We start from the raw sequence: 115343 nt of genomic DNA, 5'->3' as shown, positions 1-115343 counted from the left end.
CGGTCTTGCGGACAGCCCATGGATGGAAGACCAGCGTGCCCATCTGGGCCGCCCACGCCGCGGCGGCCGGCTCGGTCAGGCAGAGCTCGTCGATCGGACGATCGTTCGGCGTCAGCACCCGGCAGGTCTCGAGCCAGTCGGGAGCGCCCTTCGGAAGGCGCTTGGAGTAGAACCCGTCGCCCGTCTGCCGACCGACCGCGTCCACCGACAGCGTCATCCCTTCGCGCCACCCACCCGGCCAGCGCTCCAGCGCGACCGGACGGTCGCCGGAGGCCTGCATGAACGCGGGAGCCACGTCGATGAAGTACTCGCAGACCTGAAGCTTGGTGACCTCCGGAGCCCAGTCGGTCGCCTCGTAGACAACGCGTTCAGGGCTGGACACCCGGACCTCGCGGTCTCCGACCGTGAGCATCACCGCTGTGCTCTTCGCCATGACCACGACCGTATCGCCTCCCACCGACCGCCCCACACCACCACACCCACCTCCGGCCGTCTCAGGGGTCAACCCCGCACCCGGACGGTTGACCCCCAGGAATCAGCCTCCGCAACCGACAACCGCCGGGGTTGACCCCTGAGACGGCCCGACTGGACGGCGGGTGGGGATGGGGGGGTGGAAAGGGCAACTTTTCCCGAGCTCTGGCCACGGTAGGTGACCGAGCGGTAACGTTCCTGCACCTCGTTCCTGGGGCGTGAGGCCCCCGGGACACCTGACAAGGAGCGCGAGGATGAACAGATCCGCCCTGTTCGCCGCTGCGACTGCAGTGGCGACCACCACCGCCCTCGGACTGACCAGCGCTACAACAGCAACCGGCGCCCCGACGGCCTCGCCTGTCCCCACCCCGGCCGCGGCCGTCGCCAAGGCCAAGGCAGCGATCACCAGCAACCTGACCGCGCTGCGGGCCACCACGGCCGATGCGTTCGTCGTCAAGGACGTCATCGTCGACGCCGACGGCTCCAGCCACGTCCGGATGGACCGCACGATCGGGGGCCTCCCGGTGCTCGGCGGCGATGTCGTCGTACACCAGGCCAAGGACGGCGCGTTCAAGGGCGCCACCCTGACGCTGAGCAGGAGCGCGAACGTCGCGCGTACGCCGAAGGTCAGCGTCGCGACCGCGACCGCGAAGGCACTCGCCAAGGGCCTGAAGGCCGAGGGCAAGCCCAGCCTGGTGATCGAGGCCCGCAAGGGCGCGCCGCGGCTGGCCTACCTCGTGACGACCGGCGGCACCCAGGCCGACGGCACGCCGAGCCGCATCACCACGACGATCGACGCACTGACCGGCGCGAAGCTGGTCAGCGAGCAGCACATCGAGACGGCGACCGGTGACGGCAAGAGCCTGTACTCCGGGACCGTGCCGCTGCAGACGTCGACGACCACCGGCGGCTTCACGCTGACGGACGCGACGCGCGGCAACGGCTTCACCGCGGACGCGAACAACAAGACCGACTCGCTCCTGTGCCAACTGCTGCAGATCGGATGCCCGACGCCGACCAAGTTCGTCGACGCGGACAACCACTGGGGCACCGGTACCAACGCCGACCGCGCGACAGCGGCCGTCGACGCGCACTACGGCGCCGCGACCACGTTCGACTACTACAAGAACGTGCACGGCCGGAATGGCATCTTCGGGGACGGCAAGGGCGTCCCGAGCCGCGTGCACTACGGCACCAACTACGTGAACGCGTTCTGGGACGGCAAGCAGATGACGTATGGCGACGGCGACAACGTCGCTGCGGGACCACTGGTCTCGATCGACGTAGCGGGCCACGAGATGTCCCACGGTGTCACCGAGCACACCGCGAACCTGACGTACTCCGGTGAGTCCGGCGGCCTGAACGAGGCGACCAGCGACATCTTCGGCACGCTCGTCGAGTTCTACTCGAACAACGCCTCCGACCCCGGCGACTACTACATCGGCGAGGAGATCATGAAGGATCGCCCGGCCCTGCGGTACATGGACAAGCCGAGCAAGGACGGCCAGTCCCCCGACTGCTACAGCTCCGGCGTCGGCAACCTCGACGTGCACTACTCGTCGGCGATCGCGAACCACTTCGCGTACCTGCTCGCGGAGGGCACCGGCGCGAAGACGATCGGCGGCCTGCCGCACAACTCGCCGACCTGCAACGGTTCGTCGATCACCGGCATCGGCCACGACAAGCTCGGCAAGATCTGGTACCGCGCGCTGACGACGTACATGACCAGCGGAACGACGTACGCCCAGGCCCGGACCGCGACGCTGAACGCGGCCACCGACCTGTACGGCGCGAGCAGCGGCGAGCGCGCGGCCGTCGCGGCTGCCTGGTCCGCGGTCGCGGTGAACTAAAGGGGTTTTGCCGGATCCCTGTCCCACTGGGGCGGACAGGGATCCGGCGAACAAACGCTTTACGCATTGCCACGCGGTTTGTGCCGACCTACCGTCACACCATGGGTGGGGAACCCCGGGGGCATCGTGAACCGAACCGGCCGCGCTTGCACGCGGCCAGACCGCTGCTGCTCGTCGTCGACGCTGACCCGGAGCGTCTGGAGCGTTGCGAAACGGAGTTGGACCGCGGCTTCGGCGCCGACTTCCGCGTCCGGGGCGAGTCGACGACCGCGGCTGCGTCGGACCTTCTACGCCGGGCACACGAGTGGGAACAGCGAGTCGCCGTCGTCATGGTCGACAACGCGCTGCCCGACGACGAGCGCGCCCAGATCTTCGCGGCCGCACGGACCCTGCATCCGGACGCCCGCCGCGCGCTGCTGATCGAGTGGGGCGCGTGGGCCGACCGGACGACGGCATCCGCGATCCTGACCGCGATGTCGGTCGGCGACATCAATTACTACGTGCTCAAACCGTGGATCGCACACGACGAGCTGTTCCACCGGACCGTGGCCGAGTTCGTCCAGGAGTGGTCGCGGTTCGAGGTCGCGAACCTCCGCGAGGTCGTGGTGATCGCTGCCGAGCTCTCGGTTCGCGGTCAGGAGATCCGCAGTCTGCTGGCCCGCAACGGCATCCCGAGTGCGTTCCGGGCCAGCGGTACGTCGCTCGCGAACGACGCACTGGAGTACATCGGTGAGCCGGATCCGGGGGACGGTGTGCTGGTGTGGATGCCGGCGGTCGGCGGCACCGTCCTGCATGATCCGACCGATGTGGAGATCGCCGAAGCCTGGGGAGTGCCAACGACGTTGGCGTCGGACGACACGTCGTTCGACGTACTGGTGATCGGAGCCGGTCCGGGCGGATTGGCCGCGGCGGTGTACGCGTCGTCGGAGGGGCTGCGGACGCTCGTCGTGGAGCGGGAGTCGATCGGCGGACAGGCCGGCACGAGTTCGCTGATCCGGAACTATCTCGGGTTCTCGCGCGGTATTCGCGGGTCGGAGCTGGCCCAGCGCGGGTATCAGCAGGCGTGGGTGTTCGGGGCGCATTTCGTGCTGATGCGGACGGTCGAGCAGCTCGAGAAACGCGACGGCGAGTTCCGCGCGGTGATCGGTGATGTCGGCGAGGTGACGGCGAGAGCGGTCGTGCTCGCGACCGGCGTCACGTACCGGCGGCTCAACGTTCCCTCGCTGGAGAAGCTGATGGGGAACGGCGTGTACTACGGCGCGAGCGTGTCGGAGGCACACGGGCTGATGAATCGGGACGCCTGCGTCGTCGGCGGCGGGAACTCGGCCGGGCAAGCGGTTCTGCACCTCGCGCGCTACTGCCGGCAGGTGCTGCTGGTGATCCGCGGCGAGGACCTGACGGCGAGTATGTCGAAGTACCTGATCGACGCGATCGATGCCGCGGACAACATTACGGTGCGGTCGTCGAGCGAGGTGGTCGACGGCGGCGGCGACGGGCGGCTGCAGCGGATGACGCTGCGGGATCGCAAGACCGGCGCCGAGGAGACCATTCCGATCGACGGGCTGTTCGTGATGATCGGCGCGGTGCCGGGGACCGAATGGCTGCCGGACGGCGTGGCCCGGGATCCGCGCGGGTTCGTCCTGACCGGCTCGGACGCGGCCGCCGATCCGCTGTGGCCCGAGAACCGGCCGCCGCAGCCTTACGAGACGACGCTCCCCGGACTGTTCGCGGTCGGGGACGTGCGGTCCGAGTCGGTGAAACGGGTGGCCTCGGCGGTGGGCGAAGGATCCGTGGTGGTGTCGCAGATCCACACCCATCTCAGGGTCTCCTCGGATGCCTGAACGGCGGTTCGCCTACACGCCGGCGATGGTGGCGCTCACCTCGGTGGTGCTGCTCGTACCGCTCGCTGGGTTGGTGTTGCTCCTGCGCGCGCCAGAGCTGGATCTGCATTGGGAGCATCATCCGACGCACTTCTGGCTGGTGCTGCTGACGGCCGCGCTCAGCGCCGTACTCGCGTATCTGACCGGTGCGGCGGCCCTGCGGCGGGGGGACGCGCGGGTGCTGTTCGTGTCGCTGGCGTTCCTGTCGGCGGCGGGGTTTCTCGGACTGCACGCGCTCGCGACTCCGAAGGTCCTGCTGGAGACACCGAATGCCGGCTTCACGCTCGCAACGCCTGTGGGTGTCGCGCTGGGGTCCGTGTTCGCGTTCCTCTCGAGTCTCAACATCTCGGGCATCACCTGGGGCCGCCGTCTCCGCGTCGCATTGCTGCTTCTGATGGCGTTGTGGGCGGTGGCCTCGGTACTGCGATTGCCGCCGCTGCACGACACGGCGGTGCCGGAAGTTGCCGACGGCATCCTGACCGCGCTCGCCATCCCCGCGATCATCCTTTACGCGATTGCCGCAGGACGGTATCTGCAGACGTGGTGGGCCCGGCCGTCGTTGATGCTGCTGTCGATGGTCTCCGCATTCGTACTGCTCGCGGAGGCGATGGTCTCGCTGGTCTTCGCGCGGAACTGGCACCTGTCCTGGTGGGAGTGGCACGTGCTGATGCTGTCCGCGTTCGTCCTGGTCGTGGCCGGGGTGCGGATCCAGTGGTACGAGGAGCGGTTCGCCGACCTGTACCAAGCAGACACCGTCGCCGGGGAGCGCGAGCTGAGCGTGCTGTTCGCGGACCTGCAGGGCTTCACGACGTTCTCCGAGAAGCACGGGCCGGCCGAGGTCACGGCGATGCTCAACACGTACTTCGAGGTCGTCGTACCGCAGGTGGCACGACGGCACGGCGGCGATGTCGACCGGATCATCGGGGACGCGTTGATGGTCACCTTCAACAAGCGGGGTGACCAGCCGAACCACGCGTACCTGGCCGCGGCCGCTGGACTCGCGCTGCAGGCGGCAGCGGCAGCCGTCCAGGCCTCGCACCCGAACTGGCCGAAGTTCCGGGTCGGGATCAACAGCGGGATCGCGTCCGTGAGCCTGCTGGGGACCGAGGGCGGGCGGACGCACACCGTGATCGGGGACACGGTTAATGTCGCGTCGCGGATCGAAGGTAAGGCGCCGGGCGGGGCGGTCGCGATCGGGCCGGCGACGAAAGCGCTCCTGCCGGAGGCACGCACCGAGTCGCTCGGACTGCTGAGCCTGAAGGGCAAGGCGGAGCCGGTGGAGGTGTACCAGCTGCTTGCGCTGGGCGAATGATCACCCGTGCGTTCGAGCCGAGCACCGGCTGTTCACGTGTTGGACCTTGGAACGCACACGTGCCGGTGTGAGAATCCGGGCCATGTCTGCCCTGAACCGACCACGGCGCCGCCTGGGCGCCCTCGTGGTCACGACCAGTCTTCTCGCCTCCGGGTTGGCGGTGGCCATCGTCGCCGCGCCCGCACAGGCCGCTTCGACCGATGTGGTCGTTACCGAGGTGTACGGCGGTGGCGGCAACAGCGGCGCGCCTTACACGAACGACTTCGTCGAGCTGACCAACAACAGCTCGGCTGCGATCGATGTGAGCGGCTGGTCGGTCCAGTACGCGTCGGCCGCCGGCAGCACGTGGCAGGTCACCAAGCTGACCGGCAGCATCGACCCGGGAGCGACGTACCTGGTCCAGGAGGGCGGCGGCGCGAACGGCCAGCCGATGCCCACTCCGAACGTCACCGGCACCATCCCGATGTCTGCGACGGCCGGCAAGGTCGCCCTGGTCACCACGCAGACCGCACTCACCTGCGGGGCGACCTGCCACGCGGACCCGAGCGTGAAGGACTACGTCGGCTACGGCACCGCGGGCGACTCCGAGACCGCGCCTGCACCGGGCCTGTCGAACACCACCTCGGCCGCACGCAACGACCCGAAGCAGGACACCGACAACAACAGCGCCGACTTCTCCGCGGGCAACCCGTCACCGGGCACGCTCACCGGTGGACCGGCCGAGCCGCCCGTGGACGCCAAGATCCACGACATCCAGGGCGCCGCGCACCGCTCGCCGCTCGAGGGCAAGCGGGTCGCCAACGTCACCGGTGTGGTGACCGCGGTGAGCAGCAACGGTTTCTGGTTCCAGGACCCGCAGCCCGACGACAACCCGGCCACCAGCGAGGGCGTGTTCGTCTTCACCAGCTCCGCGCCGACGGTCTCCGTCGGTGACGCCCTGAGCGTCGAGGCCTCGGTCGCCGAGTTCCGCCCGGGCGGCTCCGGCGGTACGACGAACCTGACCACGACCGAGCTGACCAACGCGAAGATCACCGTCACCGGCACGGCCGCCGTACCGGCTCCGACGATCGTCGGTCCGGCCGGACGCGTTCCTCCGTCGACCGTGATCGAGGACGACTCGGCCGGTGACGTCGAGACCACGAGCACCGCGTTCGACCCGGCCACCGACGGAATGGACTTCTGGGAGTCGTTGGAGGGTATGTGGCTGGGCATCGACCAGCCGCAGGTCACCGGTCCGACCAGCTCGTTCCGCGAGCTGTCTGTTGTACCTGCCGGTGCCGGGGTGCGGACGGTCCGCGGCGGGATCCTGCTGCAGCCGACCGACAGCAACCCGGAGCGGGTGCTGCTGGACGACGTCCTGGTGCCGATCCCGGACGCGAAGACCGGTGACAAGCTGGCCGGTGTCGTGACGGGTGTTCTGGACTATTCGTTCGGCAACTTCAAGTTCCTGCCGACCGTCACGCCGACGGTGGTCGACGGTGGCGTCACGCGTGAGGTCACCACCAAGTCCTCGCCGCTGCAGGTGTCGGTGGCGACATTCAACGTGGAGAACCTGGACCCGGCCGACGGCCCGGCCAAGTTCGACGGGCTGGCGCAGGCGGTCGTGCACAACCTCGCCTCGCCGGACATCCTCGGGCTCGAGGAGGTCCAGGACAACGACGGCGCGGTCAACTCCGGGACGGTCGCCGCCGACGTCACGCTGAACACGCTGGCCGCCGCGATCGTGAAGGCGGGCGGACCGACGTACGCCTGGCGCGAGATCGACCCGGTCGACGGCAAGGAGGGCGGTGAGCCGGGCGGCAACATCCGGGTCGCGTTCATGTACCGGACCGACAAGCCGGTCAAGTTCGTCGACCGCGCGGGCGGCGGCTCGACGGTCGCGACGACGATCACCACCGACCGGTTCGGCAAGCCGCACCTGAGCTCGTCGCCGGGCCGCGTCGACCCGGCCAACCCGGCCTGGGCCGACACCCGGGTCCCGCTGGCCGGCGAGTTCACCTGGCACGGGCAGTCGTTGTTCGTGGTCGTGAACCACTTCAGCTCCAAGGGTGGCGACGACCCGCTCTGGGGCCGGTTCCAGCCGCCGGTGCAGTCCAGCGCGCCGAAGCGTCACCAGCAGGCCGAGGCGGTGCGCGGGTTCGTGGACCAGATCCTCGCCAAGGACAAGGGCGCCAACGTGGTCGTGCTCGGTGACCTGAACGACTTCGACTGGTCGCAGACCGCGGACATCCTGGTCGGCGCGGGCAAGACCGCGCTGATCGACCTGCCGCGGACGCTGCCGCTGAACCAGCGGTACAGCTACGTGTTCGAGGGCAACAGCCAGATCCTGGACCAGATCCTGATCTCGCAGAACCTGCGCCCGGCCTCGGCGTACGACGTCGTGCACATGAACGCGGAGTTCCCGGACCAGATCTCCGACCACGACCCGCAGGTGGTGAAGCTGATCCCGTTGCCCTCCTGGGTGCGGTGACCAGCAGGATTGCGGGAGTCTTACGTCGCTGGTCCGGGCGAGGTTTCCTTGCCCGGACCAGCGATAATTAAGACGTGACTGATTCAACCAAGCAGTACGCCGTACAGAAGTCCGACGCGGAGTGGAAGGCGCAGCTGTCCCCCGCCGAGTTCCACGTGCTGCGCAAGGCCGGCACCGAGCGGCCGTTCGTCGGTGAGTACACCGATACCAAGACCGTGGGCGTGTACAAGTGCCGCGCCTGCGACGCCGAACTGTTCCGCAGCGAGACCAAGTTCGACTCGCACTGCGGCTGGCCGTCGTTCTACGCGCCGCTGGCCGAGGACCGGGTCGAGTACATCGAGGACAGCACCCTCGGCATGAAGCGCGTCGAGGTCCGCTGCGCCAACTGCGGCTCCCACCTGGGCCACGTCTTCGAGGGCGAGGGCTACGGCACCCCGACCGACCAGCGGTACTGCATCAACAGCATCAGCCTCACGCTCGCCCCTGCCTGATCCTCCTGCCTGATCCTCCGGCCTGATCCTCCGGCCTGATCCTCCGGCCTGATCCTCCGGCCTGATCCTCCGGCCTGATCCTCCGGCCTGATCCTCCGGCCTGATCCTCGGGCCTCAGCCTGCGATCCAGTCGCCCGGTCTAGCTCTAGACTGGGTCGGCTGGTGGCTCCTCTGGAAGGATTTTGGTGGCAGACGACGTCCGCGGACCGCGAGTTCTGGATGTGCTGGCGGCGGAGGAGCCGTGGGAGGTACCGGCCGAATGGACGGCTCGGGTTCGCGCTCAGCTGCGGGCCTGGGCCGACGACCCGGAGTCGCTGCGGCCGCTGCGGGCGGAGGCGTTCCCGGACTTCATCAAGGGCACCCCGGCGTCGGTCTGGTTCACTCACCAGATCGCGCCCCTGCTGACCGGGTGGATCCCGGTCCTGCACGGTGAGTACGCCGATCTCGGCACCGAGCTCACCCACGACTTCTACCGCCCGTCCTCCCGGCTCGGCGGCGCCGGACACGTCGTGTACGTCGCGCCGACCGACTGGCACCTCCAAGCGATCGCCGGCGCCCGCGGCTTCCGCGAGCACGGCCGGCGGCAGGCGCTGCGACTGTCCCGCGACGTCGTCAGCCTGTTCCTCGACGCTCCCCCGATGGCCGCCCGCGCCCAGGCGCTGACGGCCGCGTTCGACCGCGTGCTCGCCGACCGCGAAGCGACCCACCTGCACATCACGGGCGAGTACGACGACATCGCGCAGTACTGGCGCAACGACGCGCTCAAGGACAGCGAGCGCGCCGTACTGCCCGAGCTCGGCGGCCCGACCGCGGCCCTGCGCTACTCGCTCAACTCGATCCGCGACACCCACGCCCGGCTGCTGATGACGAGCCCGGACGAGTACGCCGGTGACTACGCCCAACTGATGGCCGAGCTGATCCTGGCCACCGGCCTCCGCGGCATCCCGCAGGCGGTCGCGAAGAGCCTCGGGAACACCAACCAGGACCTGGAGAAAGCGCTCAGCGCGATCCACCAGACGTTCAACCGGCAGGTCTGGCTGGCGCACGTCAACCAGTGGCTCGCCCGCGCGATCCGCAGCGGTCAGGCGCCCGTCGCCCGGGCGTGGGCCGCGGCGGCCACGCGAGCCGCGATCCACCTGTCCGGCGTCCTGTCCAAGGCGGCGTGGCCGGAGCCCGAGATCCCGGACCTCACGTCGCTTTTCCGCATCCTTGACCGGGAGCGCTGGAGCGCCCAGGAGGCCACCGCGGCCGCGGAGAACGAGTCGAACTCGCTCTCGTCCGTCTGGAACACCGTGCGCGAGGACACCGACCGGCCGGCCGACGACGGCACCCTCGGCGAACCCCTGCCGAAGCCGCTGGACTTCACCGACGACCCGCTCGCCGAGCTCGACTCGCTGATCGGCCTGGAGTCGGTCAAGGACGCGGTCCGCAAGATGGTCGCCGAGGTGAAGACCAACCTGCGCCGGACCGAGCTCGGCCTGCCCAGTCACGAGCGGGCCCGGCACATGGTGTTCGTCGGCAAGCCCGGTACGGCGAAGACCACGATCGCCCGGCTGCTCAGCCGGATCTACCACCAGCTCGGCGTGCTCGAGAAGGGCCACGTGGTCGAGGTGGACCGCTCCGACCTGGTCGGACCCAGCGTCGGTCAGACCGCACCGATGACCGCGGCCAAGTTCCGCGAGGCGCTCGGCGGCGTGCTGTTCGTCGACGAGGCGTACACGCTGGTGCCGGAGAACACCCCGGGCGACTACGGCCTGGAAGCGGTCGCGACGATCCTGAAGCTGATGGAGGACCACCGCAACGACTGCATCGTGATCGTCGCCGGGTACCACCGCGAGATGCAGCGGTTCATGGAGTCGAACACAGGTCTGCAGTCCCGGTTCCCGAAGCTGCTGTCGTTCAGTGAGTACGACACCGACCAGCTGGTCGCGATCTTCGAGCTGCAGGCCCGGCAGAAGGGCATGATCTACGCCGAGGACGTGCTGGACAAGGTCCGCAGCGTGATCCCGCCGGCGCCGCGCGGCCACAACTTCGGTAACGGCCGGTTCATCCGGAACGTGCTCGAGGAGGCCATCTCGAACCAGGCCACCCGGCTGTCCACCCGCGACCCCGACAGCCTGACCGAGCGCGACCTGCGCGAACTCATCCCGGCCGACGTGAAGCCGCCGACCTCGATGCGCGCCGAGGACTACCTGTTGCAGAAGCCCGGCACCTAGACCGGCGTCGCCAGCGCTACCGGATTGCCCTCAGGGTCGGCGAGATATGCCTGCCGTTCGCCCCAGGGCATGGTCGCGGGCTCCTGCAGGACGCGGTGGCCCGCGGCGCGGAAGCGTTCCACCTCGGCCTCGACGTCGTCGACGTACACGAACAGCTCGAAGCGCGGCGCCGCACCGACCGTGATGCCGAGCTGTGCCTCCGGCCAGTTCGCATCGGACAGGCCGAGGGAGGAGTCACCTCGCTCGAGGCCGACATAGTGCGGGTCGCCTTCGAGCGGGAACTGGTACGTCGACTCGTAGCCGAGCAGCGTGTAGAACTCGACGGACCGGCGTACGTCGGTGACGTACAGCACCGGGAAGGCCTTGCCCATCACACCAGGTTGGCGATCAGCTCACCGAGCTCGGTGCGCTTGCCGGTGTAGAACGGGACTTCTTCCCGCACGTGCCGCCGGGCGGTCGATGCCCGCAGGTCGCGCATCAGGTCGACCATCCGGTGCAGTTCGTCGGCCTCGAAGGCGAGGATCCACTCGTAGTCACCGAGCGCGAACGACGCCACCGTGTTCGCCCGGACGTCGGGGTAGGTGCGCGCCATCTTGCCGTGCTCGGCGAGCATGAACCGGCGCTCCTCGTCCGGCAGCAGGTACCACTCGTAGGACCGCACGAACGGGTACACGCAGACGTACGGACGTGCCTCCTCGTCGGCCAGGAACGCCGGGATGTGGCTCTTGTTGAACTCGGCCGGCCGGTGCAGCGCGAACTGCGACCAGACCGGGACCAGGTGCCGGCCGAGCCGCGACCGGCGCAGCGCGTGATACGCCTGCTGCAGCGCGTCCGACGTCGGCGCGTGCCACCAGATCATGAAGTCGGCGTCGGCCCGGAATCCCTCGACGTCGTAGATCCCGCGGATCACCACGTCGTCGGCGGCGAGCTTCCCGACCAGGTCGTTGAGCTCGGCGGTCAGCTCGTCCCGGTCCGCATCACCGAGCGGCGTCTCGACCTTGAAGACCGACCACAAGGTGTAGCGGATGACATCGTTGAGCTCACGGGCTTTCGGCTTACCTGTCACTTTGCCATTGTCTCCAATGCCTTGAGATGCTCCTGCACCCGGGTGGCCGCCTTGCCACCGGACGCGACACAGGCCGCGATCCCGACACCCCGGTACGCCGCTCCGCAGACAGCCAGCCCCGGTACGTCGGCCACCGCCGCCTCGACCCGATCGACCCGATCCAGGTGCCCGACGGCGTACTGCGGAAGGCCGCCGCCCCAGCGCGTCACGAGCGACCCGACGACCTCCGCCTGCAGGCCGATCGCCTTGCGTAGGTCGGCGGCCGCGAGCGCCACGAGCTCCTCGTCGGAGCGCTGCAGCACGTACTCCTCACCGAGGCGGCCGACCGAGGCACGCAGTACGGCCAGGTCTCCCCCGGCCTCCGCGGACCAGGCCCACTTGGCGTGCGAGTACGTCGATGCCTTGATCGTGCGCTCCTCGACGGACGGCACGAGGAACCCGGATCCGGTGGCGTCGGACGGCCAGTCGCGCTTGCGAACCGCGAGGGTGACGATCGCCATGCTCGCGTACTCGATCGTCGCGAGCTCGGTCGATGCCGTCGGCACCAGCTCGGTCAGCATCCGAGCGGCCGGGGCTGCCGGTACGGCGACCACCACCGCGTCCGCGGTCAGGTACGTCGGCGCGGGCACGGGTCCGGCCTCGAGGGCGAACCCGTCCGCCGTCCGCGAGATCCGTCGTACGGTCAGTTTGCGGCGGATGTCCACGCCACGAGCCGTCAGGTCCTGCTCGAGTGCGGTGATGATGCGGTTGATGCCGCCGACCACGCCGGCGAACACCGGCTGGCCGGCGCGCTTCTGGCCCAGCTCGCGCAGCTCGGCCGTCGCGGCGAGCAGGCTCGGCGCGGTCCGGAGCTTGGCGTACAGATCGGGTACGGCGGCCGCGAGCGAGATCTCCTCGGCCTTCCCGGCGTACACCCCGCCGAGCAACGGGTCGATCAGCTTGTCCGTGACCGCCGGCCCCATCCGCTCGGCAACGAACCGGCCGATCGCCACGTCCTCGGTGAGCGCGGGCGCGGGGAGGTCAGCCTCGTGCGCGACCTGCTCGGCAGCCTCCGGCCCGAGTACGTCGGCCGTCGCGGACGGATCGACCGGGACACCCATCACGGTCGGCGGGATCGCGCGGATCCGGTCCCCGACCCACAACCCGGCCGAGGTCGTCGCCGGGTGGACGATGTCGTCACCGAGACCGACAGCCCGGATCAGCTCAACCGCCTCGGGCCGACGGGCCAGCACCGACTCGGCGCCCAGATCGACGGGCACGCCCTCGAGCTCCGCACCAGCCAGCTTCCCGCCGAGCCGCGGCGAGCCTTCGAGCACGGTGATCTGCGGCGGATTCGGTCCGGTCGCGAGCGCGTGCGCAGCCGCCAGCCCGCTGATCCCGCCACCGACGACAACGACCCGGCTCACACGCCCTCCAGGATCAGTTCGTACCGCTTTCCCGGCCCGAGATCGGTGCGCGAGGCCCCGATCTGCCGGAAGCCGGTCCGGGTCAGCACGGTCTGCGACGCGGGGTTCCGGTCCGAAGCCCCGGCCCGCAGCGTCGTCAGCGCGTACTCCGTCGCGGCGAGGCCGATGATCGCCCGCACGGCCGCCGTCGCCAGGCCCTGTCCCGCCCACTTCTCGGCGATCCGGTAGCCGAGCTCGGCCGACCCGTTCTCGAGGTCGACCAGGTTCACCCGCCCGGCGACCGCACCGGACTGGTCCACCAGCAGGTGGAAGCGGCAGATCCCGGCCGCCTGCTCGGCGAGCAGCGCCGCGTGCTTGGCGGCGAAGTTCGCGAAGTACTCGTCGCCGCGGTCCCAGATCCACTGGGCGAAGTACTCGCGGTTCTCGAGCTCGAAGGCCAGGACGGCGTCGGCGTGGTCGGCGGTCAGCGGCTCCAGCGTCACCGGGTGGTCCGGCAGACGAATCACTGAGCGCTCCGGGTCTGCACGTACTTCGCGATCCGCTGCAGTACGTCGGGATCCGCGTCCGGCGGGACGCCGTGGCCGAGGTTGAAGATGTGGCCCGGAGCCTTCTTGCCCTCGTCGAGAATGCGGTCGATCTCGGGCTCGATCGCCTCCCAGCCCGCGAACAGCAGCGCCGGGTCGAGGTTGCCCTGGACCGGCTTCGGGGTGTCGAGCCGCCGTACGGCCTCGTCGAGAGGGACGCGCCAGTCGACTCCGACCACGTCGGCGCCGGCCGCGCTCATCAGCCCGAGGAGCTCGCCGGTGTTCACGCCGAAATGGACCCGCGGCACGCCGTACGACTTGAGCGCCTCGAAGACCTTGGCCGAGTGCGGCAGCACGAACCGCTCGTAGTCACGCGGTGACAGCCCACCGGCCCAGGAGTCGAAGAGCTGGATCGCGGAGGCGCCCGCCTCGACCTGGACCGCGAGGTACGCGATCGCGACGTCGGCGAGCCGGTCCGCGAGCGCGTGCCAGAGCTCCGGGTTGCCGTGCATCATCGCCTTGGTCTTGGCGAAGTCCTTGCTCGGTCCGCCCTCGACCAGGTACGACGCGACCGTGAACGGGGCGCCGGCGAAGCCGATCAGCGGCGTACCGCCGAGCTCGGAGACGAGCTGCTGGACGGCCTCGGTGGTGTACGGGACGTCGGCCGCGGTGACCGGGCGGACCGCCGCGATCCCGGCGGCGTCCCGGATCGGGTCCGCCGCCACCGGGCCGATGCCGGGCTTGATCTCGATGTCGTAACCGGCGAACTGGAGCGGGGCGACGATGTCGGAGAAGAAGATCGCCGCGTCGACGCCGTAACGGCGGACGGGCTGCAGCGTTATCTCGACGACGAGGTCGGGACGCATACAGGACTCGAGCATCGAGATTCCCTCACGCACCTTGCGGTACTCGGGCAGCGCCCGCCCCGCCTGTCGCATGAACCACACGGGCGTATGCGGGACCGGCTCCCCCCGGGCGGCCAGCAGGTACGGGGAACGGTCGAGTGACGTCGAAGGCACACAGCGATGATCCCACGCGGTTCGAGCCGCCCGATCGCCCGGTCGCGCGGTGTTACCGGCGCGTCTTGACAAGCGTCGGTGAGTAATCGGTCGTAGGCTGCCAAGCATGGGTGCCCGCAAGCAGGTCGACGCGCCACCCGCGGAGTTCGCCGAGGCAGTCTCGCAGTTACGAGGTGCCCGGTTCCGGCCCGAGGTTTTCGTCGAGGAGATGCCCGCACCGCAGCGGATCGCACCGCATGCGGCGGCGGTCAGCGCCGACGTGACGGTTGACGGCGACGACATCGCCACCGGCCGCCTCGTCATCCTCTACGACCCGGACGGGAACGACGCCTGGCAGTCGACCTTCCGCTGTGTCGCGTATGTGCGAGCCGCCGTCGAACCGGAGATGGTGACCGACGCGCTGCTCGGTGGCGTGGGCTGGACCTGGCTGATGGAGGCGCTGGCCGACCGGGGTGCGGACTTCCTGGCCCCGAGCGGTACCGTCACCAGAGTGGTATCGGAGAGCTTCGGCGGAATGGCCGACGACGAGGCGACGGCGGAGATCGAGATCCGTGCGTCCTGGAGCCCCGTGCCCGGACACGGTGGAATCGTGGACGTGACCCCGCACGCCGAGGCGTGGGGCGAGGTTCTGTGTACGGCGGCCGGACTGCCGCCGGTTCCGCCTGGGGTGGTCGCGATGCCGACCCGGCGCGGACAGCGGGGCCGATGACCTCAGCCAACCCTCCACAGCCGTCCACCTCGGACGACCCGACCGCTAACCTGCCCCTGCTGGAACTGCGGGACGGGCTGTCCGACGTGATCGATGTCGAGTCCGCGCTGACCGAAACGATAGAGGCGTTCCGGGCCGGCACCGGTCCGGTGGCCGTCGACGCCGAGCGCGCCTCCGGCTACCGCTACTCGCACCGTGCGTACCTGGTCCAGCTGCGTCGTGAAGGCTCCGGCTCCGCGCTCGTCGACCCGATTCCGTTCGGCGACCTGTCCGCGCTCGGCGACGCGATCGTCGAGGCCGAGTGGGTCATCCACGCCGCCAACCAGGACCTTGCCTGCCTGGCCGAGGTCGGGATGGTGCCGCGGCAGGTGTTCGACACCGAGCTGGCCGGCCGGCTGCTCGGCTACCCCAAGGTCGGGCTCGCCTCGCTGGTGAGCGAAGTACTCGGCTATCGGATGCGCAAGGAGCACTCGGCCGCCGACTGGTCCACCCGGCCGCTCCCGGCCCCCTGGCTCGTGTACGCCGCTCTGGACGTCGAGATGCTGATCGAACTGCGGAACGCGATCGAGCACGAGCTGCGCCGCGAGGGCAAGTGGGAGTGGGCCGAGCAGGAGTTCGCCGCGATCCTCGACGCTCCCCCGCGCGAGCCGAAGCCCGACCCGTGGCGTCGTACGTCGGGCATGCATCGGGTCCGTAACCGTCGCAGCCTGGCCGTCGTCCGCGCGCTGTGGGAGGCGCGGGACCAGATCGCCGCCTCCGCGGACATCTCCCCCGGCCGGATCCTGCCCGACGCCGCCATCGTCGAGGCCGCGTCCGCGATGCCGGCCGACCGGGAGGCCCTCCAGAAGCTCACGGCCTTCAAGGGCCGCGGCGCGCACCGGCACATGCGGACCTGGTGGGAAGCGGTCGACCACGCCCGCCGACTCCCCGACTCCGAGCTCCCCAAGCAAGGCCCGCGGTACGACGGACCGCCGCCCGCCAGGGCCTGGGCCGACCGGGACCCGGACGCCGCGGCACGCCTGTCGGCCGCCCGCACCGCGGTCGCCGAGATCGCCGAGGCCCACCGCCTGCCGACGGAGAACCTGCTGGCCCCGGACACCATCCGCCGCCTGGCCTGGTCCCCGCCGAACGACGTGAACCTCGACGTCGTTACGAAGTTCCTCCGCGACCACCACGCCCGGCCCTGGCAGATCGGCCTCACCGCCGAGGTGCTCACCGACGCCATGAACTCGGAAGCCCCGGCCAAACCGCTCGACTAGCGCCTCCCCGGCGCGTCCCCGGCGCGTTGGGTGGCGCGTTGGGTGGCGCGTCGGGTGGCGCGTCGGGTGGCGCGTCGGGTGGCGCGTCGGGTGGCGCGTTGGGTGGCGCGTTTGGCGGCGCGTTGGGTGGGTTGACCCCTGAGTTTGTCGGTTGCCCCCTCAAATTCTCAGGGGGCAACCGACCATCTCAGGGGTCAACCCCCGAGATGGTCCCCGGATGCAGGCTGGCGGTGTCCGGCTGGGGTTCTGGCACCTGCGCTCCACTGTTTCCGCCAGTCGGGTCCGGGCGGAGTTTGTCGCGGAGGGTGAGGACGATCTGGAGCGCGCCGAGCAGGATCACGGTCGCGATGATCGCGAAGATCTGGCGGTAGCTCAGCAGGCTGACGAGCAGGCTCCCGAGCGCGAGCGAGATCGCCTGCGGTGTTGACAGCAACACCTCGACCGCGGTCGAGACGCGGCCGATCAGATGACCCGGCGACCGGCGCTGCATCAGCGTCGTGAAGGCGACGAACGTCCACGGCAGCCCGAGGCCGCAGATGGCGGCGCCGACCAGGACGACGGCGACCGTCGGCGCGACGATGCAGACGATCGTGGACACGGCCAGCGCGACCAGGCCGAGCGCGCAGACCGCGACCTCGCCAAGCCTGCGGACGGCGGCCGCGGCGGTGAGCCCGCCGATGATCGCGCCGACGCCCTGGCAGGTGACGAACACACCGGCGTACGGCGCCGGCTTGCCGAAGGCGTCCAGCAGCGCGTAGATCGACGACTCGAAGAAGCCGATGACAAGGATCGAGATCCCGAGGCCCGCCAGCACATGCCGGAGGACACGGTCGCCGACCAGGAAGTGGATACCGCCGAGCACGTCCTCCCTGAAGCTGTGCTTGGCCGGCGCCGGAGTCTCAGTCACCGTGATCGTCGTGATCAGCAGGCCGGCGACGACGAAGCTGGCCGCGTCGACCACCGCGACCAGCCAGCCGCCGACCGTCGCGAACATCGCCGCACCGACCAGCGGGCCGAAGAGCCGGAAGCCTTCCTTGATCGTGGCCAGGCTCGAGTTGGCGTCGACGAGCAGCTCGTCCGGGAGCAGTTCCTTGAGCAGGCCGTTGAGCGCGGCTGGCAATACGACGAACGAGACGCCGTACAGGAAGGCAACCACCCAGATCAGCCAGACGTCGTCGGCGCTCCGCACGAGGACGAGCGGGAGTACGGCGGCCGCGCTGGCGAAGTTGCCCCAGACGAGGATCGCCTTGCGGGGCAGGCGATCCACCCACACGCCGAGCAGCGGTGCGCCGAGCGCCGGAAGCACCATGAAGAAGAACGTCAGGCCGGCCATCGCATTGGAGCCGGTGAGCGTCTTGACCCACATGCTCAGCACCAGCAGCATCACCGAGTCGCCGAGCATCGACGTACTGAGACCGCCGAACAGACGCGGGAACCCGGGCTGGGCAAACAGCTTCCTCATGCCGGCTCGACTCCCGGGAAGTACGTCGGCACGCCCCACGCCACGAACTCGCACAGTCGTGAGCCTGCCGGCCGTTTGCTGGGATCAGTGAGCCGCTCGACATGGCGGTCGAGCACAGCGCTGATGGCGTCGTTCATCTCCTTGAGCTCGTCTGCCGTCAGCCAGGCAACCATCTCGATGCCCGACTGCGCCGTACGCCACTCCTCGGGCTCGTCCGGCATGCGCTCCTCGGACTCCCGCAGCCGATCCATCGCCCGGCCCATCGTCACCTCGGACAAGGCTTGCGCGGCCCGCCGCTCCTCGACCGAGGCCGACGCGTGTTCGTCGTCCCAGTGGAACCCGAGCCCGGGCACCTGCCAGGGCCGCTGCCGGCCCTTCCCGCCCTCGGCCTCCACGACGAACCCGTGCTGGGCCAGCTTGCGCAGATGCCAGGAGCAGTTGGCCGGCGTCTCGTCGAGCCGGTCGGCCAGCTCGGTCGCGGTCAGCGGGCCGCTGACCGACAGCAGCTCGATGATCGCCATCCGCACGGGATGGGCGAGCGCGTTGAGCTCCCGGGGATCGCTCAGGCGACGATGCGGTTCAGGCATGCGTCGAAAGTACTCTTTCGAAAGAGTCGTTGCAATGCCTCGCGAAGAGGGTCGCCGCCGCATCGCGTGACCGGGCAGCCGGACCGCTGAGGGGTCAACCCCTCAGATTGCCGGTTGACCCCTGGCCTGCGGCCGGGCAAACCCACCGGCTCAGGGGTTGGCCCCTCAGACGGACCGGCGCCCGCACCTGCCGGGATAGGGGCAGGTGCTGGGGCGGGTGATAGGTGGTCGGGGCCGGCTAGTTCTTCGGGAGTTGGGTCTCGATTGCGGTGACGACCTCGTCGGACTCCGGCTCGGTGCGGGGGCGGAAGCGGGCGGCGACGGTGCCCTCGGGGCTGATCAGGAACTTCTCGAAGTTCCACTGGATGTCGCCGGCCTCGCCCTCGGCGTCGGGCGTGAGGGTCAGCTCGGCGTACAGCGGGTGCCGCCCCTCGCCGTTCACCTCGAGCTTGTCGAGCATCGGGAACGTGACGCCGTACGTCGTCGAGCAGAACGTCTCGATCTCTTCGGCCGACCCCGGCTCCTGGCCGCCGAACTGGTTGCAGGGCGCGCCGAGCACCGTGAACCCACGGGACTCGTACTTCTTCTGCAGGTTCTCCAGGCCCTCGTACTGCGGCGTCAGGCCGCACTTCGACGCCACGTTGACGACCAGGACAGCCTTGCCCTTGTAGTCGCCGAGCGACGTCGATGCGCCGGACAGAGTGGTCAGCGGAATGTCGTACAGGCTCATGCTCATCCTTGGTGAGTTGGGAGGTGACGGGCAAGAAAGTCTTCGGTACGCCGCCACGCGAGCGCGGACGCGTCGGCGTTGTGGAACATCGGCAGCGGGTTGTCGAACGCGTGCCCGGCGCCGTCGTACCGGTGGATCTCGGCATCGCCCAGTCCGGGGACGATCGCGTCGACGTCCAGGAACGTGTCGGTGTTGCCGAAGTGGTGCAGGGTCGGCGCGGTCACCTGCGGGGTCAGCTCCAGGAGGTTCTTGAGCGCGGAGCCGTAGTAGCTCACGAGCACATCCGGGTGCGACAGCGCGGCGACGTTGAACGCCAGCCCGCCGCCGAAGCAGAAGCCGACCACGCCTGCGCCCTCGCCACGGGCCTGCAGGTAGCGCAGCGCCGCAAGAGCGTCCTTCACCGCGAGATCCCAGTCCAGGCGCCCGACGATGCCCATCGCGCGTTGCAGTAGCTCCGGCGAGGACTCGTCCAGCTCGGTGTCGTCAAGGCGCCAGTAGATCTCCGGCGCGATGACGTAGTACCCCAGGGCGTGCAGATCCGCCGCACGCTCCTTGATGTAGTCGGAGACCCCGAAGATCTCCTGGAGGAGCAGGATTCCCGGCGCGTCGGCTTCGGCCGATCCCCACTCGTGGACTGGTAATCCGTCGTCGAGCTCCAAGGTCACACTGTGAAGCGTACGACCTCGGTGGGTGTCGGCCTCGGCGCAGGTGCGGGCATCCACGACTTGGTCTCGGCGATCGCGTCGACGAGCAGCCGGTACAGCCGGTCGTCCGGGTCCGGCACGCACGCCTGCGAGATGCCCTCGACCGCGCAGGACACCGCGCGGGGCGCCGTTCGGCGAGCGAAGTCCGGCGCACCACGGCGGGATCGTGCGGTGAACGCCCGCGCCCACTTGGTCGCCGACGGGACCGCCTGCAGTACGGCGAGCGAGTCCGGCTCGATGTCGTCGAGCGGACGCCCGTCGAGCTCGGCCAGCTGCTTCTCCCCCACCAGCAACGCGACGGCCAGGATGTACTGCCGCTCCTGCGAGACGACCGGCAGCGCGTGCTGGATGCAGCGCGCCGTGACCCGCGCTACGACGTGCGGGTCCTCCGGGGTCAGCCCGATCACCGACGGGATCATCGGCGCCAGGCGGGACCGCCCGGAGTCCGTCGTGCAGTCGTTGACGTCCCGCGCCACGCCGGCCAGCAGCGGATGCGTGCAGGCGGGGTGGTCGGACCACGGTTCGCCGGCCAAGTACGAGGCGAACTCCATGAAACAGGCGCCCTTGCGTGGATTGCGGTGCTTGCCGCGGCTCAGGACCGGTACGGCGAGATCAAGGTTGTTCATGAACGGCTCCCCATAGCTACCTGCCACCAGCATGCGCCGATTCCAGGCGGTTGGCCACGGGTTGCTGTGAGCAGCTCCACAACCACAGGGTGTTTGGCACTTCTGTTACTCATGGGTAGCATCGAGGTAGCTTTCCCGACCCCCTAGAGGAGGGCCCTCGTGCCCCGTGAGATCCGCGATGTCGTGTTCGTCGACGGCGTTCGCACCCCGTTCGGCAAGGCCAAGGGCCAGTACGCCGAAACCCGCGCCGACGACCTGGTGATCAAGTGCATCCGGGAGCTGCTGCGGCGGAACCCGGGTCTCCCCCCGGAACGCGTGGATGAGGTCGCGATCGCGGCCACCACCCAGATCGGCGACCAGGGCCTGACCATCGGCCGGACCGCGGCCCTGCTGGCCGGTCTGCCGAACACCACGCCCGGCTACGCCATCGACCGGATGTGCGCCGGCGCGATGACCGCCGTCACCACCACCGCGGCCGGTGTTGCGTTCGGTGCGTACGACGTGGTGATCGCGGGCGGGGTCGAGCACATGGGCCGGCACCCGATGGGCGAGGGCGTCGACCCGAACCCGCGGATCATCTCCGAGAAGCTCGTCGACACCTCCGCCCTGGTGATGGGGTCGACCGCGGAGAACCTGCACGACCGGTTCCCGGGGATCACCAAGGAGCGCGCCGACGCCTACGCCGCAGCGTCGCAGGAGAAGGCCGCGAAGGCCTACGCCAACGACCTGATCCAGCCCGACCTGGTGCCGGTCGCGACCCGGTCGGCCGAGCAGGGCTGGGGCCTCGCGAGCACCGACGAGCCGATGCGGCCGGGCACCACCGTCGAGGACCTGGCTGCCTTGAAGACGCCGTTCCGTCCGCACGGCCGGGTCACCGCGGGTAACTCGGCCGGCATCAACGACGGCGCGACCGCGTGCGTGCTGACGTCGGCGGAAGCCGCCGAGGAACTCGGGCTCACGCCGAAGATGAAGCTGGTCTCGTACGCCTTCGCCGGCGTCGAGCCCGAGGTGATGGGGGTCGGCCCGATCCCGGCGACCGAGAAGGCGCTGAAGCTGGCCGGGCTGACGATCGACGACATCCAGGCCTTCGAGGTGAACGAGGCGTTCGCCGTCCAGGTGCTGGCATTCCTGGAGCACTATGGCATCGCCGACGACGACCCGCGGGTCAACCCGTACGGCGGTGCGATCGCCTACGGCCACCCGCTCGCGTCGTCCGGGGTCCGGCTGATGAACCAGCTGGCCAAGCAGTTCGAGCAGCGCCCCGAGGTCCGCTACGGCCTCACCACCATGTGCGTCGGCCTCGGCATGGGCGGCACGGTCATCTGGGAGAACCCCAACTGGGAAGGGAACGCGGCCTCGTGAGCGCAGCGAACAGTAGGCAGAGCAGTCATCTGGCTCACTTGAGCTCGGAGCGAAGCGGAGAGTTCAAGTGAGTCTGCAGGAACTGATCGACTCGGCGTCAGCCTTGTCGACCGACGAGGTCGTCACGCTCGCGCACTCCCGGGACGTCGTACTGCCCGGCAAGGCCGGCACGATGGCGCTGATCACGCTGGACAACGGGCATGATCACACCAAGCCGAACACCTTCGGCCCGAAGGGTCTGGGGTCGCTGAACGCGGCTCTGGATGCCGCACTGGCTCGCGACGAGATCGTCGCGATCGGTGTCACCGGCAAGCCGTTCATCCTCGCCGCGGGCGCGGACCTGACCGGCGTACCGAAGCTGGCCGATCGGGAGCAGGCGCTGGCGCTCGGCAAGATCGGTCACGGCGTACTGCGGAAGCTGGTCGACGGCGGCAAGCCCTCGTTCGCGTTCGTGAACGGTGTGGCGCTCGGCGGCGGGCTCGAGGTTGCGCTGCACGCTTCCTACCGCACCGTCTCGGTAGCGGCCGGGATGCTCGCGACGCCTGAGGTCTTCCTCGGGCTGATCCCCGGCTGGGGCGGCAACTTCCTGCTGCCGAACCTGATCGGCGCGGACAACGCGGTCAAGGTCGTCGTCGAGAACGCCCTCAATCAGAACAAGATGCTGAGCGGGCCGGAGGCGGTGAAGTTCGGCATCGGCGACGTACTGCTGGAGTCGGCCGACTTCCTCGAGCAGTCGTTGCTGTGGGCATCGAAGGTGCTCACGGGTTCGGTTGTGGTCGAGCGTCCTCCAGTCGACCGGGGTGAGGCGTGGGACGCGGCCGTTGCCCGGGGCAAGGCTTTTGCCGACCTGAAGGTCAGCGGGGCGGCGCCGGCGCCGTACCGGGCGCTGGAGTTGATCGCGGCGGCTCGGGACAACGATCGGGATCGTGGGTTCGCCGCGGAAGACGAGGCGCTTGCCGATCTGATCATGAGCGAAGAGCTGCGGAGTGGGCTCTACGCGTTCGATCTCGTGAACAAGCGGGCCAAGCGGCCCGCGGGTGCGCCGGACAAGTCGTTGGCGCGGCCGGTGTCGAAGGTCGGTGTCGTCGGCGCGGGTCTGATGGCCGGTCAGCTGGCGCTGCTGTTCGCGCGGCGGCTCGAGGTTCCCGTCGTACTGACAGATCTCGATCAGGAGCGCGTGGATCGCGGCGTCGGCTATGTCCACGGTGAGATCGACAAGCTGCTCGCGAAGGGGCGGGTACGCTCCGACAAGGCGAACCAGCTGAAGGCGCTGGTCACCGGGTCGGTCGACAAGAGCGTGTTCGCGGACGCGGACTTCGTGATCGAGGCCGTGTTCGAGGAACTGCAGCTGAAGAAGACGATCTTCGCCGACCTGGAGAAGATCATCCGGCCGGACGCGATCCTCGCGACGAACACCTCGTCGTTGTCGGTGACCGAGATGGCCGCGGACCTCGAGCACCCGGAGCGGGTCGTCGGGTTCCACTTCTTCAACCCGGTCGCGGTGCTGCCGCTGCTGGAGATCATCCGGGCCGACCGGACCGACGACGCTTCGCTGGCCACTGCGTTCGCTGTCGGCAAGACGCTGAAGAAGTCGTGTGTGCTGGTGAAGGACGCACCGGCGTTCGTGGTGAACCGGCTGCTGACGCGGTTCCTCGGCGAGGTCAGCGCGGCGGTCGACGAAGGTACGCCGATCCCCGACGCCGATCGCGCTCTCGCCGCCCTCGGCCTGCCGATGCCGCCTTTCGTGCTGCTGCAGCTGGTCGGGCTACCGGTCGCGCTGCACGTCGCGGAGACGATGAACCGCGCGTACCCGGACCGGTTCGCGGTGTCTTCGAACCTGGCCAAGGTAGTTGCTGCAGGCAAGAGTTCGTTCTACGTATGGCCCGAGGGCAAGCCGGTCGTCGACCCTGAGGTCGAGGAGCTGGTGAGTGTCGGCGACAAGCCTTCCACCCCGGACGAACTCCGCAACCGAGTCCTCACCGCCTTGGCCGAGGAAATCATGATCATGCTCGACGAGGGCGTGGTCGCCGAGGCGCAGGACATCGACCTCTGCCTCCTCCTGGGCGCCGGCTGGCCCTTCCACCTGGGCGGCATCACCCCCTACCTCGACCGCACCGGCATCGCGGAAAAGGTCAACGGATCCCGCTTCCTCCCCCAAGGCCTCGCCAGCCTCATCTAGAACCGCTGGGGGGCGGTACGGAGCCGGAAGCCCGCTCCGTCCCCCAGCAACTACCAGGAACGAAGAATTGGCGTTGGACTACCGGTTCCGGCTACTTTGCGGAAGGAAGTTCGCGCTCAGTGGCAGTTATGTTCCGGAGAACAGGTCCGCGGGATCCCCGACCGTTCCTCTTAGCCCTTGAACGTCTTGGTGCCGGCTACCACCTGGGTTGCGGTCAGACCGGTGTCTTTCTTCAGGACCGACTCGCCATGTTGGGACATGTCGGTGTAGAGGGTGGCCAGTTTTTTCTCGCCGAGTTTGTGGGCCAGGTATTCGACGATCCACCAGCTGGTGCCGTAGGCGCGGTCTGCGTTGGCGTCGAAGACTGTGGTGTCGGGTAGCGCGGTGAGCTTCGGGAGGTACGCCGACTTCACGCGCTTGCGGTACGGGTCAACGGACCAGTGCGGGTCGTCCTCGATCGACCGGCAGCGCACGTACTCCGCCATGCCCTCGACCATCCAGATCGGGGTGTAGATGCCGAGCGTCGCCGTCGCGACATGCGTCATCTCATGCACCAAGAGGTCTTTGTCGAGGCGCTTGCGGAGGGCGGGGTTCACCACGATGCGGCTACCGATGGGTGGCCCGACCGGCTTGCCCAGTTGCTCGCCCTGGTAGAGGGTCACCGCCTTCGCCGCGATCGTCCAGCCATCCCCGGTCCCCGCGGTCCAGATCGTCGACATGACGCGTTCCTGCGGCATCGCCACCACCAGTACGGCGCCGTTCCACGGTCGCGCCCAGTGTTTGCGGACCGACTTCACCGCCTTCTCGGCGACCTGCGCGACCTTCGTACCGAGGCTCGCTTCCTTCTTGTCCACGACAACGACGACCGTGCCACGGCGTACCACCTGGACCTCGTCGAAGTCCCACGGCTGCTGATGACCGTCGCGGCTGAGGTTCTCGTCCGTCCCGGTGTCGTCGACGAGCACCCACGCAGTACCTCGCTGGACGAACGTGTACCCGAGATCGGTCTGCACCGGTTGCGGATCCAGCCCCACCAACTGGTACCGCATCATCACTCGCGTCGAGAACGTCGTCGGCCCGAACTTCGCGACCAGCCCAGGCACCGGCCGGAACGCATCGGCGGTGAAGTACTTCAGCGAGCTGAACCCGAACTTCCGCAGGTTCACGAACAGCAGCCGCTCCCGCGCGACCAACTCGGCCTGCTTCGGGTCGACCGAGGCCAGGAAGCCCCTCACATCACCCTTGAGTACGGCGGCCGACCGCCGGGCCAGCAGCGCATCGATCGCCTGCTTGCGCGCCAGCGCCTCAGCAGGAGCGAGCTCTCCCGGCTCCGGCGAAGTCGGCCGCGTCGCGACAGCGGCGACCGCGCTGTCGCCAGGTGGTGCCTCGCCGTCCCGGAACCGTACGGCGACGACCGCGCCGGACGCAGCGAGCGCCAGCACGGCAACGCCCGCGAGCAGGCGTTTCGGGTGATTCATTGGTGATCCCCTCGGATGGTCGGCTGATCCTAGCCGACCATCCGAGGGCGACGATCACGCCTTCTGCGCCTCGCCGGTGCGCTCCTCCAGACCGACCCGGCTGCGCCGGTAGCCGTACAGGGCGTAGACGGCGAATCCGAGCACCATCCAGATCGCGAACCGCAGCCAGGTCTCCAGCGACAGGTTCAGCATCAGGTAGATGCAGATGATCGCGGCCAGGATCGGGACGACCGGGTTGCCCGGCACCGTGAACGACCGCTTGATGTCCGGCCGGCTCTTCCGCAGCAGCGGTACGGCGATCGACACCAGCGTGAAGGCGGCCAGCGTGCCGATGTTGACCATCTCTTCGAGCTTGCCGATCGGGGTGACCCCGGCGATGATCGCGACGACGATGCCGATCCCGATCGTCAGCCGGTACGGCGTACCCCACTTCGGGTGCGTCTTGCCGAGCTGACGGGGCATCAGGTGGTCGCGGCTCATCGCGAACACGACCCGCGCCGCGCCGATCATCAGCGTCAGGACGACGGTGGTCAGACCGGCGACCGCACCGGCGGAGATCAGCGTCGCGAAGCCGCCCCGGCCGACCGACCGGAACGCTTCGGCCAGCGCGGCCTCGCCGTTGATGTCGGTGTACTTCACCATGCCGGTGATGACGATGCAGACCAGCACGTACAGCACGGTGCAGATCGCCAGTGAGCCGATGATGCCACGGGGCAGGTCGCGCTGCGGGTTCTTCGCCTCTTCAGCCGTGGTCGCGACGACGTCGAACCCGATGAACGCGAAGAACACCAGCGACGCGCCGGACACCAGACCCATGATGCCGAACGTCGACGGCGTGAACCCGAACAGCGCCTGGAACAGCGGCGTGGTGATCGTGACATCGCCGTTGGGGGCCGGCACGCTCGGCGGGATGAACGGCGTCAGGTTCGAGCCCTTGATGTAGAACAGGCCGGCGATGATCACGAACAGGACCACGAACAGCTTGATGCCGACCAGCACCAGGTTGACCCGCAGCGACTCCTTGATCCCGATCGTCGCCAGCGTCGCCAGCACGAGCACGAGCAGCATCGCCAGCACGTTCACATGGCTGTCGGGCCCGATCGACGACGGCCAGCCCAAACCGATCTGTTCGAGGAACAAGGCGGCGTACGTCGACCAGCCCTGCGCCACGACGCTTGCCCCGAGCATCAATTCGAGCAGCAGGTCCCAGCCGATGATCCAGGCGAAGATCTCACCGAGGGCGAAGTACGAGAACGTGTACGCCGAACCCGACACCGGGACGGTCGACGAGAACTCTGCGTAGCACAACGCGGCCAGCGCACAGCAGACCGCGGCCAGGACGAAGGACAATGCGATACCGGGGCCGGCGTAAAGCTTCGCGGCGCGGCCGGTCAGGGTGAAGATACCGGCACCGATGATGACACCGATGCCGAAGACGGTCAGGTCTATCGCGGTGAGGCGTTTCTTGAGCTGGTACTCCGGCTCGTCCGTGTCGGCGATCGACTGCTCGACCGTCTTCTTCCGCACAAGACTCATCTGCGCCTCCTCGACTGCGTCTTCTCAAAGACAGGACGGAACCCTACGAGGTTGCCCCTCTGACAGCGCGAGGTCAAACCGCCACTCAGCGTTGTGGCTTGTATGTTGCCAGCGACGTCCACAAGGTGGCTTCGGTCAGACCGCTGCGTTCCATCAGGATCCGGTCCCGGGCGGCCTGGTCGGTGCCGTTCCTGGCCATGTCCTCGTACAGGTCCTCGACGTTGGCGAGCCCGATCCGCTGGACGAGGAACCGGACCGCGAGCCAGCTCACGCCGTACACGTCGGCGGAGTTCTGGTAGAAACCGGCGTCGCTCGGTAGCGAGGTCAGTTGCGGCAGCGCCTCGTCGATGACCTCCTGCTCCCATTTGCCGACCTCGCCGGGTCCGCTGATCGCCTCGATCCCCTTCCAGGACACGTACTCCGCGGCGCCTTCGGCCAGCCAGAGCGGCTCGTACCCGCCGAGGTCCGCGGTGGCGACGTGGGTGATCTCGTGGGACAGCAGGATCTCGTCGACGCGGTCGCGCTCGTTCGGGTTGATCACGATGTAGCCGCCGGCGACCGTGCCGTCGGCAGTGTCCTGACCGGGCAGCGACGAGAACGTCGAACCGGTGCTGGCCGCGGACTCGATGTCCTCGTCGGCGAACCGCGCATCGCGTACGTCGGTCTCGTCGAGCGCGATCACCAGCACCGAGCCGTTCCACTTGCGCGGCCAGTACGCCGTCACCTCGTTGAGGCCCTCGGTTGCGGCGGCCACGATCGCCCGCCCGCGTTTCGTGTCGCCCTTCTCGACCACCGCGAGTACACGCGGCCCGCGCTGGACCTCGATCCGGCCCAGGTCCCAGGCCTCGCGGTGCGCGCCCGGGCCGAGGTCGGCGTCCAGGTCGTTGTCGGCGGTGAGCAGCCAGTGGCCGGCCCGGGAGATGAACGTGTAGCCGAGTTCGGTCGTCACCGGCGTGAAGTCGACCTTCGGGATCTGGTACCGCATCAGCACCCGGACGAGGTACGTCGTACCGCCGTGGGCCCGGACCACGGCCGGGTTGAAACGCTCCTCGGCCTGGCTGTACCCGAGCTCGGTGAAGCCGATCTCGACCAGGTTCGCGAACAGGATCTTCTGCTCGGCGCGCAGCTTCTTGTTGGCCGGATCGACATCGGCCAGGAACAGCGCCTCGTTGCCGGTCTGCACGGCCTGCGCGCGGCGGAGCAGGATCGAGTCGACGGCCAGCCGGCGCGCGGCGATCTGGGCGGCGATCCGCGACGGCTTCGTCGCCTTCGGTGCGGTCGGGGTCGCGGTCTGCACGACCGACGGGTGGGTGCGGGCGTCCTGCTCCCGTTGTTCAACGGTGTAGACCACGCCGCCCGACACCGCGGCCACTGCCAGCACGAGCCCCAGCCAGCGGCGGGGACCGGTGGGCGGCCGTGATTCAGGCGTCGTTGCACTCACTTCGGGTTGGTTCCCCTCCGAGTACCCGATGGTCGCAGACGGGTTACCCTAACCGACCTTCCCCGCTTTATGCTGCCGCGGCAGCCTTCAGGGCGGTGAAAAGTCCCGTCTCGGTCATCCCGATGTGCTCGAGCATGATCCGGTCGCGTTCCTTCTGGGTCGAGCCCATCGCCGCCAGTTCGCGGTACAGCGTGCCGACCTCGGTCCCGCCGAACCGCGTGAACAGGTAGTCGAGCGCGAGCCAGGACAGCGGGTACGAGCTGTCGGCCTGGTCGAAGAACGTCGCGTCCGCGGGCAGACTCTTCGCCTTCGCGAGGTACTTGGTCCGGACGTCCTGCCGGTACTGCGCTATCGCCAGGTTCGTCTGCCCCGCCATCGGCAGGAACTCGACGTACGTCGCGGCGCCCTCGACCAGCCAGCGCGGCGCATACGGACCGTACGGCGCGGTCGCGACGTGGGTGAACTCGTGGGCGAGCGTTCGCGCGTCGACCTTGGCGCGGTTGTACGGGTTGATGACGACGTACGAGTCGGCCCGCTCCCCCGCGCCGGTGACCTCGCCCGGCAGCGTGCGGTACACCCAGGTCGCCATCGCGATCGCGTCCTCGGCGTTCTTCGGCTGGGTGTAGTCCGCGCCGCGAACGAGCTTGTCGTCGAGCGCGATCACGACACCGGATCCCTTCCAGCCGCCGGGCCAGCGGTTGGTAACGGCCTGCACCGCGCTGACCGACATCGAGACCAGCTTGTTCGCGAGTGCGTCCTGGCCCTTCTCGACGACCACCAGCACGCGCGGCGCACGCTTGACCAGGACCGGGCCGGTGTCCCATGCCTCCTGGTGCGAGCCGCGCGGGAGACGCTTGTCGATGTCGGAGTCCGAGACCAGCATCCAGGACCCGTTCGCACGCTGGGTGAACGTGTACCCGAGCATCGCGCGAACCGGGACCAGATCGATGCCGCGGATCTGGTACGTCATCGCGACGGCGACCAGGTACGTCGTCGGGCCGTCCTTCTGCACGATGCTGTCGTCGTACTGCTGGGACAGCTGCTGGTACGTCAGCTTGGCGAAACCGAACTGGCGAAGGTTGGTGAACAGGGTCCGCTGGCTCGCGACGAGGCGCGTGTTAGCGGAGTCGAGGTCGGCCAGGAACTCGGTCTCGTTACCCGCCAGCACAGCCTGCGCGCGCCGCTTCAGTACGACGTCGACCGCAGCCGTGCGAGCAGCGAGGTCGACGCTCGCCGTACTAGAGGCGCCGTCCACCGAGCCGTCGGCGCGCTGGCTCGAGCGATGCAGCGCGAGACCGCCCGCGACCGCGGCGCCGATCAGGACCAGCGACAGCAGGACCGGCCAGACCCGGCTCAACCGCCGTCGGGCGCCACCGTGGCGGCTGTGCCGCCCTGCCTCAGCCACGGTCCTGGCTCCTGGTCAGTGACGTGCCTAGGCGTTGCCCGGGCGGTCGCCCGCCGGGTCGGGCGTGTCGAGGGCGTCGCCGTGGTGCTCCGACAGCAGCTCGGTGATCTCGCGGGCCAGCTCCTGCCCGGTCAGCCCGATCTCCTGCAGTACGACGGGACGCTTGGCGTGTTGCAGGAACTCCTGCGGGATGCCGAAGTCGCGGATCGGGGTCTCGATGCCGGCGTCCCGGACCGCCTGCGCGATCATCGAGCCGCATCCACCGGCCCGGCCGTTGTCCTCGATCGTGACGACCAGCTTGAAGTCCGCGGCCAGCGCGACCAGCTCGGGCGCCACCGGCTTCACCCAGCGCGGGTCGACCACGGTGACACCGAACCCGTGCGCCTCGAGACGGTCCGCGACGTCCATCGCGGTCGCCGCCATCGCGCCGATGCCGACCAGCAGCACGTCGTTCCCGGTCCGCTGGAGCACGTCGAGCTGCCCGATGCGGTCGATGGCCTCGATGTCCGGGCAGACCTCGCCCTTCGAGTACCGCAGTACGGTCGGGGCGTCGTCCACCTCGACTGCCTCGTTGAGGAGCTCCTGGACCCGCTTGCCGTCGCGCGGCGCCGCCAACCGGAGGCCGGGCACGACCTGGAGGATCGACATGTCCCACATGCCGTTGTGGCTCGGGCCGTCGTCACCGGTGATGCCGGCGCGGTCGAGCGCGAAGGTGACGCCGCACTTGTGCAGCGCGACGTCCATCAGGACCTGGTCGAAGGCGCGGTTGAGGAATGTGGCGTAGATCGCGACGACCGGGTGCAGACCGCCCATCGCGAGACCGGCCGCGCTCGTCACCGCGTGCTGCTCCGCGATGCCGACGTCGAACGTCCGGTCCGGGAACTCGTCGGCGAAGCGGGCCAGGCCGGTCGGATGCAGCATCGCCGCCGTGACCGCGACCACGTCCGGGCGGCGGTGGCCGATCTTGACCAGCTCGTCGGAGAACACGTCCGTCCAGCCGCGCGGCTTGTTGGCCGGCCGGATCTGGTGGAAGTTGTCCTCCTCGTCCTGCTCGGCGGCCAGGTAGCCGAAGCCCTTCTTGGTCACCGCGTGCACGATCACCGGTCCGCCGAACGCCTTCGCGCTGCGCAGTGCGTCCTCCATCGCCTCGCGGTCGTGACCCGCGACAGGTCCGACGTACTTGAGGCCGAGGTCCTCGAACATGCCCTGCGGGGCGAGCATGTCCTTCAGGCCCTTCTTGATCCCGTGCAGCACCTCGTACATCGGCGGGCCGACGTACGGCGTACGGCCGAGGTTCTTCTTGATCAGGTCGAGGACCTTCTCGTACCGCGGGTTGGTGCGGAGCGTGGTCAGGTGCGTCGCGAGGCCGCCGACGGTGTCGCTGTACGACCTGCCGTTGTCGTTGACGATGATGACCAGCTTGAGGTCCTTGGCGGCGGCGATGTTGTTCAGCGCCTCCCAGGCCATGCCGCCGGTCAGACCGCCGTCGCCGATCAGCGCGACGACGTGGCGGTCCTCCTTGTTCAGCCGGTACGCCTTGGCCAGGCCGTCGGCGTACGAGAGGGCTGTCGAGGCGTGGCTGTTCTCGATGATGTCGTGCTCGGACTCGGTGTGGCTCGGGTAGCCGGACAGGCCGCCCTGCTGACGGAGCGTGTCGAAGCGCGCGGCGCGGCCGGTGACCAGTTTGTGCACATACGCCTGGTGGCCGACGTCGAAGACGAGTCGGTCGCGGGGCGAGTCGAAGACCCGGTGCATCGCCAGGGTGATCTCGACCATCCCCAGGTTCGGGCCGAGGTGACCTCCGGTCCGGGACACGGTCTCCACCAGCACGTCCCGGATCTCCGCCGCGAGATCGGTGAGCTGCTGATCAGTCAGCTTCTTGAGGTCCGCCGGACCTCCTACCGTCTCCAGCACGCGCATCGAGCTCCTCCCGCAGGTCTTTCTCGAATGCTTGAGTCTATGCTCGCCTTGCCCGGAATCCGAACTCGGTCACGGGCCGCGAGCGGGGTTCGGGCGGATCTCGGGCGGATGTTGGGCGGATGTTGGGCAATCTCACACTCCAAGACGCTTCCCGGGAGTCGCTGGTTCGGCGTGGTGTCCGTCTCACTTAGAGTCATCGGTATGGACCTGGTGAGGACCCTGTTCCGGAAGTACGACGGGCAGCCGCATCGCCTGGTCGAGGCGATCCGCCTCGGCGAGGACGAGCACGGCCTGTGGGTCGGCTCCGTCCCGGGCACCCAGGGCCAGCGCGCCGACGGCAGCTGGAAAACCATCGACCACCACCGCGTCAGGCTCTTCCCCCGCGGCCAGTGGTGGAGCGCCCTCTTCAACGACGAGCCCCACCAGACCGCCATCTACTGCGACATCACCATGCCCGCCGAATTCGGCGTCGACTCCGTCACCCTCGTCGACCTCGACCTCGACATCCGCCTCCTCCGCGACGGCACCGTCCACGTCATGGACGAAGACGAGTTCCACGCCCACCAGATCCGCTACAACTACCCACCCCAAGTAGTAGCCACCGCCCAAGCAACCTGCGACCACCTAGCCACCACCATCACCACCACAGAACCCTTCACCACCGCCTACAAGCCCTACCTGGAACTCATCCGCAGCATGTAGATCTGGTGATCATGCCCGCGCGGTGCTACGGGCGACTCCTGCGTCGCCGTCCTCCGCGCCGCTCCCACCCACCCCCCGGCTCATCGCCGGTGCATCCTCTCCGGCTACCGCCGGACCTGCGGGGCTATCGCCCCGCACCCCTGCGCGCTGCCGCGCGATCGACCGCCCCACCCACAAGCCCGACCGTCATCGGCGAGCCGATCGACACCCGACCGCGAAGCAGCCCACGCCGCCGCCTAACCCCGGCCACGAACAACCCGTATGAGACAGCAACCGGCCCCCGTCGGCTAGGAGCCCCCCTGAGCCGACAAGGGCCGATCACGTGTGTCGGGGTTAGTCCGGCACCACACCATGCTCGGTGGCAATCAGCGACTGGTCCACTCCCCACAGCAAGATTGCATGAAGTTGCAGAAGGATCTGCTCGGTCACCGACGAGTCCCCAAAACCTCGAAGAGATGATGGGCGGCCGTGCGGCGCCACCCCACCTCCCACGGTGCATCGAACTGCTCTGTCTCGACACCACGTCCCGACAGATGTTCGATCACTCGCGGCTACCTTCATCCGCGCTCACTATGGAGTTCTGCAAGACGGTGTTGGTGGTCGGGTCCGTTAAGTAGGTTCCCCGTCTTTGAGAGCGTAGGTGACGGATTCGGAGTTGCCCTCCCAATCGCCGAGCTCGAGCGTGACGGTTTCGCCGGTCACCGCCTCGATCGACCACCCCAGGAAGTCACCCGACCGTCGCCAGACAGGCAGCCCTTGTGCGTCGAAGTACAGGAGGTCCGATTCTGTCAGGTAGATGATGCCGCCGTCAGGCGTCCAGCGAACCATGGATGTCCGAATACCAAAGTCGGGGTCACGATTCATTGTGATGGGTTCTTCGACATCGCCGGTCGTCAAGTCGGCAATCGAGATGACCGACGCGGCGTACGGGAGGATCAACAAGCGTCCGGCATGGTCGTCAACCAGAATCACAGCGCTCGTCATGTCTTCGGCCGTGTCAGATGCAAGCTCCACATCCTCCGCTGCAATTGGCCTCAGCAACGCAGATCGAGCGCCAGTCAGAACGATCTCTCCCCATCGGCCGAGGGAAACAATTCCCGATTGCAGCATTGTTGGGTGCAAACTCACATCAGCCTCCGGGTCGGAACCATCGTGCGTCTCCTCCAAGTTTGGTTACAGCATTCCAAAGCGCCTTGTCACCGGTTATCAGCGGGATTCCTCGCTCCAGCGCGGCACTCCGATGGCAGCATCACCGTCGAACCCTTGGGCCTACGGATCCGTGACTCAGGTCACACCGTTTGTCGTTGGCCCGGTCTCTCTTGTGTAGCGAGGTGGAGCACCTGTGGCGGGATAGGTTGAGGGGTATGCGTGATGTTCGGGTGGTGTACCGGAAGTACGACGAGAAGTTGCACTGGCATCAGTGGATGCGGTTTCTCGGGGAGGACGAGTACGGCGTGTGGTTGGGGGCGCCGGCGGGGTCGGTGTCGCAGCGGGGGGATGAGCCGGTGGTGACGCAGGAGCAGGCTCATGTGCAGTTGTTTCCGCGGGACAAGTGGTTCACCGCGATTTTCAATGACGAGCCGCGGTACACCGAGATCTATGCCGATATCACCACGCCGGTGGAGTTCTCCGATGATGTGGTGACGATGATCGATCTCGATCTGGATGTGATCAAGCGCCGGGACGGGACCGTGTTCATCGACGACGAGGACGAGTTCGCGGAGCATCAGGTGCAGTACGGGTATCCGGCCGACGTGATCTCGATCGCGCGCGAGACCTGTGACTGGCTGGTCGGTGCGGTGTCGACCGACGAGCCGTTCCTCACCGTGTACAAGACGTACCTCGACAAGGTTCGTTAGGCGAAGGCCCAGGCCGCCATCAGCGGGAGTTCGCGGCGCCAGAAGTCGTCGCCGTGGGAGCCGGACCGCTCGGTCAGTACGACGTCTGCCCCGGCGTCGCGGAACGCGTCCGCCCAGCGGGTCGCGTTCGCCAGGAACCACTCCTCTTCCGTGCCGCCGACGAAGTACGCGCGCGGCAGCGAACTCCCCATGTCGCCGGGCGGCTGGTATCCCCCGCCGGGTGACGCGCAGAAGATCGCGCCGTAGACGTCCGGGTGGCGAAGCCCGATCGCGAGCGCGAGTTCGGCACTCGCCGACGCGCCGAAAACCGCCGTACGTTCCAAAGGCAGCGCGACGTCGAAGCGCTCACGCACCCACGAGCGGACGTCCTCGACGAAGAACTCCTCGTGGGCCGCGAACCGCTCGGGCTCGAACCCGGGCGAGTACTCGTGGATCCGCTCCATCTCGTCGTCCAGGCGGTGCGCCGCGACGAGCAGCGTCGGCGGTACGTCGGCCGCCGCGTTGAGGAACTCGCCCCACTGCGAGATCAGTTGACCGTCGCCGGCGAACACCACCGCCTCCGGTGCCTCCGCCGGGACGTACGCCGTGACTTGCCGGCCGCCGCCGTACTCAAACGTTTCGGTGACTGCTGCCATCCCGTCACCGTAGCGAGTGCAGGGCCAGCGTGCCGCCCTTGAGCATCATCACTCCCGGCAGCGGTCCGCGCTGGCCGGCGTACATGTCGGCGATCGGGGCGACGGTCAGATACAAGTTCTCACCCGCCGGTACGTCGACCGCGATCGCGGGCAACTCGATCGTCCGGAGTACGCCGCGGGCCGGGTGCTTCTCGCGCAGCGGCATCGTGTTGTTCTGCACGACTTTCGCGGTCAACGGGCTCTTGCCGACGCTCAATGCGAAGTACGCCGCGGATTGCGGAATCACTGTGTAGACGTGGGCGGTCAGCGTCGGCGTACCAGCGATGGTGAGCGGGCCGCGAGCGATCGGGAGGTTGACCGGCAGACCGACGCCGGTCGGCGCGACGATCTTGCCGAGCCGATAGCTCGTGTTCGGCGTCAGATTCTGTTGCGTGAGGCAACGACCGGCGGCTGTCGACAGGTGGTACGTGCCGAAGCCGGTCAGACCGGTCGGCTTGTGCAGCAGCTGGAGCTGCATGAACCGGATCGAGAGAGCGGCGAAGTTCGGCGATCCGAGCGCGATCGAGCACGGGTCGCCGGCGGTCGCGAAGCCCGGTGGTACGACGCTGGGCAGCGTGTGACCGCCGTTGTACCCGACGAAGAGCGAACGGGCCCGTGCGCGGGCGGTGAGCGCGTGGTCGAAGTTCGCGAGGCCCTGATTGAGGTTGAAGAGGTTGTCGGAGATGCCCTGACCGAACAGGACCGGGATGTCGAGCTTGCGGCCTTGCTGCACGTGCCAGGCCGGTCCGTTGTGCGCGAAGAACGCATCGAGATCGCGACCGGCCTTCCCCGCCGGCCACGCTCCGGTCGCGATCAGCGCCACGAACGCGGCCGACACGGCGGCCGGGAGATGCGTGCCGCCGCCGGCGAACAGGATCGACAGCCACATGGTCCGCGCTGCCTCCTGTGGCGCGAGGCTCTGCTTGAGGTCCCACCAGGTGATCTCCGGCGAGAGCGCGTCGAATCGGGTCCGACCGCTGTCGCGCAACTCCGTGAAGGCGCCGGCGAACTGGTACCCGCCGCCGTACGACCCGCCGATCGCGCCGATCAACGGATCGCCGGGGCGTTGCTTCGTCACCCAGTCCAGGCCGGCGACCAGATCGACGAGCTTCACCACATCGCGCCCCTCGAAGTCAGGGTTCATCACATGCGCGACGCCCGTGCTCTCGCCGAAGCTCCGCTGATCGAAGCTCAGTACGCCGAAGCCCGCGTCCAGCCAATCCTTGAAGGCCGCCGGGTCCTTGGTCCGGCTGCCGCCCCATCCGTGACTGTGGAAGATCAACGGCACGGTGTGCTGTGCGGAAGCCGTCGCCGGTTTGAACAGCGAGTAGCAGATCCGTACGGGCGTCGTAGTACCAGGCTCTGGCACCGATGCGACGCATCCGTTGACCACGGCGCTGTCCGCGGCCGCTGGGACCACCGGCGAGGACAGCAGGGCGACAACACCCGCCAGAGCTAGCACACGACGACGCATCAGTGACTCCTGGTGATCGGCTGATCACACGCTAGAGGACTACTTCACAACTGAACAGCCCCGAACTCAGCCGTGGGCGAACCGACCAGTGCAAATCCGCCCCGCACTGCGACACTGTGCGCGTGCATATCGCGATCGAGGTCGTGGCCCTCGTCGCCGTCGTCGCGGCCGGTGCCGCGCTCGCGCGGCGGATAGGGGTCTCGGCTCCCCTGCTGCTGGTGGTCGTCGGGATCGCCGTGTCGTACCTGCCGTTCGTCCCCCGGATCGAGCTCTCGCCCGAGGTCGTCCTGGTCGGGTTCCTGCCGCCGCTGCTGTACTCTGCCGCGATCAAGACCAGCCTGGTCGACTTCACCAAGCACCGGCGGTCGATCGGTCTGCTGTCGGTCGGTCTCGTCGCGTTCACTGCACTCGGCGTCGGTCTGGTCGCCTGGTGGTTGCTCGGCGTGGTCGCCCAGTCGATCGGTCAGGAGCCGCTGCCGTTCTGGGCCGCGTTCGCGATCGGCGCCGTCGTCGCACCGCCCGATGCGGTGGCCGCGACCGCGATCGCCAAACGCGTCGGCCTCCCTCGGCGGATCGTGACGATCCTCGAGGGCGAGAGCCTGATGAACGACGCGACCGCGCTCGTCTGTCTCCGTACGGCGCTTGCCGCGGCCGTCGTCGCCCCGACCGTCCTCCACGTCAGCCTGGACTTCCTGCGCGCGGCCGGCGGTGGCGTGCTCGTCGGCCTGGCGGTGGCGTTCGTCCTGGCGAAGATCCGCCGCCGGTTCACCGATCCGGTCCTGGATACCACGCTCAGCCTGACCGCGCCGTTCATCGCGTACATCGCGGCCGAGAACCACTACGTGCACGCGTCCGGCGTACTCTCCGTCGTCGTCACCGGGCTGCTGCTCGGGCACAAGGCGCCGATCATCCAGTCGGCGAAGTCGCGGATGTCGGAGCGGACCAACTGGCGGACAATCCAATTCCTGCTGGAGAACATGGTCTTCCTGCTGATCGGCCTGCAGACGCGGTGGATCCTCGACGCGCTCGGCAACAGCCCGCTACCGGCGTGGCTGATCGCGACGGCCACGGTCGCGGTGTTCCTCGCGGTGGTCCTGCTGCGGCCGATCTGGATCATTCCGACCACGCTGCTCTCGCGGCGGGTGCTCGGTCCGTCGCGGCCCGGACCGGTTTCGCGGCGCGCGCTGATCGTCGTGTGCTGGGCCGGCATGCGTGGCGTGGTCACGCTGGCGGCGGTCTTCACCCTGCCCGAGAACACGCCGCATCGCGAAGTACTCGTCTTCATCGCTCTGACCGTGACCGCGGGCACGCTGCTCGTCCAGGGATCGACGCTGCCCTGGCTGGTACGGCGGTTGCGCCTGCCCGGACCGGATCCGGCGGAGGACGCGTTGCAGGAGGCCGCCGTACTGCAGGGAGCGCACCGCGCCGCGATCGAGAAGCTCGACGAGATCTCGTCACCGTCGGACCCGCCGGCCGTGCTCGACGTACTGCGGCAGCGTGGCGAGGCGCGCGCACAGGCCGCGTGGGAGCGGCTCGGGCGGCCGGAGACCGAGTACGAGACGCCCAGCGAGGCGTACCGGCGGTTGCGGATCGCGATGCTCGAGGCGGAACGTACCCACATCCTGAAGGTTCGCGACGCCGGACTGGTTGCCGACGAGGTGCTCCAGCGGGCGCAGAACGCGCTCGACATCGAGGAGTCGATCCTGGACCGCGACGAGGACGACGACGTCGGCGGGCGCTCGGAGGATCTGCGGCCGAAGATGCTGCCGGGCGGCGAGTGCGAACACCTCGCAGAATCGCCGGTGGTCGTCGCGCCGAACACGCCGGACGGCTGCGAGGAATGCCTGGCCGAGGGCACGACGTGGGTGCACCTGCGGCTGTGCCTGCGCTGCGGCCACGTCGGGTGCTGCGACTCGTCGGAGATGAAGCACGCGAGCAAGCACTACGACGGGGAGAAGCATCCGGTGATGCGCAGCTTCGAGCCCGGCGAGACGTGGCGGTGGTGTTTCGTCGACGAGAAGCTAGGTTGACGGCATGGCGGACTGTCTCTTCTGTTCCATCATTGCCGGTACGACGCCTGCGCAGATCGTGCTGGACACCCCGGACGTGGTCGGGTTCCTCGACATCCGGCCGGTGTTCAAGGGCCACACGCTGATCGTGCCGCGCGCCCATGTGCCGACGATGGTCGAGATGTCCGACGAGGTGATGGTCCCGCTCTTCGGCGCGGCCCGGTCGGTCGCGGACGCCGTCCGTACGGCGTTCGGCGCGCAGGGCTCGTTCGTTGCCGTCAACAACGTTGTGTCGCAGTCGGTGCCGCACCTGCACGTCCACGTCGTACCCCGCACCAAGGGCGACGGCCTCCGCGGCTTCTTCTGGCCACGCACGAAGTACGCCGACGAAACCGAAGCCGCGGAGTACGCCGGCAAGCTCCGCGCCGCGCTCGCCACCTGACGAGGCCTTGAACACCTACTGGTGCCCCTGCACAGGAAATAACCTGTGCTGACCCACGAGTTCCTGTGCAAGGCACCCACCGTTGCTCGCTCGCCGCGAGGGTGGTCAGGTGGTGGTGCGCTCGTACTCGACCTGCGGGAGCGGGTTGCCGTCGCCGAAGTCGCGGGTCTGCGTGGCGCCGGTCTCGGTGAAGCCGACCTTCGTGTAGAACCGGCGTGACTGTGGGGTGTCGCGCAACGTCCACAGGTGAACGCGTTCGAAGCCGTCCGCGCACAACTGCTGCAGTGTGCCGGCCATGAGCGCGGCCGACACTCCGCTCCCCCAGCCATCGGGGTGCGTATAAAAGCTGTGAATCTCCGCAAACCCCGCACGCGTCTCCGACGGCTCCGACCAGGAAATCGCCAGCGGCCGCCCATCGACGAACCCGACCATGATCAGCCCGTGGCCCTCCGCGATCCGCGCATGCCAACGACTCAGCCGACTCTCAATCCCCTCCCGCGCCACCTCCCCCGAAAACAACGGCCCATACGCTGCCCCCCACGAGGCAGCGTGAACTTCACCAACCGCCGCCCCGTCGGCCGGTGTCGCCCGGCGCGCAGAAATCCGACGCCCGGCCCGATCGGCGGGGTTGGTGTAGTTAGCGGACGGGGCGGTCAAGGCGGGTCTCCAGGTTCTCGAGGGCGCGTTCAACGGCTGCGCGAACTGTGTGGTCGGGGTCGTCGGCCAATGGGCGGATCGCGTCTGCGTGTTCGAACTCCCCCGCGGCGCCGACGGCTCGTACGGCGGCCGCCCGGACCCGCGGCAGTTCGTGCTCGAGCATCGGGAGCAACGCATCGACAAGCTGCCCGAGCTCCCGCTGCGCGGTGATCCGGGCGACGTGCTCGCGCACGCGCCAGGCCGGATCGCTCGCCGCAACCTGCAGCGCATCGACCACGTCATCACGCCACACATACAAGAACACGCGGGCCGCCCAGACCCGGATCCAGTAGTAGTTCACCGGATCAACCGGCGTCTGCCATCCACCCGGATTGTCCGACCCGGTGATCGCAACCAGCTTCGGCAGCTCAGCGCCGTACGCCGCCTCACCCGAGATCTCCCCGGTGAGAAACGCCAGGCACCAGTCGATCACCACATCCTCGCCGTACTCCGCGCACGCGGCCCGGACGACATCGCGCGGCGACTGCCTCTCGCTCATGCAGTCAGTAAACCCCGCCCCACCGACACTTCCGCCCACGCTGTGCCCACGGCAGACCCACTCCCGACCGACGCCTGACCCAAGCCCGACCCGCGCCGGCCCCGCGCCAACCGGGCTGTGCCCGAGCCCGACCTCGGCTCACGCTGACCCGCGCTGTCACTACGCTCGCTGGGTCAACGGTGAGGAAGGTGTGTGAATGGCCGGCAGACGGCTGCTTGACCCGTCTTCTGGTGAGTACCGGATTGTTGCCGGGCTCATCAGGTCTGCACACCAGACCGTCGGGACGACTGGCCAGCAGTGGTGGAACGGCCGGATCGGTGTGCTGCCGGCGACCAGCCGGACGCGGAGCCGTGCCGATCTCGACGGGACGATCCAGTTGCATCCGCGGCATGTGATCGCCCCGCTGCGGCGCGCGGAGGCCGGCGGACGCGATCGCTGGTGGTATCCGAAGGCGACCCGGGACGCGTCGTACAACGTGATCTATGAGGGTTTGCGGATGGCCGGTCCGACCGGCCTGAAACCGGGCGCGAACCAGTCGCTCGATCGCGCGCTGCCGGCCGGAAATCGCAGCCTGGACCAGGCGCTCAACGAGCAGCTGACCTACCAGATCGCTGAGCGCGTGATGGTGGAGAACGGACTGGCCGAGGCCTTCGAGGCCGACCTGCCCGAGGCTGCCAACAGCGGCTACGGTTTCTCGGCCGGGATGCTCCAGCCCTTTCGGATCAACCCGCTCTCGACGCCCTCGACAGCCGCAGCCCGCGCCCTGGTCGACGGTCTCGCCGACGCAACCGACCGCTCGCCGCAACTGGTCCTCGGCACGCTCGCGCAGAGCCGGAAGACGGAGCGCTGGTCCTTGGCGGTGAGCATGGTGGCGGAGACGGAGCAGCGCGGTGTACTCGACGCGCTCAAGGCCAACGGGCTCGCGGTCGACTTCACCGAGGTAAGCCGCGCCGCAGGTCGGGAATGGGCCCGGTTGAACGGACATCAGTCCCTCACGATCAGCACCGTCAAGGCCGCCGACGACTGGGGCTACGCGATTGGTCGGGACACCGCCGGAGTACTGGTCAAGGCCGGCAAAGGCCTGGCCGACGTTGGATCCAGGGTGCCCCAACGCGGAGTCACCGAGGTCCAGAAGCCGGCTGCCGCCAGGGAGCTCAGTCCGGACGAGGTGCTCGGCCCCCAGGTCTCGCCTGCAGGTACGTCGACCACGACCGGCGCCACGTCCGCGTCGCGAGCTGCCGCCCGGCCGGATCGGCAGCTCGACAGATAGCTCGCGGGCCGCCCGGTCGGATCAGCTGCTCGGCAGGTAGCTCGCGGGCCGCCGCACGGCCGGATCAGTTGCTCCGACGGGGAGCTCGTCAGCGTTGCTTGGCCCACTCGGCTCGGTAGTCGTAGCCGTCCTGGCCGGGTGACTCCCAGCGGACGCGGACCGAGCCGCCCGGCGGCAGCGAGCGGAACCCCTCGGCCTCGATCACCGAGAAGTGGGTCCAGCAGCCGCCGGGGGTGCTGGGGCAGTCCACGACGCCCCAGCCCTCGTCGTCGTGCCAGAACCGGACGACGCCGTCGTCCTCTCCGGTACGACGCTCCATCCCGACGGCCGCCATCAGCTGGTGATCAGCTCGCGATCAGCGACCGCAGCACGTACTGCAGGATGCCGCCGTTGCGGTAGTAGTCGGCCTCACCAGGCGTGTCGATCCGGACGACCGCGTCGAACTCCTTCTTCGACCCGTCCGTGCCGGTCACGGTCACGTGCACCGTGCGCGGGATGTCGCCGTCGTTCAGCGCGGTCACGCCGCTGATGTCGAAGGTCTCCTCGCCGGTCAGGCCGAGCGACTCCGCGGTCTCACCCTCCGGGTACTGCAGCGGCAGCACGCCCATGCCGATCAGGTTCGACCGGTGGATGCGCTCGAAGGACTCCGTGATGACGGCCTTCGCGCCGAGCAGCGCCGTACCCTTGGCGGCCCAGTCACGCGACGAGCCCGAGCCGTACTCCTTGCCGGCCAGGATCACCAGCGGCGTCCCGGCTTCGGCGTACGCCTGGGCGGCGTCGTAGATCGTGGTGACCGGGGCGTCGTCCTTGGTGAAGTCGCGGGTGAAGCCGCCCTCGGTGCCCGGTGCGATCTGGTTGCGCAGCCGGATGTTGGCGAACGTGCCGCGGATCATCACCTCGTGGTTGCCGCGGCGGGAACCGTACGAGTTGAAGTCCTTGCGGTCGACGCCGTGGTCGGCCAGGTACTTACCCGCCGGGCTGTCGGCCTTAATCGAGCCGGCCGGGGAGATGTGGTCGGTGGTGACCGAGTCGCCCAGCTTGGCCAGCACGCGGGCGCCGGCGATGTCGGTGACCGGCGACGGGTCCTTCGCCATACCCTCGAAGTACGGAGGCTTCCGCACGTACGTCGACTCGGCGTCCCAGGCGAACGTCTTGCCCTCGGGCGTCGGCAGCGACTGCCAGCGCTCGTCACCGGCAAAGACATCGGCGTAGTCCTTGGTGAACATCTCCTTGCTGATCGAGCTCGCGATCACCCGCTCGACGTCGTCCGCGGCCGGCCAGATGTCGCGCAGGAACACGTCGTTCCCGTCGGTGTCCTTGCCCAGGGCATCGGTCTCGAAGTCGAAGTCCATCGTCCCGGCGAGTGCGTACGCGATCACCAGCGGTGGGCTGGCCAGGTAGTTCATCTTCACGTCCGGGTTGATCCGGCCCTCGAAGTTCCGGTTGCCGGACAACACGCTCACGACGGCGAGATCGGCTTCCTGGACACCGGCCGACACCGCCTCGGGCAGCGGGCCCGAGTTGCCGATGCACGTCGTACACCCGTAACCGACCAGCTGGAATCCGAGCTTGTCCAGGTACGGCGTGACGCCGGCCTTCTCGTAGTAGTCCGTGACGACCTTCGAGCCCGGCGCCAGCGACGTCTTCACCCAGGGCTTGCTTGAGAGGCCCTTGTCGACCGCGTTCTTCGCGAGCAGCGCGGCGGCCATCATGACCGACGGGTTCGACGTGTTGGTGCAGGAGGTGATGCTCGCGATCACGACGTGGCCGTGGTCGAGCTCGACCTCCTGGCCGTCCAGGGAGATCGTGGTCTTCTTCGACGGACGCCCCGGGCCGCCGTGCGGCACGTGCGGCTCGTCGTTCACGTCACCGTGCCCGTTCGGCGCGTCGCTGGCCGGGAAGCTGCCGGTCTCGGACGGGTCGACGTCGAGCTCCTCGGTCGCGTAGTCGGTCAGCGCACCGCGGAAGGCCTCCTTGGCCTCGGTCAGCGCGACCCGGTCCTGCGGACGCTTCGGTCCGGCGATCGACGGCACGACGGTCGACAGGTCCAGCTCGAGGTACTCCGAGAACCGCGGCTCGACCGACTGGTCGTGCCACAGGCCCTGCTCCTTGGCGTACGCCTCGACCAGCGCGACGTCCTGGTCGCTGCGGCCGGTCAGCCGCAGGTAGTCCAGGGTGACGTCATCGATCGGGAAGATCGCGCAGGTCGAGCCGAACTCCGGGCTCATGTTGCCGATCGTGGCCCGGTTCGCCAGCGGCACGGCCGCGACGCCCTCGCCGTAGAACTCGACGAACTTGCCGACCACGCCGTGCTTGCGCAGCAGCTGGGTGATGGTGAGCACGACGTCGGTCGCGGTGGCGCCGGCCGGGACCGAGCCGGTCAGCTTGAAGCCGACGACCTTGGGGATCAGCATCGACACGGGCTGCCCGAGCATGGCCGCCTCGGCCTCGATACCGCCGACGCCCCAGCCGAGCACGCCGAGGCCGTTCACCATCGTGGTGTGGCTGTCGGTGCCGACGCAGGTGTCGGGGTACGCGACGCCGTCGCGCACCATGACGGTGCGCGCGAGGTGCTCGATGTTCACCTGGTGCACGATGCCGGTGCCCGGCGGGACGACCTTGAAGTCGTCGAACGCGGTCTGGCCCCAGCGGAGGAACTGGTAGCGCTCGCCATTGCGCTGGTACTCGAACTCGACGTTGCGCTCGAACGCGTCCGCGCGGCCGAAGACGTCGGTGATGACCGAGTGGTCGATGACCAGCTCGGCCGGCGCCAGCGGGTTGATCTTGGTCGGGTCGCCGCCGAGCTCGCCGACTGCTTCGCGCATCGTGGCCAGATCGACCACGCACGGGACGCCGGTGAAGTCCTGCATGATCACGCGGGCCGGGGTGAACTGGATCTCGGTGTCCGGGGCCGCGTTCTGGTCCCAGTTGCCGAGCTTGGTGATGTGCTCGGCGGTGATGTTCGCGCCGTCCTCGGTGCGCAACAGGTTCTCCAGCAGGACCTTCAAGGAGTACGGCAGCGTGTCCGCACCCTCGATACCCGCCAACCTGAAGATCTCGTACGACTGCCCGTTGACCTCGAGTGCACCCTTGGCACCGAAGCTGTCGACGCTCGCCATCAACCCGCTCCTCTGTCAGTCCTTGTTCGCTCAGGCCCATCCTGCCCAGCGCGCCGCCCGGCCACGAGATCAGGTCCCCCTAACCTCGCGCCAAACTCTCTCGATATCAAGATACACGACATCGAGCCACCGTCGTATGGCACAGCCACGAACCGCGGCCGTGAACAGGAACTGGTGGCGCGCTACAGGAAATAACCTGTCTCAGCCCACCAGGCACTGTCCACGGCCCCGGTTCCTGGCGAGATCAGGAGACGTGTGGGAGGACTTCGGCGGCGATCAGATCCAGATGATCCAGGTCGTGCAGGTCCATGATCTGGACGTACTGGCGTTGCGAGCCGACAGCGGCGAACTGGCCGAGCCGCTCGACCACCTCGGCCGGCGTACCGGCAATGCTGTTCGCCTTCAGGTCGTCGACGTCGCGGCCGATCGCGTCGGCGCGCTGCTTCACCTGGGCGTCATCCTTGCCGACGACGACGGTGTGAGCGGTCGAGAGCGTGAGCGTCTTCGGATCGCGGCCGATCGCCTCGCATGCGGTCTGGACCCGCTTGTACAGCTCTGCGGCGGTTTCGACCGAGCAGAAGTTCGCGTTGAACTCGGCGGCATACTTCGCGGCCAGCGCCGGCGTCTTCTTCTTGCCGCTGCCCCCGATGATGATCGGTGGATGCGGCTGCTGGACCGGCTTCGGCAGCGCCGGGGAGTCTTCCAGCTGGTAGTGCTCGCCCTGGAATGCGTACTTCCCGCCGACCGGTGTGTCCCACAGGCCGGTGATCAGCTCGAGCTGCTCGGCGAGCAACTCGAAACGTGTGCGGGTGTCGGGGAAGGTCAGCCCGTACGCCTTGTGCTCAGCCTCGAACCAGCCGGCGCCGAGGCCGAGCTCGGCGCGGCCTCCGCTCATCTGGTCGACCTGCGCGACCGAGATCGCGAGTACGCCGGGGTTGCGGAACGTCGCGGAGCTGACGAGCGTGCCGAGCTTGATCGTGCTGGTCTCGCGGGCCAGGCCGGCGAGCGTGATCCAGGAGTCGGTCGGCCCCGGAAGGCCGTCGCGATCGCCCATGACGAGGTAGTGGTCCGAGCGGAAGAACGCGTCGAACCCGTTCTCCTCGGTCTTGCGGGCGACCGTCAGGAGGTCGTCGTACGAGGCGCCTTGCTGCGGTTCGGTGAAGATCCTGAGAAGCATGGCGCCCACGCTATCTCGCGCTGGTGTACAGCTTCTCCAGGTACGACGGCTGCCATTCCGGACCGCGGCTGTACAGGCGACGTACGAGGCCGTTGACGTCGAGGCGCGGCTCGATCGGGTTGTCCCACCAGTCGGGCACCTGGTCGTACCACCGGTCGATCCGGAGCGTGCGGCCGGCGGCGTCGATCCGCGCGAACAGCCAACCGCCCTGCGGGCTGCGCTGCTCGGTCAGCCACAGATCGCCGAGCAGCCCGCTCAGCTTGTCAGCGGCGTACTCCGGGTCGTCCACCTCGGGCGGCTCCAGATCGAACCGGTACGACGGGGCCGCGGGGTCGAGCACCTGCACCTGAATCGTGAACCCCGAAGGCACAATCGCCGTCCGAGCCCGGCACCAGGCCCGCAACGCCACCACTGCCTCCGACTCCTCCGGCCGAGGCCGAGGCCGCTCCGCCTCCGCCCGCATAGCCTCCTCAATAGACCCCGGCACCACCGCAACCCGAGGCCCATCACCCCCCACCAACCCCAACCCCGGAATAGACATCCGAGCCACAACCGCAGCCACATCCGCCGCGCCGCGGTCAGTGTGGTCCGCCCAGGCCGGATCGCCTACTTGTTCCGTGCCCGACCGAGCTGCACCGTTCGTCCGGTTCGCCCCGTTGGCGCCGTGCGTCCGATCCGCGTCGTTCGTGGCGTCGCCTTCTCGACCCCAAGCGTCCTGGCCACCCGACCACGCCGACGCCTCGTCCTCCCCCGAGGCAGGCAGATCGTCGAACCCGACGGCCGGCATCTCCCCCGTCGGCACATCGTCATCCACAACCGGCACAACTCCGGTCGGCCAGTCATCCTCAGGATCACCAACAGAGAGTTCCTGCTCGGGACCAGCGTCCGGCCACGGCGCCGAGCCAGACTGAGCGTCCGGGGACGAGTTCGTGTCCGGGTGCGCCCCAGAAGAACCCGTCAGGCGCTCGGGCTCGGCGTACTGCGCGGCCCACGGCTGCGCGGGTGCTCCAGGTGCCGGATGGTTCTCCGGGTTCGGGAGTGGCTCGGGGTCCGGGTCTGGCTGCGGCCCAGGTTCTGGTTCCGGGAGCGGTTCGGGTGCAGGTTCAGGCTCCGGCTCGGGGAACGGCTGAGGCTGCGGTTCCGGATCCGGCTGCGGCTCCGGGTCAGGGAACGGCTCAGGCAGAGGCTCCGGTCCGGGGAACGGGTCCGGCGTAGGCGTCGGCTCCGGACCCGGGAACGGCTCAGGACGCGGACCCGGACCTGGGAACGGCTCAGGATGCGGCGTGGGCCCGGGAGCCGGCTGGGGGCCCGGACCCGGGTAAGGCTCGGGGCCTGGGCGCGGTGCGGGCTCGGGGCCAGGGCCTGGCTGCGGTGTCGGCTCGGGGTGGGGCGGATTCGGCTCGGGCCACGGGGCCGGGTGGGGCTCCGGCTGGGGCCAGGGCTCTGGGCGCGGCTGCGGTTGAGGCCAGGGCTGAGGATCTACTTGAGCTTTAGCCTCGGCCCACCCAGCATCCGCAGCAGTCTCAGCCGCGCGCGACTCGGCGTCTTCCTCAACTGCCCGGCTCCGGGTGTCGCGGGTCGCCGCGGGCCGGCCGTAGATCTCGTCCTCGTCGTCATCCACCCCCAGCCCGTCGTACCGCCCACCCGGCCGATCAAGCGCCGATCCCCTGTGCGCCCGCTCGTCCCACGTTTGCGCCGACTCGTCCTCGCCTTCTGCCGAGTCCAGGGCACCTGCGTCTACCGAGCCGCGCGCCAAAGCATCGTCCGACCGGGGCGCGCGTGAGTCGATCGAGTCCCGCCCCCGTGCGTCAGCGCCGTGTCCACCGGCGTCAGCAGGGTCGTGCTCGCGGACTTCCGCCGGGCCGCGCTCCAGAGCATCTGCCGACCGCTGCACGCGTGGGTCTGTCGAGTCCTGCGCGCGGGCGTCTGTCGAGCTGTGTCCAGGTGCGTCAGCCGAGTCGTGCTCGTAAAACTCCGACGAGGCGTGGTCCAGGGCTTGTGCCGATCCGTGGACGCGCGGGTCGGTCGAGCCCTGGCCGCGAGCATCGGCCGAGTCGTGGTCTAGGACTTCGGGTGAGTTGGGCGTGCGCGTGTCGGCGGGTGCTGGGAGTACGTCGATTGGCTGGGTCGTCGACGGGTCCTCGACGACTGCCGGGATCTCGGCGGTTTGGTCATCCTCGTCCAGGTCGGCGGCCGGCTCGCTCGGGGCGCGATCTGCGATGACGCGATCTGTGGGGGCACGACCGGGCGCGGCCGGGTTGGCTGCCCGGCCATCGCTCGGGTGGGGCTGGCTCGGCTGGTGGGCGGTGGCGTCGATCGGGTCGCCGGAGGTTGCGTCGTACGGCGGGGGCGGGGCGGGTGTCTCGTGGTACGGCGCGGGGTCGTCGGCGTACTCGGTAACCGATCGGTCGTCGTGTGACGACTCGGATGCTGAGGCCTGGCCCGCTGGGTACTGCGGAGCGGGCTGCTGGGACTCGGTGGGTGTGACTGGCGCGAACGGGGAAGGGCCGGTGAAGGAGGCGAGGTCCTCCTCTTCCTCTTCCTCGGCCGCGGGAGGCGGGTCGAGGACTGCGGCTATCTCGGCAGTCGGTGCGTCGTCGTCCTCCAGGTCGGCGGACGACGGACCTCCGGCGGCGGCCGGTGACTGCGCGAAGGGCGAGTCGGCTGCCCCTGGGCTGGCGTTGGGGGCGAACGGCGAACCGGCCTGCGCCTCGTCGGGCGCGTCCGGAGCGAAGGGCAAGTTGGACGGTGCCGCGTCGCGGGCGTCCGGCGCGAACGGTGAGTCGGCGGGCGCCGCGTCGCGAGTGTTCCGAGCGAAGGGAGAGTCGGACGGTGCCGCATCGGGTGCGTCCGGAGCGAAGGGTGAGTCGGACGGCGCCGCGTCGCGGGCGTCCGGCGCGAACGGTGAGTCGGCGGGCGCCGCGTCGCGGGCGTTCCGAGCGAAGGGTGAGTCGGACGGTGCCGCATCCGGGGCGTTCGGGGTGAACGGCGAGTCGGACGGTGCCGCATCGCGTGCGGTGGGGGCGAAGGGTGAGTCGGCTGGGGCGGTGTCCGGGTTTGGGGATGGGGCGAACGGGGAGTTCGTGGGGGCGGCGGCTGCTGGGGGCGCGGGTGGCTGTTGGGTGTTGGCCTGGCCGGATGCACCGGGCTGGGAGAGCTGGAGAGGCTGTGTGGGAGCTCCGAAATGGGCGGTCGCACCAGACTGGGCGAGTTGGCCGGGCTGGGCGGGTGCGCCGGGCTGGGTGGGTTGGCCGGGCTGGGCGGGTGCGCCAGGCTGCCCGGCGTACGCGTTGTCACCGGCGCGGGCAGGTCCACCAGCCTTGGGGCTGGAGTGGGCGCTCAGCCCAAGCTGACCGGATTGGCTGGGCTGGGCGGGTGCGCCAGGGTGCCCGGCGTACGCGTTGTCAGCGGGGCGGCGGGCGGCTCCACCATCCTGCGGGCCGGAGTCGGCAGTCAGCCCAAGCTCACCGGGTTGGCCGGGCTGGGCGGGCGCGCCGGGGTGGGCAGGATGCTCGGGATAAGCGGTACCCGGATTGGTGCCGGAGCGTGCAGTCTCGCCGGGGTATGCGCCGGGGTGAGCGGCATTGCCGGGCTCAGCGGGTTGATCGGGCTGAGCAGGCGCGCCGGGGTGGGCTGACTGAGCGGGGTGGGCGCCGGGCTGGGTGGGTGCGGCGGGGTGGGGGGTGGTGCGGTGGGTGGGTGGGTTTTCTACCCATTGGCCGTTGATCCAGGCGGGGCCGGTCCAGGCGGGGTTGTTCTCGGCGGTGTCGTCGGTGAAGGGGGTGTATTCGCTGGTGGCTTCCTCGTTGGACCAGGAGAGTTGTTCGGCGGTTTCCCAGTCCTGCTCGTCCGATGCCGGAGCTGCTGCGGCGGGGGCGTCGGCGAAGAGGCTGTTGAAGAAGTCGTCGCCTTCGTACTGGCCGCCGCCTACGCGTGGGGGCTCTGCGGACGGGAGGGTCGGGTCGTACGTCGGGGTGGGCAGGCCGGCGCTCTGGACGTCGTGGGGCAGGTACGCGCTTGGGCCGGGCCCGGCGGAGGGCTGGTGCGGCTCCGGCTCTACGGCTGGGGTCGAGCCGGTGTCGTGTTTGCGGCGCCGAAGCCAGCCCTGCTTCTTCCCGGTAACCCCGTAGTCCCCGTGGCCGCTCGCCCCGCGTCCGTCGGCTCCGCGCCCTCCGGCCGGGCCGACCGCGTCGGCTCCGCGCGCCGCAGCCTCTTGCCCGGCACCGCTGCTAGCGGCGCCTCCGTACGCCGCAGTCCCGCGCCCATCGGTGTCCTGGTGGGCGGCCCCGTACCCCGCAGCCCCACGCCCACCAACCTCCTCGCCGGTAGCTCCGTACGCTGCGGCGCCGTGCCCGCCGGGCTCCTGGCCGGTGGCTCCGTACCGCGCAGCGTCCTGTGCGGCCGCCCCGCGGCCGGCTGGCGGGTCGGCGACCGGTGCATGGACAGCCGGTGGGTAGGTGGCCGGTGGGGCGTCGATTGGTTGGCCGGTGAAGGGGCTGATGCCGGGTGGGACTACGAACGACTCTTCGTCCTCGGGAGGTGAGGAGGGGGGCCGGCTGTCGGGGCTTCCAATCACGAGATCTTCAACGACCGACACCTCGGCTGTGTCAGGGTCGTCGGCGAAACTTGCCGGTACTGCAAAGTTTCGGGTGAAGTCTGCCGCCGCCGCGACTCCGGCGGCGATCTCCGGCTGCACCGGCGAGCGCGGGTCGATCCGGAAGTGCGAGAAGAACGCCGCCAGCGCCTCAGCGGTGATCCCCGACCCGAGCGCCGTCCGGATCAGCTCGACGCCGTATCGGCGTAGTTCGTCGAGGCCGTCGAGGTAGTCCGCCCACTCCGCGACCCACTCGATCATCTCGTCGGCGGCGGCCTCGTCGGAGGTGATCCAGCCGCCGATCTGCTGGAACCCGTCGTCGACCGGCTGCCACGGATCTCCCGGGTACGACGCGCGCGCCCACGTCCCGTTGAACGCGCCGTACACAAAGCCGAGCTCGCCCGCCGCCTGCCGCTGCCGCACCTCGGGCTGTCCGATCCAGTCCGGCGAGCCCGCCAGCAGGTCGGTGCCAACGGTCGCGCTGTGCTGCGTGTGGAACCCCCACAGCACGACCCGCCCGTCGCTCAGCCGGGCCAGCCGCAGAACGGAAGCGGTCTCGTCCTGGTGGTGGTATCCGTTGGCGTCGGCGTACCACCGGCGGTCGAAGCCGGTGGCATGGGCGACCGCCGCGAGTGCGGTCCAGCGGGCCCGCAACTCCTCAGGGTCGTCCAGGTCAACGAGCGGCATCAGGTCTCCAGCGCATTGGAATCCAGCCCCAGACGCTACCCGAGGGTTCCCCCACTCACCAGTTCACTATCCACAGGCTCGAGGATGGCCACGCACTCGATGTGGTGGGTCATGCCGAACAGGTCGAAGGCCCGCAGCGACGCGATCCCATAGCCGAGCCGTCCGAACGTCTTCAGGTCCCGCGCCAGCGCCGCCGGGTCACACGCGACATACGCGACACGCCGCGGCCCGAGCGCCGCAATCCGCCGTACGACGTCCTTGCCGGCGCCTGTGCGCGGTGGATCGAGGACAACCAGGTCCACATGCTCCAGACCATGCCCGACCGCCGTGTTCAGCACGCGGTCGACGTCGCCGTTCTCCACCGTCACGTCTTCGAGGTCATGCAGGTTGCGCCGGGCGTTCCGGACCGCGTCCTTGTCCCCCTCGATCGCCAGCACCGCACAACCAGCCTCGGCCAGGAACGCAGCGAACAGCCCCACACCGGAGTACAGGTCCAGCGCGGTCTCCCCCGCAGCCGGCTCCAGTCCGCTCAGTACGGCGTCCAGCAGCGTCTCTGGCGCGGCCGGATGGACCTGCCAGAACCCACCGGCCTCCACCAAGAAGTGCCGCTCCCGCACCACCTCGACCAGCCGCTCCCCCGGCTCGGCGTCAGTCTGGACGGCGGTCTTGCCCTCGGACGACACCACGGCCTGTACGGACGACACGCCAGGCCAGCGCGACGACAGCACGTCCGGAGTACCCGTGTGCGCGATCAGGCACCGGTCGATCGGCACCAGGTCGTGGGAGCGGTGCGCGTACATGCCGGGCCGCCCGTCCACGACGGCGTACCGCATCCGCGTCCGCCATCCCAGACCGTCGTCGCCGGGCGACTCCATCACGATCGTCCGCTCGATCCCACCGATCCGCCGGAGCGTGTCCGACACGACGGTGGCCTTCAGCCGGCGCTGCTCGACGATGTTCGCGTGCTGGAAGTCACATCCGCCGCAGAGCCCCGGACCGGCGTACGGGCACGGCGGCTCGATCCGCTGCGGGGACGGCGTCAGCACGGACACCGCGTCCGCTCGCAGGTACTTCGCGGTCTGCTCCGTGATCCGCGCGTGTACCAGCTCCCCCGGCAGCGCATGCCGGACGAACACCACCTGTCCCTCGTGCCGGGCGACGCAGTGTCCCCCGTGTGCGACTGGCCCTACCTCCAGCTCGACTACCGCCCCAACCAGACTGTCTGAGTCTGTCACCGATCTCCTGACGCCTTGCGGGCCCCGCGCCGTACCTGCCCGGCGACCCGTTCTACCCGGTCCTGCCGCTCCTCGGCCCCCTGCGACGAGACCAACTGGTAAGGAACGGACGTAACCATCACACCAGGTGTGAACAAGAGCCGCCCCTTGAGCCGCAGTGCGCTCTGGTTGTGCAGGATGTGTTCCCACCAGTGCCCCACGACATACTCCGGGATGTAGACCATCACCACGTCCCGCGGAGACTGCCTGCGGATGTCCCGGACGTACTGCAGGATCGGCCGGGTGATCTCGCGGTACGGCGACGCGAGCCGCTTCAGCGGAATCGGGATGCCGCGTGCCTCCCAATCGGCCTGCAACGCGTCCGCTTCGTCCCGGTCGACGTCGACGGTGATCGCTTCGAGCGTGGATGGCCGGGCCGCCTTCGCGAAGGCCAGTGCCCGCAGGGTCGGGCGGTGGAGCTTCGAGACGAGCACGATCGAGTGCACCCGCGACGGCAGCATCAGCGGCTCGTCGCCTTCGGCTGTCATCTGCTTGCGGACCGTCTCGTAGTGCCGGTGGATGCCCTTCATCAGTACGAACAGCCCGGCCATCGCGATGATCGCGATGTAGGCGCCGTGGGTGAACTTGGTCAGCAGCACGATGACCAGCACGATTCCGGTCATCGTCAGACCGATCGCGTTGATGATCCGGGACCGCATCATCTGCCGCCGTTTGACCGCGTCCGTCTCCGACTTCAGATGCCTGGTCCAGTGCCGGATCATGCCGAACTGGCTGAGGGTGAAGCTGACGAACACGCCCACGATGTAGAGCTGGATCAGCTTGGTCACCTGGGCGTCGAACGCGATGATCAGCGCGGCCGCGCACAGGGCCAGCAGGATGATCCCGTTGCTGTAGGCGAGCCGGTCGCCGCGGGTGTGCAACTGGCGGGGCAGGTACCCGTCGCGGGCCAGGATCGAGCCGAGCACCGGGAACCCGTTGAACGCGGTGTTCGCGGCCAGCACCAGGATCAGCATCGTCGCGCCGATCACCACGTAGAAGCCCGGCTGGAAGTTCGAGAACACCGAGTCGCCGATCTGACCGATCACGGTCTTCTGGGTATAGCTGTCGCCCACCGGCTGCCCGTCGCGATACAGCTGCGTCGCGGGATCCTCGGCGTACCGGAGTTTGATCTTGCTGGCCAGGAACAGGATGCTCATCAGCATCGTCACCGCGATCGTGCCGAGCAGCAGCAGCGTGGTCGCCGCGTTCTTGCTCTTCGGCTTGCGGAACGCCGGTACGCCGTTGCTGATCGCCTCGACACCGGTCAGCGCCGCACACCCGGACGAGAACGCCCGCGCCAGCAGGAAGACCGCGGCCAGCCCGGTGAACACCTCGTGGCCGCCTTCGGCATGTACTTCGAAGTCCGCGCTCTCCGCCAGCGGCAGGTTGCCCGCGCTCAGCCGGATCAGGCCCCAGATCGCCATCCCGATGATCGAGAACATGAAGATGTACGTCGGGACCGCGAACACCGCCCCGGACTCACGGACCCCGCGCAGGTTCATCGCGGTCAGCAGCAGCACCAGGCCGACCGCCAGCGGTACCTCGTGCCCCTCCAGGAACGGCAGCGCCGACTTCGCGTTCTGTACGCCGGACGAGATCGACACCGCCACGGTCAGCACGTAGTCGACCATCAGCGCGCTGGCCACGGTCAGCCCCGCCGTCGGCCCGATGTTCACCGTCGCGACCTCGTAGTCACCGCCGCCCGACGGGTACGCGTGCACGTTCTGCCGGTACGACGCCACCACGACCAGCATCACGAACGCGACCAGCAGGCCGATCTTCCAGGAATAGCTGTAAGCGGCCAGCCCGGCGATCGACAGCGTCAGGAAGACCTCGTCGGGGGCATAGGCGACCGACGACAGCGCGTCGCTCGCAAACACCGGGAGAGCGATGCGCTTCGGCAGCAGGGTCTCACCCAGCTGCGTGCTGCGCAGTTTGCGACCGAGCAGCAGCCGTTTGCCGAGGTCACCTAGAGCGGGAGTCACACCGGTGATGTTAGAGGGCACAAGGTCGTGTCCGGCAGTCGCCCGCCGTGGCGCGAGCACCCGTGCCGAGTGGCGCGCGGGGGACTGTCGGGCACGACCTCAGGTCCGGTGTAGCGTCTATCCCTGCCGAACCGAGCCAGCGGCCCCAGGTGGGGCAAGGAGTGATCACTCAGTGCACGTCGTCATCATGGGCTGCGGCCGCGTCGGGTCGATGCTCGCGCGTGGCCTGGAGAGACGCGGCCACACGGTCGCGATCATCGATCAGACGGCCGACGCGTTCCGGCGGCTCAGTCCGAACTTCACCGGCCGGACCATCGTCGGCATGGGCTTCGACCGCGAGGTGCTGATCGAGGCCGGGATCGAGGACGCCGAGGCGTTCGCAGCGGTCTCCAACGGCGACAACTCGAACATCCTCGCCGCCCGGGTGGCGCGTGAGACGTTCGGCATCTCGAACGTGGTGGCCCGGATCTACGACCCCGGACGCGCCGAGGTGTACCAGCGGCTCGGTATCCCCACTGTCGGCACGGTCCGCTGGACGGTCGACCAGATGATGCGCCGGCTGCTGCCCGAGGGTTCCGAGCCGGAGTGGCGGGACCCGTCCGGCACGATCCGGCTGGCCGAGGTACACGTCCACGCGGAGTGGATCGGCCGGCTCGCGCTCGACATCGAGAAGGCCACGGGTGCCCGGGTTGCGTTCCTGACCCGGCTCGGAGAGGGGATGCTGCCCCGGCCCGACACGGTCATCCAGGAGGGTGACCTGGTCCACGTCGTCATGCCCGAGCAGGACGCCGCAGCGATCGAGTCCCAGCTCGGCGCGAAGCCTGAGGAGCTGTGATGCGGGTAGCCATCGCCGGTGCCGGGAACGTCGGACGTTCGATCGCCGCCGAACTGCTGGAGAACGGCCACGAGGTGCTGCTGATCGACAAGGATCCGCGGGCGATCAAGGCCGAGTCGGTGCCGCGCGCCGAGTGGCTGCTGGCGGACGCGTGCGAGCTGTCCTCGCTGGAGGAGGCGGCGTTGCAGCGCTGCCAGGTGGCGATCGCCAGCACCGGCGACGACAAGGTCAACCTGGTCGTCTCGCTGCTGGCGAAGACGGAGTTCGGCGTACCGCGAACCGTTGCCCGGGTCAACCATCCGCGCAACGAGTGGATGTTCAACGAGGCCTGGGGTGTCGACGTGTCGGTCTCGACGCCGCGGATCATGTCCGCGCTGGTCGAGGAGGCGGTGTCGGTCGGCGACCTGGTCCGCCTGTTCACCTTCCGTCAGGGCGACGCGAACCTGGTCGAGCTCACCCTGCCCGAGGACTCCCCGATGATCGGCCAGCGCGTCGGCGACATCGACTGGCCCCTCGACACGGCCCTCGTCGTCATCCTCCGCGAAGGTCGGGTACTACGTCCCGACCCGGAGGGCACGCTGGAACTCAACGACGAACTCCTCTTCGTAGCCGCCGACGAAACCGAAGAGCAACTCGAAGACATGCTCTCCCCCCACCACCGCAAGACAGAGGAATAGCAGTAAAGGGCACCGCCGCGCTGCGGTGCCCTTTTACTTCTTGTTGCCGCGGAGTAGGTGGGTGATGTGGTCGCGGGCTTCGTCCCACTTGGCTGGGGGGAGGGAGCCGCGGAGTACGGCGTACGCGAGCCAGATCGCCAGCGCGTAGAACGGCAGGCCGAGGCCGATCTTGGCGATGCCGAGCGCGTTCAGGCTGCCGGTGAAGTACAGCGGGACCTGGACGATCAGCCGGACCGCGAACAGGCCGACGAACACCAGCGTCGCCCGGGAGAAGCCCCTCAGCATCGCGGGGTCCCGGCGCCAGGCCGTGCCCGTCTGCGTGATCACGCCGTACAGGACGCCGAACAGCGGCCAGCGGATCAGCACGGTGATCAGGTACAGAGCGCCGTACCCGAGGTTGGTCAGCAGACCTGGGACGTAGAAGTCCTTGGCGTTCCCGGTCCGGTTCGCGACCCAGGCCGAGATCAGCACGCCGATGAAGCCGCCGACGATGTTGCGCAGTTGCTGCCGGCGGACCAGACGCACCACCGCGAGCACAGCGGCGATACCGACCGCGATGATCAGCGAGAGCTGGAGCTTGTGGTCGCTGACCGCATACGCGACCAGGAACGCGATCCACGGCAGGCCGATGTCGAGCAGCGCGCCCCAGCCGCCCAGCGCCTGGAAGAAGTCCTTGTCGGTCGACCTCGCGGGCTTTCCTGGCTCCTCGCCGGCCGGCGGCATGGTCGCCGCCGCCTCCACCTCGGGCTTGAGGATCTCGACCAGCTTCTCCTCGAGGTTCTCCTCGACCTGATCGCGGCGCGACGTCGGCTCAGCCATGCGCGGCCGTCGGTCGCAGCTCGTAGCGCGGGTTGAACATCACCCGGTCGCCGTCGACGACGCCGATCCGGCCGGACGCGATCAGCTCCGATCCGGCGTGGATGCCACCGATCTTGCGTCGGCCGAGCCAGATCAGCTTGACCGTGCCGGTGCCGTCGTACAACTCACCCTCCAGTGCTGGTACGCCGCCGCGCGGGCTGAACGTGATCGTGCGCAACGTGCCGTACAGCGTGACGAGTTCCCGGTCGTGACAGCCGGTGATGGAACGCGCGCCACAGTCCTGCGCGAAGTCCTGGAGGACCTCCGCGTCCTGCTGATCGCGGTCTCCGGCCAGGCCACGGAAGGCACGCTTCCACAACCCTGCGGGTTTGCTGCTACCCATGATGTCGAGTGTAGTCCGCTCACGCTTCTTCGGTCGGAGTCGGCTGGGCACCGGGCGGAAGCCTCAACGGCAGCGACTCACGGACGGCCATCGGCTCGTCGCCGCGGACCACGACCGTGTTGCGTAGCGTCTCCTCCATCGGCAGCGCGGCGTCCGGCTCGACCGCCGCGCGGCCCAGCACAGTAGCGCGGAGCAGCCAGCGCGGGCCGTCAACGCCGATGACACGGGAGGTCTGGCTGAAGATCTGCCCCTCGGGGTCCTCGACCGGTACGACGAGCACCAGCTCGGTGCCGAACTGGCCGTCATGCTCGGTCGCCGTACCGCCCATCCGACTGGCCTCGGCCGCGATCTCCTGCCTGACCTCGTCCCAGATGCCGCTCGAACGCGGCGCCGCGAAGGCACGCAGCTCGAGCGCGGAGTCCTCGAGCATCAGCAGCACCGCCTGGACCACGCCGCTCTGCTCGTCGACCTGAAGGCCCAGCTCCATCCCGGGCATGCCGTTGATCACCAGCGCGCCCAGGTCGATCCGGTCCTCCGCTTCCAGCACGTCGGCGTCGACCTCGGTCGAGTCGAACGGACCCTCGGAGCGAACATCCACCGGACCCTCGTCGGCCACCGCGTCCGTGTCGTTCGTCTCGGGATCGTTCTTGCCCTTGCGGCGGAAGATCACAGCTCTTGCCTACTTCCTTGGTATTGGTACAACTTCAGCACCGCGCCGTAGTCTCGCGCATCCGTCAGGTCAACGGATGCACCTGCTCAGCGTGTCACATCGCCGAAGCCTCCGGTCGACCCGTGCCCCTGGTCACCGCGCGCGGAACCGGGCAGCGAGGTCACCTCGACGAACCGGGCCTTCTCCACCTGCTGGATGACGAGCTGGGCGATCCGGTCGCCGCGTCGCACGGTCACCTCGGTATGCGGGTCGAGGTTGATCAGGCAGACCTTGATCTCGCCGCGGTAGCCGGCGTCGACCGTGCCGGGTGCGTTGACGATCGAGACGCCGTGCTTGGCCGCCAGACCGGAGCGCGGATGCACGAAGGCGGCGTACCCGTCCTGCAGCGCGATCGCGATGCCGGTGCCGACCAGACCGCGCTCCCCCGGCTTCAGGGTCAGGTCGGCCGCAGCCACCAGGTCCGCGCCGGCGTCGCCGGGATGCGCGTACGACGGCAGCGGGAGTTCGGGGTCGATGCGCTGGATGAGTACCTCGGTCACGAGAGGCGACCCTATCGAGCGCGCCGCGACCGGTTCGTGCCAGGCTGGGTCCGTGGGTAGCTATCGCGAGAGTCTGCGCGTGCCGGTGTCGTGGTGGATCATCGCCGCCGCTGCCGTGATCACGCTGTTCGTTATCACCGCGGTGCCGGCCGGACTGATCGCCGGCATCGTCGTCGGCGGGCTCGCGGCGGTGCTGCTGGTGACGTTGTTCGTCCGGTACGGCGGTGCACGGGTCGAGGTCGACGACGTACGGCTCCGGGCGGGGCGGGCCGAGATCGACCGGTCGTACCTCGGCACGGTCGAGGCGCTGACCGGTGAGGACGCGCGGCTGGCGTTCGGGCGGGACTGTGACCCGAAGGCCTACCTGGTACTGCGTAGCTACCTGCCGGGCGCCGTACGGGTCCAGATCACCGACCCGGGCGACCCTGCGCCGTACTGGCTGATCGCCACGCGCCACCCGGATCGGTTGGCTGCCGCGCTGAGTGGGCACAGCGTGGGAAGATCCTGACTGTCAGCAGTCGCGTAAGGAGAGTGCAGTGGTGGGAGCGAAGATCGGCTGGAAGCTGGTGCAGGCCGCCTTCACGATCGTGGTCGGCCTGGCCGCGAGCAAGGCGGTCACCACGGCCTGGAAACTCGGGTCCGGCGGGAAGCCGCCGAAGGACGGCACCGGAGGGTACGCCGAGGCCATCACCTGGGCAGCTGCGAGCGCTGCGGCCGCGGCCGCAGCCAGGTTGTTCGCGGAGCGGCGCGCGGCGGCTTACTACCTGCGGTCGACCGGGCACGCCCCGCCCGGCTACGTGCAGGACGCGACGGCCAAGCTGGTCCGCGGCACCGACACCGGCCTGGTCAAGAAAGACGACTGAAGAAACCAACCCCGCCTCGCTCCGCTCGGCGGGGTTGACGTGTAAGAGCCCGTCGCGAGCGGGACCGGCTCGGCGGGATGGAGCCGTCAGTAGGTGGTTCAGACAACAGCGGGACCGTTTCCAGGGGTCTGGAAACGGTCCCGCTTGGTTTGTTACGAAGAAGGGCGCTGGTGTCAGGCTGCGCAGTCGCGGCAGATCAGCTGCCCGTTCTTCGTCTCGGCGAGCTGGCTGCGGTGGTGAACCAGGAAGCAGCTCGAACAGGTGAACTCGTCGGCCTGACGCGGGAGGACCCGGACCGCCAGCTCCTCGTGACTCAGGTCCGCGCCGGGCAGCTCGAAGCTCTCCGCGGCCTCGGCCTCGTCCTCGTCGACCTTGCCGGAGTTCTTGTCGTGACGGCGAGTCTTCAGCTCCTCGATCGACTCTTCGGAAGCGTCCTCGTCCGTCTTGCGCGGGGCGTCGTAATCAGTCGCCATGGTGTTTCCCTGCCCTCTTCGTACCCGTGGTGTTGCCTGCTGAGCCCTTGAACGGGTAGAGCGGCCGAGAAATTCCGCGTCGGCGCGCCGCGCTGAATCTTCGTCCCCCGAAACCCTTGACAGCCAGGCCGGGATCGGCAATCACCTCTCCCGAGGACGGGATTGTGCCCTATAAAGCGCTGTAATGCACGGCTGGGTCCATGCTGTGGCCCGCGTGTCGCCACAAATGTCAGGACCGAACACCAAAATGCTCATTAGTGCGCGATACTGCGCAGAAACGAGCACTCACCGACGTCTACGCGCGCAACGGGTTCGCGGCGGCCAACAAGTCGTGGAGCGGCGCGAACAGCGCCGGACTCGCCGCGATCGACATCTCCGGCGACACCGGTGCGCCGTTCAGCCCGCCGATCGTCGCCCCGGCCTCGGCCGCGATCAGCGCACCCGCTCCGTAGTCCCACGGATTCAGTCCGCGTTCGAAGACTGCGTCCAGCCGACCGCAGGCGACGTAGCAGAGGTCGATCGCGCCGACCCCGATCCGGCGGATGTCGCGGACCTTGGTGATCAGCTGCTGGATCACCTCCGCCTGCACCTGGCGGCGCGCCGGGTCGTACCCGAAGCCGGTCCCGATCAGGGCCTGGCTCAGCTCGGTCGCGCCCGACACCTGGATCGCCTTGCCGTCCGCGAACGCGCCACCACCCTTGGTCGCGGTGAACACTTCGCCCTTCGGCGCGTCCACCACCACGCCGGCGACCGTCTCCCCGTCGTACTCGACGGCGATCGAGACGGCGTACGTCGGGATGTCGTAGAGGTAGTTGACCGTTCCGTCGATCGGGTCGACCACCCAGCGGACGCCGCTGGTGCCGACCACGTCGTCACCCTCCTCGCCGAGGAACGAGTCGTCCGGCCGGGCCTGCAGGACCCGGGCCCGGATCAGTTCCTCGGACTCGCGGTCGACGGCGGTGACCACGTCGGTGATGGTGCTCTTGGTGTCGGCGACCGTGATCGTGCCGCGGCGGCGTTCGACGATCAGCCCGGCCGCCTCTTCCGCCACCTCCACGGCCAGCTTGAGAAGGTCCTGGGGGCTGTCGGAGCTCATACGGCTTCCTTCTGAGGTGTAGGTCGGCGCAGGGCCGGGCAGCAGTCGGGGCGGCAGTCGTCCCAGCCCGGGCCGAGCTTGCCGACGCAGGGCCGGTCCGGCTGCTCGCCGCGCTCGGCCGCGGCCCGCTCGACCACCAGGTCGCGGAGCATCGTGACGAACTTCGGGTCGGTCCCCGGGGTCGCGGCCCGCGCCATCGGCAGGCCGATCTTCTCGGCCGTCTTCGCGGCCTCGGTGTCGAGGTCGTAGATGACCTCCATGTGATCGCTGACGAACCCGATCGGCACCACGGCCACCCCGGGCACGCCCTCGGCGGCCAGGGCCTCCAGGTGGTCGTTGACGTCCGGCTCGAGCCACGGCACCTGCGGCGGGCCGGACCGCGAGCAGTAGACGAGGTCGGTACGACGCGCCTGGCCGGTCCGCCGCTCCAGCTCAGCCGTGATCTCCGCGGCGACATCCAGGTGCCAGTCGACGTACCCGTTGCCGTCCGGCCCGCTGGTCGCGTTCATCGCGGTCGGGATCGAGTGCGTCACGTAGGCGATCGCACTGCCCTCGGGCAGCCGGCTCAGCGCGTCGGCCGTCGACTCGACGAACGACCCGACGAAGCCGGGGTGGTTCGCGTAGTGGCGGAGCTTGTCGATCCGCGGCGCGTCCGGGACCTCAAGGGCGGCGTCCTCGAGGTTCTCCCGGTACTGGCGGCAGCCGGAGTACGACGGGTAGGCCGACGTGACGATCACCACGGCCCGGCGTACGCCGTCGGCGGCCATCTCGCGCATCGTGTCGGTCAGGTACGGCGCCCAGTTGCGGTTGCCCCAGTAGATCGGGAGGTCGAGGCCGATCTCGTCGAACGACTCGCGCAGCGCCTTGAGCAGCGCGCGGTTCTGGTCGTTGATCGGGCTCTTGCCGCCGAACGCGTAGTAATGTTCCCCGACCTCCTTCAGCCGCTCGTCCGGGATCCCGCGGCCGCGGGTCACGTTCTGGAGGAACGGCAGCACATCTTCAGGCTTCTCGGGCCCCCCGAAAGAGAGCAGCAGGACAGCGTCGTACGGAGGCGCGGCAGGCGACATATTCCAAGCTTCTCAGACGCGGGAACGCTAGGGTGTTCCCGGTCTCTCATGCTCAAGCCTTACGCACATCTCATGCGCCGTCCCGGTGCCGGCGCCTTCTTCGCCGCCGGGATCCTCGGGCGTATGCCGATCTCGATGATCGGGCTCGGCATCGTGATCCTGATCGCCCGCGAGAGCGGCTCGTACGGCCTGGCCGGCGCGGTCTCCGGCGTAGCAGTCATCGCGGGCGCGTTGACCGGACCTGTGCAAGGGCGGCTGGTCGACCGGTTCGGCCAGCGGACGCTGCTGCTGATCGGTTCGGTCCTCTGCACGGTCGCACTGGGCGGTCTGCTCGTCGCAGTACGTGCTGACTCGGCCACCTGGGTTCTGTACGCGTTGTCGTTCGTTGCCGGTGGCACCCGTCCGCAGGTCGGTTCGTTCGTCCGTGCTCGCTGGACCCATCTGCTCGGGCGCGGACGAGCACTGCAGACCGCGTTCGCTCTGGAGGCGGTCGGCGACGAGGTGGTTTTCATCGTCGGTCCGGTTCTCGTCACCGCACTGGCGACGCAGTGGAGTCCGTACGCCGCTCTGACCGCCGCCGGCGTCCTAGGGCTGGCCGGCGGGATTTGGCTGGCCACACTGCGTGCGTCCGATCCACCGGGGCGTGGCAAGGCGAACGGCGCCGAGCAGGCCCGGATGCCCTGGCTGTCGATCACACTGCTCAGCCTGATCGGTCTCGGCCTTGGTGCGACTCTCGGCGGTGCAGAGGTGGTCACGGTTGCGTTCACGACGGAGAAGGGCCAGGCGGGTCTGGCCGGCGTCGTACTCGCGATCTGGGCGTTCGGGAGCCTGCTGGCCGGGCTCTGGTACGGCTCTGTGCACTGGCGTGCTCCGGTGGAGCGCCGGCTGCTGCTCGGCACCATCGCACTCGCCATCACGCTCGCGCCGCTCCCCTGGGTCAACAGCGTGCTGATGCTCGGTGTGGTGCTGTTCTGCTGCGGCATGACGATCGCTCCGACGATGGTGGCGGTGACCGCCTGCGTCGAGGAGTGGGTGCCGCCGGAGCGGTTGACCGAGGCGATCACCTGGACCGTCACCGGCATCCTGCTCGGCGTTGCGCCGGGCAACGCTGCCGCTGGGCACGCTGTCGACGTCTGGGGTCCGTCGCATGCCTACTGGGTCCCGTTCGGCGTGGGCATCGCGTGCGCGATCGTTGCCGCCATCTCGATCACCTTCGCGCGTCCCAAGGAGCGGTTCGCCCATAACTAGGCTTGTATCTCCGGTAACGGGAGATGTGAGGGTGTTGGGCATGGACCACTCGATCGGTGCGGTGGCGCGGCTTGCCGGCGTAGCGGTGAAGACCGTGCGGTACTACTCCGACCTCGGGCTGCTGACGTCCCGCCGTACGACGGCCGGCCACCGGCGGTACGACGAGACCGCGGTCGCGCGGCTGGAGCTCATCCGCACACTGCGTGCCCTGGGGCTCCACCTGGAGACAGTGCGGGCCGTGCTGGAGCGGGAGCGGACGCTGGCCGACGTACTCGCGGCGCATGCCGACGCACTCGCCGTACAGATCCGGACGCTGCAGGCGCAGTACGCGGTCGTATCAGTGGCCACTCATTCGACTCCCGAGGAGCTCACCGACATGACCGCACATTTCGAGGAAGCACGCCGGACGCTGATCGCCGACTTCCTGACCGACACGCTCGGCGACGACCCGGCACTCGCCGCAGCGCGCCAGAACCTCACACCCGTACTCCCTGTCGACGCCGAGCCCCGGCAGGTCGAGGCCTGGCTGGAGCTGGCCGCGCTGGCCTCATCAGAAGACTTCCGTGCCTCCGTACGACGACTCACAGCCGGCTACCGGGCCCTCGCCGGGGACGACCCGCTGCGGGCGGATCCGGAATTGCGCGGGCAGCTGATCGACCTGCGCCGTACTGCGGATCCGCGCTGGCACCGGTACGTCGAATTGGTTGCCGTGGTCAACGGATGGGCGCCGCCGTCACGGGTTGCGGGGTAACGGCGCGTTCCAGCCGCGGCGGATCGCGATCAGCCGGATCGTGAAGCAGGTGAGCGCGGCTGCGATCGGGACCCAGAGCGCGTGGTACTCCAGCGCCGCCGCGACCACGACGATGCCCGCTCCGAGCAGCGCCGGGGTGGCGTAGATCTCGGAGCGGAGTACAACCGGGACGCGGCCGCTGAGAACGTCGCGGATCACGCCACCGCCGATAGCGGACAGCGTGCCGAGCAGCGCGGCCGAGAACGGCGACAGGCCGAACTGGATCGCCTTCAGCGCGCCGGTCACGCAGAACAGCGCGAGGCCGGCCGCGTCGAAGATGTTCACCAGGCGCTCGAGCCGCCCGATCCCCGGGTGCAGGAAGAACGTCAGCAGCCCGGCCACGATCGGGACGACCAGATAACGCCAGTCGCGGAGCGCGGCCGGCGGGATCTGGCCGATCAGCACGTCCCGGATGAACCCGCCGCCGAGCCCGGTGACGAGAGCGAGCACCTCGATCCCGAACACGTCCAGCTTCTTCCGTACGCCGACCAGCGCACCGGTGATCCCGAAGACAAAGATCCCCACCAGATCGAGAACTTGCAGCACCATGGGCCAGACGCTAAACCACGAGCGCTGCTGCTCCGTCACTTCTATCGTTGGTGGACATGAGCCGCGCCCCGGACGTCGACTACTCCGCCACGTCGCAGCGCCCTGCCTGGGAGTCGTTGCCGACGGCTCTCCAGGCGGCCCTGGCTGTTGCCCTAGGCACCGAGATCTCCTCGGTGGCCGGTCCGGTCGGGTCCGGCTTCACCGGTGGGTTCGCGGCTCGCGCGCAGCTGGCCGATGGTCGGCAGGTGTTCATCAAGGCCGCGTCGTCCGGGATGCATGCCTATGAGGCCTATCAGCGCGAGGCCGAGGTCGTTCCACAACTTCCGGCCGCCGTGCGAGCACCGGGGATCGTTGCCACTGCGGAGATCGAGGGGTGGTTCGCGGTGGCATCCCAGTGGGTGGCCGGGCGAATGCCCGGAAGTCCATGGACGATAGACGACTTCGATCGGGTGACGGCTGCTTGTGAGGAGATGGCTCTCGCGTTGCGGCCCAGTCCGTTGGAGGGCCTGAAGCCGTTCGGGTATCTGGTCGAGGACGACGTTGCGGTGCCCGCGCAGATCCTTGCGGGTGAGCGCGAGTTGCCGCTGGGGTTGCAGCCCTGGCTGCCGCGGGTGCTGCCGGAGCTGGCCGAGCTGGCGGCGGCAGGGCCGGAGATCCTCGTCGGCGACACCGCGATGCACTCCGACCTGCGGCCCGACAACATAGTGATCGACGCGAGCGGCACCTGCTGGATCGTGGACTGGAACTGGCTCACACTCGGGCCGCGCTGGGTCGACTGGGCGGGCATGCTGCCGATCGCGCAACACCAAGGCATCGACACGTTCGCCGCGATCAAGCGCAGTCCGCTCACGGCCGACGTACCCGATGAGCACCTCGACGCCTTCATGGCTGTCATTGCCGCGTACATGTTGAAGAACACCGACGCCCCGCCGCCGCCCGGATGCACGCCAGCCCTGCGGGAGCACCAGCGCCTGCACGCGTGGACGTTCCTCGACTGGCTCGCCGTACGCCGGGGCTGGTGACGGCCTACTGTTGTTGTATGACCAAAGGGCCGGCCACGAGGTTCAAAGTCGAGGTGCTCGATGGTGAGCGGACGTCGCGGCGTGAGGATGTCGTCACCACCGAGGAGCCGCTCGAGCTGCGGCTGGAGTGGCCGGGGCGGCCGCCCGAACCATTGGTCGTCACGATGCGCACGCCCGGCTCCGACTTCGAGCTGGCCGCCGGCTTCTGCCTCGCCGAGGGTTTCGCAGTACGGCCGGACGCGATCCGGACGGTTGCCTACTGCACCGATGTCGCGCTGACCCGCGAGCAGCAGTTCAACACCGTCACGGTCACCTTCGACGGTCCCCCGGACCGCGAACCACCCCAGCGGTATGGCGTCACCTCGGCCGCCTGCGGCGTCTGCGGCCAGCAGAGCCTCGACGAGCTCGCGGAGCGTGAGTACGACCCGGTGGACCCGGTCGAGGTCCCGGTCGACGTCGTACGGCGGCTGCCCGATCTCCTCCGCGAGGGGCAGACCACGTTCAACCGCACCGGCGGACTGCACGCGGCGGGCCTGTTCACCGCCGACGGCCGCAAGATCGTGGTGAAGGAAGACGTCGGCCGCCACAACGCCGTCGACAAGGTCATCGGCTGGACCGTCCTCAATCACCACAGCCGCAAAGGCCTCGTCCTCGCCGTCAGCGGCCGCGCCGGCTACGAGATCGTCCAGAAGGCCGTCGCCGCCGGCATCGGCATGATCGTCGCCGTCAGCGCCCCCTCCAGCCTCGCCGTCGACCTGGCCCGCCAGTTCAACATCACCCTCGCCGGCTTCACCCGAGGCGACCGCTGCGTCGTCTACTCAGCCCCGGAACGGATTCTCCGCCCGATCTAAGGGGGTATGCCTGATGCCCTGTCCCCTCCCTTAGCCAGATCGTAGAAGGCAGAATAGGGAGGGAATCATGAATCATCGCTACGGCGCCATCGCGCTCCCGATCCTGGTCTGCGGCATGACCGTGGTCGGCGCGTCCGCGGCGTCGGCCCGCCCGATCGACCCCGATGCCCGCCACCACCGGCCGGCGCCCGCAGTCGTTGTCGAGGGCCCGGAGCGGAGGGTCGAGGTCCCGGTGGACGACCCGATCAACGAAGCAGCACAAACCATCGCAGGAGCACTGCTCGGCGCGGGCATGGCCGCCGGCGGCCTGGTCTACTACCGCCGCCGCCATCCACTCATCGTCGGTTGACCACGGTCCTGGCGCCCGTCAGGCGCCAGGACCACCAAGCCGCTCCGCCAGTGCCGCGGCCTCGAACCGGGTCGTCGTCCCGGTCTTCCGCAAGATGCTGGAGACGTGCACGCTCACCGTCTTGTCGCTGATCACAAGCTCCTTCGCGATCTCCCCGTTCGACCGCCCGGTGACCAGGAACGCGAGGATCTCGCGTTCTCTCGGCGTCAACGCCGACAGAACGGTCTCCTCGGGTACGACGATCGGCTCCGGCTCACGCAACGTGATCCGCGCCCGCCGCGCCAACGACTCGACACTACGCAGCAAAGCCTCCGCACCCAGCTCGTCCGCAGTACGACGCGCCTCCCGCAGCAACTCACCGACCTCGATCGGCGCCCGCCCCGCCGCAATAGCCGCCTCCGCGCACCGCCACTGCGCCACCGCCCGATGCCACGGCATTCCAGCAGCCGCACACGCGTCGGCAGCCCGCTCCCAGCGGCTCATCTGATCTACAACGTCGCGACAACGCCCGACCTCAGCCTCGAACCACGCGCGCTGCATCGACTGCGCCTCCGGAACCGACTGTTTCTGGGTGAACGGTTCGCACGGCCAACTGCTGATGACGTCGTCCAGGCTTGCCACCGCCCGGGAAACGGTCTCCAGGTCGCCGGCGTCCCGTGCTCGCCGCGCAAGTTCCGCGGCTGCGGTGGCGTAAACGATCAGCAGTTCCTCGTCCTCGGAGTTGGCCACGGCGTAGGACCCGGTCAACCGGACACGCACCCAGTCGACCGCCTCCTGCCGCTTACCTTCGGCAACCAGGACCTCGGCGCCGGTGATCGCCATCATCGCGCGGGTCCCGGGGAAGCGCTCGGCGACCAACTCGAGCGCCCGATCGAGATGTTGCCGTGCTTCCTGCGTCCGGCCGGACCGCACGGCGAGCACAGCTGCTGTCAGCCTGATCCCCGCACCGGTGATGTTCGGACAGCGCGCGGCCAGCCCGGCCCGGACCAGTGCCTCGCACTCCTGCCATCGTCCCGCCTGCAACAGGCCCTGGGCTGCGGCACACCCGAGGAAGTACCCGAAGAGGTCCCGCCCGGGTACCACCAGATCGGTGTAGCCCCGGAGCAGCACGTCGGTTGCTTCCGCACGCCGCCCGAGGACGTCCAACGCGGTCCCCTGCCAGCTCACCGCCATCAGCCACTGCAGCGTCGCCCCACATGAGCGGGCCAGTCGTTCGGCTTCTTGTCCGTCCGCCAACGCTCGTTCGGGTGCAGTGAGCGAGAGCGCGCTGCAGCGACCGATCAGTGCGGTCGCGAGTGCTCGGTCCGAGCCTGCGATGCGGGCGAGGCGAACTGCCTCCTCCGCGTGGGCAATCGCTGTCGGCAGCCTCTGCCAGTTCTCGGCCCAGGCAAGAGTCCCGAGTGCCCGTGCATACTCGGCGCTGTCCGGGAAGCGCGTCGCGAGCTCAACGGCCTCCCGGATGTCCGCAGCGACGGCCTCAACCGGCTCAGTCCGGTGCCAACGCAAGTTGCCGCGGTCGACGAGGACGGCTGCCGCCAGCAACGGCTCGTGCGCTCGGTCGATCCAGCAGAGCGCCGCCGTGAGGAGTTCGACGGCCTTGTCATTCCGACCGACCCTCGAGCAGACCGCGCTGGCCCGAACGTGCAGCGCCGTCCGGTCGTCTGCGCCGCGCAGTTCGGGTGAGACCTGGTTCCACAGGTCGCACATCCGCTCGAGCTGGATCGCTTGCTCGGCCGGGGCGCGGAGGTCGGCGGCGTGTTCAGCGGCGACAGACGACCACCTGTAGGCGTCGTCGACGCGGCCGGCTTGCTGACTGTGTACTGCGAGGTCAGCAGCCACCGACTCGGTCGGGCCATTTGCGAGTACGTCGAGGAAGCTGGCGTGGATACGTGGGCCTTCGCCCGCAGGCAATCCGTCGTACAACACCTCGGCGAGTAGCGGGTGGCGGAACCAGCACGGGTCGGCGTGGCCTGGCGCGAGTACGCCGCGCTCCTGGGCCTCGAGCACGCAGCCGGGCATCGCATCGGGTTCGACCCCGTGCCTGGAGGCAACTGCGGCAAGAAGATCGAGGTCGGTCGGGCGTCCGCCGACGGCGAGTACGCGTACGAGCTGGCGGGCATGCTCCGACATCTGATGCCAGGCCGCGAGCAACGCCTCTCGGAGACCCTCGGGCACCGTTGCCGGCAATACTGCTTCGTCGCCTGACAGGTTCTGTACCAGCAGCTCTGTGAGGTAGGGGTTGCCGTCCGAGCGCGCCTGCACCTGGCTGAGGAGGTCGATGTCCGGAGCCTGTCCGAGCAGGTCCTCCAACTGGGAGCCTGTGTCGGCCGGCTGCAGCCGCTCCAGGTGGATCTCACCGAAAGACGGCATCCGCCGCATGTCCGCCAGCCAGCCGTGCAACGGATGGCCCTCGCCAAGGTCCTCGTCACGGCAGGTGCCCAGCACCGTCAGCCGCTGCCTGCGGAACCCGGTGATGAGATAGGCGAGGACGTCCAACGACGCCAGGTCTGCCCAGTGCAGGTCGTCGACGACCACGACCGTGCGGTGGAGGTCCGCGATCCGGTTCAGCACCAGGTCGACCACAGGAACGAGTCGTCCGGCGGGCACACCGTGCGAGCCGCCCATCCCCGGTAACAGGCTACCCAGATCGCCGGCACCCGCGAGCACCTTCGTCTGTTCGGCCGGATCGGCCGTGGCGAGCCACTCCTGGAGGATGCCGATGACGGGAGCATAAGGAACCGACGCGCCGCCGAAGTGCATGCAGGAGCCCCACAACACCAGGAAGTCCGGGTTCGTGCAGACTTCGCGGAGCAGGCGGGTCTTACCGACACCGGCCTCGCCGCGGACGACTGCTGCGGCCGGGCGCCCCTCCGCGGCTCCGGCCAGCACTTGGCCGAGCATGTGCTGCTCGGGGCCCCGTCCGACGAGCCGATGCTTCAGCCGCTCCCCCACGGCCTTCATCGCCTCAGTCTCCACCTGCTCCGATCAGGCGTCCAGTTTGATGAAGGTTGCTTTGGGGACGTATTCGTAGCGGTCGGGCATGCAGGTGAGGATGATGATCTGGCCGTGGTCGCCGGCTCGGCCGAGGAGGGCGCCCATGTCGCGGAGGCGGGCCTTGTCGGACCAGCCGAGGGCGTCGTCGAAGATGACGGGGACGCTGCCCTCGCCGGTGCTGACCAGGTGGCTGATCGCGAGGCGGGTGATGATCGCCAGCTGCTCCTGGGCGCCTGTCGACAGCGCATCGACCCGCAGGCGTATGCCGTCCAGCTCGCGCTCGGCGACCGCGAGATCGTCGTCCAGCCAGACCTTGAACGACGGCCCGTAGACGCTCCGCCCCAGCGACTCGATGCGGGTCTGCAGCGGTTCGGAGTACTTCGTCTGTGCCTCGGCGCGATGCCGGCTCAGCGTCTCGTACACGCGGCGCGCCGCCTGTGCCCGGCGCTCCAGGCTGTCGTGCTCTGCCCGTACGGCGGCCAGCTCCAGGTCGGCCACGTCTCGGCGGGTCGCGAGCCCGTCCCGTCCGGACTGCTCCAGCCGGCCCTCCGTCGTACGCAGCGCATCGCGCAACGTGTCCCGCTCACCCTGCAGCCGCTTCGCCACCGCCAACGCGTGCGCCAGCTCGCCTGCGACCTGGTCGGCCCCAGCCGCGTCCGCCTGCTCCTGCACGACGGTCAGCTCCTCGAGCACCGCCTCAACCTCAGCCGTCGCCTCGGTCTCAGCCGCAGACACCCCGTCATCGTCGAGCACCGCCCGGGCAGCCTCCAGCGCCTCGACCGCCGACGCCAATCGCTCCCCCGCCAGCTCGGACCGGGCCCGCGCGTTCTGCGCCTCGGAACGATCCTCATCAGCAGCCTTCCGGGCCTGCGCGACCGCGAACTCCGCGTCGGACAGCAATCGCTCGGCCTCGGCGAGCGCCTCCCGAGCGGAATCCAACGTTTGTTGCGCAGCGGCGAGATCGTCCGCCTCCGGCTCCGGTACGTCGAAGTCGTCGAAGAGCGTGTCGTGCGGTGAAGCGAACTCCTCGAACAGCGACATCTGCCCGGGAACGCCTTCAACCGCAGGCTTACCAGCTTCCTCGGCGTCGTCCTCGGGGCCGAGCCGCGCAGTCAGTACGGCGATCCGCTCCCCCGGATCCCCTCCCGCCGTCAGCGACTTCTCCGTCCGCCGGGCTTCGTTCAGCTCGGCGGTCGCGGTATCCGCCTTCCGGAGCAGCTCACGCGCGGCGGCGACGTCCTTCACGCCGGCCTTCTTCAGCAGGTCCTTCTCGCGCCGTACGGCGTCGTCGACCCGCGACCGCAGTGTGGCCGCCTCGCCACCGGCTCGCACAGTCACCTCGAGCTGCCCCGGTACGCCGATCACCAGCTCGCCCGAGACAAGCACCTCGGCCGCCTCGTCGAAGCCGAGCTCCGAAGGCACGGCCCCATCCAGACCCGTCCCCGACAACTCCACCGGCTCCGCGCCAAGTCGCCGTACAGACACCTCGGGTACGCCGGCCGCGAGCGCCGCGCGGGCCTCGACCACTGCCGCCCGAGCGTCCTCCAGCGCCGCGACGATCGCGTCGTCGACCTTGATCCGGTCGAGGATCGTCCCGGCGGCGGCGATCCGGGCACGTACGTCGACCAGCTCGGTCTGCTGGCCCAGCAAGCGATCCAGCTCGGCGCGATCCATCAGGTCCGAGACCCGCCGCTCGGCCGCCTGCACATCCGTCCGCCGGAGGTCCTTCAGCTCCACGACCTCCGCCAGCGCCGCCTCGGCCGCCTGCACCGTCTCGGCCGCGGTCTTGGCGACCAGGTCGGCGTCCGCACGTTTCGTGGCCAGCTCAGCCTCGAACTTGGTGAACCGCTCGACCTCGTCCAGCAGCCGCTCGCGGTCGAGCCGCGTCCGGGTGTGGTTCTCCAGCCGGGCACGCGCGGTCTCGGCCCGAGAACGGACCGAGTCGCGGCGGAGCAGGATCTCGTCGGTCGCCTTCTTGCGTTCGCGCAGCTCCTCGACCGACTTCAGGTGATCGGACAGCCGGGTGTCGACATCGGACAGGTCGAGGTTGAGCCGCTCGGCCCGCCGGATGTCGGACTGGACCTCCTCCATCGCCTGCAACGCCTGCGCCGCGGCCAGCTCGGCCGCGGAGACCGCCTTCGCGGACCGCGCGTAGTCGCCGGTCGGCTTGCCGCGAGGCGTCCAGTACCGCAGGTACTCGTGCTCGACCGCAGTCACCAACGGCATCGACGCACCGTCGACCGGCGTCCCCGACTCGGCGGTCACGGCGGTGATCAGCGGCTCCGCGTCGGCCGGCGTTGGCAGCACCAACGACTGGCCCTGGCTGACCATCAACGTCTGCCACAGCACCGGGTCGACGTGCTCGTGGAAGAGCCGCTCTGCCTCGTTGTGCGCCTCGCGGCCGGTCCAGGACTGCCGCCGGCCGTCTGCCTCGACGATGGTCAGCTCGGTGGAGCGGTTCTTCAGCCAGCGCTTGGAGTACGTCAGCTCGCGGCCGCCGAGACTCAGCTCGGCGCTGACCTCCGGTCCGACGTCCTGACCGACCGGCTGGATGTCGCGGATCCGGGTCGACTTCGAGTCGTCGGGCAGCTCGAAGATGAGGCCGAACGCCTCGACCAGGCTGGACTTCCCGACCTCGTTGTCGCCGACCACGACGGTGGTGCCGAGCGCGCGGAACCGGACAATGCGCTCTTTGACGCCACGGAAGTCCCGCAGCGCCAAGCTGTGCAATCTCATCCCGCGTCCCGCGCCAATCGGTGCATCAAGGACAACGCCGCACCTGCGCCCTCGTCGCCGCCGGCCAGCGCCTGCCGTAGCTCCTCCATCGCGGCGCGAGCGGGACCGCTGAGCTGCAACGACTCGAGGTCGGCCGCGTCCGGAGCGGGCCGGACGGTCCAGAACTTGGCCCACCGCTCCACGCTCGCGAACACCTCGCCCTGCGCGTCGATCATCGCGTCCAGCCGGCTCAGCAACGGCAGCGGCAACGAGCCGTCGCCGGCCAGTCGCACGTACGTCCGCTCCTTGTCCGGCAGTTCGGCGAACCAGTCCTCGAGCGCCTTGATCGACTCCTCGTCGAACAGCTCGACCCGGTGGTCGACCATGTGCCAGGCGCCGACGCGCACCGGTTCGACCTCGATGGCGCCGGCTGCGATCGTCACCTTGAGCACGTTGCCCGGCGCGTCCTCCTCGGGCGACGTGACCTCCTGCGTCCCGGAGAACCAGATCCGGTCGGTCACCTTCGTCGTCGAGTGCCGGTCACCGAGCCCGACGTACTGCAGCCGGCCGTCCGCGACCGCGGCCTCGAGCGCCGTCTGGTCGATCGTCGGTACGTCGGACATGCCGCCGGACAGGCTCGTCAGCTGACCGTGGGCGAGCAGGATCCGGACGATCCCGGGCTCGGGCGCGAGGTCGGCGTACCCGGGCGCGGCCGGATCCGAGAGCGGTCGGCGCGAACGCCACGGCGCGCCGACGATCTCGACCCCAGGCGCGATCCGGAAAGGCGTCGTTTCGGTCAGTACCGTGACGTGCTCCGGCGCGTGCGCCTGCCACTGGCTCGACGTCCACAGCGAGCCCGGCTCGAGCGCGTCGTGGTTGCCGGGCAGCAGGACGACGGGCACCGGGATCCGCTTGAGGGCTTCACAGGCCCGCAGGATCGTCTGCCGCTCGACCTGGTTGTGCTCGAACACATCCCCGGTGACGACAACGAACGCCGCCCCGGTCTGCTCCGCGACCTCGCCGATCCGTGCGACAGCATCCAGCCGCGCCTGGCCCCAGCGGGCCTGACCGTCCGGCCCCAGGAACCGGCGCATCATTCCCAGCTGCCAGTCCGAGCTGTGCAGAAACGTGATCGACTCGTCCATCGCGGGAAGAACGCTAACCCGCCCCACCGACAACCACCCAACCCAACACACCCGCAACCCCCACCCGCCCACACTCCGGACACCGATCCTTGGGCACGCATCAACCGTTTGCGCCTCAGCGAAACGGTTGATGCGTGCCCAAAGAGCCCGCGGCTGGGCGGGGAAGGCGGCGCTGCGGGCCTAGGATCCGGGGGTGGCGAACTACCTCGAGACCGATCGGCTGACGCTTAGCCGGTTCACCCCGGCCGATGTCGAGCTGCTGGTGGCGCTGGACTCCGACACAGAGGTGATGCGGTTCCTGACCGGTCAGGCGACACCACGCGACGACATCGAGAACGTCGTACTGCCGGAGATCCTCAAGGTGTATGCCGAGCACCCGCAGCTCGGCACGTTCAAAGCCGAGGCGGCAGAAGGCTTCATCGGCTGGTTCGGGCTGCAACCGACCGCCGACGCGAAGGTGGTCGACGTGGGCTACCGGCTGAACCGGGCCGCGTGGGGCAAGGGCTACGCGACCGAAGGGACCAAGGCACTGATCGCGCACGCCTTCGGCCTCGGCATGGAGCAGGTCGTGGCGGAGACGATGGCGGTCAACCACCGCTCGCGAGCGGTGATGCGACGATCCGGCCTGCGATTCCTGAAGCTGTACCACGAACACTTCGACGATCCGCTGCCCGGCACGGAGTTCGGCGAGGTCCTGTACGGCGTCGACCGCGCGACCTGGGAAGCTGGTCGGCATGGATGAGCGACCGTACGCCGTACTCGATATCGATGCGACGCTGTCCGACACGAGCAAGCGGATCCACTTCATCGAGCGGAAGCCGAAGGACTGGGACTCGTTCTTCGCGCACGCCAAGGAGGACGCCGTACTCGACGAGGGGCTCGCGGTCGCGACGACGCTGGCGGCCGAGCACGAGATCGTCTACCTGACCGGGCGGCCGGAGCGGCTGCGGCGGGAGACGCTCAAGTGGCTGAAGGACAACGGCTTCCCGGACGGGAAGCTGTACATGCGCGGCAACACCGACCGGCGCCCGTCGACGATGATGAAGCTCGGCCGGCTGCAACGCCTCGCCGAGCAGCGCCCGGTGGCCGTACTGGTCGACGACGACGTCAAGGTGATCGCCGCCGCGGAGAAGGCCGGCTACACGGTGATGAGGGCCGACTGGGGACTCGATGCCGAGACCCAGCCGACCCTCTTCGAGGCCCAGGAACACGAGGGCCGGACGTAGCTACTTGCTCAGGCCGACGATCAGCTGGTTCGGGTACGGCGGGTACGCGGACAGGTAGAAGTTCTGCACCTTCGACCCGTGCAGGAACGCGTTCCGCGCGTAGATCAGCGGGACGACCGGTGCGTCGGCCATGATCTGCTTGTCCAGCGCGCCCCACATGCTCGCCGCCTTGGCCCGGTCGGTCTCGGCCGTGGCCGCGGCGATCGCCGCATCCACCGCGGGGTTGGAGTACCGCGACAGGTTGAACCCGCCGTTGCCGATCTCCGACGACGCGAACAGCGGCTGGATGTTGCCGATCGCGGACGGGAAGTCCGGCAGCCAGCTCGACACGGTCAGGTCGAAGTCCGGCTTGTTGCCGGTCACCAGGTCGTTCCACGGCTCGTAGTCGAGCGGCTTGATGGTGGCGGTGATCCCGGCGCGCTTGAGGCCCTGCTGAATCGCCTGCGCCACACCCAGACCGTTGGTCTGGTCAGCGGCCAGCACCAGCTTGAGGTTGCTGACACCCGCCGCGGCCAGCATCTGCTTGGCCTTCTCCGGGTCGCCGGCCGGCGGCGCCTCGTACGAGTTGAACTTGTTGTAGCCGTCGATGCCCGGCGTGATCAGCGTCGACGCGATGTCACCGCCGTACTCCGGACCGCCCTCGGCGACCTGGACGGCCTGCTTGTCGACGGCGTACTCGATCGCCTTGCGGACCTGCAGGTTCTTGAGCGCCGGGCGCTGGGTGTTGATCGCCAGGTACTCCAGCGCACCCGACGGTGAGGTCGCCACCCGGGCCTTGACCGCGGGGTTGCCGTTCACGGTCGGGATCAGCGCGGCCGGGACCGAGACGCCGGTGGTCGCGGCGAACTTGTCGTCGCCGGCATCGGCGATCAGCCGCTGGTTCACCACGTCGGGCTGCAGGCCCATCTCGAGCACGATCGAGTCCGGCAGGCCGGTCCGGGCCTGGTCGGTCGACTTGTCCCAGTTCGGGTTGCGCTCCAGCTCGAGCTTCGAGCCCGGGGCGTACGTCTTCACCTGGTACGGGCCGCTGGCGACCGGCTTCTCACCGTAGTGCGCCGGGTCGGTGTCGGCCTTCTTCGGCACCGGCGCGAAGGCCGGCATGCTGACGATCCACGGCCAGTCGCCGTACGGCTTGTTCAGCTTGAAGACGATCGTGGTGTCGTCCGGCGTCTCGATCGAGGCCAGCTCGCCGCCCTTGTACGGGCCCTGGTACTTGTCGCCGCCGACGAGCAGCGACTTGTGGTACCCGAGTCCGCCGGACAGCTCCGGCGCGAACGACCGCTCCACGCCGTACTTGATGTCGGCGGCAACGATCGGCGAGCCGTCGGCGTACTTCAGGCCGGACTTCAGCTTGTACGTCCAGGTCTTGCCGCCGTCGCTGACCTGACCGGTGTCGGTGGCCAGGTCGGGGACCAGCTCGGCCGCCTTGCCCGGCGAGGTCTTCCAGGACGTCAGGCCGCGCAGCACCAGGTGGATCGTGCTGATCCCCAGGTTCTGGCTCTTGGCCGGGTCGAGGCTGATCTCCTTGCTCGTGGTGAGCACGTGCCAGGTGCCGCCCTGCTCGGCGGCCGCGGTGCTGCCACCGGTGGCGGTCTTGTCATTGGCGTTGCAAGCGGCCGCTGCCAACACCAGTGCGGCCGCTACCGCGACCGCTCGGGTTAGGTGTTTCATCATGTCCTCTCAGGAGGGTGGGGGCTCGGGGAAGTAGCAGGCGGCACGATGTCCGGTCGAGTGTTCGGTCGAGTGTTCGGTCGAACCTTGGACGGGCTCGAGCACCGGTCGTTCGGTCGCACACACGTCTTGCGCCTTGTAGCAACGGGTCCGGAACGGACAGCCGGACGGCGGGTCGATGGGCGTCGGTACGTCGCCGGTCAGCACGATCCGATCCCGGTCCACACCCGGCTCAGGCACCGGTACCGCGGACAGCAGCGCCTTCGTGTACGGATGCGCCGGCGCCTCGTAGACCTGCGCGGCTGGGCCCTCTTCGACGATCGTGCCGAGGTACATGACGGCGATCCGGTCGGCGACCTGCCGGACCACGGCGAGGTCGTGCGCGACCAGCACGTACGACAGGCCGAGCTCGTCGCGCAGATCGGCGAGCAGGTTCAGCACCTGGGCCTGGACGGACACGTCGAGCGCCGACACGGGCTCGTCGCAGACCAGGAGGTCCGGCTTCACCGACAATGCGCGGGCGATCCCGATCCGTTGGCGTTGACCGCCGGAGAACTCGTGCGGGTAGCGCTCCAGGTACTGCTCGGCGAGGCCGACCTGCTTCAGCAGGTCCACCAGCTGGGTGCGGGTCGGACGGATCCCCTGTGCGCGGTACGGCGTACTGAGGATGGTGCCGACCGACTGCCGCGGGTTCAGCGACGCCTGCGGGTCCTGGAAGACCATCTGGATCCGCCGGCGGACCGGCCGCAGCCTGCGGCCACGCACCTTGGTGACGTCGGTGCCGCCGATCTCGACACGGCCCTGGGTCGGGTCGAGCAGGCGGGTCGCCACGCGGGCCAGCGTTGACTTACCCGATCCGGACTCGCCCACCAGGCCCACGGTTTCGCCCTTGCGGACGACGAGATTGACGCCGTCGACCGCGCGGACGGACTGCGCCTTGCGCCACGGAGCGCCGCGTAGACCGAAGTACTTCTTGACGTCCTTGAGGTTCAGCAGCTCCTCAGTCACAGGAGCACCTCCGGCCGTCGTCCGAGGTGGCAGGCCGCCTCGTGATCGCCCTGACCGGGGCGTGGCGTGAGCTCGGGACGCTCGGTGATGCAGCGCTCGCCGACCCGGTGGGTGTACGCGCACCGCGGCTGGAACGGGCAACCGGTGGTGATCGATCCCGGCGTGGGCGGCGTGCCGGGGATCGTGGTCAGCCGCGGTTTCGGCGGTACGTCGACCCGCGGCATCGCGCCGAGCAGGCCGAGCGTGTACGGGTGGGCGGCCCGGAAGAAGATGTCACGGACCGTGCCGCGCTCGGCCGCGCGACCGGCGTACATGACCAGGACGTCGTCGGCGACCTCGGCGACCACGCCGAGATCGTGCGAGATCAGGATCAGCGCTGTCCCGAACTCTGCCTGCACGTCGTCGAGCAGGCGCATGATCTGTGCCTGCACGGTCACGTCGAGTGCGGTCGTCGGCTCGTCCGCGATCAGCACTCTGGGGTCGTTCACCAGAGCCATAGCAATCACGACCCGCTGGCGCATTCCCCCGGAGAATTCGTGCGGGTAGCTGTCGGCCCGGCGGGACGCGTCCGGGATGCCGACCTTGTCGAGCAGCTCGATCGCCCGCTCGTGCGCCTTCTTCTTCGAGACGTCGTGGTGCAGGCGGTAGGCCTCGGCGACCTGCCAGCCGACGGTGTAGTACGGGTTCAGCGCGGACAGGGCGTCCTGGAAGACCATCGCGATGTCGTTGCCGCGGATCTTGCGGAGTTCGTCGCCGGGCAGGCCGTTCAGCTCGCGGCCGTCGAGCAGAACCTCGCCGGTGACCTGGGCGTTCGAGGGCAGCAGGCCCATCACGGCGGCCGAGCTGACGCTCTTGCCGGAGCCGGACTCGCCGACGATCGCCAGCGTCTCCCCCGGCGCGACGGCGAAGTCGATCCCGTCGACGGCCGGCACCGGACCGCCCTCGGTCGTGAAGGTGACGTGCAGGTCATGCACCTCAAGAATCGGCGCAGTCAGCCCCGGCTCAGCCATGACTCACCCTCGGGTCGAGCACACCGTGCACTATGTCCACCACCAGGTTCGCGAGGATGATCAGGAACGCCGAGAACAGCGTCACACCGACGACCACAGCCACGTCGAGCGAGCCGACCGCGGTGATCAGCAGGTCGCCGAGGCCCTGCATGCTGAAGACCTTCTCGGTCAGGATCGCACCTCCGAGCAGACCGCCGAGATCGAGGCCGAACAGCGTCACGACCGGCACGAGGACGCCGCGGAGTCCGTGGGTCAGGACCACCCGCGACTCGCCGGCGCCCTTCGCCCGGGCCGTGGTGATGTAGTCGAGGTTCAGCTCCTCGAGCATCTGCGAACGGGTCAGCCGGATGTACGACGCCGCCTGCAGGATCGCGAGCACGATCCAGGGCGTGATCAGGTGCCAGGCCCAGTCGACCGGGCTCTCGGTGAACGGGACGTACCCGTTGACCGGGACCATGTTGAGCCAGAACCCGAAGACCAGGATGGCCAGCAGACCGAGCAGGAACGACGGCGTCGAGACTCCGACCAGCGCGACCCCGATCGCGAGCCGGTCGAGGAAGTGGCCGCGGTTCAGGGCGGCGATCACGCCGAGCGAGACACCGAAGAGCAGCCACAGTATGGCGGCGCCGATCGCGATCGACGCGGTGACCGGCAGCCGGTCCAGGATCAGCGTGGTGACCGGGCGGGCCAGGGGGAACGAGTACCCGAAGCAGGGCGCGTTGCAGTGCACGGCCGCCGTACCGTCACCGAAGGTGCGGCCGGCGAAGACGCCCTTCAGGAAGCTCAGGTACTGCTGCAGGGTGCTCTGGTCGAGCTGCATGAAGTGCCGCGCCTGCTCCAGGCGGTCCGGCGTACACGGCTTGCCGCACGCCAGGTGGGCCGGGTCGGCGGGGATCGCGTAGAAGACCAGGTAGACGGCGAGGCTCAGCGCGAGCATCACCAGCAGCGCCGCGAACAGCCGCCGGGTCACGAACCAGACGAGGTCGGGCATCAGCTCGTCCTCCGCAACCGGACGTCGAACGCGTCCCGCACGCCGTCACCGACGAGCGTGAAACCCAGGACGGCGAGGAACAGCACCGTGCCCGGGAACAGCAGAAACCACGGGTCCGCGCCGGTGTACACCCAGGCGATCGAGTCCGATATCGACCGCCCGAGGCTCGGTGTCGGCGGTGGTACGCCGACGCCGAGGAACGACAGCGCCGCCTCGGTGCCGACGTAGCCGGGGATCGCCAGCGTGGCGATCACCAGGACCGGGCCGAGCAGGTTCGGCAGGAGCTCGCGGGTGATGACCATCCAGCCGCTCGAGCCGACGCTGCGCGCCGCCTCGACGAACTCACGGGCGACCAGCGAGCGGGCCTGGTTGCGGATCAGCCTGGCCAGGCCGGCCCAGCCGAAGAAGCTCAGCACCAGGATCAGCAGCAGCCAGCGCGGGAACCTGGCCGGGATGATGATGCCGAGGGCAATCATGAAGACGAGCTGCGGGAACCCGAACAGGAAGTCGAGCAGCCGCGACATGACCGCGTCGTACCAGCCGCCGAAGTACGCCGCGCTGATGCCGGCAAGCGTGCCGACGACCGTCGTGATCACGGTGACGACGACCGCGATGGTCAGCGACGTCCGCAGGCCGAGGACGACGATCGAGAACAGGTCCCGGCCGGTCAGCGGCTCGACACCGAACCAGTGAGTGCCGCTGATCCCGCCGAGCGCGCCCGCCGGCGCGTTGCCGCGGTTCGGATCGAGCAGATCGATGTGGTACGTCGTCGCGTCCTGGCCGGCCAGCCGGACCAGCAGCGGCGCGGCCGCCGCGACCACGATCAGCCCCACGACCAGTACGACGCCGACCCGCGCGCTGCGGTCACGCCGTAGCCGGCGCATCGCCTGCCGGGTGGGTGAAACGGTCCCGGCGACCGAGGAACTCACAAGCACTCCCGACTGGTTGGATTCTTACAGCCGACAAAACCTAGAGCGCATCCTTCCACCACCGTCGTTGCATCTCGAATTCCGAGAATCTCGGGTTGGTAACTGTGGATTCGGATAGCTGCTGTCGGGTGGTTACGCTCCGCTGGTGGACGGCATGGTGAGGGTCGGGGACCGGATGGTTCTTTACAGCATCTACGGCGATGAGGACGGTCTGCCGGCGCTCTCGTTCGGGGGTACGCCCTCAACACGCTGGAAGCGGCCGGACGCCGTGGCGGCGATCGAGTCGTCCGGTCTGCGGGTCGCCACCCCTGACCGCCCCGGTTACGGCGGGTCGACGCGCCAGCCAGGGCGCACTGTGGCCTCTGTGGTCGAGGACGCGGTTGCGGTGGCCGATGCGCTGGGCTGGGGCCGCTTCGCGGTCACAGGTGGCTCCGGTGGCGGTCCGCATGCGTTGGCGTGTGCCGCACTGCTGCCTGAGCGAGTGACGAGGTGCGCGGTGATCGGTAGCAACGCGCCGCCGATCGTCGACGGTCCAGAGCCGACCGAGGAGGAAGAGCTCGCGGACCCGCGTCGCAATCGGACCTCCTGGCTCGCAGTACACGGTGACCTCCGGCCCGGGCTGGAGGAGACAACCCGGGCGATCATGGCTGCGGTTGAAGCAGGCGGACCAGAGATCCCACCTCAACCGGGAGCTGAGCCGGGTCCGCCCGCCCGGGAGGACGCCGCGGCGATGGCTCGTCTCGACGCCACCTTTGTCACCAGCCACGACGGCTGGCTCGACGACCACCTCGCCTTCGCTGCCCCGTGGGGCTTCGAGCTGGGCGACATCAAGGTCCCGGTCAGCCTCTGGCACGGCTCAGCCGACGAACGTGCTGGCAAGTACGTCGACATCCTGGCCGCCGCGATGCCGCACGCGGAACGCAAGTACTACGTGGGCGGTCACATCCCACCGGCAAATGCGTACCGCGAACTGCTGCGCTGGCTGACACTGTCCTGATGGACGTCGCACGCCAACTCGTACACGAGCTGTATCCGGATGCCCGAGCCGCCTGGCTCGGAGGCAGCGTGGCGCGCGGTGACGCGAGCAGTACCTCCGACCTGGACATCACCGTGCTGCTGGACGGTCCTCCAGCGCCGATGCGGAAGTCGCTCGAGTACGGCGGGTGGCCGGTCGAGCTGTTCGTGCACACCGAGAAGTCGCTGCGCAATTTCGCCGACAAGGACCAGGAGCGACGCCAGCCGACCATGATGCGGCTCGTCGGGGAGTCCGTCGTACTGCTGGACACAGACGGGTGCGGAGCTCGGCTGCAGCGGGAGTACCTGGCTGAGGTGGCTGCCGGGCCTAAGCCGTTGTCCGTGGACGAGCTGGACCTGCTGCGGTACACGATCACCAACCTGATCGACGACCTGTCGGATGCGTCCGGTGATGTGCGGCTGGCGATCGCTTCGGTGCTGTGGCAGGACGCGGCGCGGCTGCTGCTGACGGGTGCCGGGCGTTGGTCCGGCACCGGCAAGGGTCTGCTGCGGGAGGTTTCGGCGTACGACAGCGCTCAGGCTGCGGCGTTGATGGACGGCGTAAGGGCAGACGACGACCGGCTGGTCGTTGCCGTGGACCGCATCCTTACTGAGTACGGTGGGCGGCTGTTTGCGGGCTTCGAGCTGGCCGCGAAGCTCTAGTCGATCAGCTCCCAGCGGCGCTTCGGGAAGAGGCGGACGGCAACGATTGCGGCGGCTGAGCCGATGAGGACGCCGGGGATGATCCAGCGCCAGCCGGTGAAGACGCTGGTGGTCGCTTGCGCCTGAGCGGGTGCGGGCGTCGGCTCGGGTGTGGTGACAGGCGCGTCGGCTGAGGAGTAGCCGTTGCCGAGGGTGGAGTCGTTGCCGAGCGTGGAGCCGTTGTCGACGGTGGGGCCGCCGTCGAACTTGCCGTCGAGGAGCTTGAACGTTCCGAGCACCTCGAGAAGGCGTGCCGGATCGGCGGCCCGGTGCCAGGTCGGCTTGGCCGGCTTGGTTCCGGTGAGGAACTCCTCCGTGGAGATCCACGGGCCACCGGGTGCGTCCGGATAGATGATGTCGATCCGCCACACGCTCATGTCGTGGATCAGCCAGGTCGCGCGGACGAACCTCCCGGCGCTGTGTACGTCACTTCCGGCGTCGGCCTTCGATGGGGCCTGGACCAGGCTCTGCAGGTCGTAGTACCGCTCGTCGTCGTAGCCGACAGCGGTCACGTGCGGTGGTGCGCTGAGCAGCACGCTGGTGGGACCTCCTGCGTGAGCTGGAAGTGCGGTGAACGCGGTCAGTCCGAGCAGTGCTGCGGCCAGTGCGAGCGTACGACGGATCATGCGGCTCTCCTTTCACGCTGGATACACCACCGTCGGTCAGGAGGTTCCGCTTGCCAGGGCTATTGCCCGGGTCTTGTCCGGGCCCTCTAGGCGGAACGTCACACCGTTGCGCTCCCAGACCAGAGTGGGTCCGGCGACGCGTACGACGCGTTTGTCGACCAGTACGAGGTCGTGTGGGGTCTTGAACCAGAAGGCGTTGATCTGCTCGACGTATTCGAGGCTGCCGTAGTACCGCTTGAGGTACATGGGCTCGATGCCGGACTGGAACTGCTCCAACCGCACACCGCTCCAGCTGGTCGCGATGAATCCCTTCGACGCCTCGACTCCGGTCGGCGGACCCAGCTCCTTGGGAAGCGCTGGAGTGAACCCGGCGACCTGTGCAGCCTGGTCCAACGACAGGTGTTCCCCGACGGTGGGCACCGGAGGCGCAGTACTCGGACCGCTGCCGACTGGCTGCGCCTGGACTCCGCCGATCCGCAGCCACTCTGCGACGGTGGCCCGTACTGGTGGGGTCAGCGCGAGGCCGGCGAGCAGTACGAGGAAGCCGGCGAGGAACGTACGCCATCTGTCGCGCAGTCGCTTCCGCACTGGGATGTCCGCTACGCGTGTAAGCACTGTGGTTGTCAGGGTGTCGTCAACCGGAGGTACGACGGCAGATCGTCCGACAGCCCGCAGTTCGTCTTCAAGGCTCATCGCTGCACCTCCTTGTCCGGTAGAGCGTCGCGGAGTCTCCCCAGCGCGCGATGCAGGCGTGATTTGACCGTCCCGCGGGGCCAGCCGAGTACTACGGCGGTTTCCTGCTCATCCAGATCCAGCAGGTACCGGCAGGTCACTACGAGCCGCATGGGCTCGGGGAGCGTCCGTACGGCGTTCAGCAGCTCGGTCCGACGCTCCAGCGACACAGCGGCGTCGGCAGGATCCAGCACGACGTCAAGCGGCGCCGCGAGCTCCTCACGCCGTGCTCGCCGGCCGCGTGCCCGCACCGCGTTCCGCGTCTCGTTGGCGACAATCCGCAACAACCAGGGCTTGAAGGCAGCTCCCTCCCGAAACCCGCCCAGCCCTCTGTAAGCCTTGACGAACGCTTCCTGCACCACGTCATCCGCATCAGCGCCCGCCCCGAGAAACACCGCAGTCCGCTTCGCCACCAGGGCATACCGCCCCACCAACTCGCCGTACGCGGCACTCTCCCCACCCCGCACCCGAGCCAGAACCTCACCATCCCCACCGCCCTCGATCACGCCTCCCATCCACCAATCCACCCTCACCCCACCGACCCCACATCCACCGAGTAAGCGAGGACCCCGACCCCACCCACGAGCCGGGCCCCGCCTCAACCCACCGAGAGAAGAGAGGCACCTCACCCAACCCGCTCATCCAGTCGCGGCACCCTCACCCCAACCGGTAGAGCAAGGCCTCCACCCAACCCGCCGAGCGGAGCGAGGCACCCTCACCCCACCCAGGAGCCGGGCCCCTCACCCAGCCCGCCGAGCGAAGCGAGGCACCCTCACCCCACCCAGGAGCCGGGCCCCTCACCCAGCCCGCCGAGCGAAGCGAGGCACCCTCACCCAGCCCGCCGAGCGGAGCGAGGCGGTTTCTTGTCATTGTCACTACACCGCCGGGCTTTGTCCGGTTCCGTGTATAAGGTCGACACCGTGCCAGAAGTCGACGCGAGCTTCCTCGCCCTCCCCCGTCATGAACTCGCCCAAGCGGCGCTCCACCGCGCCCGCGACCTCGGCGCGACGTACGCCGAGTTCCGCCTGGAGCGGATCCGGTCCGAGTCGATCTCCCTGCGCGACAGCGTCCTGGAGAGCGCGAAGGACGACGAGGACCTCGGTCTCGCCGTCCGCGTGATCCACGACGGCACGTGGGGATTCGCCGCCGGCGTCGCGCTCACCGAGGACGAAGCGGTCCGCGTCGCCGAGCAGGCCGTCAACATGGCGCAGGTGTCCCGCCCGATCAACGCCGAGACGATCGAGCTCGCCGACGAGCCCGTGTACGACGACGTCACCTGGATCTCGTCGTACGAGATCGACCCGTTCACCGTCCCGCGCGCCGAGAAGATCGCCCTGCTCACCGACTACAGCGACCGCCTCCTGAAGGCCGACGGCGTCGCCCACGTCAGCGTCCACGTCGCGACCATCCACGAGTGCAAGTACTACGCGAACTCGGCCGGCACGTCGTACACCCAGCAGCGCGTCCGCATCGGCCCGAACATCACCGCCCACGCCGTCGCCGAGGACCGGTTCGACTCGATGTCGACCTGCGCCCCGCCGGCCGGCCGCGGCTGGGAGTACATGACCGGCACCGGGTGGAACTGGGACGAAGAGCTCGCCCAGATCCCCGGCTGGCTCGCCGAGAAGCTCGCCGCCCCGTCCGTCGAGGCCGGCGAGTACGACCTCGTTATCGACCCGACGAACCTCTGGCTGACCATTCACGAGTCGATCGGGCACGCCACCGAGCTAGACCGCGCCCTCGGCTACGAGGCGAACTACGCCGGCACCAGCTTCGCCACCACCGACAAGCTCGGCACGCTGAAGTACGGCTCGTCGGTCATGCACGTCACCGGCGACCGCACCGTCGAGCACGGCCTGTCCACCGTCGGGTACGACGACGAGGGCGTCGCCGGCCAGCAGTGGGACCTGGTCAAGGACGGCATCCTGGTCGGCTACCAGGTCGACCGCCGGATGGCGAAGAAGAACGAAGACCTGCTCGGCACACCGCGCTCCAACGGCTGTGCGTACGCCGACTCGTCCGGCCACATCCCGATCCAGCGGATGGCCAACGTTTCCCTCCAGCCCGCCCCGAACGGCCCCTCCACCGAGGAGCTGATCAGCCGGGTGAAGAACGGGATCTACATCGTCGGCGACAAGTCCTGGTCGATCGACATGCAGCGGTACAACTTCCAGTTCACCGGTCAGCGGTTCTACAAGATCGTCGACGGCAAGATCGCCGGCCAGCTCCGCGACGTGGCGTACCAGGCGACCACCACCGACTTCTGGGGCTCGATGGAGGCCGTCGGCGGCCCGCAGACGTACCTGCTCGGCGGCGCGCTGAACTGCGGCAAGGCCGAGCCGCCGCAGTCCGGCGCGGTCACCCACGGCTGCCCGTCCGCGCTGTTCCGCAGCGTCCGCATTCTCAACACCACGCAGGAGGCCGGCCGGTGACGATCCAACTCACGCCCCAGGACACCATCGAGCGCGGTCTGGCGCTGGCCGCGGCCGAGGGCGCCGACGGCTGCGTCGTACTCGTCGCCGAAACCTCCAGCACGAACCTGCGCTGGGCCAACAACACCCTGACCACGAACGGCGCGATGCGCGGCTCGAGCGTGACGGTCATCGCCACGGTCGGATCCGGCGAGGGTACGGCGGCCGGCGTCATCGGCCGCTCGTCCGTCACCGAGGACTCGTTGCACGAGATCGTCTCCGCCGCGATCGCCACCGCCCGCGCCTCGGGACCGGCCGAGGACGCCCGCCCGCTCGTCGACGGCGCCGTCGGCGCGGACTGGGACCTCGAACCCGAGGAGACCACGGTCGGCGTCTACGAGAAGTTCGCGCCGTCGCTCGGCGAGTCGCTCAAGCGCGCCGAGCTCGAGCGGCGTCGGTTGTACGGGTTCGCCAACCACGAGGTCGTCACGCTGTACGTCGGTTCGTCGACCGGACTGCGGCTGCGCCAGGCGCTCCCCCGCGGATACGTGTCCTCGACCGGCAAGAACGCCGACCTCAGCCACTCGGCCTGGGTCGGCACGGCCACCCGCGACTTCACCGACGTCGACGCGCTCGCGCTCGACGCCGAGCTGACCCGCCGGCTCGGCTGGGCGACCCGGACGGTCTCGGTCGACGCCGGCCGGCAGCCGACGATCCTGCCGCCGGCCGCAGTCGCCGACCTGATGACGTACCTGTACTGGCAGCTCGACGGCCGTGACGCCTTCGACGGCCAGACCGTGTTCTCGAAGTCCGGCGGCGGGACCCGGATCGGCGACACCCTGTCGCAACAGCCGGTGAACCTGCACTCCGACCCGGCGCTGCCCGGGCTCGAGGCGTTCGCGTTCGCGGTGGCCCGGTCGTCGGGCGGCTCGTCGAGCGTGTTCGACAACGGGCTGACGTTGCAGGCGACGGACTGGATCCGGGGCGGCAAGCTCGAACACCTGATGACGAGCCGTCACACGGCGGAGCTGATCGGCGTACCGGAGGCGACGCCGGACATCGCGAACTACGTCGTCTCCGTCGACGGCGGCGCCGGCTCGACCGACGACCTGGTCGCCGGGCTCGACAACGGCCTGCTGGTGACCTGCCTCTGGTACATCCGGATGGTCGACCCGCAGACGCTGCTGCTGACCGGCCTGACCCGCGACGGTGTCTACCTGGTCGAGAACGGCGAGGTGACGGGGGCGGTCAACAACTTCCGGTTCAACGAGAGCCCGGTCGATCTGCTCGGCCGGTTCACCGCTGCGGGCGCCACGGTTCCGTCGTACTCGAGGGAGTGGGGCGACTACTTCTCGCGGACAGCGACGCCGCCGCTGCTCGTGCCCGACTTCAACATGTCGAGCATCAGCCAGGCCAACTGAAACCCTGCTCAGTAACAGCAGAACGCCCCGCCGATCGGCGGGGCGTTCTGTGTGTCTGGACCCAGACGGACTCAGACGGTCGGGTAACCCGGCTCCGCCGGACCGGCCTGGCCCGGGCCGCCGAACCGCTCGGCCGCCTTCGGGTCCGGACCGTAGGCGTTGTCACCGGCGTTGCCCTCCTGGGCAGCCAGGACGATGAACCAGATCCACCCGATACACGGGATCAGGTTGATCAGGATCCACCAGCCCGAACGCCCGGTGTCGTGCATGCGCCGGATCGCCACACCGATCGTCGGCAGCAGCACCGCCAGGCTGTAGATCGTCGACAGCCAGCCGGACGAGCTGCTCGAGCCCGAGCCGAAGTCGAGCCCGAGGATCCGGTCCAGGATGGACAGGATGATCGAGACGATCACGTTGAAGAGCACGAACATCCAGTACTCTTTGCGGCGGGCCCGGCCGCTGAACACGGCGTACTTCTTCAGAACGTCGATGTACCACTGCATTTTGCTGTATCTCCGATGGTCGAAGGTGAGACGCGGACCGAGCCTGTCGGAACCGGTCGGGTTCGTCAATGCAACTTTTCGCTTTGGTGACCACACCGCAATCTGGCACGCCGGTTCCGCAGGCAACTTCACCTGTTCGGAACCGGAACACCTAGAGCCGGCTTCAGCTTTCCTGCACGGGTTTGGTCATGGTGACCCGCCACATCCGCCGCTGACCTTCGTCGTACGGCGTCGTCTCGTCGAGCCGCCACTCCTCGGCCAGCTCGGTCACCAGTGACTCGTCGAAGAACCGCCCGACGAAGCCGTCGTGCATCGCCAGCCCGTCCTCCAACCGACGCCAGTGCTTCGCGCACGAGTCGGCTGCCGACCACACGGCGTACACGAAAATCCCACCAGGGCAGAGAACGCGGTGGATCTCCGCGACGAGCGACCGCAGCTCGGACGGCGAGAACGCCATGTTCAGCAGGAGATTCGCGAACACCGCGTTGACCGTCGCATCGGCCGGCGGCAACGGATCCCGTACGTCGTGCAACGCCGCCGTCACCCGATCGTCGAGCCCCTCCCGCTGCGCCTCCAGCCGCAACTGATCCAGCGCCGCCTCGCTGAAGTCGGTGGCATGCACGCTGAATCCCTGCCTGGCCAGGAAAAGCGCATCCCGACCGTGCCCCGCCCCCAACTCCAGCACATCATCGATGCCCGCGGCACCAAACACCCCAGCCGCCCACTCCGCCGCCCTCGAAGGCCCCACCCCATGCAACCGCGGTCGTCGCACATAAGCCGACTCCCACCGCTCCTGCTGAGCCCTCGCAAGCTCCACATGCCCTGTATTCATCTTGCTCCCCGTATCCGTCCCCCCGACCAAGCCGATCGACAGACCGCAGCAGCCTACGCCAGAACTCCCAATAGACGCACCCAAACGACAGGCCGTTCCGTCTCGGGACAGCGGATCCAACCCCAGGAGGACGTATGCCGATCACCCGTGTGACGTGCCCGCAATGCCGCGCCCTGTCACTCACCGTCGACCTGGTGCCTACATACGTCCCTTATCCATAGCCTTACCCACAACCCGCAAACACCTGTGGACAGTCACCCTCCGTACCAACGAGCCGTCCGGTCACTCCGCCATGCTTTCCCACCGCCACCGCCACCGCCACCGCCGCCGGTCGCGCCTCCGCCCACCAGCCCTCACCTGTTGCGTCTCCGCCCCCAGTCCCGGGCGAGACCGCACCGGCTCCGCCATTAGCACCGCCGGCGGCTGCACGCAGCACGGTTTCGCCCGCCCCGCCGTACAAGTCGACCCACAGCCGGCCGCAGCGCCCGCCCCACGCCTCAGCTCATAGGCCTCTCTCTCCTCCATGCCCGGCATGCCCTCCCTGACCGGCGCGCCCCGTCTCTACCGCTGTCGTCACCGTGGTGCGGTCCGCACGATCGTCGCGACCCCCTTGGTTGCCTACGGCATGAACGGACGCCGCCGCCCCGCCCTCCTCCTGTCCGCCGTCGTCCTGATCACCGCGAACATCATCTTCGCCGTTACGCCCACCACCACCCCGGAGTGGTAGACCGTCCCACGGGCCCGATCCTGCTGGCCGTAGGAATCCTTGCCTGGCGCAACCAACCGAGCTGGATCCACCCAACCCCCGGCCTCCCCTCCGCCATCATCACCACCACCCACGGCACCTGGCTCCGGCCAACCCTGCCAGTAGCCACCGCCGGCCTGATCCTCCTCGCCGTAGGAGCCACCTTCGAACGCCGCCTAACCCAAGCCACACAAGCCACCCGCTGGGTGAGCTCCCTGAAGTGAATCAATCGCCTGCTCGATCCGACGACGCGCTGACCGGACGGCGGACTAGCGCGGTTAACCGCATAATGAACATGTTGACCTCGCTGTGCTGGGGGGCGCGCGCATGTCCGAGACTGATGGCCCAGGACCGGCCGAGCCGTCCATCCTGGTGTCCGTGTTCGAGTCACTCCGGCGATTCGACGGACTGACAGCCAAGCACCTTCAGTCCGCGCGCGCCGCCCCAGCTCTGCTCCGCCTCCCGGTCGTTCAGAACCAAGCGGTACGCAGCGGGAACAAACCGGCAGCGGCCGCCGTCGAGGTCGTCATCGAACACGTCCCGCAACTCGAATCCGTCACCGACCGCATCATCGCCGATGTGATCCTCAACCTCGGGATCTACCTCGACCTCTACAGAGACCACGACATTTCCCGCCGTGCCCGGTACGTGCTGCAGCGCGGAGGTTTAGGCAAGCGTCGCGAAACGCTCATCGAGCACTGGGAAGCGCTTCACCATGCCCACGGCGCCACCTCGACGCCGGATCCACCGGGTGAGCACACGCTTCGCGACCGAGTAGAAGGCGAGGTCTTCGAGCGGCTCGCCAAGCTGCTGGAGGATCCTGCTCCGGTCGTCGAGCTGATCGAACCGGACGAGCCACCACTGGCACCAGCAGGACCAGGTGCCCGTTCGGCCACGGCCGGAAGGGTTGTGGTCATCGGCGGCGTCGCGATGGACCACCTGTGGCGGATCAGATCGATACCCGACGTGGCCACCTCCACGATGGCGATGAACTACATCCGTTCACCCGGCGGCAAGGGCTTCAGCCAAGCAGTCGCAGCGGCTCACCTGAATCTCGACGTCTCGCTGATCGCGGCCATAGCCGCCGACGGCGCCGGCGAGGAGATCAAGGCGCACCTCATGCGCGAGGGTGTTGACACCTCGCTGCTCAGGACCATCCCCAACCCTTCCGACCAGGAGAGACTCCAAACACCGGCCACCGGGATCCTCGAACTGCCCGCGGGCAACAGTTCGGCCGTCGTCTGGCGCGACGGTGTCGAGTTGGACAGCTCGGTCATCGATCAGCGGGCCGACGCGATCAAGTCGTGCGACGTACTGCTCCTAACCTTCGAGATGCCGCTCTCCGTCCTTCGACATACGCTCAGTCTCGTCAACTCCAGTTCGACGCGGCCGCTCGTGATCGTGACGCCAGGACAGCCCTACGCCGACGGCCATCTGCTCAGCTCGGCACTGAGATACATCGACTACCTCGTCGCGCACCTGTGGGAGCTCGAAAAGTTCGCGTTCTCCGAGGAGTCCATGTACGACCCCCAACTGCTCAGCAACGAGCTCTTGAGCCTCGGTCTGCCCTCACTCTGCCTTTTGGTCGACCGAGGCGGCACCGTCTACCGGCAAGGCAAGCCGCAACAATCGATCGAGGCCCCGCCTTCGGACCTGAGAGAATCCTCGATCACCCGCGACGCCTTCTGTGCCGCGCTGGCCGCGCGACTGGCAGACCACGCCGAGCTCACCATCCAAGACATCCACTGGGCAGCCGCCGCGATGGCCTGTTTCGCGGAGACCTACCACCGGGCACCCGCTCACCCACTCCGCGAAACGGTCGACAAGAAATATCACGAGCTCTTCCCGGACGACGACTGACTTTGCCAATTGGCAGCCACCGGTCGGCCGATTGGCAACCGTGGCTGATCAAGCCGTCATCTGCACGTGCCAAAGTTCCCCATTTGGTGGCAAAACTCGCCCCTGCCGATCTCAACTGCACGGGCTGACCATGAGACCAGATGCCACCAGCATCGCCAGCGGTTCGGCAGAGCCCGGAACCCCGGAGCTGTCGAACGCGCGAGATCAAGAATCGAGGGGACACCATGGACGGCAACCAAGCACTCGCACTGCTGCTGATCTTCGCCTTCTCCTTCGCGATCGCCAAGAACTGGAGGAAGGTCCTCATCTTCCTCGGCGCACTGGCAATGACGGCTGTCTGCTTCACCGTCTACAGCATCGTCGCCATGGTCGACAGCACCGTCGCCCCCAGCCCCGTCGCACCAACCACCTCCACCCCGACCACCGCCGGCCCCGGCGATCTCCAGGCAGGCCCAGGGGAACGGCCGTCGAAGACAACTCAACAGCGCTGACGAACCAATGGAACGGCGCCGTGGGCACCCGGGCCACGGCGCCCCCGGTAAAGGAGATGGCACCGTCCGATGACCACTACCGGCGCCGAGCAGACGACCGACGTCCTGATGCTCGCCAACGTTCTCGAGAAACTCCGTACCCGTGCTGGCCTGACGGCCGATCGTCTCCGCTCGGACCGAACCGGCCTGGCCGCACCATTGCGAGAGTTGGTTGCCGGACGCCACTTCGCGGGGCATGCTGACGCAGTCCCGGCCGAGGCCGTGGTCGCGCTGGTCGCCGACTGTGTCCGCGAGCGGCTTCACGGTTCCCAACGACTTGTAGCGGATGTGATGCTGGCGCTCGAGCTGCACGCCGAGGCGCTCTCAGAAGCCTTCGGCGATCGACTCCAGCGCTCGCTGTACAAGTCCGCGCTCGGCCGGCGTCGGGAGACCCTGCTGGCCAATTGGCACGAATTGCATGACGCCCTCGAATATCCGCGCTCCGCCGCTCCGAGCGACCGGGCTCTTCGCGGCTCCATCGAGCTCGATGTCCTGCAGGAGCTGGCCGGCCAACTCATCCGCGCCGATGACCCACCAGCCGGTAGGTCGACCAAGCTCACGCTTCACAGGACGTCAGTACCAGAAACCTCGGCAGCCGGCCGGGTCATCATCGTCGGTGGCGCCGTGATGGACGTGAAGTTCCGCATCAAGGGGCTGCCGCCGCCCGAGACGTCGACCGAGGCGCATGGGTTCGAGCGGTCACCCGGAGGCAAGGGGCTGACTCAGGCGGTGGCCGCGGCCCGTCTGGGACTCAAGACGTCGCTGATCGCCGCGGTCGCGGATGACGCCTTCGGCGAAGAGATCATGCACTACGTCGAGAACAAGGGCGTCGACTCCTCGCTGATCAAACGCGTCCGGCGCTCCCAGACCCCTTTCACCGGTGTGCTCGAGCAGGAGATGGGCGACAGCATCGCCATCAACTGGCGCAATCAGAACGAGGTCTGCATCGAGGCCAGGGACATCGATGAGCGGTACGACGAGCTAGCGGCGGCCGACGTACTGCTGCTGACCTTCGAGGTACCACGCGACGTCGTGCAGCACACGCTCGAAGTTGTCCACCGCGTCCCGGTCCGCCGACCGCTGGTCATCGTCACGCCAGGTCAGCCCTACTCGGACAAGGGGATCTCCTGGGACGCCTTTCCCCGGATCGACTACCTGATCGCGCACGCCTGGGAACTCGCCTCCTTCGCGCCGCCGGCCCCCGCTCCGTTCGACCCTGATCCGATTGCTCGCAGCCTGCTCGTCTTCGGCCTGGACACCCTCTGTCTCTTGGTTAACGGCGGCTGCACCATCTACTCGAAAGCCTTCGACGAGCCTTTCAGCGTCCCGAGCATCCCGTCGATCTACAAGGAAGCTTCCGCTGCACGCGACGCCTTCTGCGCCGCCCTCGCAACCCGCCTGATCGACAACGACCGAAGATTCACCGACGAAGTCGCCGTCTGGGCCGCAGCCGCTATGTCCTGCGCGGCGAGCGACTTTCCGCTGCCGGACCCTATGCCCGACCGCAAACGCGTTGACGAGCTACTCGCCAGATCACATCTCAGGCCCTGCTGACCGTTCAGCGCCGAAGGAGGCGGTACTCGCCGGCGGCAACCTGTTCGGTCTCACCACGGACCCGGCTGCAGAAGATCACTGAGTCGAGCAGGCGGAAGCGGCTCTGTTCGAATCGATGCGCGCGATTCTCGGCACTGAGCTGGGCGAGGTTGGCGCCGCCGAAGCGGTTCCGGAGCTGGCGAGGGCTCGCGTAGAGGCCATCGACGTACAGGTACGGCCTGGCCGTGATTGACATCCACTGCTGCCAGTTGGCAGAGCGGTAGCTGGACCCGGTGAAGCCGAGATTCGGGTCGACCGCCGTGGTCAGCACCCGCACGCTCGGCAACTCCTGCCGAATCGCCGACCGGAGCTTACCCAACAGGTATGAGATCGCGTTGGCGGGAGCCACGTCGAACGAGTACACCCGAGACACGTCCCAGGCCGAACCGAGTGGTACATCGAATTGTGTCTGCAACTGCCGCGCGACCCGCATCCACTCCAACGGCGACACACTGCACAAGGTCACCGGACGCCGGCTCAGGGGCTCGACCAGCGCAAAGTTGACAGACCCGGCACGAGCATTCCGCAGGTAATGGAGCCGGCCGAAGATTGGGTCCGCGACGCTGTTCGTGAGCCGGACGAACCGAAGATCAGACAGGTCGAACCGATTCCGCGGAATCAGCTCACCGACGCTCCGCTGATCCTCTCGGAGCCGAACGGCGTGACGGTGCAACTCGGTCTCGACACTCCGCCGGGACACGGTGCCGTCCGATCGAGTCAGTCGTGGCAGATGCAAGAGGGTACGGACGCTCAGCGCCCGGCTAGGCACTTCGTACTCGCTGGCGGCATTGGCCAGTAGGTCGGCGAACTCAGGACTGTTCCTTCGGCAGTCCTCGAGCGAGGGGCGGGACACTGGACCGACCCGGCCGCCAAGCAGAAGCGTCTCGGGTCGCGAGGCAATGGTGGACAAGCGAGCTGTCTCCTGTCAGACCATTGGTGATGTCAGCTCGACCTCACATCACCAAAGAGAGCCGCGCTCAGGCGGCCGTGGACCCCACGGATTCAGAACCGGCGGCGCCCGACGACGTTTGCTGCTGGGTGGTCACCGATCGGGACCGGACTGCCATCGCCTGATGGAGGCTTCGAAATGCCTTGCGCCAGACCGGGCTCGTAGCCTGATCAAGCGCTGTGTATCTGTCCCAGACCGAGTCGCCACGCAATTCCTCGAGGCTTCTCCGGCTGTTCGCTTTGTACTCGATCGACCAATTGGTGAGGTCGCCGTAATATTCACAGAGCACCGGACGGTTAGATAGTTTTTCAAATCGGCTGAACTGGTCGAACTGATCGAAAGTCAGGTCAATCACCAAACGCCGCGGCGACGCCTCGTCACCTATCTCGACCCAGCAATGGAACGCCGCGATCTCTTTGTCCGCGCCGAACCGGACGTCACCAAAGCAGTAACGAGCCTGAGATCGCCAGGACCGACGGAGCCTGGGCATCAGCCAGGCCGAGCTGACCCCGCACTGCCCGACCGACAACGGATCACCAGGGAGCCGCGGTGTCCTAGGATGCCGTGTGGTGTCGTTCCAGTGGCGCGCAAGCCGATGCCGGCGTTTCTTGAGCGTCCATCTCAGCAGCCCCAGCCTCAGGCCTGAGACAGCCGGCCGGCTGTGCGACAGGGCGGCCGGTTCGGCGTCACTCAGGTCGGTCTCCGGCGAACCATGATCTGCGGGCGAAAGTTCCGCCGCAGCACGCTCGACAAGCGTCACCCCGTGCACTCCATCCAGGCGACCTTCGAATCGCCGACCTTGCAGAGTGAAGCGAATGTAGCAGTGAGTGTCAAGTCTGCCACCCTGAGTGGCCGGAACCGCGCGGAAAGCATGATGTGTTGTACCGCTTTCACGCTGAGGCGTGTCAAGAGATCGGCGACCGTCTTAACAGTCAATCTCACAAAGGGACCGGCTACGGCAGGTGGAGCGGGTTCGGGATGGTGCCGGTGGACGGGATTGGAGGACGTGTGTCGAGGTCGGCATAGCCAAGGGTCAGGCGGTAGCCGTTCAGGGGGTAGCGGCCGAAGGACTCGCCGAGAAAGGCTGTGGCGGCCAGACGGGCGGCGTACTCCGGATGCGCAGCCATATAGCGGCCTATTTCAGCTCGGGCCAGGGACCAGAAAGCTGCTTCGGGGATGTGACTCTGACTGGCGAGTGGGTTCATGACACCTATCAAGAGGGCGTCGACAATGTATTGCCTGAGAACGTTCCAAGACTTTCTTGGAAGGACTCTGGAGTGCGCATCAGGAGCATTCCCACGCACCGATATTTCGTCGCTTGAAAGGTTGATGTCATCGACCAGGTCTTTAATGACCAGACGAACTGGAATGCCCTGAGAATTGCAGATGATGGCGAGGTTTTCACCGTGGGGGTTGACGGTGATGCCGTAGTGGTGGAGCAGGTGGAGCAAGGGGCGGAAGAGGGTAGAGAGGAGGCAGCTCAGCCAGGTTTGGGGGGCGGCTCCGGAGCGCGCAATCAGTTCCTCCGCTAGTCCAGGATGTAAGACGGCGGCTAAAGGCCAGACGGATTCGCCGTCGCGCAGGCGGGGGTCGATCGGGTCGCGCCAGATGGTGCCGAGGGTTTCGGTCCATTGGTAGGGGATGCCGGGGTGGGTTGAGAGCTCCGGGTGGGGGACGGTGACGGATGCTACTTCGCCTAGGAGTTCGGTGCCGAGTTGCTGGAAGACCTCGTCGCGGGACCAGAGGCCGCGGAGCCATTGGGTGAGCATGGGGGCGGCGAGAGTGCAGTGGGAGGGGATGCCTCGGTAGACGGAGGTGTTGAGGATTTTCAGGGGAAGTTTTACCTGGTAGCGCGTCGGGTTGGTGATGTTGACCATCGTGCGGATGGATTGGGTGGGGAGGTACTCGTCGGGGCTTTCACCCAGGATGACGATCTCGCCGGTGGCTAGTTCTCGAGCCCACTGGGTGCGGACGACGTGGTCGAGTTGCCAGGGGTGGCATGGGAGCCAGACGTAGGCGTCCGGGTCGTCCAGCCGGCCCCGGAACGCCGCCACAGTCTCAACATCTAGTTCGCGGGCGATGACGGCGTGTTCGGAGAGGTCCGGCGTACCGCGGAACTCGGCGAGGCCTCGGCGTACGGCGAGCCACACCAGGCGCAGCGGCGTACGGGCTTCTGGGGCGTAGCGTTCGCTGTCGGAGGCGGAGAAGCCCAGGCGGCCCTTGTTGGCGACGAGCAGCGGGTGGCCGGTCAGGTGGCCCTCGAGGCGGCTGTGGTGCAGGTCGAGCAACTCCCCCACCGGCACTGCAGAAGCAGCCATGCGTACGTCGGCCGCCAGCGTGTTCGTCAACTCGGCGACGTACCCCGCAACCGTCGACCCGTCGAGACCCAGTACGTCGGCTGCCTCGACGAAGAACTGCACCGGGTCGACGGCGGGTTCGCTCTCGTCGTTGCCGAGGATGCCGGCAGTGGTACGGCGGATCGACCCGGCCTGGACCCGCCAGCTGCCGAACCCGCCACGGGTCGCCTCGAAGGTGTACGACGCCTTACCCAGCTCCAAGCGGTTGTCGATCGGCTCTAGCAAACCCTCCGTGCAGAACTGGGAGATCAGTTTTGCCAGCAGGTCTGCGGAGCAACGAGTCCAGAGATCGTTCATCCGGGGATCGCGAACGTCGTGAAGGCGGTCGACTTCGGCAGGCGGAAGACTTCGCGACCGGCGATGCTGTTGAGGATGCCTGCATTGCGGATGGCACCGATGCCCAGGTCCGGCGCTGCCACGCCGTGCGAGTGAAGGTCGGCGTTCGCAACGAAGAGACGACCGGCGAGAGCATCAGCCGCCCGAACGCTGTGGTCGCGGTTGATCACCCAGCGGCCGGCGGCGTCGTGCTGGATCGCAGGCTGCAGGGACTCCATGAACGGCAGCGGGCGGTTGCGGTAGCCGGTGGCGGCTACTACGGCGTCGGTGGTGTGCTGGAACGTCTTGCCGCTGTCGGTGTGGAGCATGGTCAGTTCGAGACGGTCAGCGCGGGTGACCCCGGAGACGACGCCGACGCCGACCTGTAGCTCAGCAGGGCTGACGCTCAGGTCCCGGGCGTAGAGGACGTCGTGGATCTCCTCCAGCGTCTCCGACGAGATGCCCTTGTAGTGGCGCCACTGCTCTTTTACCAGTCGATCGCGCACAGGCTCGTCCAAAGCATGGAAGTAGTCGACGTACGACGGTGTGGTCATCTCGAGCACGAGCTTCGAGTAGTCCAGCGGTGTGAAGGCCCCAGTACGAGTCAGCCACGACACAGCTGGGCCGTCAGCTCGCAGCAGGTCCAGGAAGCACTCAGCGCCGGACTGACCCGAGCCGACAACAGTCACGTGACCGGCGCGCAGCAGATGGTCACGCCGGTACAGGTAGTCCGCCGAGTGCAGGAACCGCTCTGGAGGCAGTCCAGCCAGCGCAGCGGGTACAAAAGGCTCAGTGCCGACGCCAACCACCAGATGCCGGGCCTCGAAGTGCTCAACGGCCTCACCGCGCTCGACCGTCAACGAGAACGCCGACCCGTCCCAGACCACGTCACGCACGTGGTGACCGAAGTGCAGCGACTCCAGCTGGGCAGCACACCACCGCAGGTACGTCTCGTACTCGCGCCGCGTCGGATGGAACTTCTCCCGCACATAGAACTGGTAGAGCCGGTCATTCGCACGCAGGAACGACAGAAACGACAGGTGGTGCGCCGGTTCGACCAGCGACACCAGGTCAGCCAGGAACGACACCTGCAGCATCGCGTCGGAGAACATCAGCCCCCGGTGCCACGTGAACTCCGGCCTGCTGTCCAGTACCGCAATGTCCAGCTCGTCCACCTCGGAGGCCAGTGCGGCGAGCCCGAGGTTGAACGGCCCACAACCGATCGCGATCACGTCGTACATGTCATTCCTCCAGAGTCCGCGAGCGGATCATCAGTACTGCAGTCTTCTCGGGCAGCTGCAGCTCCCCTTGCTGGACGAAGCCGGCCGCGACGAACGCACGGACGGACGCGGTGTTCCGTACGTCGGGCTCAGCCACCACCTGTGAGCACGCCGGATCGGCGCGCAGCAACGCATCCGCGACCGCACCGATCAGCCGACGACCCAGCCCACGACCGACCCGCGTGACATCGCCGATGGCGAGGTGCATGCCCCAGTCGTGCTCGCCGCTGGCGTAGTACTCCGCCAGGTGGTCATGGCGCACGCGGTACAGCTCGACGTACCCGAAGTCCTCCGCGTCGACGGCAGCCACACAAGGGATCGAGTGCTCCCCCGACGCCTGCCGACTGATCTCCCCAGCCCAGCGCTCGACCGACCAGTCCTGGTGCCACCACTGCCGGACATGCGGCTGCGCCATCCACAGCGCGATCCGCGCCGCGTCGGAGGCGCCGGCCGGGCGGAGGTCGAAGCCGTCGTCCAGGTGGAGGACCGGCTCTAGGCCACACCTCATCGCAGCGGGTTCGGGATGTCGAGGTACACCGACTGGGCGTCCAGCGGCGCTACCACTTCGTCGATACCGCGCAGCCTGGTCAGCATGTTCGCCTTGCACGGCAGCGTGTCTGCCTCCAGCCAGCGCCGCGCCAACCGGTCCCCAGAGGGCCCAGCGGCCTTCAGCAACGGCAGCGCGAGCGTCAGTCGCTCCCGCACTACGCCGAGCAGCACAGCCTCGTCAGCGATCCCATCCGCCGCCAGACAGCCCACAACAGCCAGCGCTTGGTTGTGCAGCAGGTAGTAGGTCAACCGGTCGTCGACAATCGGGTCATCGACCACCGCGAGCGTCGAGTCGCCCAACCCGGTCACCGCCAAGAGACCACGCAGGTACGACGAGGCGAGGTAATAACCCTGGTTGTCGCGATAGGCGCCGCCCTTGATCCGCCCCGCACCGTCGAGCCGCACCAGCGTGTTCTGCTGATGCGCCTCGAGCCCGATGCCCGTCTCGGCGTACAGGTGAAGCATCGGGATCAGCACGTTGTCGATGTACTCCGCCACCCAGCCGGCCGGGTCGTCCGAGGCGTACACACTCAGCCGACTGACCTCGCCTGGACGAGGCGCGACCAGACCCGCCAAACACACATAACTGTTGACGTCTGCCGGCACCTCCCGCACAGCAACGTCAAGACCGGTCAACGTCGGCCCCCCTTCGTCAAGAGCAACCCACGCTGGGTCCCTGACAATGCTGAACCGCGGGTGCGCGGTCGCCGTACCCGCGTTGTACGCCGCGTCGAGCAGCCGATTGATCTCCAACCCGCGCCGCAGCTCGGTCGGCGTCGACTCGCGCCGCGAGTTGGTGATCCGCAGACCGAGCGACAGCTTCAGCATCACCGGCAGGTCCGGATGGAAGACGGTCCGCAGCGAAGACGTCGGATACCACTGCACACCCTGTGGCCCCAGCGCCTTGACCCGCCCCGACGCGATCAGCAAGGCGACCCGCGGTCGCGAAACCACGGCCGCGGCCTGCCACGGATGAGCCGGGATCAATACCCGGCCCGACGACGGAGTGATACCGGCCAGCTCGCCCATCAGCTGCACGGCGTCCAGCCCCTGGAGCGAGGGCGCACCGACCACCTGGTCCGACGACACCAGCTCGGCGTCGGCCTCAAACCAGTGCAGTGCGAAACGACCAGCCAGCTCGGGCGAGTACGCCGCCAGCTCGGCACCGCTGAGCCCGTCCCGGCTCTTCGGCGCGGGGTGGTTCAGATGCCCGAACAGCAACGCCTGCTCGAACTCCAGGAAGCGCCCGGGGCCCCGCTCGCCGTCAGCCTCATCCACAAACCGTGAGACGTTCCGCACGGACTCCGCAGTACGCGCCGCCAGGTCATCGACCTCCGCGGGGTCGGCATCCGCAGACAGCAGCCGCACCAAGTCCTCAGGAACGGCCGGTACGCCGTCCACCCGCACGTCGGTGAACTGATGCAACCCCGTCCGCGACGCATGCTCCACCTGCGCGGTGACCGTCGCCGTACCCACCGAGAAGGTCAACGGCCCGACCGCGACCGGCACGGACGACTCGCGCGTGTAACACCGCAGGATTGCGTTCAAGTGCGCTACGACAGCAATGCTCACGCCGCTCCCTCACCGGTCAGGACGTCGAGGCCGGTGGCCACGACCTGGTCGAGCAGATCCTCGATGTCCGTCGCGGTGGCGTTCGGGTTCAGCAGCGTCAGCTTCAACGCGACCGCTGCCGGGCGGCCGCCGCCGGCCGGCAGCTTGGTCCGGCCGATCAGCACCCGTCCCGACGTCAGCAACCGGCGCCGGACCTCGCCCTGGAGGGCATCCGCAGCGGACGCCTCCAGCCCCTGCCCGGCGACCCGGAACACCACCGTGGTCAGGGTCACCGGCGCCAGCAACTCGAGGTTGCTGTCGGCAATGACCCGGGCCGCGGCGGCATGCGCGAGCTCGTGACAGGTGTCGAGCATTGTGCCCAGTCCGGACCGCCCGTACGCCGTCAGCGTGGTGGCAACCTTGACCGCATCCGGACGTCGGGTGGTCTGCAGGCTGCGTCCGAGCAGGCCGTCGAGCCCGGAGTCGATGTCGTCGGCCGGGTTCAGGTAGTCCACCGACCGATCGAACGCGGAGAACCGGGTCCGGTCGGCCACCAGCAGCACACTGGTCGCGGCCGGCTGCCAGCCGATCTTGTGCAGGTCCAGCGTGACCGAGTCCGCCAGCGGGAGGTCAGCGAGCAGCGGCGCCAGTCGCTCGGAGAACAGCGCCCCGAACCCGTACGCCGCATCCACGTGCAGCCAGACCCGGTACGCGCGGGCCAGCGTCGCGAGGTCGGCGATCGGGTCGATAGATCCGAAGTCCGTCGTACCGGCAGTCGCGACCACGGCGACCGGCGTACGGCCGGGCTTCGCGAGCTCGTCGGCGAGTAGATCAGTGCGCATGCGGAAGTTCTCGTCGGCCGGAATCGTGATCGCCGCCGACTCGCCGAGCCCGAGGGCGGCGCAGGCTCGCTGGAGGGAGAAGTGCGCCAGCTCGGAGCAGAACACGACCGGCCGCTCCACCCCCTGCAGGCCGTTCCGCCGTACGTCGACTCCCGCCGCGGCGGCCGCGCTGTCGCGGGCGATCAGGACGGCGAGCAGGTTCGAGATCGAACCACCGGGCGTCAGTACGCCGTCCGCCTCCGGGCCGAATCCGGCGAGGTCGGCCAGCGATTTCACGACCCAGTGCTCGATCGCGAGCGTCGCCGGACCGGAGTCGTACGTGTCCATCGACGCGTTCGAGGCGGAGGCCAGTGCGTCCGCGTCCACCGCGACCTGGAGCACCGGCGGCTGCAGGTGTGCCGCCGCGTGCGGGTGGCTCAGGTCGACGCCGTTCTGGTCCAGCAGACCCGCGACCAGGTCGAGCGCGGCCGACTCCCCCACGCCTGTCGACGGGATTCGCGGCTCACCCAGCACCTCGGCGGTCCGGCGCAGTACCGCTCCCGGCGAGCCGTGCGGCAACGGTCCACGCTCCCGATCCGTCACCGTCGAGGCCAGCGGCCACCGGCCGCTGAACGGGTCGCGGACTGGTGTTGGCAGCGCGGTCAGGCGCGCGGGCTGCGACATCCAGATCTCCCGGGAAGTTGTCGAGTAAGGCAACCCTTACTAAGGCAGGCCTAACTTTCGCCCGCCTCACCGACCGTGTCAACTCGACCACCCGAGACGTGAACATCCTCACGGGACAGAACGGGCCAGCCAATGCGGTCCGGCGCTCCAGCCGAGCAGACGACGGCCACCGCGCGCCGTCCTGCCCTCCGCGTTGAAGCGATCTCCTGCGGCCACATGTCGCAGCCCCGCAACAGCCGGAGCAAACCGTGGCCCTAGTACGGCGGACCGTTCCCCCAGCCTCGTCAGCACGTCACTCTGCGCGGACTGGTCGCAGAAGCTCAGGTAGAAGATCGCCTGCCGCCACGCATACGCCGTGTTCTTGATCCCCTGCAGCTCGGTGATCCAGGTAGCCCGCGGCTGGGTCTGACGCTGCACTGCCCAGGTGAACGCACGGTCGGACAGGTCCGGCGCGACCTCCCGGAGCCGGTCCGTCAGCTGCAGCGCGTCGATCAGGACAGCCAGATTGTGCGTGGTCAGGATCTGGCTCTGCTCCAGCACCGTTCCGTTCTTGGCAACGTGCCCACCACCGCCGCTGTGTGCCTCGAGAGCGCGCTGCGCGCACATCTCTGCGAAGTCGTCTGCGGTCGCCTTGCCCCAGCGCTTGTACCGCCGCTGCTCGCGAGCCGGCCACGCGGCGGGAAGGGCGTAGTACTGCGCGTACAGCGTCCCTGACAGCACCCGACTCGCCACGGCAGCCGCGGCACGCCACTTCTCGGTGAATGTCCCCATGAAGATGTCAGCAGCCACCTCCTCGACCAGAGGCAGCTTCAGGTCTGCCTGAGACGCCAGCGCGCCCAGCTCACGCACGAGCGGATTAGGCAGGATCGTCTGCGGGAAGGCGGTGAGAGCCAGGACGGTTGTCTCACGCAGCGACTGCGCCGCGGCCCGCGTCGCCTGAACACGCCGATCGCGGTACGGCGCGACGGCGGCAATCCAGGGCAGCTCGTCGAAACGCACCTGGTGTTCAAGGTTCAGCAGCAACAGGCTCCGCCGACGACGGAAGGCCGCGTAGGTCTGAGCATATGCGGCGGCCAGCGACGGGTCCTCGATGTTGGCGGCGAGCAACTGCGACGTGATCTGCGGCAGCACCTGCGCGAGCACCTCCCCCGAGCTGATGACGCCGCGATCCACCAACTCACCGATCGGAGCCTCGAGCGCCCGCGCTGCCTTCGCAAGCAGGTGCGCCGGGATGACCGCGCCTGCCGCCGCCGGGACCTCGTCAGTCGTGACCTCACCGTCGATCGCATCCAGCGTCGGCAGCCCGCCGTCATCCGGGAACCGATCCAGCCGGCAGCTCAGCACGTGTGCCAAGGTCGCGTACGTCGGCCGCGCGGCGACGGCGTTCTGCGTCGCACGCAAGGCCGCCCGCGCCTCCGATCCGGGCGCGCCGTGGGCCTGGATCGTGTTGGCCAGCGCGCGCCGGATCCAGCCGACCTCACGACCGCTCAGCGCCGAACTGTCGGACGGGCAACGCTCGAGCGCCGCCTGCAGCCGGGCGAAGTTGCTCTTCGGAGGCCGACGGCCATGGACCTCGGCAGCAGCGTGGAACTCGTCCAGCCACTGAGAACGCCGTTCCACCCAGTCGTCCGGCCAGACGCGGCAGGGCCATCCACCGACGACCGCGCCGTCGGCGGTCAGCTCCGGCAGTTCGTCGTCGACCGTGTCGCACCACAGCGCCACCAGCCGGTCGTACAGCGGGTTCCAGACCCGCAGGGTCTCCAGCATGGCAGCTATCGGCGGCCGTACCGTTGCCTGCCGCAACGTACTGCGAACTTCGGCGACCGGCTGCAGCCGGACCACCGCGCCGGACGGCGTCGACGACGGGCTGAACGTCGGCGTGAACCGGAGCCGGTGCATCAGCGGACGCAGCTCCGACGTGAGGTCGAGCGCCGCGGCGTACTGCTCCCGCTCGAGCAACCAGGCCACGACCAGCAGCGCCGACTCTTCCGGCACGTCGATCCGGTAGTTCCCGCTCCGAAGCGCCCGACCGAGCTCCGCGAGCCCTTCATCGCCGAAGAACCACAGGTTGAGCCGCTCCCGGTCGGTCTCCCCCGGCGCATTCTCCGGCACTCGTGCCAGCTCGTCCTCACGCAGCGGCGCCTCGGCGAGATAGCGGCCGGTCGCGAACCCGCCGTGCGCCACCTCGAGCGTGACCCAGGCCGGCGTGTTCGCCACCGGGGTCCGCGATCCAACGGTGAGCCGCCCGGACGCCATCCCGTCGAGCACGTTGCGCCAGGCATCGACCCGGGCGGCCGCACGTCGGCGTACGGCGAGATCGTCGGAGGTCAGCGCACGCTCAAGCGCCTGCTCCAGCCGGCCGATCGCATACCCTGCCGAGGCTGTGGCGCGTGCTTCCTCCGACATAGGACCCCCGTTTCCAGCAGAGACATGGAGGCAGGACTCGAACCTGCGCCCTCCCGGTAAGCAGCCGGGTGATCTACCCCTGATCTACTCCATGCAATGCATCACAGCCTAACCGCCCAACGGGGTTCTCGTCAGGCGATCGCGGCGATGTCGCCATCGTCGAAATAGATTGCCTGATGCAACCGACCGCCGAGCGCAGCCGCGTAGCGGAGGAGGACCTCCTGCCCTGAGATCTTGCCTTGCTCGATTTGCGAGACCCGGCCCTTGGTGACGCCCATCCGCTCGGCGACCTGAGCTTGAGTCAGACCGCGAGCGCGCCGGATCTCCGCCAGGCGGTGTCCTTGGACCTCCGCCAGGAGCTCCTGCTTGCCGGCCGCGACAGCATCCTCGCCACCGGCACGCGCGACCTCCCGACCACGGATGTCTCGCCAGCTCACGTACCCGCTCACCGATCGCCCTCCTCGTCAGCCTGTCGTTGCTTCAGGTAGATCTCGTAACGGTGCTCCGCGAGCGGAATCGCCTCGTCGTACCAAGCCTTCCACCGACCGGCCTTGTCCCCTGCGACCAGCAAGATGCTCGCTCGCCACGGATCGAACGCGAATAGACGACGTAGATCTCCCACTCGTGCATCGCCATGCCCGAAGTAGAGCAAACGGTAAACCCGCCTGATCGGCGTCAGCCACCGTACGGGGTTCTGGTCAGGACGAACGTCGCGACGTTGAGATGGCTGATTTCACCGCCGTCGCGGATGACGTGCAGTTTTTCGCCTGCCAGGTAGCCGTCGCGGCCCTGGTAGAGGTCGGGGGCCAGCGGGGACAGGCGCGTGGTGAGGCCGCCGCTGAGCTGCAGAATGCCCGCGGAGACAGAGATCGTGAGCGGCGTGTTGCCCCAGTACCAATGGCCGAGCAGATCGGTGCCTTGGGCAAGCGTCGGCTCCGGCACCCACTCCTGCGCGAGCGGCGGCTCGTACGCGGCGAGGATACGGACCAGGTCAGGCGCCAGCGAGGCAACCCGCCCGTACGTCGCGTTGCCGAGCGTCACCGCTCCGATCCGGCGTACGCGGTCGACGAACAGCCCCGCGAGGAACCCGGGCATCGAGCCGGTGTGACCGATCAGCAGGTGCGGGTCGTCCGCGATCAACCGCAGACCAAGGCCGTACGACGCCGTCAGCCCTTCCCGCGGATCCGACGCGACCGGAGCCGCCATCTCCTCGACCGATTCCCGGCTCAACACCTCAGGCACGGGATCGATCCAGAACGACGCGTACCGGGCCAGGTCCTCGATCGTGCTCCACAACTGCCCGGCCGGAGCCATCGCGCCGGAGTCGTACGCCGGCTCCGGCACGAGCTGGCCGCTGAACGGATGGACCGAGAACCCCTCCGCGGCGGGGGCCTCCGGGAAGTACGTCGTACGGCGCATCTCCAACGGCGCGAGGATGCGCTCCTGTGTCAACTCCCACCACGACGACCCGCGCAACCGCGCCACGATCTCGCCGAGCAGGCCGCACCCCAGGTTGGAGTAGTGATGCCGGCGATCCGCGGGACCAACCGCCTGCGACTCGTCCATCGCCGCCGTCAGCTGGTCGAACGAGACGCCCGGATTCCGTTCCCACCAAGGGCCTTCGGGTTCGGCGTTCATCCCGCCGCTGTGCGCGAGCAACTGCCGAACCGTCCGGTCCCCGAACGCGATCCCCGGCAGATGCTTGCCCACAGCATCATTCAGCGACAGCAACCCGTCGTCGCGGCACTGCAGCACCAGGATCGCCGTCAACGTCTTGGTAATCGACCCGATCCGGTACTGCACATCCGCCCCCGGCAACCCCCCGCCCGCCGAGGCGAACCGCCCGCGCGCGCCGGTCCACACCAGCGCTCCGTCCCGGATCACGCCACCGTTCACCGACGGCAACTTTCCTTCGCTCTGAGCCGCCGCGATCTCGGCGTACAGAGCAGCGGCGGTGTCAGAACGCAGGGACATTACTCAAAAGCCTCCGGGGCCGGGCAGGAGCAGATCAGATTGCGGTCGCCGTAGGCGCCGTCGATGCGGCGGACCGGCGGCCAGTACTTCGAGGCGCGGTCCACCGAGCGGGGGAACGCAGCATCCTCGCGAGTGTAAGCGTGCTCCCACTTGTCGTTGATGACCGACTCGGCGGTGTGCGGCGCGTTCACCAGCGGGTTGTCCGCGGCCGGCCACTCGCCCGCCGCGACCCGGTCGATCTCGTGCCGGATCGCGATCATCGCGTCACAGAAGCGGTCCAGCTCGTCCAGGTCCTCGGACTCGGTCGGCTCGACCATCAGCGTGCCCGCGACCGGGAACGACATCGTCGGCGCGTGGAAGCCGTAGTCGATCAGCCGCTTCGCGACGTCGTCGACGCTGATCCCGGTCTCCTTGGTCATCGGCCGCAGGTCCAGGATGCACTCGTGCGCGACCAGGCCGTTCTCGCCCGTGTAGAGGACCGGGAACGCGCCTTCGAGCCGCTTCGCGACGTAGTTCGCGCTCAGTACCGCGGTCTTGGTCGCCGCGGTCAGCCCCTCGGCGCCCATCATCCGGATGTACGCCCACGAGATCGCGAGCACGCCCGCGGATCCGAACGGCGCCGCGCTGATCGGGCCGACGCCGGACTCGGGACCGGCCTGGTCGAGCAGCGGGTGGTTCGGCAGGTACGGCGCCAGGTGCGCCGCGACACCGACCGGTCCGACACCCGGACCGCCACCGCCGTGCGGGATGCAGAACGTCTTGTGCAGGTTCAGGTGGCTGACGTCGCCGCCGAACTCGCCGGGCTTCGCCAGCCCCAGGAGTGCGTTCAGGTTCGCGCCGTCGACGTACACCTGACCGCCGTGCTCGTGGACGATCGAGCAGACCTCGCGGACGCTCTCCTCGTAGACACCGTGTGTCGACGGGTAGGTGATCATGATCGCCGCCAGCTTCGACGCGTGCTCGGAAGCCTTGGCCCGCAGGTCGTCCAGGTCGATCGTGCCGTCGTCGTTGCCCTTGACAACGACCACCTTCATACCGGCCATCACGGCCGAGGCGGCGTTGGTGCCGTGCGCGGACGCCGGGATCAGACAGACGTTCCGATCGAGATCGCCCTGGGCCCGGTGGTACCCGCGGATCGCGAGCAGACCGGCGAGCTCACCCTGCGAGCCCGCGTTCGGCTGGATCGACACCTTCGCGTAGCCGGTGACCTCGGCGAGCCAGCGCTCGAGCTGACCGATCAGCGTCACGTAGCCGGCAGCGTCCTCGATCGGCGCGAACGGGTGCAGGTCCGAGAACTCCGGCCAGGTGACCGGCTCCATCTCGGTGGTCGCGTTCAGCTTCATCGTGCAGGACCCGAGCGGGATCATCCCGCGGTCGAGCGCGTAGTCCTTGTCGGACAGCTTGCGCAGGTACCGCAGCATTGCCGTCTCGGACCGGTGGGTGTTGAACACCGGGTGCGTCAGGTACTCCGTCGTCCGCGGTACTGCGATCGCAGCGGCGCCGAGCGTGTCGTCGTACTGCACGCCGAAGGACTGGCAGACGCGGGCGAGGGTCGCGGCATCGGTCTTCTCGTCGCAGGAGATGCCGACGTGGTCCGCGTCGACGAGCCGCAGCCAGATCCCGTTCTGCCGGGCGGCGTCGACCACGTCAGCGGCCTGACCCGGCACGCGGGCGAGCACCGTGTCGAAGAAGTCGTCGTGCACGACCTCGACCCCGCCTGTCCGCAGTGACGCGGCGAGCTTGCCGGCGTAGTTGTGCACGCGGTCGGCGATCGCCTTCAGGCCGTCCGGCCCGTGGTACACGGCGTACATCGAGGCAACGACGGCCAGCAGGACCTGCGCCGTACAGATGTTCGAGGTGGCCTTCTCGCGGCGGATGTGCTGCTCACGGGTCTGCAGTGCCAGCCGGTACGCCGGGGCGCCGTCGGCGTCGACCGATACGCCGACGAGACGACCGGGCAGCGACCTCTCGAGACCGGACCGCACGGACATGAAGCCCGCGTGCGGACCGCCGTAGAACAGCGGTACGCCGAAGCGCTGCGAGGAACCGATGACGATATCGGCGCCGGCCTCACCCGGGGCCTCGAGCAACGTCAGTGCGAGCAGATCCGAGGCGACGGCAACCAAGGTGTCGCGCTCGTGCGCCGCCTCGATCAGCGGCTTGAGGTCGCGGACGGCGCCGTTGGAGCCCGGGTACTGCACGAGGAGCCCGAAGAAGTCGCCCTCCGGCAGGCCCTCGGTGGTGTCGGCGACGACGACCTCGATGCCGAGTGCCTCGGCCCGAGTCTGTACGACGGCAACGGTCTGGGCGAAGCAGTCGGCGTCCACCAGGAAGCGGTCCGATTTGCTCTTCTTGTTCGACCGGTGCGCCAGCGTCATCGCCTCGGCGGCCGCGGTGCCCTCGTCGAGCAGCGACGCGTTCGCGGTCGGCAGACCGGTCAGGTCGGACACAACGGTCTGGAAGTTCAGCAGCGCCTCGAGGCGGCCCTGGGAGATCTCGGGCTGGTACGGCGTGTAGGCGGTGTACCAGGCCGGGTTCTCGACCAGTCGTCGGACGATGACCGACGGTGTGAACGTGCCGTAGTACCCCTGGCCGATCATCGAGGTCGCGACGTTGTTGCGGGCCGCGAGCTGGCGGAGCTCGGTCAGCGCGTCGACCTCGGAGGCCGGCTCAGGCAGCCGGAGCGGCTCGGCCGACCGGATCGAGTCCGGTACGGCGGCATCGACCAGTGCGTCGACGTCGGCGTACCCGAGCAGCTGCACCATGCGTGCGACCTCGTCCGGGCGTGGCCCGATGTGGCGGTCGGCAAAGATTGCGGACAGTTCGGTCATCAGAGGCTCCGTTGCTGACAATGCTTCCGGTCGCCTCCCCCTCTGTCACCCGCAGTGCTGAGGTCAGCAACTGGCGCTCCAGAGTCGCCTGTGGCACTCGGTCCATGGGCCTGAGAGGTTCCGGGGAGGAATTGCCCCTTCGGCGCCCGATGACACGGGTCTCTCCCGAGTGCTGTGTGCGGCTGAAACGAGGCTACCAGGAATCCTGGAACAGTTCGGGCAGCAGTCGCCGGGCGGCGGGCCTGGCCGCCTCGACCTGCTCCGCGGTCGCCGACTGCATCGGCCAGCGAACCCGGGTGCCGACGTCGGCCCAGTCCCCCACCGCGGCCAGGAACTTGTCCAGCGCCGGGTTCGACAGCCCGATCTTCTGCAGCGGCGCGACATGCGCCGCGAAGAACTCAGCGATCCGGCGCTCGACATCCAGATCATGCGCGGTCCGTACGGCGCCGGTGGGCGACAGCGCGGCGACGTTCGAGTAGCTCCCGTGCGCACCGAGTAACGACATACTCGCCAGGAAGTGCCCCGGCACGAAGATGGCCAACCCCGACTCGGTCGCCTCGTCGAACCATGCTTTGTTGCCGCCCGCAGTCTTCAGCCCGATCAGACTCGGCACCGCCTCGGCGAGTTCACACAGCTGCAGCGGCGGCACAGCCGTCTTCGCGTGCGGCGGGTTGTACAGGACGAGCGGCACCTCCCCCGCGACGTCTGCGACGCGCTGGAGGAAGGCCAACAGCTCACGAGCATTCAGCGGAAGCCAGTCGGGCACGATCACCTGAATCGCTCCAGGCGCCAGCTTCGCCGCCCGCTCAACCCGGGACAGCTGCACCTGCGCCGACGGATGACTGGCCCCGAGCTGGAACGGTTTACCCGCCGCGGCAAGCATCGAGTTGATCCGGTCGAACTCGTCCTCGGTCAGCGTCTGGAACTCCCCCGCCGTCCCGTGGGCGTACAGACCGTCCACCTCGGAGGACGCGAGTACGGCGACCTGGGCCTCGAGCCGGGCGAAGTCGATCGAGTCGTCAGCGTTGAGCGGCAGCAACAAAGTCGCCCACACACCGCGGAGCGAGTCAGCAGTGAGTGGGCGCACAGGGTAAATCTAGGGGCAGGACCTGGTCAGCCGGTCATCCGCGCACGACGGCGGGCGGCGAGCTCGTCGCCGGCGTGGCCGTCGGAGTCGCCTTCGTCGTGACCGTCGGCACGCTCCGTGGGCAGCTCGGAGAGCGAGCCCTCGACCTCGCGCCAGACGCCGCCGAGCGCGATACCGAAGACGCCCTGGCCGCCGGCCAGCAGATCGATCACCTCGTCGGGCGACGAGCACATGTACACCGAGGCGCCGTCGCTCATCAGCGTGATCTGGGTCAGGTCGTCGAACCCGCGCTTGCTCAGGTGTGCGATCGCGGTCCGGATCTGCTGCAGCGAGATCCCGGCGTCGAGCAGCCGCTTGATCACCTTCAGCAACAGAACGTCACGGAAGCCGTACAACCGCTGTGTCCCGGAGCCGGTCGCCGGGCGAACCGACGGCGAGACCAGACCGGTCCGCGCCCAGTAGTCGAGCTGCCGGTAGGTGATCCCGGCCGCGGCGCAGGCCGTCGGGCCGCGGAACCCGACATCCTCCGGCATCGGCCGCAGGTCGTCGTCGAACAACAGACCCTGGACGCCGGCGGTGGCCGTAGCAGCTGCCACAGCCTCGGCGTGCGCGTCGGACGTCGACTGCGCCGTCAGATCCGTGTCGCCGGTGCGTGTCACGCCTGAGCCTCCCTGGATACCGACTGGAACGAGCCATCTCCGTGGAGTGACAGCACCCCACGACTCCTTCACGGTAAGCCGCCGCCCCAACCGGGTCAACGACAACCGCACCGAGCCGGGAGCGTGTCGCGACCGCCGTACGAATCGTTACCAAGCCGCTCTTGTACCACTCGGGGCCAAAACCCCGGGTGTCAGCTCTTGTCGAAGTCCTCCGGAGTCACCTGATCGAGGAACTCCCGGAACCGCTCGACCTCCTCTTCCTCCACCACCTCGTCGTCGGCCTCCTCGCTCTCCGGGACCGGGATCCCGGCCTCGGCCAGGATCTCCTCCGCGCAGAACACCGGGGTGCCGGTCCGCAGCGCGAGCGCGATCGAGTCCGACGGACGTGCGGAGATCTCGGTCTTGTCGTCGAAGACCAGGATCGCCTCGAACACCCCGTCGTTCAGGTTGACGATCCGGACCTGGCTGAGCGTGTGCCCGAGCACCCGGATGGTCTCCGCGAACAGGTCGTGGGTCAACGGCCTGGGCGGCTCCATGCCCTGCTGGGCGAACGCGATCGCGCTGGCCTCTGCGGCCCCGATCCAGATCGGCAGGTACCGCTCTCCGCCGACCTCTTTCAGCAGCACGATCGGCTGACTCGAGGGCATCTCAACCCGGACTCCGACCACGTCGACTTCGCGCACACCTTCAGCCTACTCCGCGGGGAAGCCCCGAGGTGCCCCGGCGGTTGGCTGTGGACTCCGCTACGGACGCGGCAGGCGGGATCGGACGAGTGCGGTGTGCAACCGGACGGTCAGGGCGGCCAGCTCCGCGGTCTGTTCGGTACGGCGCGGGCCGGTGACCTGCTCGATCAGCCCGACCTCCCGATCGGCCGCCGTACGGAACGCACGCAGGTGCCGGGGCTCGAGCCCGTACCCGGCCAGTTCCGCGGCGACCTGGGCGATCACGATCGCGTCGCCCGTGTAGTGGTTGCCGCTGGCCACCACCAGGCCGTGGCTCTCCAGCTCACCGAGCAACTCCGCGGAGACACCGGCGGCGGCCCGCAGCTCGTCCCGGGTCAAGCGCAGCTCGGTGCCCGAGGCACCGAAACCGGCGAAGTCCTCGGCGACCGGCTGACCGGGGGTCTGCGGCAACGAGCTCGGCGCGACCGGTGGACCCGCGGCGGCCGGACGCAGGCCGCGGTCGATCGCGCCGAGATGTTCCTTGATCACCTTCAGCGGCAGGTACTGGTCGCGTTGCGCGGTCAGCACGTAGCGCAGCCGCTCGACGTCGGCGGCACTGAACTTGCGGTACCCCGACGCCGTGCGGGCAGGCGTCACCAGTCCCTCGGCCTCGAGGAACCGGATCTTGGAGATCGTGACGTCGGCGAACTCGGCCTGCAGCAGCTGCAGCACCTGACCGATGCCACGACCGTCCGCCGGCCCTCCGGCCGTGGAATCAGCGGCGCTCGGATCAGGCCTGGCCACTGGCGTAGTACACCAGCCGGTACTTGCCGATCTGGACCTCGTCGCCGTTGTTGAGCTGGACCTCGTCGATCCGGTCACGGTTGACGTACGTGCCGTTGAGGCTGCCGACGTCGCGGACCTTCACGCCGTACGGGTCGCGGCGGAACTCCGCGTGCCGGCGGGACACGGTGACGTCGTCGAGGAAGATGTCGCTGTCCGGGTGGCGTCCCGCGGTGACGACGTCGACGTCGAGCAGGAACCGGCTGCCCGCGTTCGGGCCGCGCTGGACGATCAGCAGAGCCGACCCGGCCGGCAGCGCGCCGACAGCGGCCTCGTCGTCGGCGGACAGCGGCTCACCGGTCTGCTCCGGCTCCGGCTCGGCGCCGATCGGCGTCAGCATCGCGGTGTCGGTGACGCCCGGTGTCGGCTGAGGGGTCGCCGGTGCTGCCGCCGGGCGGTCGGCGCCAGGCAGCATCGCTCCGCACTGCGAGCAGAACCGGCTGCCCTCGGAGTTCTCGTGCCCGCACTGGTTGCAGAACGGCATGCTGTGATCCTCCCGATCGCCGGGTGGCCGGCGACGTTTTCGATAGACCCCGTATGAACAGTGTGACGTGCTGGAACAAGATGAGAGGCCTCAACCCTCGACCAGCGGTTGAGGCCCCAAAACCTATCAGCTCTGGTCGAGCTGACCCTGATAGGCATCGGCGTCCATCAGCGCGGCGACTTCAGCCGCGTCCTCGACCTCGATGTCGAGCAGCCAGCCCTCGCCGTACGGGTCGCTGTTCACCAGGTCCGGCTGGTCGGCGAGTGCCTCGTTCACCGCGGTGACGGTGCCGTTCACCGGGGCGAACAGGTCGCTCACGCTCTTGGTCGACTCCAGCTCACCACAGGCGTCGCCGGCCCGCACCGTGCTGCCGACCTCGGGCAGCTGCACGTACACGATGTCGCCGAGCTGGTCCTGCGCGAAGTCGGTGATGCCGACCCGCACCGGTCCGTCGCTGCCGGCCTTCAGCCACTCGTGCTCGGCTGTGTACTTCAGGTCTTCGGGGTACACCTTCGTTCCTCTTTCACTCAAGGACAACAGCTACTTGGTCGGGCTGGCCGCCGGGCGAGCGTAACTATGCTCCTCCGGGGCGTGCAAGGCGGACACGAGGACCGTCGGCAGCTCGTTGACCTCCGCCGTTCCGCCTACCTGTGGACCGGTCACCTCGCTGACCAGGCCGCCGGGGAAGTTGGCCGCCTCGGCCAGGTTGTGCGACTCCCCGATCGCCTCGATCACGTACGGCGAGTTGACCTTCTGACCGTCGATCAGGATCCCCGGCGGGTCGTCCACGAAGTCGGTGCTGGCGACCACCCGGACCGACCCGTTGATCTGGATCGCCTCGGCGCCGGCGTCACGGAGCTCCTCGATCGCGTCCAGCAGGTTGCTCGAGGTCATCTTGCCCTGCGGGTCGTTCAGCGTGATCCGGACACCTGGACCTGTCGCGGGCAGCGTACCGGCCAGGATGCCGAGAGTGCGGACCTGGGCCTCGGCCTGCTCGCGCGCCGTCTGGGCCTTGTCCGCGCTCGAGGACAGCGAGTTCTTCCGCTCCTCCAGATCGGCGATCTCACCCTCCAGCCGGCGGGTGTTCTGGCCGAGGCCGTCCAGGATCGCGATCAGGTCCTCGCGGCGGGCGTTCTGGTAGCCGTCGTCGGCCCGGTTCACCCGCACCTGGACCACGGCCACACAGGCGACCAGCGCCAGCACGACGGCCACGATCGCCTGGCCGCGGGACGGCTTGAACCCGGCCTTGAGCCGCCGCAGCGCCAGGTTCGGCGTCTTCGGCTTGGGCATCGGGGTCGGCGTCACCGGCCGCGGCGAGTCGACAGGCTCCGGCTTCGCCGCCTGCTCGGGCTTGGCCGCCTGCTCGGGCTTGGCCGCCTGCTCGGGCTTGGCCGCCTGCTCGGGCTTCGCCGCCTGCTCAGGCTTCGGCGCCTGCTCAGGCTTCGCCGGCTGCTCAGGCTTGTCGGGCTTGCCGGGTTTGTCGTCAGCCATGTCAGGCCCGGAAGATGTGGCGCCGGATGGCGGCCATGTTGGTGAAGATGCGGATCCCGAGGACGACGACCACGCCGGTCGACAACTGCGAGCCGACGCCGAGCTGGTCGCCCAGGTACACGATCAGGGCCGCGATCAGCACGTTCGAGACGAACGACACGACGAACACCTTGTCGTCGAAGATCCCGTCCAGGAACGCCCGGAGCGCGCCGAACACCGCGTCGAGCGCGGCCACGACCGCGATCGGCAGGTAGGGCTGGGCCCAGTCCGGCACATCAGGCGCGACCAGCAGACCGACCACGACGCCGATCACCAGTCCGAGTACGGCGATCATCTCGATCCCACTTTCGCGTAGCGCAACGCGATGGTCGCATCGGCCGGCACCAGCAAGGAGTCCTCCGTCGTGATCGTCATCCGGACATCGAAGTTGCTCACCAGGTACTGCACCCAGCGGCCGCCCGAGCTCTGCGCGAACCGGGCCGGCATGGTCGCCGTATCCCCGATCGCGAGCACCGTGTACGGCGGGGTCAGCGAGCTGTAGTCGACCGTGATCGCACTGCCCGCGCCGCGGATCGCGGTCAGCGAGGTGATCCGGTGACCGTTCACCGAGACTGCCTCCGCGCCGGACGTCCACAGTCCGTTGACCAGTTGCTGCAGGTCGACGTCGAGCAACCGGCCCTCTTTGGAGTCGGCGTTCTTCGCATCGTCGATGACTGCCTTGAGCCCGGGGCCGGCGACCGAGATCGCCCCGGTCTGCAGCTCCAGGTCGTCGAGCTTCTGCTCCAGCGCCGCGCCGGTGCTGTCGTTGCTCAGTCCGCTCGCCTGCAACCGGCGTACCTCGTCGGCGAGGTCGGACTGGTGGTTGCGCAGGCCGGTCAGCCGGGAGTCGGCCTGGTTGATCCGGTCGATCAGCTCGCTGCGCTGCTTCTCGGCCTCCGGCGCGCTGCG

103 protein-coding genes, 1 tRNA gene and 1 riboswitch (2 of these 105 only partly in view) are annotated in these 115343 nt (G+C 68.6%); of the genes, 34 read left to right on the top strand and 70 right to left on the bottom strand.

Going from position 1 to position 115343, the window contains the following annotated elements:
- Nucleotides 1–433, bottom strand: the 5' portion of a protein-coding gene (locus EV653_RS06720) for a DNA polymerase domain-containing protein (RefSeq protein WP_134098982.1). The gene continues 659 nt to the left of window position 1, outside the view; only the first 433 of its 1092 coding nucleotides appear in the window; it begins with the start codon at nt 431–433; its stop codon lies off the left edge, out of view.
- A 292-nt stretch (nt 434–725) separates the two neighbouring features.
- Between EV653_RS06720 and EV653_RS06715 the strand changes: the two genes are divergently transcribed.
- The 6 genes from EV653_RS06715 to EV653_RS06690 all read left to right on the top strand — a co-directional run bounded on the left by EV653_RS06715 (nt 726) and on the right by EV653_RS06690 (nt 10690).
- The gene (locus tag EV653_RS06715) at nt 726–2321 is read left to right on the top strand and encodes a M4 family metallopeptidase (protein WP_134098980.1); all 1596 of its coding nucleotides are present in this window, start codon (nt 726–728) and stop codon (nt 2319–2321) included.
- Between the two features lie 101 nt (nt 2322–2422).
- Nucleotides 2423–4162 (top strand): FAD-dependent oxidoreductase, encoded by a 1740-nt coding sequence (locus EV653_RS06710; protein WP_134098978.1) that lies wholly within the window; start codon nt 2423–2425, stop codon nt 4160–4162.
- The gene (locus tag EV653_RS06705) at nt 4155–5513 is read left to right on the top strand and encodes an adenylate/guanylate cyclase domain-containing protein (RefSeq protein WP_134098976.1); all 1359 of its coding nucleotides are present in this window, start codon (nt 4155–4157) and stop codon (nt 5511–5513) included. Before EV653_RS06710 ends, EV653_RS06705 begins: the two co-directional genes overlap by 8 nt.
- 82 nt (nt 5514–5595) lie before the next feature.
- Entirely contained in the window at nt 5596–7983 is a 2388-nt protein-coding gene (locus EV653_RS06700; protein WP_134098974.1) for a lamin tail domain-containing protein, read from the top strand.
- Between the two features lie 74 nt (nt 7984–8057).
- A complete protein-coding gene (gene msrB, locus EV653_RS06695) occupies nt 8058–8474 on the top strand; it encodes a peptide-methionine (R)-S-oxide reductase MsrB (protein WP_134098972.1) in 417 nt (138 codons plus the stop codon).
- Between the two features lie 185 nt (nt 8475–8659).
- Nucleotides 8660–10690: an AAA family ATPase gene (locus tag EV653_RS06690; protein WP_134098970.1), complete on the top strand. Its 2031-nt coding sequence runs from the start codon at nt 8660–8662 to the stop codon at nt 10688–10690.
- On the opposite strand, the gene EV653_RS06685 is transcribed toward EV653_RS06690, so the two are convergent.
- Genes EV653_RS06685 through hemE form a run of 5 tightly spaced genes read right to left on the bottom strand, consistent with a single transcriptional unit; the run spans nt 10687 to nt 14705 of the window.
- The gene (locus EV653_RS06685; protein ID WP_166679302.1) at nt 10687–11061 is read right to left on the bottom strand and encodes a VOC family protein; all 375 of its coding nucleotides are present in this window, start codon (nt 11059–11061) and stop codon (nt 10687–10689) included. The two genes, EV653_RS06690 and EV653_RS06685, sit on opposite strands and share 4 nt — an antisense overlap.
- A complete protein-coding gene (gene hemQ, locus EV653_RS06680) occupies nt 11061–11756 on the bottom strand; it encodes a hydrogen peroxide-dependent heme synthase (RefSeq protein ID WP_238159604.1) in 696 nt (231 codons plus the stop codon). The genes EV653_RS06685 and hemQ overlap by 1 nt, the downstream gene beginning before the upstream one ends.
- Entirely contained in the window at nt 11753–13162 is a 1410-nt protein-coding gene (gene hemG / locus EV653_RS06675) for a protoporphyrinogen oxidase (RefSeq protein ID WP_134098964.1), read from the bottom strand. Before hemG ends, hemQ begins: the two co-directional genes overlap by 4 nt.
- Nucleotides 13159–13668 carry a GNAT family N-acetyltransferase gene (locus tag EV653_RS06670; RefSeq protein ID WP_238159603.1) on the bottom strand — a complete coding sequence of 170 codons (510 nt, stop codon included), beginning with the start codon at nt 13666–13668 and terminating at the stop codon, nt 13159–13161. Before EV653_RS06670 ends, hemG begins: the two co-directional genes overlap by 4 nt.
- On the bottom strand, nt 13665–14705 hold the full coding sequence (gene hemE / locus EV653_RS06665) for a uroporphyrinogen decarboxylase (RefSeq protein WP_238159602.1): 1041 nt from the start codon (nt 14703–14705) through the stop codon (nt 13665–13667). Before hemE ends, EV653_RS06670 begins: the two co-directional genes overlap by 4 nt.
- Nucleotides 14706–14811: 106 nt before the next feature.
- Here hemE and EV653_RS06660 point away from each other — a divergent pair, with 106 nt between their 5' ends.
- Both EV653_RS06660 and EV653_RS06655 read left to right on the top strand, forming a co-directional pair.
- Nucleotides 14812–15414, top strand: a complete 603-nt coding sequence (locus EV653_RS06660; RefSeq protein WP_134098960.1) for a DUF3000 domain-containing protein — start codon at nt 14812–14814, stop codon at nt 15412–15414.
- The gene (locus EV653_RS06655) at nt 15411–16673 is read left to right on the top strand and encodes a ribonuclease D (RefSeq protein ID WP_134098958.1); all 1263 of its coding nucleotides are present in this window, start codon (nt 15411–15413) and stop codon (nt 16671–16673) included. The genes EV653_RS06660 and EV653_RS06655 overlap by 4 nt, the downstream gene beginning before the upstream one ends.
- A gap of 187 nt (nt 16674–16860) precedes the next feature.
- On the opposite strand, the gene EV653_RS06645 is transcribed toward EV653_RS06655, so the two are convergent.
- The 5 genes from EV653_RS06645 to EV653_RS06625 all read right to left on the bottom strand — a co-directional run bounded on the left by EV653_RS06645 (nt 16861) and on the right by EV653_RS06625 (nt 20782).
- The gene (locus EV653_RS06645) at nt 16861–18135 is read right to left on the bottom strand and encodes an MFS transporter (RefSeq protein WP_134098956.1); all 1275 of its coding nucleotides are present in this window, start codon (nt 18133–18135) and stop codon (nt 16861–16863) included.
- On the bottom strand, nt 18132–18722 hold the full coding sequence (locus tag EV653_RS06640) for a winged helix-turn-helix domain-containing protein (protein ID WP_166679301.1): 591 nt from the start codon (nt 18720–18722) through the stop codon (nt 18132–18134). Before EV653_RS06640 ends, EV653_RS06645 begins: the two co-directional genes overlap by 4 nt.
- 238 nt (nt 18723–18960) lie before the next feature.
- A complete protein-coding gene (locus tag EV653_RS06635; protein WP_134098952.1) occupies nt 18961–19452 on the bottom strand; it encodes a glutathione peroxidase in 492 nt (163 codons plus the stop codon).
- A gap of 2 nt (nt 19453–19454) precedes the next feature.
- Complete coding sequence (locus EV653_RS06630; protein ID WP_134098950.1) at nt 19455–20117, bottom strand: dienelactone hydrolase family protein; 663 nt, start codon at nt 20115–20117, stop codon at nt 19455–19457.
- A complete protein-coding gene (locus EV653_RS06625) occupies nt 20114–20782 on the bottom strand; it encodes a hypothetical protein (protein ID WP_134098948.1) in 669 nt (222 codons plus the stop codon). The genes EV653_RS06630 and EV653_RS06625 overlap by 4 nt, the downstream gene beginning before the upstream one ends.
- A 159-nt stretch (nt 20783–20941) precedes the next feature.
- On the opposite strand from EV653_RS06625, the gene EV653_RS06620 reads away from it, so the two are divergent.
- Nucleotides 20942–22144: a thiolase family protein gene (locus tag EV653_RS06620; RefSeq protein ID WP_134098946.1), complete on the top strand. Its 1203-nt coding sequence runs from the start codon at nt 20942–20944 to the stop codon at nt 22142–22144.
- Between the two features lie 67 nt (nt 22145–22211).
- Nucleotides 22212–24323 carry a 3-hydroxyacyl-CoA dehydrogenase NAD-binding domain-containing protein gene (locus tag EV653_RS06615; protein ID WP_134098944.1) on the top strand — a complete coding sequence of 704 codons (2112 nt, stop codon included), beginning with the start codon at nt 22212–22214 and terminating at the stop codon, nt 24321–24323.
- 170 nt (nt 24324–24493) lie between these two features.
- Here the strand turns inward: EV653_RS06615 and EV653_RS06610 are convergent, their stop codons facing one another.
- The 5 genes from EV653_RS06610 to dxs all read right to left on the bottom strand — a co-directional run bounded on the left by EV653_RS06610 (nt 24494) and on the right by dxs (nt 32103).
- Nucleotides 24494–25801 (bottom strand): hypothetical protein, encoded by a 1308-nt coding sequence (locus tag EV653_RS06610; RefSeq protein WP_134098942.1) that lies wholly within the window; start codon nt 25799–25801, stop codon nt 24494–24496.
- 54 nt (nt 25802–25855) lie between these two features.
- Nucleotides 25856–27337 carry an APC family permease gene (locus EV653_RS06605; protein ID WP_134098940.1) on the bottom strand — a complete coding sequence of 494 codons (1482 nt, stop codon included), beginning with the start codon at nt 27335–27337 and terminating at the stop codon, nt 25856–25858.
- Nucleotides 27338–27422: 85 nt separating this feature from the next.
- Nucleotides 27423–28778 (bottom strand): hypothetical protein, encoded by a 1356-nt coding sequence (locus EV653_RS06600; RefSeq protein ID WP_238159601.1) that lies wholly within the window; start codon nt 28776–28778, stop codon nt 27423–27425.
- 67 nt (nt 28779–28845) lie between these two features.
- Nucleotides 28846–30183 (bottom strand): hypothetical protein, encoded by a 1338-nt coding sequence (locus EV653_RS06595; RefSeq protein WP_238159600.1) that lies wholly within the window; start codon nt 30181–30183, stop codon nt 28846–28848.
- A 27-nt stretch (nt 30184–30210) separates the two neighbouring features.
- Nucleotides 30211–32103 (bottom strand): 1-deoxy-D-xylulose-5-phosphate synthase, encoded by a 1893-nt coding sequence (dxs, locus tag EV653_RS06590; RefSeq protein ID WP_134098938.1) that lies wholly within the window; start codon nt 32101–32103, stop codon nt 30211–30213.
- Nucleotides 32104–32304: 201 nt separating this feature from the next.
- On the opposite strand from dxs, the gene EV653_RS06585 reads away from it, so the two are divergent.
- Nucleotides 32305–32805, top strand: a complete 501-nt coding sequence (locus EV653_RS06585; RefSeq protein ID WP_134098936.1) for a DUF402 domain-containing protein — start codon at nt 32305–32307, stop codon at nt 32803–32805.
- A 609-nt stretch (nt 32806–33414) separates the two neighbouring features.
- Here the strand turns inward: EV653_RS06585 and EV653_RS06580 are convergent.
- Nucleotides 33415–33972 (bottom strand): hypothetical protein, encoded by a 558-nt coding sequence (locus EV653_RS06580; RefSeq protein ID WP_134098934.1) that lies wholly within the window; start codon nt 33970–33972, stop codon nt 33415–33417.
- 197 nt (nt 33973–34169) lie between these two features.
- Here EV653_RS06580 and EV653_RS06575 point away from each other — a divergent pair, with 197 nt between their 5' ends.
- Nucleotides 34170–34664: a DUF402 domain-containing protein gene (locus EV653_RS06575; protein WP_134098932.1), complete on the top strand. Its 495-nt coding sequence runs from the start codon at nt 34170–34172 to the stop codon at nt 34662–34664.
- Here EV653_RS06575 and EV653_RS06570 read toward each other — a convergent pair.
- Both EV653_RS06570 and EV653_RS06565 read right to left on the bottom strand, forming a co-directional pair.
- Complete coding sequence (locus EV653_RS06570) at nt 34661–35299, bottom strand: alpha/beta hydrolase-fold protein (protein WP_134098930.1); 639 nt, start codon at nt 35297–35299, stop codon at nt 34661–34663. The genes EV653_RS06575 and EV653_RS06570 overlap by 4 nt on opposite strands.
- A gap of 4 nt (nt 35300–35303) precedes the next feature.
- A complete protein-coding gene (locus tag EV653_RS06565) occupies nt 35304–36812 on the bottom strand; it encodes a CocE/NonD family hydrolase (RefSeq protein ID WP_134098928.1) in 1509 nt (502 codons plus the stop codon).
- A gap of 122 nt (nt 36813–36934) precedes the next feature.
- Here EV653_RS06565 and EV653_RS06560 point away from each other — a divergent pair, with 122 nt between their 5' ends.
- A complete protein-coding gene (locus tag EV653_RS06560; RefSeq protein WP_134098926.1) occupies nt 36935–38842 on the top strand; it encodes a Na+/H+ antiporter in 1908 nt (635 codons plus the stop codon).
- 4 nt (nt 38843–38846) lie between these two features.
- Nucleotides 38847–39263, top strand: coding sequence for an HIT family protein (locus EV653_RS06555; RefSeq protein WP_134098924.1), 417 nt, complete (start codon nt 38847–38849; stop codon nt 39261–39263).
- Nucleotides 39264–39368: 105 nt separating this feature from the next.
- Here EV653_RS06555 and EV653_RS06550 read toward each other — a convergent pair whose 3' ends face one another.
- Together EV653_RS06550 and EV653_RS06545 are read right to left on the bottom strand one after the other, a co-directional pair.
- Complete coding sequence (locus EV653_RS06550; protein WP_255510643.1) at nt 39369–39767, bottom strand: GNAT family N-acetyltransferase; 399 nt, start codon at nt 39765–39767, stop codon at nt 39369–39371.
- Between the two features lie 133 nt (nt 39768–39900).
- Entirely contained in the window at nt 39901–40458 is a 558-nt protein-coding gene (locus EV653_RS06545; protein WP_134098922.1) for a HEAT repeat domain-containing protein, read from the bottom strand.
- 196 nt (nt 40459–40654) lie between these two features.
- On the opposite strand from EV653_RS06545, the gene EV653_RS06540 reads away from it, so the two are divergent.
- Nucleotides 40655–41728 (top strand): hypothetical protein, encoded by a 1074-nt coding sequence (locus EV653_RS06540; protein ID WP_134098920.1) that lies wholly within the window; start codon nt 40655–40657, stop codon nt 41726–41728.
- A gap of 88 nt (nt 41729–41816) precedes the next feature.
- On the opposite strand, the gene EV653_RS06535 is transcribed toward EV653_RS06540, so the two are convergent.
- The 6 genes from EV653_RS06535 to EV653_RS06505 form a co-directional block, all read right to left on the bottom strand.
- Nucleotides 41817–42062 (bottom strand): cold-shock protein, encoded by a 246-nt coding sequence (locus EV653_RS06535; protein ID WP_238159599.1) that lies wholly within the window; start codon nt 42060–42062, stop codon nt 41817–41819.
- A 10-nt stretch (nt 42063–42072) separates the two neighbouring features.
- Entirely contained in the window at nt 42073–44847 is a 2775-nt protein-coding gene (gene acnA, locus EV653_RS06530; RefSeq protein WP_134098918.1) for an aconitate hydratase AcnA, read from the bottom strand.
- A gap of 244 nt (nt 44848–45091) precedes the next feature.
- Nucleotides 45092–46024 carry an LLM class F420-dependent oxidoreductase gene (locus tag EV653_RS06525; RefSeq protein ID WP_134098916.1) on the bottom strand — a complete coding sequence of 311 codons (933 nt, stop codon included), beginning with the start codon at nt 46022–46024 and terminating at the stop codon, nt 45092–45094.
- A gap of 10 nt (nt 46025–46034) precedes the next feature.
- Nucleotides 46035–51305 carry a hypothetical protein gene (locus EV653_RS41005; RefSeq protein ID WP_166679300.1) on the bottom strand — a complete coding sequence of 1757 codons (5271 nt, stop codon included), beginning with the start codon at nt 51303–51305 and terminating at the stop codon, nt 46035–46037.
- Nucleotides 51306–51340: 35 nt separating this feature from the next.
- Nucleotides 51341–52540, bottom strand: coding sequence for a class I SAM-dependent RNA methyltransferase (locus EV653_RS06510; protein ID WP_134098914.1), 1200 nt, complete (start codon nt 52538–52540; stop codon nt 51341–51343).
- Nucleotides 52537–54564, bottom strand: a complete 2028-nt coding sequence (locus EV653_RS06505) for an APC family permease (protein WP_134098912.1) — start codon at nt 54562–54564, stop codon at nt 52537–52539. Before EV653_RS06505 ends, EV653_RS06510 begins: the two co-directional genes overlap by 4 nt.
- A 172-nt stretch (nt 54565–54736) precedes the next feature.
- Between EV653_RS06505 and EV653_RS06500 the strand changes: the two genes are divergently transcribed.
- Both EV653_RS06500 and EV653_RS06495 read left to right on the top strand, forming a co-directional pair.
- Nucleotides 54737–55399, top strand: a complete 663-nt coding sequence (locus EV653_RS06500; protein WP_134098910.1) for a potassium channel family protein — start codon at nt 54737–54739, stop codon at nt 55397–55399.
- The gene (locus tag EV653_RS06495) at nt 55399–56076 is read left to right on the top strand and encodes a potassium channel family protein (protein ID WP_134098908.1); all 678 of its coding nucleotides are present in this window, start codon (nt 55399–55401) and stop codon (nt 56074–56076) included. Before EV653_RS06500 ends, EV653_RS06495 begins: the two co-directional genes overlap by 1 nt.
- Before the next feature lie 33 nt (nt 56077–56109).
- Here the strand turns inward: EV653_RS06495 and EV653_RS06490 are convergent, their stop codons facing one another.
- The 4 genes from EV653_RS06490 to dut form a co-directional block, all read right to left on the bottom strand.
- Complete coding sequence (locus EV653_RS06490; RefSeq protein ID WP_134098906.1) at nt 56110–56895, bottom strand: DUF3159 domain-containing protein; 786 nt, start codon at nt 56893–56895, stop codon at nt 56110–56112.
- Nucleotides 56888–57277 carry an OB-fold nucleic acid binding domain-containing protein gene (locus tag EV653_RS06485; protein WP_134098895.1) on the bottom strand — a complete coding sequence of 130 codons (390 nt, stop codon included), beginning with the start codon at nt 57275–57277 and terminating at the stop codon, nt 56888–56890. Before EV653_RS06485 ends, EV653_RS06490 begins: the two co-directional genes overlap by 8 nt.
- A gap of 19 nt (nt 57278–57296) precedes the next feature.
- Nucleotides 57297–57947 (bottom strand): DUF3710 domain-containing protein, encoded by a 651-nt coding sequence (locus EV653_RS06480; RefSeq protein ID WP_134098893.1) that lies wholly within the window; start codon nt 57945–57947, stop codon nt 57297–57299.
- Between the two features lie 86 nt (nt 57948–58033).
- Nucleotides 58034–58486, bottom strand: coding sequence for a dUTP diphosphatase (gene dut / locus EV653_RS06475; protein WP_130450488.1), 453 nt, complete (start codon nt 58484–58486; stop codon nt 58034–58036).
- A 52-nt stretch (nt 58487–58538) separates the two neighbouring features.
- Between dut and EV653_RS06470 the strand changes: the two genes are divergently transcribed.
- Together EV653_RS06470 and EV653_RS06465 are read left to right on the top strand one after the other, a co-directional pair.
- Nucleotides 58539–58994, top strand: a complete 456-nt coding sequence (locus EV653_RS06470) for a DUF3093 domain-containing protein (RefSeq protein ID WP_238159598.1) — start codon at nt 58539–58541, stop codon at nt 58992–58994.
- Nucleotides 58995–59022: 28 nt separating this feature from the next.
- Nucleotides 59023–59349, top strand: a complete 327-nt coding sequence (locus EV653_RS06465) for a DUF4235 domain-containing protein (protein ID WP_134098888.1) — start codon at nt 59023–59025, stop codon at nt 59347–59349.
- A gap of 173 nt (nt 59350–59522) precedes the next feature.
- Here EV653_RS06465 and EV653_RS06460 read toward each other — a convergent pair whose 3' ends face one another.
- From EV653_RS06460 to EV653_RS06450, 3 genes are all read right to left on the bottom strand, one after another.
- Nucleotides 59523–59822: a DUF4193 domain-containing protein gene (locus EV653_RS06460; RefSeq protein ID WP_130379292.1), complete on the bottom strand. Its 300-nt coding sequence runs from the start codon at nt 59820–59822 to the stop codon at nt 59523–59525.
- A gap of 295 nt (nt 59823–60117) precedes the next feature.
- The gene (locus EV653_RS06455) at nt 60118–60918 is read right to left on the bottom strand and encodes an inositol monophosphatase family protein (RefSeq protein ID WP_134098886.1); all 801 of its coding nucleotides are present in this window, start codon (nt 60916–60918) and stop codon (nt 60118–60120) included.
- On the bottom strand, nt 60915–61985 hold the full coding sequence (locus tag EV653_RS06450; protein WP_134098884.1) for a ferrochelatase: 1071 nt from the start codon (nt 61983–61985) through the stop codon (nt 60915–60917). The genes EV653_RS06455 and EV653_RS06450 overlap by 4 nt, the downstream gene beginning before the upstream one ends.
- A gap of 72 nt (nt 61986–62057) precedes the next feature.
- On the opposite strand from EV653_RS06450, the gene EV653_RS06445 reads away from it, so the two are divergent.
- A complete protein-coding gene (locus tag EV653_RS06445) occupies nt 62058–63233 on the top strand; it encodes an MFS transporter (RefSeq protein WP_238159597.1) in 1176 nt (391 codons plus the stop codon).
- 40 nt (nt 63234–63273) lie between these two features.
- A complete protein-coding gene (locus EV653_RS06440) occupies nt 63274–63984 on the top strand; it encodes a MerR family transcriptional regulator (protein WP_134098880.1) in 711 nt (236 codons plus the stop codon).
- On the opposite strand, the gene EV653_RS06435 is transcribed toward EV653_RS06440, so the two are convergent.
- Nucleotides 63967–64572: a trimeric intracellular cation channel family protein gene (locus EV653_RS06435; protein ID WP_134098878.1), complete on the bottom strand. Its 606-nt coding sequence runs from the start codon at nt 64570–64572 to the stop codon at nt 63967–63969. The genes EV653_RS06440 and EV653_RS06435 overlap by 18 nt on opposite strands.
- A 56-nt stretch (nt 64573–64628) precedes the next feature.
- On the opposite strand from EV653_RS06435, the gene EV653_RS06430 reads away from it, so the two are divergent.
- From EV653_RS06430 to EV653_RS06420, 3 genes are all read left to right on the top strand, one after another.
- Entirely contained in the window at nt 64629–65594 is a 966-nt protein-coding gene (locus EV653_RS06430) for a phosphotransferase family protein (protein WP_134098876.1), read from the top strand.
- Nucleotides 65595–65611: 17 nt separating this feature from the next.
- A complete protein-coding gene (gene fdhD, locus EV653_RS06425) occupies nt 65612–66445 on the top strand; it encodes a formate dehydrogenase accessory sulfurtransferase FdhD (RefSeq protein ID WP_134098874.1) in 834 nt (277 codons plus the stop codon).
- Between the two features lie 67 nt (nt 66446–66512).
- Entirely contained in the window at nt 66513–66794 is a 282-nt protein-coding gene (locus EV653_RS06420) for a hypothetical protein (protein ID WP_134098872.1), read from the top strand.
- Nucleotides 66795–66812: 18 nt separating this feature from the next.
- Here the strand turns inward: EV653_RS06420 and EV653_RS06415 are convergent, their stop codons facing one another.
- The 3 genes from EV653_RS06415 to EV653_RS06405 are packed head-to-tail and all read right to left on the bottom strand — an operon-like array spanning nt 66813 to nt 73648.
- Nucleotides 66813–69755, bottom strand: coding sequence for a helix-turn-helix transcriptional regulator (locus tag EV653_RS06415; RefSeq protein WP_134098870.1), 2943 nt, complete (start codon nt 69753–69755; stop codon nt 66813–66815).
- 24 nt (nt 69756–69779) lie between these two features.
- Nucleotides 69780–72524 carry an AAA family ATPase gene (locus tag EV653_RS06410; protein ID WP_134098869.1) on the bottom strand — a complete coding sequence of 915 codons (2745 nt, stop codon included), beginning with the start codon at nt 72522–72524 and terminating at the stop codon, nt 69780–69782.
- Entirely contained in the window at nt 72521–73648 is a 1128-nt protein-coding gene (locus EV653_RS06405; protein WP_134098867.1) for a metallophosphoesterase family protein, read from the bottom strand. The genes EV653_RS06410 and EV653_RS06405 overlap by 4 nt, the downstream gene beginning before the upstream one ends.
- A 193-nt stretch (nt 73649–73841) precedes the next feature.
- Between EV653_RS06405 and EV653_RS06400 the strand changes: the two genes are divergently transcribed.
- Both EV653_RS06400 and EV653_RS06395 read left to right on the top strand, forming a co-directional pair.
- Nucleotides 73842–74390, top strand: a complete 549-nt coding sequence (locus EV653_RS06400; protein ID WP_134098865.1) for a GNAT family N-acetyltransferase — start codon at nt 73842–73844, stop codon at nt 74388–74390.
- Nucleotides 74383–74874, top strand: a complete 492-nt coding sequence (locus tag EV653_RS06395; protein ID WP_202871495.1) for a phosphatase domain-containing protein — start codon at nt 74383–74385, stop codon at nt 74872–74874. The genes EV653_RS06400 and EV653_RS06395 overlap by 8 nt, the downstream gene beginning before the upstream one ends.
- On the opposite strand, the gene EV653_RS06390 is transcribed toward EV653_RS06395, so the two are convergent.
- The 5 genes from EV653_RS06390 to EV653_RS06370 are packed head-to-tail and all read right to left on the bottom strand — an operon-like array spanning nt 74875 to nt 80483.
- A complete protein-coding gene (locus EV653_RS06390; protein WP_134098861.1) occupies nt 74875–76545 on the bottom strand; it encodes an ABC transporter substrate-binding protein in 1671 nt (556 codons plus the stop codon).
- Between the two features lie 9 nt (nt 76546–76554).
- Entirely contained in the window at nt 76555–77553 is a 999-nt protein-coding gene (locus tag EV653_RS06385; protein WP_134098859.1) for an ABC transporter ATP-binding protein, read from the bottom strand.
- Nucleotides 77550–78563, bottom strand: a complete 1014-nt coding sequence (locus EV653_RS06380; RefSeq protein WP_134098857.1) for an ABC transporter ATP-binding protein — start codon at nt 78561–78563, stop codon at nt 77550–77552. The genes EV653_RS06385 and EV653_RS06380 overlap by 4 nt, the downstream gene beginning before the upstream one ends.
- Nucleotides 78556–79554, bottom strand: coding sequence for an ABC transporter permease (locus tag EV653_RS06375; protein WP_134098855.1), 999 nt, complete (start codon nt 79552–79554; stop codon nt 78556–78558). The genes EV653_RS06380 and EV653_RS06375 overlap by 8 nt, the downstream gene beginning before the upstream one ends.
- A complete protein-coding gene (locus tag EV653_RS06370) occupies nt 79554–80483 on the bottom strand; it encodes an ABC transporter permease (protein ID WP_134098853.1) in 930 nt (309 codons plus the stop codon). The genes EV653_RS06375 and EV653_RS06370 overlap by 1 nt, the downstream gene beginning before the upstream one ends.
- A gap of 154 nt (nt 80484–80637) precedes the next feature.
- Here EV653_RS06370 and EV653_RS06365 point away from each other — a divergent pair, with 154 nt between their 5' ends.
- Entirely contained in the window at nt 80638–81480 is an 843-nt protein-coding gene (locus tag EV653_RS06365) for an alpha/beta fold hydrolase (RefSeq protein WP_134103967.1), read from the top strand.
- On the top strand, nt 81480–82160 hold the full coding sequence (locus tag EV653_RS06360; protein ID WP_134098851.1) for a nucleotidyltransferase domain-containing protein: 681 nt from the start codon (nt 81480–81482) through the stop codon (nt 82158–82160). The genes EV653_RS06365 and EV653_RS06360 overlap by 1 nt, the downstream gene beginning before the upstream one ends.
- On the opposite strand, the gene EV653_RS06355 is transcribed toward EV653_RS06360, so the two are convergent.
- The 3 genes from EV653_RS06355 to EV653_RS06345 all read right to left on the bottom strand — a co-directional run bounded on the left by EV653_RS06355 (nt 82157) and on the right by EV653_RS06345 (nt 84072).
- Nucleotides 82157–82825, bottom strand: a complete 669-nt coding sequence (locus EV653_RS06355; protein WP_134098849.1) for a hypothetical protein — start codon at nt 82823–82825, stop codon at nt 82157–82159. The genes EV653_RS06360 and EV653_RS06355 overlap by 4 nt on opposite strands.
- Before the next feature lie 36 nt (nt 82826–82861).
- Entirely contained in the window at nt 82862–83413 is a 552-nt protein-coding gene (locus EV653_RS06350) for a hypothetical protein (protein ID WP_238159596.1), read from the bottom strand.
- A 101-nt stretch (nt 83414–83514) separates the two neighbouring features.
- Entirely contained in the window at nt 83515–84072 is a 558-nt protein-coding gene (locus EV653_RS06345) for an RNA polymerase sigma factor (RefSeq protein WP_134098845.1), read from the bottom strand.
- A gap of 405 nt (nt 84073–84477) precedes the next feature.
- Here EV653_RS06345 and EV653_RS06340 point away from each other — a divergent pair, with 405 nt between their 5' ends.
- Both EV653_RS06340 and EV653_RS06335 read left to right on the top strand, forming a co-directional pair.
- Nucleotides 84478–85989 carry a TldD/PmbA family protein gene (locus EV653_RS06340; protein ID WP_134098843.1) on the top strand — a complete coding sequence of 504 codons (1512 nt, stop codon included), beginning with the start codon at nt 84478–84480 and terminating at the stop codon, nt 85987–85989.
- Nucleotides 85986–87389 (top strand): metallopeptidase TldD-related protein, encoded by a 1404-nt coding sequence (locus EV653_RS06335; protein ID WP_134098841.1) that lies wholly within the window; start codon nt 85986–85988, stop codon nt 87387–87389. The genes EV653_RS06340 and EV653_RS06335 overlap by 4 nt, the downstream gene beginning before the upstream one ends.
- A gap of 71 nt (nt 87390–87460) precedes the next feature.
- On the opposite strand, the gene EV653_RS06330 is transcribed toward EV653_RS06335, so the two are convergent.
- Complete coding sequence (locus tag EV653_RS06330; protein WP_134098839.1) at nt 87461–87892, bottom strand: DUF805 domain-containing protein; 432 nt, start codon at nt 87890–87892, stop codon at nt 87461–87463.
- A 163-nt stretch (nt 87893–88055) separates the two neighbouring features.
- Complete coding sequence (locus EV653_RS06325; protein WP_134098837.1) at nt 88056–88724, bottom strand: class I SAM-dependent methyltransferase; 669 nt, start codon at nt 88722–88724, stop codon at nt 88056–88058.
- Nucleotides 88725–89256: 532 nt separating this feature from the next.
- On the opposite strand from EV653_RS06325, the gene EV653_RS06315 reads away from it, so the two are divergent.
- From EV653_RS06315 to EV653_RS06300, 4 genes are all read left to right on the top strand, one after another.
- Entirely contained in the window at nt 89257–89451 is a 195-nt protein-coding gene (locus EV653_RS06315) for a hypothetical protein (protein WP_134098835.1), read from the top strand.
- 345 nt (nt 89452–89796) lie between these two features.
- Nucleotides 89797–91329, top strand: a complete 1533-nt coding sequence (locus EV653_RS06310) for a PfkB family carbohydrate kinase (protein ID WP_134098833.1) — start codon at nt 89797–89799, stop codon at nt 91327–91329.
- Nucleotides 91330–91553: 224 nt separating this feature from the next.
- Nucleotides 91554–91820: a hypothetical protein gene (locus EV653_RS06305; RefSeq protein ID WP_134098831.1), complete on the top strand. Its 267-nt coding sequence runs from the start codon at nt 91554–91556 to the stop codon at nt 91818–91820.
- Between the two features lie 69 nt (nt 91821–91889).
- Nucleotides 91890–93413: a PfkB family carbohydrate kinase gene (locus tag EV653_RS06300; RefSeq protein ID WP_134098829.1), complete on the top strand. Its 1524-nt coding sequence runs from the start codon at nt 91890–91892 to the stop codon at nt 93411–93413.
- Between the two features lie 4 nt (nt 93414–93417).
- Here EV653_RS06300 and EV653_RS06295 read toward each other — a convergent pair whose 3' ends face one another.
- From EV653_RS06295 to EV653_RS06190, 22 genes are all read right to left on the bottom strand, one after another.
- On the bottom strand, nt 93418–93903 hold the full coding sequence (locus tag EV653_RS06295) for a Mom family adenine methylcarbamoylation protein (protein ID WP_134098827.1): 486 nt from the start codon (nt 93901–93903) through the stop codon (nt 93418–93420).
- Nucleotides 93904–94429: 526 nt separating this feature from the next.
- Nucleotides 94430–95161, bottom strand: a complete 732-nt coding sequence (locus EV653_RS06290) for a hypothetical protein (protein ID WP_134098825.1) — start codon at nt 95159–95161, stop codon at nt 94430–94432.
- Between the two features lie 193 nt (nt 95162–95354).
- A complete protein-coding gene (locus EV653_RS06285) occupies nt 95355–97055 on the bottom strand; it encodes an IucA/IucC family protein (protein WP_134098823.1) in 1701 nt (566 codons plus the stop codon).
- Nucleotides 97052–98314 carry a lysine N(6)-hydroxylase/L-ornithine N(5)-oxygenase family protein gene (locus EV653_RS06280; protein WP_134098821.1) on the bottom strand — a complete coding sequence of 421 codons (1263 nt, stop codon included), beginning with the start codon at nt 98312–98314 and terminating at the stop codon, nt 97052–97054. Before EV653_RS06280 ends, EV653_RS06285 begins: the two co-directional genes overlap by 4 nt.
- A 1-nt stretch (nt 98315) precedes the next feature.
- A complete protein-coding gene (locus tag EV653_RS06275) occupies nt 98316–98861 on the bottom strand; it encodes a GNAT family N-acetyltransferase (RefSeq protein WP_134098819.1) in 546 nt (181 codons plus the stop codon).
- Nucleotides 98858–100474 (bottom strand): IucA/IucC family protein, encoded by a 1617-nt coding sequence (locus EV653_RS06270; protein WP_134098817.1) that lies wholly within the window; start codon nt 100472–100474, stop codon nt 98858–98860. The genes EV653_RS06275 and EV653_RS06270 overlap by 4 nt, the downstream gene beginning before the upstream one ends.
- A complete protein-coding gene (locus EV653_RS06265; RefSeq protein ID WP_134098815.1) occupies nt 100471–101958 on the bottom strand; it encodes a pyridoxal phosphate-dependent decarboxylase family protein in 1488 nt (495 codons plus the stop codon). The genes EV653_RS06270 and EV653_RS06265 overlap by 4 nt, the downstream gene beginning before the upstream one ends.
- Before the next feature lie 108 nt (nt 101959–102066).
- On the bottom strand, nt 102067–104364 hold the full coding sequence (locus EV653_RS06260) for a hypothetical protein (protein ID WP_134098812.1): 2298 nt from the start codon (nt 104362–104364) through the stop codon (nt 102067–102069).
- A gap of 22 nt (nt 104365–104386) precedes the next feature.
- Nucleotides 104387–104458 (bottom strand) — tRNA-Ser (locus EV653_RS06255).
- A 37-nt stretch (nt 104459–104495) separates the two neighbouring features.
- Nucleotides 104496–104813 carry a helix-turn-helix domain-containing protein gene (locus tag EV653_RS06250; protein ID WP_134098810.1) on the bottom strand — a complete coding sequence of 106 codons (318 nt, stop codon included), beginning with the start codon at nt 104811–104813 and terminating at the stop codon, nt 104496–104498.
- A complete protein-coding gene (locus EV653_RS06245) occupies nt 104810–104986 on the bottom strand; it encodes a type II toxin-antitoxin system RelE/ParE family toxin (RefSeq protein ID WP_202871494.1) in 177 nt (58 codons plus the stop codon). The genes EV653_RS06250 and EV653_RS06245 overlap by 4 nt, the downstream gene beginning before the upstream one ends.
- A gap of 53 nt (nt 104987–105039) precedes the next feature.
- A complete protein-coding gene (locus EV653_RS06240; protein WP_134098806.1) occupies nt 105040–106338 on the bottom strand; it encodes a serine hydrolase domain-containing protein in 1299 nt (432 codons plus the stop codon).
- A complete protein-coding gene (gene gcvP / locus EV653_RS06235) occupies nt 106338–109169 on the bottom strand; it encodes an aminomethyl-transferring glycine dehydrogenase (protein ID WP_134098803.1) in 2832 nt (943 codons plus the stop codon). Before gcvP ends, EV653_RS06240 begins: the two co-directional genes overlap by 1 nt.
- Before the next feature lie 88 nt (nt 109170–109257).
- Nucleotides 109258–109347, bottom strand: a riboswitch (glycine riboswitch).
- Between the two features lie 15 nt (nt 109348–109362).
- Nucleotides 109363–110256, bottom strand: coding sequence for a dihydrodipicolinate synthase family protein (locus EV653_RS06230; RefSeq protein WP_134098801.1), 894 nt, complete (start codon nt 110254–110256; stop codon nt 109363–109365).
- Between the two features lie 26 nt (nt 110257–110282).
- Nucleotides 110283–110789, bottom strand: a complete 507-nt coding sequence (locus tag EV653_RS06225; protein ID WP_233714804.1) for a MerR family transcriptional regulator — start codon at nt 110787–110789, stop codon at nt 110283–110285.
- A 317-nt stretch (nt 110790–111106) separates the two neighbouring features.
- Nucleotides 111107–111598: a bifunctional nuclease family protein gene (locus tag EV653_RS06220; protein ID WP_134098799.1), complete on the bottom strand. Its 492-nt coding sequence runs from the start codon at nt 111596–111598 to the stop codon at nt 111107–111109.
- Between the two features lie 60 nt (nt 111599–111658).
- Nucleotides 111659–112381, bottom strand: a complete 723-nt coding sequence (gene ftsR, locus EV653_RS06215; protein ID WP_134098797.1) for a transcriptional regulator FtsR — start codon at nt 112379–112381, stop codon at nt 111659–111661.
- A complete protein-coding gene (locus EV653_RS06210) occupies nt 112368–112904 on the bottom strand; it encodes an FHA domain-containing protein (protein WP_134098795.1) in 537 nt (178 codons plus the stop codon). The genes ftsR and EV653_RS06210 overlap by 14 nt, the downstream gene beginning before the upstream one ends.
- A gap of 126 nt (nt 112905–113030) precedes the next feature.
- Nucleotides 113031–113414, bottom strand: coding sequence for a glycine cleavage system protein GcvH (gene gcvH / locus EV653_RS06205; protein ID WP_134098793.1), 384 nt, complete (start codon nt 113412–113414; stop codon nt 113031–113033).
- A gap of 30 nt (nt 113415–113444) precedes the next feature.
- Nucleotides 113445–114395 (bottom strand): DUF881 domain-containing protein, encoded by a 951-nt coding sequence (locus tag EV653_RS06200; RefSeq protein WP_134098791.1) that lies wholly within the window; start codon nt 114393–114395, stop codon nt 113445–113447.
- Between the two features lies 1 nt (nt 114396).
- Complete coding sequence (locus EV653_RS06195) at nt 114397–114729, bottom strand: small basic family protein (protein ID WP_130379362.1); 333 nt, start codon at nt 114727–114729, stop codon at nt 114397–114399.
- A protein-coding gene (locus tag EV653_RS06190; protein WP_238159595.1) for a DUF881 domain-containing protein crosses the window boundary here: on the bottom strand, nt 114726–115343 show its 3' portion. The gene runs 204 nt beyond the window's last position; 618 of the gene's 822 nt are visible here — the last part of the coding sequence; its start codon lies beyond the right edge, outside the window; its stop codon occupies nt 114726–114728. The genes EV653_RS06195 and EV653_RS06190 overlap by 4 nt, the downstream gene beginning before the upstream one ends.

It is taken from the genome of Kribbella pratensis, from assembly GCF_004365355.1.
In the GTDB taxonomy this organism is placed as follows: domain Bacteria; phylum Actinomycetota; class Actinomycetes; order Propionibacteriales; family Kribbellaceae; genus Kribbella.
This window is presented reverse-complemented; position numbering and strand designations above follow the sequence as displayed.

Excerpts from the sequence above, each read along its gene's own strand:
- EV653_RS06195 (WP_130379362.1), bottom strand. The coding sequence starts at position 114,729 with ATGATCGCCGTACTCGGACTGGTGATCGGCGTCGTGGTCGGTCTGCTG.
- EV653_RS06655 (WP_134098958.1), top strand. The coding sequence starts at position 15,411 with ATGACCTCAGCCAACCCTCCACAGCCGTCCACCTCGGACGACCCGACC.
- EV653_RS06485 (WP_134098895.1), bottom strand. The coding sequence starts at position 57,277 with ATGGGTAGCAGCAAACCCGCAGGGTTGTGGAAGCGTGCCTTCCGTGGC.
- EV653_RS06640 (WP_166679301.1), bottom strand. The coding sequence starts at position 18,722 with ATGCCTGAACCGCATCGTCGCCTGAGCGATCCCCGGGAGCTCAACGCG.
- EV653_RS41005 (WP_166679300.1), bottom strand. The coding sequence starts at position 51,305 with ATGCCGCTCGTTGACCTGGACGACCCTGAGGAGTTGCGGGCCCGCTGG.
- EV653_RS06395 (WP_202871495.1), top strand. The coding sequence starts at position 74,383 with ATGGATGAGCGACCGTACGCCGTACTCGATATCGATGCGACGCTGTCC.
- EV653_RS06545 (WP_134098922.1), bottom strand. The coding sequence starts at position 40,458 with ATGAGCGAGAGGCAGTCGCCGCGCGATGTCGTCCGGGCCGCGTGCGCG.
- EV653_RS06440 (WP_134098880.1), top strand. The coding sequence starts at position 63,274 with ATGGACCACTCGATCGGTGCGGTGGCGCGGCTTGCCGGCGTAGCGGTG.
- EV653_RS06455 (WP_134098886.1), bottom strand. The coding sequence starts at position 60,918 with ATGAGCTCCGACAGCCCCCAGGACCTTCTCAAGCTGGCCGTGGAGGTG.
- gcvP (WP_134098803.1), bottom strand. The coding sequence starts at position 109,169 with ATGACCGAACTGTCCGCAATCTTTGCCGACCGCCACATCGGGCCACGC.
- EV653_RS06415 (WP_134098870.1), bottom strand. The coding sequence starts at position 69,755 with ATGAAGGCCGTGGGGGAGCGGCTGAAGCATCGGCTCGTCGGACGGGGC.
- EV653_RS06660 (WP_134098960.1), top strand. The coding sequence starts at position 14,812 with ATGGGTGCCCGCAAGCAGGTCGACGCGCCACCCGCGGAGTTCGCCGAG.
- EV653_RS06535 (WP_238159599.1), bottom strand. The coding sequence starts at position 42,062 with ATGGCGGCCGTCGGGATGGAGCGTCGTACCGGAGAGGACGACGGCGTC.
- EV653_RS06625 (WP_134098948.1), bottom strand. The coding sequence starts at position 20,782 with ATGAACAACCTTGATCTCGCCGTACCGGTCCTGAGCCGCGGCAAGCAC.
- EV653_RS06570 (WP_134098930.1), bottom strand. The coding sequence starts at position 35,299 with ATGGCAGCAGTCACCGAAACGTTTGAGTACGGCGGCGGCCGGCAAGTC.
- EV653_RS06710 (WP_134098978.1), top strand. The coding sequence starts at position 2,423 with ATGGGTGGGGAACCCCGGGGGCATCGTGAACCGAACCGGCCGCGCTTG.
- EV653_RS06700 (WP_134098974.1), top strand. The coding sequence starts at position 5,596 with ATGTCTGCCCTGAACCGACCACGGCGCCGCCTGGGCGCCCTCGTGGTC.
- EV653_RS06430 (WP_134098876.1), top strand. The coding sequence starts at position 64,629 with ATGAGCCGCGCCCCGGACGTCGACTACTCCGCCACGTCGCAGCGCCCT.
- EV653_RS06260 (WP_134098812.1), bottom strand. The coding sequence starts at position 104,364 with ATGTCGGAGGAAGCACGCGCCACAGCCTCGGCAGGGTATGCGATCGGC.
- EV653_RS06355 (WP_134098849.1), bottom strand. The coding sequence starts at position 82,825 with ATGATCCGTCGTACGCTCGCACTGGCCGCAGCACTGCTCGGACTGACC.
- EV653_RS06605 (WP_134098940.1), bottom strand. The coding sequence starts at position 27,337 with ATGAGTCTTGTGCGGAAGAAGACGGTCGAGCAGTCGATCGCCGACACG.
- EV653_RS06525 (WP_134098916.1), bottom strand. The coding sequence starts at position 46,024 with ATGCTTCTCAGGATCTTCACCGAACCGCAGCAAGGCGCCTCGTACGAC.
- EV653_RS06280 (WP_134098821.1), bottom strand. The coding sequence starts at position 98,314 with ATGTACGACGTGATCGCGATCGGTTGTGGGCCGTTCAACCTCGGGCTC.
- EV653_RS06410 (WP_134098869.1), bottom strand. The coding sequence starts at position 72,524 with ATGAGATTGCACAGCTTGGCGCTGCGGGACTTCCGTGGCGTCAAAGAG.
- EV653_RS06610 (WP_134098942.1), bottom strand. The coding sequence starts at position 25,801 with ATGAATCACCCGAAACGCCTGCTCGCGGGCGTTGCCGTGCTGGCGCTC.
- EV653_RS06540 (WP_134098920.1), top strand. The coding sequence starts at position 40,655 with ATGGCCGGCAGACGGCTGCTTGACCCGTCTTCTGGTGAGTACCGGATT.
- EV653_RS06435 (WP_134098878.1), bottom strand. The coding sequence starts at position 64,572 with ATGGTGCTGCAAGTTCTCGATCTGGTGGGGATCTTTGTCTTCGGGATC.
- EV653_RS06240 (WP_134098806.1), bottom strand. The coding sequence starts at position 106,338 with ATGTCCCTGCGTTCTGACACCGCCGCTGCTCTGTACGCCGAGATCGCG.
- EV653_RS06305 (WP_134098831.1), top strand. The coding sequence starts at position 91,554 with ATGGACGGCAACCAAGCACTCGCACTGCTGCTGATCTTCGCCTTCTCC.
- EV653_RS06645 (WP_134098956.1), bottom strand. The coding sequence starts at position 18,135 with ATGAGGAAGCTGTTTGCCCAGCCCGGGTTCCCGCGTCTGTTCGGCGGT.
- EV653_RS06390 (WP_134098861.1), bottom strand. The coding sequence starts at position 76,545 with ATGAAACACCTAACCCGAGCGGTCGCGGTAGCGGCCGCACTGGTGTTG.
- EV653_RS06325 (WP_134098837.1), bottom strand. The coding sequence starts at position 88,724 with ATGAATACAGGGCATGTGGAGCTTGCGAGGGCTCAGCAGGAGCGGTGG.
- EV653_RS06265 (WP_134098815.1), bottom strand. The coding sequence starts at position 101,958 with ATGTCGCAGCCCGCGCGCCTGACCGCGCTGCCAACACCAGTCCGCGAC.
- EV653_RS06360 (WP_134098851.1), top strand. The coding sequence starts at position 81,480 with ATGGACGTCGCACGCCAACTCGTACACGAGCTGTATCCGGATGCCCGA.
- EV653_RS06555 (WP_134098924.1), top strand. The coding sequence starts at position 38,847 with ATGGCGGACTGTCTCTTCTGTTCCATCATTGCCGGTACGACGCCTGCG.
- EV653_RS06445 (WP_238159597.1), top strand. The coding sequence starts at position 62,058 with ATGCGCCGTCCCGGTGCCGGCGCCTTCTTCGCCGCCGGGATCCTCGGG.
- EV653_RS06705 (WP_134098976.1), top strand. The coding sequence starts at position 4,155 with ATGCCTGAACGGCGGTTCGCCTACACGCCGGCGATGGTGGCGCTCACC.
- EV653_RS06225 (WP_233714804.1), bottom strand. The coding sequence starts at position 110,789 with ATGCCGGAGGATGTCGGGTTCCGCGGCCCGACGGCCTGCGCCGCGGCC.
- EV653_RS06685 (WP_166679302.1), bottom strand. The coding sequence starts at position 11,061 with ATGGGCAAGGCCTTCCCGGTGCTGTACGTCACCGACGTACGCCGGTCC.
- EV653_RS06460 (WP_130379292.1), bottom strand. The coding sequence starts at position 59,822 with ATGGCGACTGATTACGACGCCCCGCGCAAGACGGACGAGGACGCTTCC.
- EV653_RS06365 (WP_134103967.1), top strand. The coding sequence starts at position 80,638 with ATGGTGAGGGTCGGGGACCGGATGGTTCTTTACAGCATCTACGGCGAT.
- EV653_RS06330 (WP_134098839.1), bottom strand. The coding sequence starts at position 87,892 with ATGCAGTGGTACATCGACGTTCTGAAGAAGTACGCCGTGTTCAGCGGC.
- EV653_RS06300 (WP_134098829.1), top strand. The coding sequence starts at position 91,890 with ATGACCACTACCGGCGCCGAGCAGACGACCGACGTCCTGATGCTCGCC.
- EV653_RS06715 (WP_134098980.1), top strand. The coding sequence starts at position 726 with ATGAACAGATCCGCCCTGTTCGCCGCTGCGACTGCAGTGGCGACCACC.
- fdhD (WP_134098874.1), top strand. The coding sequence starts at position 65,612 with ATGACCAAAGGGCCGGCCACGAGGTTCAAAGTCGAGGTGCTCGATGGT.
- EV653_RS06285 (WP_134098823.1), bottom strand. The coding sequence starts at position 97,055 with ATGAACGATCTCTGGACTCGTTGCTCCGCAGACCTGCTGGCAAAACTG.
- EV653_RS06450 (WP_134098884.1), bottom strand. The coding sequence starts at position 61,985 with ATGTCGCCTGCCGCGCCTCCGTACGACGCTGTCCTGCTGCTCTCTTTC.
- EV653_RS06490 (WP_134098906.1), bottom strand. The coding sequence starts at position 56,895 with ATGGCTGAGCCGACGTCGCGCCGCGATCAGGTCGAGGAGAACCTCGAG.
- EV653_RS06210 (WP_134098795.1), bottom strand. The coding sequence starts at position 112,904 with ATGCCGTTCTGCAACCAGTGCGGGCACGAGAACTCCGAGGGCAGCCGG.
- EV653_RS06565 (WP_134098928.1), bottom strand. The coding sequence starts at position 36,812 with ATGCGTCGTCGTGTGCTAGCTCTGGCGGGTGTTGTCGCCCTGCTGTCC.
- EV653_RS06380 (WP_134098857.1), bottom strand. The coding sequence starts at position 78,563 with ATGGCTGAGCCGGGGCTGACTGCGCCGATTCTTGAGGTGCATGACCTG.
- EV653_RS06200 (WP_134098791.1), bottom strand. The coding sequence starts at position 114,395 with ATGGCTGACGACAAACCCGGCAAGCCCGACAAGCCTGAGCAGCCGGCG.
- EV653_RS06635 (WP_134098952.1), bottom strand. The coding sequence starts at position 19,452 with ATGAGCCTGTACGACATTCCGCTGACCACTCTGTCCGGCGCATCGACG.
- EV653_RS06420 (WP_134098872.1), top strand. The coding sequence starts at position 66,513 with ATGAATCATCGCTACGGCGCCATCGCGCTCCCGATCCTGGTCTGCGGC.
- EV653_RS06275 (WP_134098819.1), bottom strand. The coding sequence starts at position 98,861 with ATGAGGTGTGGCCTAGAGCCGGTCCTCCACCTGGACGACGGCTTCGAC.
- EV653_RS06345 (WP_134098845.1), bottom strand. The coding sequence starts at position 84,072 with ATGGGAGGCGTGATCGAGGGCGGTGGGGATGGTGAGGTTCTGGCTCGG.
- EV653_RS06495 (WP_134098908.1), top strand. The coding sequence starts at position 55,399 with ATGCGGGTAGCCATCGCCGGTGCCGGGAACGTCGGACGTTCGATCGCC.
- dxs (WP_134098938.1), bottom strand. The coding sequence starts at position 32,103 with ATGCGCGTGCTGGAGACGGTAGGAGGTCCGGCGGACCTCAAGAAGCTG.
- EV653_RS06375 (WP_134098855.1), bottom strand. The coding sequence starts at position 79,554 with ATGCCCGACCTCGTCTGGTTCGTGACCCGGCGGCTGTTCGCGGCGCTG.
- EV653_RS06575 (WP_134098932.1), top strand. The coding sequence starts at position 34,170 with ATGCGTGATGTTCGGGTGGTGTACCGGAAGTACGACGAGAAGTTGCAC.
- EV653_RS06315 (WP_134098835.1), top strand. The coding sequence starts at position 89,257 with ATGCCCTCCCTGACCGGCGCGCCCCGTCTCTACCGCTGTCGTCACCGT.
- EV653_RS06405 (WP_134098867.1), bottom strand. The coding sequence starts at position 73,648 with ATGGACGAGTCGATCACGTTTCTGCACAGCTCGGACTGGCAGCTGGGA.
- EV653_RS06310 (WP_134098833.1), top strand. The coding sequence starts at position 89,797 with ATGTCCGAGACTGATGGCCCAGGACCGGCCGAGCCGTCCATCCTGGTG.
- acnA (WP_134098918.1), bottom strand. The coding sequence starts at position 44,847 with ATGGCGAGCGTCGACAGCTTCGGTGCCAAGGGTGCACTCGAGGTCAAC.
- EV653_RS06585 (WP_134098936.1), top strand. The coding sequence starts at position 32,305 with ATGGACCTGGTGAGGACCCTGTTCCGGAAGTACGACGGGCAGCCGCAT.